At 45.4% G+C, this 83,646-nt stretch carries 62 protein-coding genes, 2 CRISPR repeat arrays and 1 riboswitch; of the genes, 40 read left to right on the top strand and 22 right to left on the bottom strand.

Annotated elements, in window-relative coordinates:
- Nucleotides 1–197: 197 nt before the first annotated feature.
- On the top strand, nt 198–1,223 hold the full coding sequence (locus tag NIES208_RS08055) for a hypothetical protein (protein ID WP_139325015.1): 1,026 nt from the start codon (nt 198–200) through the stop codon (nt 1,221–1,223).
- 9 nt (nt 1,224–1,232) lie between these two features.
- Nucleotides 1,233–2,636 (top strand): formylglycine-generating enzyme family protein, encoded by a 1,404-nt coding sequence (locus NIES208_RS08050; protein WP_075891533.1) that lies wholly within the window; start codon nt 1,233–1,235, stop codon nt 2,634–2,636.
- 252 nt (nt 2,637–2,888) lie between these two features.
- Here NIES208_RS08050 and NIES208_RS08045 read toward each other — a convergent pair whose 3' ends face one another.
- Nucleotides 2,889–4,661, bottom strand: a complete 1,773-nt coding sequence (locus NIES208_RS08045) for a S8 family peptidase (protein WP_075891553.1) — start codon at nt 4,659–4,661, stop codon at nt 2,889–2,891.
- 178 nt (nt 4,662–4,839) lie between these two features.
- On the opposite strand from NIES208_RS08045, the gene egtD reads away from it, so the two are divergent.
- Nucleotides 4,840–5,832 carry an L-histidine N(alpha)-methyltransferase gene (egtD, locus tag NIES208_RS08040; protein WP_075891531.1) on the top strand — a complete coding sequence of 331 codons (993 nt, stop codon included), beginning with the start codon at nt 4,840–4,842 and terminating at the stop codon, nt 5,830–5,832.
- A gap of 10 nt (nt 5,833–5,842) precedes the next feature.
- Here egtD and NIES208_RS08035 read toward each other — a convergent pair whose 3' ends face one another.
- Both NIES208_RS08035 and uvrA read right to left on the bottom strand, forming a co-directional pair.
- Nucleotides 5,843–6,673 carry a YaaW family protein gene (locus NIES208_RS08035; protein ID WP_075891551.1) on the bottom strand — a complete coding sequence of 277 codons (831 nt, stop codon included), beginning with the start codon at nt 6,671–6,673 and terminating at the stop codon, nt 5,843–5,845.
- Between the two features lie 527 nt (nt 6,674–7,200).
- A complete protein-coding gene (gene uvrA / locus NIES208_RS08030; RefSeq protein WP_075891549.1) occupies nt 7,201–10,029 on the bottom strand; it encodes an excinuclease ABC subunit UvrA in 2,829 nt (942 codons plus the stop codon).
- A 135-nt stretch (nt 10,030–10,164) separates the two neighbouring features.
- Between uvrA and NIES208_RS08025 the strand changes: the two genes are divergently transcribed.
- Complete coding sequence (locus NIES208_RS08025) at nt 10,165–10,767, top strand: Uma2 family endonuclease (protein ID WP_075891547.1); 603 nt, start codon at nt 10,165–10,167, stop codon at nt 10,765–10,767.
- 40 nt (nt 10,768–10,807) lie between these two features.
- Here the strand turns inward: NIES208_RS08025 and ispG are convergent, their stop codons facing one another.
- The 3 genes from ispG to ebsA form a co-directional block, all read right to left on the bottom strand.
- Complete coding sequence (ispG, locus tag NIES208_RS08020; protein ID WP_075891529.1) at nt 10,808–12,034, bottom strand: (E)-4-hydroxy-3-methylbut-2-enyl-diphosphate synthase; 1,227 nt, start codon at nt 12,032–12,034, stop codon at nt 10,808–10,810.
- Between the two features lie 89 nt (nt 12,035–12,123).
- Nucleotides 12,124–13,206: a phosphotransacetylase family protein gene (locus NIES208_RS08015; protein WP_171971739.1), complete on the bottom strand. Its 1,083-nt coding sequence runs from the start codon at nt 13,204–13,206 to the stop codon at nt 12,124–12,126.
- A 70-nt stretch (nt 13,207–13,276) separates the two neighbouring features.
- The gene (ebsA, locus tag NIES208_RS08010; protein ID WP_075891527.1) at nt 13,277–13,657 is read right to left on the bottom strand and encodes a type IV pilus biogenesis protein EbsA; all 381 of its coding nucleotides are present in this window, start codon (nt 13,655–13,657) and stop codon (nt 13,277–13,279) included.
- Between the two features lie 249 nt (nt 13,658–13,906).
- On the opposite strand from ebsA, the gene dusA reads away from it, so the two are divergent.
- The 6 genes from dusA (at nt 13,907) to atpC (ending at nt 20,597) form a co-directional block, all read left to right on the top strand.
- Complete coding sequence (dusA, locus tag NIES208_RS08005; RefSeq protein ID WP_075891525.1) at nt 13,907–14,875, top strand: tRNA dihydrouridine(20/20a) synthase DusA; 969 nt, start codon at nt 13,907–13,909, stop codon at nt 14,873–14,875.
- A gap of 131 nt (nt 14,876–15,006) precedes the next feature.
- The gene (locus NIES208_RS08000) at nt 15,007–16,317 is read left to right on the top strand and encodes a four-carbon acid sugar kinase family protein (RefSeq protein ID WP_075891523.1); all 1,311 of its coding nucleotides are present in this window, start codon (nt 15,007–15,009) and stop codon (nt 16,315–16,317) included.
- 233 nt (nt 16,318–16,550) lie between these two features.
- The gene (locus NIES208_RS07995; protein ID WP_075891521.1) at nt 16,551–17,633 is read left to right on the top strand and encodes a GGDEF domain-containing response regulator; all 1,083 of its coding nucleotides are present in this window, start codon (nt 16,551–16,553) and stop codon (nt 17,631–17,633) included.
- Nucleotides 17,634–17,731: 98 nt separating this feature from the next.
- The gene (gene rsmG, locus NIES208_RS07990; RefSeq protein WP_075891519.1) at nt 17,732–18,475 is read left to right on the top strand and encodes a 16S rRNA (guanine(527)-N(7))-methyltransferase RsmG; all 744 of its coding nucleotides are present in this window, start codon (nt 17,732–17,734) and stop codon (nt 18,473–18,475) included.
- 154 nt (nt 18,476–18,629) lie between these two features.
- The gene (gene atpD / locus NIES208_RS07985; protein WP_075891517.1) at nt 18,630–20,081 is read left to right on the top strand and encodes a F0F1 ATP synthase subunit beta; all 1,452 of its coding nucleotides are present in this window, start codon (nt 18,630–18,632) and stop codon (nt 20,079–20,081) included.
- Nucleotides 20,082–20,192: 111 nt separating this feature from the next.
- Nucleotides 20,193–20,597: an ATP synthase F1 subunit epsilon gene (gene atpC / locus NIES208_RS07980; protein WP_075891515.1), complete on the top strand. Its 405-nt coding sequence runs from the start codon at nt 20,193–20,195 to the stop codon at nt 20,595–20,597.
- A gap of 297 nt (nt 20,598–20,894) precedes the next feature.
- On the opposite strand, the gene NIES208_RS07975 is transcribed toward atpC, so the two are convergent.
- Nucleotides 20,895–21,197: a 30S ribosomal protein PSRP-3 gene (locus NIES208_RS07975; protein WP_075891543.1), complete on the bottom strand. Its 303-nt coding sequence runs from the start codon at nt 21,195–21,197 to the stop codon at nt 20,895–20,897.
- A gap of 288 nt (nt 21,198–21,485) precedes the next feature.
- Between NIES208_RS07975 and rimP the strand changes: the two genes are divergently transcribed.
- The 8 genes from rimP (at nt 21,486) to recO (ending at nt 28,929) form a co-directional block, all read left to right on the top strand.
- Complete coding sequence (rimP, locus tag NIES208_RS07970) at nt 21,486–21,953, top strand: ribosome maturation factor RimP (RefSeq protein ID WP_075891541.1); 468 nt, start codon at nt 21,486–21,488, stop codon at nt 21,951–21,953.
- 77 nt (nt 21,954–22,030) lie between these two features.
- Nucleotides 22,031–23,305, top strand: coding sequence for a transcription termination factor NusA (nusA, locus tag NIES208_RS07965; RefSeq protein ID WP_075891513.1), 1,275 nt, complete (start codon nt 22,031–22,033; stop codon nt 23,303–23,305).
- A gap of 8 nt (nt 23,306–23,313) precedes the next feature.
- The gene (locus NIES208_RS07960; protein ID WP_225875273.1) at nt 23,314–23,601 is read left to right on the top strand and encodes a YlxR family protein; all 288 of its coding nucleotides are present in this window, start codon (nt 23,314–23,316) and stop codon (nt 23,599–23,601) included.
- A gap of 253 nt (nt 23,602–23,854) precedes the next feature.
- Nucleotides 23,855–26,788 carry a translation initiation factor IF-2 gene (gene infB / locus NIES208_RS07955; RefSeq protein WP_075891509.1) on the top strand — a complete coding sequence of 978 codons (2,934 nt, stop codon included), beginning with the start codon at nt 23,855–23,857 and terminating at the stop codon, nt 26,786–26,788.
- Nucleotides 26,789–26,967: 179 nt separating this feature from the next.
- The gene (gene petN / locus NIES208_RS07950; protein ID WP_015135872.1) at nt 26,968–27,057 is read left to right on the top strand and encodes a cytochrome b6-f complex subunit PetN; all 90 of its coding nucleotides are present in this window, start codon (nt 26,968–26,970) and stop codon (nt 27,055–27,057) included.
- 18 nt (nt 27,058–27,075) lie between these two features.
- The gene (locus NIES208_RS18925) at nt 27,076–27,213 is read left to right on the top strand and encodes a hypothetical protein (protein WP_171971738.1); all 138 of its coding nucleotides are present in this window, start codon (nt 27,076–27,078) and stop codon (nt 27,211–27,213) included.
- A 218-nt stretch (nt 27,214–27,431) separates the two neighbouring features.
- The gene (gene deoC, locus NIES208_RS07945) at nt 27,432–28,106 is read left to right on the top strand and encodes a deoxyribose-phosphate aldolase (RefSeq protein WP_075891507.1); all 675 of its coding nucleotides are present in this window, start codon (nt 27,432–27,434) and stop codon (nt 28,104–28,106) included.
- Between the two features lies 1 nt (nt 28,107).
- Nucleotides 28,108–28,929, top strand: a complete 822-nt coding sequence (recO, locus tag NIES208_RS07940) for a DNA repair protein RecO (protein WP_075891505.1) — start codon at nt 28,108–28,110, stop codon at nt 28,927–28,929.
- A 51-nt stretch (nt 28,930–28,980) separates the two neighbouring features.
- Here recO and NIES208_RS07935 read toward each other — a convergent pair whose 3' ends face one another.
- On the bottom strand, nt 28,981–30,888 hold the full coding sequence (locus tag NIES208_RS07935; protein WP_075891503.1) for a hypothetical protein: 1,908 nt from the start codon (nt 30,886–30,888) through the stop codon (nt 28,981–28,983).
- A gap of 119 nt (nt 30,889–31,007) precedes the next feature.
- Entirely contained in the window at nt 31,008–32,660 is a 1,653-nt protein-coding gene (locus NIES208_RS07930) for a PhnE/PtxC family ABC transporter permease (RefSeq protein ID WP_075891501.1), read from the bottom strand.
- Nucleotides 32,661–32,735: 75 nt separating this feature from the next.
- Between NIES208_RS07930 and psbX the strand changes: the two genes are divergently transcribed.
- The 5 genes from psbX (at nt 32,736) to NIES208_RS07905 (ending at nt 36,263) form a co-directional block, all read left to right on the top strand.
- On the top strand, nt 32,736–32,852 hold the full coding sequence (gene psbX / locus NIES208_RS07925; protein WP_075891499.1) for a photosystem II reaction center X protein: 117 nt from the start codon (nt 32,736–32,738) through the stop codon (nt 32,850–32,852).
- A gap of 140 nt (nt 32,853–32,992) precedes the next feature.
- Nucleotides 32,993–33,889: a Ycf66 family protein gene (locus NIES208_RS07920; protein WP_075891497.1), complete on the top strand. Its 897-nt coding sequence runs from the start codon at nt 32,993–32,995 to the stop codon at nt 33,887–33,889.
- 46 nt (nt 33,890–33,935) lie between these two features.
- Entirely contained in the window at nt 33,936–34,466 is a 531-nt protein-coding gene (locus NIES208_RS07915) for a TolB family protein (RefSeq protein WP_075891495.1), read from the top strand.
- A gap of 139 nt (nt 34,467–34,605) precedes the next feature.
- Nucleotides 34,606–34,677, top strand: a riboswitch (Glutamine riboswitch).
- 35 nt (nt 34,678–34,712) lie between these two features.
- Complete coding sequence (locus tag NIES208_RS07910; RefSeq protein ID WP_075891539.1) at nt 34,713–34,925, top strand: riboflavin synthase subunit alpha; 213 nt, start codon at nt 34,713–34,715, stop codon at nt 34,923–34,925.
- A 114-nt stretch (nt 34,926–35,039) separates the two neighbouring features.
- Nucleotides 35,040–36,263 (top strand): DNA double-strand break repair nuclease NurA, encoded by a 1,224-nt coding sequence (locus NIES208_RS07905; protein ID WP_075891493.1) that lies wholly within the window; start codon nt 35,040–35,042, stop codon nt 36,261–36,263.
- A gap of 297 nt (nt 36,264–36,560) precedes the next feature.
- Here the strand turns inward: NIES208_RS07905 and ndk are convergent, their stop codons facing one another.
- The gene (ndk, locus tag NIES208_RS07900; RefSeq protein ID WP_075891491.1) at nt 36,561–37,010 is read right to left on the bottom strand and encodes a nucleoside-diphosphate kinase; all 450 of its coding nucleotides are present in this window, start codon (nt 37,008–37,010) and stop codon (nt 36,561–36,563) included.
- Nucleotides 37,011–37,312: 302 nt separating this feature from the next.
- Between ndk and NIES208_RS07895 the strand changes: the two genes are divergently transcribed.
- From NIES208_RS07895 to NIES208_RS07885, 3 genes are read left to right on the top strand one after another with little or no spacing between them, the layout of a single operon-like run.
- Nucleotides 37,313–37,891 (top strand): TetR/AcrR family transcriptional regulator, encoded by a 579-nt coding sequence (locus tag NIES208_RS07895; protein ID WP_075891537.1) that lies wholly within the window; start codon nt 37,313–37,315, stop codon nt 37,889–37,891.
- A 40-nt stretch (nt 37,892–37,931) separates the two neighbouring features.
- A complete protein-coding gene (locus NIES208_RS07890) occupies nt 37,932–38,585 on the top strand; it encodes a cupin domain-containing protein (RefSeq protein ID WP_075891489.1) in 654 nt (217 codons plus the stop codon).
- Between the two features lie 38 nt (nt 38,586–38,623).
- Nucleotides 38,624–39,022, top strand: a complete 399-nt coding sequence (locus tag NIES208_RS07885; protein WP_075891487.1) for an OsmC family protein — start codon at nt 38,624–38,626, stop codon at nt 39,020–39,022.
- Nucleotides 39,023–39,034: 12 nt separating this feature from the next.
- On the opposite strand, the gene NIES208_RS07880 is transcribed toward NIES208_RS07885, so the two are convergent.
- The 5 genes from NIES208_RS07880 to NIES208_RS07860 form a co-directional block, all read right to left on the bottom strand.
- Nucleotides 39,035–39,898 (bottom strand): hypothetical protein, encoded by an 864-nt coding sequence (locus NIES208_RS07880; protein WP_075891485.1) that lies wholly within the window; start codon nt 39,896–39,898, stop codon nt 39,035–39,037.
- Nucleotides 39,899–39,963: 65 nt separating this feature from the next.
- Nucleotides 39,964–40,392 carry a dUTP diphosphatase gene (gene dut, locus NIES208_RS07875; protein WP_075891483.1) on the bottom strand — a complete coding sequence of 143 codons (429 nt, stop codon included), beginning with the start codon at nt 40,390–40,392 and terminating at the stop codon, nt 39,964–39,966.
- Between the two features lie 31 nt (nt 40,393–40,423).
- Nucleotides 40,424–41,092, bottom strand: coding sequence for an energy-coupling factor ABC transporter ATP-binding protein (locus tag NIES208_RS07870; RefSeq protein ID WP_075891481.1), 669 nt, complete (start codon nt 41,090–41,092; stop codon nt 40,424–40,426).
- Between the two features lie 70 nt (nt 41,093–41,162).
- Nucleotides 41,163–41,435 carry a UPF0367 protein family gene (locus NIES208_RS07865; protein ID WP_075891479.1) on the bottom strand — a complete coding sequence of 91 codons (273 nt, stop codon included), beginning with the start codon at nt 41,433–41,435 and terminating at the stop codon, nt 41,163–41,165.
- A 136-nt stretch (nt 41,436–41,571) separates the two neighbouring features.
- Nucleotides 41,572–42,015: an SRPBCC family protein gene (locus tag NIES208_RS07860; protein ID WP_075891477.1), complete on the bottom strand. Its 444-nt coding sequence runs from the start codon at nt 42,013–42,015 to the stop codon at nt 41,572–41,574.
- Between the two features lie 206 nt (nt 42,016–42,221).
- On the opposite strand from NIES208_RS07860, the gene NIES208_RS07855 reads away from it, so the two are divergent.
- The 4 genes from NIES208_RS07855 to NIES208_RS07840 all read left to right on the top strand — a co-directional run bounded on the left by NIES208_RS07855 (nt 42,222) and on the right by NIES208_RS07840 (nt 49,253).
- Nucleotides 42,222–43,850 carry a mechanosensitive ion channel gene (locus NIES208_RS07855; protein ID WP_075891475.1) on the top strand — a complete coding sequence of 543 codons (1,629 nt, stop codon included), beginning with the start codon at nt 42,222–42,224 and terminating at the stop codon, nt 43,848–43,850.
- 498 nt (nt 43,851–44,348) lie between these two features.
- Nucleotides 44,349–46,175, top strand: coding sequence for a bifunctional metallophosphatase/5'-nucleotidase (locus NIES208_RS07850; RefSeq protein ID WP_075891473.1), 1,827 nt, complete (start codon nt 44,349–44,351; stop codon nt 46,173–46,175).
- A 217-nt stretch (nt 46,176–46,392) separates the two neighbouring features.
- A complete protein-coding gene (locus tag NIES208_RS07845; protein ID WP_075891471.1) occupies nt 46,393–47,823 on the top strand; it encodes a glycosyltransferase in 1,431 nt (476 codons plus the stop codon).
- 248 nt (nt 47,824–48,071) lie between these two features.
- Entirely contained in the window at nt 48,072–49,253 is a 1,182-nt protein-coding gene (locus NIES208_RS07840; RefSeq protein WP_075891469.1) for an aldo/keto reductase, read from the top strand.
- Between the two features lie 33 nt (nt 49,254–49,286).
- Here NIES208_RS07840 and NIES208_RS07835 read toward each other — a convergent pair whose 3' ends face one another.
- From NIES208_RS07835 to NIES208_RS07810, 6 genes are all read right to left on the bottom strand, one after another.
- Entirely contained in the window at nt 49,287–49,910 is a 624-nt protein-coding gene (locus NIES208_RS07835) for a YdcF family protein (RefSeq protein WP_075891467.1), read from the bottom strand.
- 327 nt (nt 49,911–50,237) lie between these two features.
- Entirely contained in the window at nt 50,238–51,545 is a 1,308-nt protein-coding gene (locus NIES208_RS07830; protein WP_075891465.1) for a SpoIIE family protein phosphatase, read from the bottom strand.
- Between the two features lie 202 nt (nt 51,546–51,747).
- Nucleotides 51,748–52,335: a peroxiredoxin gene (locus NIES208_RS07825; RefSeq protein ID WP_075891463.1), complete on the bottom strand. Its 588-nt coding sequence runs from the start codon at nt 52,333–52,335 to the stop codon at nt 51,748–51,750.
- A gap of 83 nt (nt 52,336–52,418) precedes the next feature.
- Nucleotides 52,419–54,890 (bottom strand): glycosyltransferase family 39 protein, encoded by a 2,472-nt coding sequence (locus tag NIES208_RS07820; protein ID WP_075891461.1) that lies wholly within the window; start codon nt 54,888–54,890, stop codon nt 52,419–52,421.
- A 120-nt stretch (nt 54,891–55,010) separates the two neighbouring features.
- On the bottom strand, nt 55,011–55,664 hold the full coding sequence (locus NIES208_RS07815; RefSeq protein ID WP_075891459.1) for a PTPA-CTERM sorting domain-containing protein: 654 nt from the start codon (nt 55,662–55,664) through the stop codon (nt 55,011–55,013).
- Nucleotides 55,665–55,752: 88 nt separating this feature from the next.
- Nucleotides 55,753–56,610: a WYL domain-containing protein gene (locus tag NIES208_RS07810; protein ID WP_075891457.1), complete on the bottom strand. Its 858-nt coding sequence runs from the start codon at nt 56,608–56,610 to the stop codon at nt 55,753–55,755.
- A gap of 96 nt (nt 56,611–56,706) precedes the next feature.
- On the opposite strand from NIES208_RS07810, the gene cas3 reads away from it, so the two are divergent.
- The 10 genes from cas3 to cas2 all read left to right on the top strand — a co-directional run bounded on the left by cas3 (nt 56,707) and on the right by cas2 (nt 67,906).
- Nucleotides 56,707–58,890 (top strand): type I-D CRISPR-associated helicase Cas3', encoded by a 2,184-nt coding sequence (gene cas3, locus NIES208_RS07805; RefSeq protein WP_075891455.1) that lies wholly within the window; start codon nt 56,707–56,709, stop codon nt 58,888–58,890.
- A 39-nt stretch (nt 58,891–58,929) separates the two neighbouring features.
- On the top strand, nt 58,930–62,286 hold the full coding sequence (gene cas10d, locus NIES208_RS07800; protein WP_075891453.1) for a type I-D CRISPR-associated protein Cas10d/Csc3: 3,357 nt from the start codon (nt 58,930–58,932) through the stop codon (nt 62,284–62,286).
- A gap of 54 nt (nt 62,287–62,340) precedes the next feature.
- Nucleotides 62,341–63,330, top strand: coding sequence for a type I-D CRISPR-associated protein Cas7/Csc2 (gene cas7d / locus NIES208_RS07795; protein ID WP_075891451.1), 990 nt, complete (start codon nt 62,341–62,343; stop codon nt 63,328–63,330).
- Nucleotides 63,331–63,344: 14 nt separating this feature from the next.
- Entirely contained in the window at nt 63,345–64,070 is a 726-nt protein-coding gene (gene cas5d, locus NIES208_RS07790; RefSeq protein WP_075891449.1) for a type I-D CRISPR-associated protein Cas5/Csc1, read from the top strand.
- A gap of 4 nt (nt 64,071–64,074) precedes the next feature.
- Nucleotides 64,075–64,914 carry a CRISPR-associated endoribonuclease Cas6 gene (gene cas6, locus NIES208_RS07785; RefSeq protein ID WP_075891447.1) on the top strand — a complete coding sequence of 280 codons (840 nt, stop codon included), beginning with the start codon at nt 64,075–64,077 and terminating at the stop codon, nt 64,912–64,914.
- Between the two features lie 73 nt (nt 64,915–64,987).
- Nucleotides 64,988–65,359 (top strand): four helix bundle protein, encoded by a 372-nt coding sequence (locus NIES208_RS07780; protein WP_075891445.1) that lies wholly within the window; start codon nt 64,988–64,990, stop codon nt 65,357–65,359.
- A gap of 53 nt (nt 65,360–65,412) precedes the next feature.
- Nucleotides 65,413–65,991 (top strand): CRISPR-associated protein Cas4, encoded by a 579-nt coding sequence (cas4, locus tag NIES208_RS07775; protein WP_075891443.1) that lies wholly within the window; start codon nt 65,413–65,415, stop codon nt 65,989–65,991.
- Nucleotides 65,992–66,079: 88 nt separating this feature from the next.
- Entirely contained in the window at nt 66,080–66,454 is a 375-nt protein-coding gene (locus NIES208_RS07770; protein WP_075891441.1) for a four helix bundle protein, read from the top strand.
- Nucleotides 66,455–66,546: 92 nt separating this feature from the next.
- A complete protein-coding gene (gene cas1d, locus NIES208_RS07765) occupies nt 66,547–67,524 on the top strand; it encodes a type I-D CRISPR-associated endonuclease Cas1d (RefSeq protein WP_075891439.1) in 978 nt (325 codons plus the stop codon).
- A gap of 88 nt (nt 67,525–67,612) precedes the next feature.
- The gene (gene cas2 / locus NIES208_RS07760) at nt 67,613–67,906 is read left to right on the top strand and encodes a CRISPR-associated endonuclease Cas2 (protein WP_075891437.1); all 294 of its coding nucleotides are present in this window, start codon (nt 67,613–67,615) and stop codon (nt 67,904–67,906) included.
- Nucleotides 67,907–68,116: 210 nt separating this feature from the next.
- Nucleotides 68,117–76,534: direct repeats of the CRISPR family, unit length 37 nt; unit sequence CTTTCGATCTATCAAATCCCGATCACGGGACTGAAAC.
- Nucleotides 76,535–76,646: 112 nt separating this feature from the next.
- On the opposite strand, the gene NIES208_RS07755 is transcribed toward cas2, so the two are convergent.
- Nucleotides 76,647–76,850, bottom strand: coding sequence for a flagellar basal body M-ring protein FliF (locus NIES208_RS07755; RefSeq protein WP_075891435.1), 204 nt, complete (start codon nt 76,848–76,850; stop codon nt 76,647–76,649).
- A 38-nt stretch (nt 76,851–76,888) separates the two neighbouring features.
- Nucleotides 76,889–83,422: a CRISPR direct-repeat array (repeat unit 37 nt; unit sequence CTTTCGATCTATCAAATCCCGATCACGGGACTGAAAC).
- Nucleotides 83,423–83,646 lie beyond the last annotated feature (224 nt).

Here is an 83,646-nt window from a genome sequence, read left to right as displayed (position 1 = left end):
CAAAACAATTTGATTGCTCTGAAAAGACAATAGAATACATTTGCTAAGCAAAGACTCTCATCAGCAATGGTGGGGGTTTTTGTCGTTTAAGTCTATTTCCTCAATAACAAAGAAATCTTTAAGATCGCTTCACTTATTTTAGAGGTCGCCAAGCTACACTAGCTAAATATTGTTTTTTAAACACGTGAGCCTCAGTGATGTCTAATGAATCTCAAAAAAATGCTGGTGTTATGGGTGCAGCTTCAGTTAGAGGACATCATGCGACCTTCGAGGATATTGCAAGATTTACGCCAGATAAAGTAAACCATCTTAAGCGAGGTGGTCTTCGTGGAGGATCAGGGAGAAATGCAGCTGAAGCACAACAAATGTTAGAGAAGGTTCCTCCCTCTCATAGGTATGGAGCAACGGCTAAAGATGGAGCCCAAAATACGAAAAGATATCTAGTAGACAAAGATGTTAGTCATATCAATCCTCATAGTAAGGGTGGCAGTGGTAACGTAGATAATCTCCTTTTTGAAAATCGTGGAGCAAATCGTGCTCGTGGTGCAAAGAAAATGACACCGAAGGAACAAGGGCAAATTCATGCTCAAGCTCGTGTTGAGAATTTAACTGGGGCGTTAAAAGCAGGTGTACAGGCTGCATCGAAAGGGGCAGTAATTGGCGCGATTAGTACGGCTCCTTTTGCGATGTTGCACAATGGATTACGAGTTGTCCGAGGAGAAATATCGGCGGAGGATGCTTGCAAAGAGTCTTTAAAGGAAACGGCGATCGGTGCTGGTGTTGGGGCTGTTTCTGCTTTTGGGGTCACGACTGTTATGGCTGCTTGTCCACCGATCGCCGCCGCTTTAGTCACTCTTTCTCCAGCATTATTAGCAGTAGGTGGTGCAGGGATGGTCAAGCAATTTTTTGGAATTTTAGCGTCTCACAAAGAAAAGACGAAAGAATATTATGAGTCTTTAACTCAGCAGGATTTGGATTATCTTAAAAAGCTGGAGGCGGATTTAGAATACGAGCACAAAAAAAGTTTACGACGTATCGAAGAGTCTCGTGTTTTTCATCAACAATTATCAGAGCGTCCGGTGCATTCCGGTATTGCCGCAGCTCTACAACGTTATCAAGAATCGGCGGCTCTGGCTGAAGCCCATGGTGGCAAACCGATTGGGGCAAAAGCTTTATTACCAAATCAACAACGTTCTTTATCTAGCTCTAGTGAGGAGGCGTAGTTATCAATTGTGGTTTTACCTTTAATCGGTGTGGCGATCGCCGCCGTGAGTGCAACAGCCGCAGCATTTACGACTCACGCTGTTGGAGCGAAAGACCGTGAATCTACTAAGTATCATCGTGATGTTAATAACGAATTAAATAATCAATATTCTGATCTTCAACGTAAATATACCGAGCTACAAGATGAGGCAACAAAACATATAGATGAATTAACAAGACAAAGGCTAGAGAGTGAAGCAGAAAAAGATCTTTTACGACTAGGTTTGAGGTTACAACAATACGTATGTGACCTGATGTTTCAGATTGATGACAGCCCTAGTTATGATTTACTGAAAGCATTTCAAGAGTCTGTCTCAGCAACAAATCAAGTATTGTTTGAGCTACAAGAAACTTTGATTTCTGTTCCACCAAATTATTTTTCTAAATATTTAATGCACACGTCTGAAAATCTAGCTCAAGAGCAAATTGACTTACTCTTAAAAGGTGAGATTTACCCAATTCAAATATGTCCTAAATGCCATCAGAAAAATCGTATTACCCCTCATTTTTCGGGAAATAGTCCCATTTGCGGGTCGTGTCAAACGCAACTAATAAAAAAAGTACCCACTCAAAAAGCCAGTCCTAAAACTCAAGCAGAGATACCTCAAAGCTCAAACCGTCTATATGTATGCGAGGATTTAGGTAATGGCATTGAACTTGAAATGCTGCGAGTGCCTTCTGGTTCTTTCCTATTAGGCTCACCAGAAGGTATGGGATGTTCTAATGAATATCCGCAACAAAAAATTGATATTCCAGAATTTTATTTGAGTAGATTTCCCATTACCCAAATTCAATGGCAGACCGTTATTAGTTGCTCAAGAAAAAATAAGGAGATTAAAAAACTGAGTTTGTCTTTTACCAAAAAGCCATCAAAGTTTAGAGGATCACATCAGCCAGTTGAACAAGTTTCTTGGTATGAATGTCAGCGGTTTACTCAGCTTTTAAAACAGATGACTTTGCGGAACTATCGTCTGCCAAGTGAAGTAGAGTGGGAATATGCTTGCAAGGCTAATAAAATTCAGCAAAATTCAACGAAAAAAATCAATCATAAATACGAACATATCTGGTGTAAAAACAACTCTGACCAAAAGACTCAAAATGTTGGTCTAAAGGAATCTAATGTATGGGGTTTTTCTGATATGTTGGGCAATATTTGGGAGTGGTGTGCTGATGACTACGTGCGAACTTATCACACAAAAAGAACACATCATCCTTTTCGTCAAGCACGGAGTTCGACAAAAGTTTTAAGAGGCGGTTCTTGGAATAGTATGCCTGAGGTATGTCGAGCAACAAGCCGTATTGGGTATGCACCCGATAGTCAAAACTCATGTTTTGGATTTCGTCTCGCTTTATCAAGTGTTGATGCTCGCTAATTAGTCTTTGGCTTCCATCAAATATAGCGTCTTGTGTTTGGGTGAATAACAATCAACGGCTGTGTTGAAGGAGATATAGCGTGTTGCACATTTTAGTGCTTGGTTTCATAGCTATCCGATGGGCGTTTTCCGAAATGCTCTTACGATGATGTTTGGATTGAAATCAATTGATCTTCGATAAATCCGATACCTGGTTAACCCGAGATTCTTTACGGAGAACACAAGTTATTCGCACAGTTTCTGAACTGTAATTTATGATTGTGTTTTTAGTGGATCTTTAATCATTAATCTAGCTAGGGCAAAACAAAGGATTGCATTCACAACTAGAAATCCCTGCGCAACTAGGCCAGAACCTAGTCCCCAAACTAAGGGTGAAGTAAAGGCGTAAACAGTAAGACAAGAGGCTACTCCCAGACTAAGACCAACACCAAATTTTTTGCCAAATTCTGTTCCGGCGATTAGGACAAGTAATCCGAAGGGAATCAAAACACTAGCAAAGATTGGGTTTAATACAGGACTGCCATTGAGGGCGTTCCCCAGTTCTGGCAGGGAGCTGCCCAGCACGCGGAAAGGTGCTTGGGATAGGTCGAAAATGTAGAAGCCTTTGAGGAAAAATAGGCCAGAACTTCCCATGACCAAGCCGCCATTAAATGCCCAACTCCAACCGAAGGGGAAATAGTTGCGGAGGAAAAAGGCGAGGAGGTAGGAACCGAGCACCATGGCAATCTTTGGTAAGAGGGCGATCGTGCCGCCGTCAATCCAGAAACGAGGACTGAGGTAACCATTGTCACGGAGCCAACGGAAGAAATCTTTAAAGGTGATTTTGCCTTTGACTGCTTCGCTGAGGGCTTCGCCTGCATTGAGATAGCCTGCGCCGTAATGGTTAAAGGGATCGTCTTTAATCTTTTGGGCGGATTGCTTGAGGACTTGTAAAACTTCGGCTGGTTCTTCTACTCCGGCGGCTTTGATCATTGCGGCAACCCCTGCAACATGGGGAGAGGCCATACTTGTGCCTTTGTAGTCTTGGAAGACGGCTGCGCCAGAACTAGGGTCGATGGTTTCTTGGAGAATGCCGCCGGATTCACCGCCACCGGGAGCGGTAATGTCAATGCCTGCGCCGTAGTTGGAATAGGGTGCTTTAATGCCTGCTGCGTCGATCGCCGAAACACCGATTACTTTCGGGTAGCGGGCGGGATAGGAAGCTGAGTTTTGGTTTGCGTTACCAGCGGCGGCAATGACGACAACGTTTTTTCTGTAGGCGTAGTCGATCGCCTCTTGCATGAGACGACTAGCACCACCGCCGCCAAGGCTCATATTAATGACATCTGCGCCGTTGTCTGCGGCAAATTTGATGCCTTCTGCAATATCGGAGATTGTGCCGCCACCGTTTGCGCCAAGTACTTTAATTGGCATAATTTTGGCGTTGTAGGCAATGCCCGCCACGCCATAACCATTATTGGTAGACTGGGCAATGGTTCCGGCTACGTGGGTTCCGTGACCTACGTCATCATTGGCTTCGGGGCGATCGCCGACAAAATCATAGCCTTTAACAAATTCTGTTTTTTCTAAATCAGGAACACGACTAACACCTGTGTCGATGACGGCGACGGTAATGCCTTCACCCCTATTTTCTGTCCATGCCTGCTCGACATTAATGCTGCGAAGATTCCACTGTTTTGCGTAGTCGGGGTCGTTTGGGGTCGCGAAAGTCCTGTAAATGTAGTTGGGTTCGATATATTCTGTCGATTTTATGAGGTCGGATTTGCGGAGGGCTTGTAATAGTTTTTCGTTGCCTTCGGCTACATACACATTGTCTGCTGCGGAAAACTCGCTGTTTAATCGGATACTGGCATTGAAGCGTTTTGCAAAATTTTCGAGTTGCCTAGAAATTTCCCCTTCGCCGAGGTCTTCCCGGAAATCTAGTACCACTGAGTCGTAGCTTCCTTGGGTCGCGAGACTGGGCATATTCACCAGTGCCAATCCCAAGCCCACGATAAACAACAGCGTAATCAACAACTTTCGCATGGGTACATACCAAACCGACTCACCCACTGTAGCTTATTCTTTTTTTGAACTGGGGAGGTTGCCAATTTTGTAACCCACTTTGTTAAGAGATATTGAAGGTGATGGAGAGCGATCGCCGAATTGTCCTGTTTAGGCATTTAGTGGACAATAGTTACGGAAAACGTCGAGACGAGAGCATATGACTGCATCAACGACTCAAGCAGGGCAGTTGAAACTAGTGTATTTACTGGAAAAAGAGGATTTAGAAGAGACAGGCAAACAGCTCCTTCAAGGTCTGAGGGAAACGCCGAAAACCATTTCACCCCGTTATTTTTACGATGTTAAGGGGTCTGCCCTGTTTGAACAAATTTGTGAACTGCCGGAGTATTATCCAACGCGTACGGAGGCGGAAATTCTTAAAACCGTTTCGTCAGAAATTGCGGCTATTACAGGCAATGCAGAGCTCGTGGAGTTGGGCAGTGGCAGTTCGACGAAAACCAGATTTTTGTTGGATGCCTACCAACAATTTGAGCAGCTAGATTATGTGCCGGTGGATGTGAGTGCCAGTATTGTTGAGTTTGCGGCAGAGCGCTTATTTCAGGAGTATGAGACTCTTTCGATTACGGGCTTAATCGGCACCTATGAGCAGGCGATCGCCCATTTACCGGACGCGGGAGATTTACCACGGATGCTCATTTTTCTGGGTAGTACCCTCGGCAACTTTTCCGCCGCAGACAGCGATCGCTTTTTTAAACAAACCCGCCAATCTTTACGAACTGGAGATTATTTCTTATTAGGGCTTGATCGCCATAAATCTTCTGACATTCTTGAGGCGGCTTACAACGATAGCCAAGGCATTACAGCCGCATTTAACCTGAATATGCTTGAGCATCTAAACGACCGTTATGGGGCAAATTTTGAGACGCGCAACTTCCGTCACCGTGCCATTTACAATGTGCCTAAACGACAGATCGAAATGCATTTAGACTGTTTAGCGACCCACACCGTGACCTTCCCTAGCCTTGATACCACCATTGAGTTTCAAGGGGGCGAAAGTATTCTTACCGAAATTTCCCGCAAATTTGAGCTAGAACAATTGCAGGATAATCTCGCCATGCAAGGTCTAAAAACGGTGAAAGTGTGGGGCGATCGCCGGGATTGGTTTAGCCTGATTTTGACCCAAGTTGTTTAATGGAAATTCTTTAGTTTTCTTGCCAGACGATTTCTTCGCGGGTGAGGCGGATTTGCGCCAAAGTCACAATCATCGGAATAATGCGGCCGTAGTTTGTGGCGATCGCCCGCCAACCGAGATCAGCAAGGAACCAGCCCCACATCGCAGGCACCACCACACTAAACACACTGCGCATCGCACCATACTTAAGGGCAGTCGTGGCCAAACCTTTCTTGGCCGCTTGGGATGACAGCACTGTCGCTAGCTTGCCTGCACCACCGGCGGCCACCTTCGTCATGTGGGAGGACGCAAAATACAAGGCAAATTGCCGGGCAATATTTTTAAGAATGGCGGTTTTTAAAATCGTACTCACGGCGATCGTACTACCACCCCGCAACAAAATCTGAACGGGGTTATGTTGGAGCTGGACAGGCAGAGGCTCCGGCAAAAAATCCCGTTCGAGGGAACGCTGAACCCGGTGGAGTAGTGACTTCTTTTCGGCAGCAGGTAACTTGCGCCAAGCTTTGCCCGTGAGATGGAGGAAAATTTCCGCCTCAAGGTCGGTGGTGCTAATCCCCGGCTCACTAGACAGCTTCAGGAAGTGGCAGACCTGCAATAAAATTTCGCGATAACTCAACATTTCCGCCTGACCAAGCAGCACCGTAAAACCATCAGCCGCCAGATGGCGAAACCGTCGCTCGATACTTTCAATTTGGCGATCGCGATGTTGCGTTTGAACAAAAATCGGTTGAGGCGTTTGGAAATAATCCAGCGGATTAAACTTGCGGCTAAACAGAATCTGAGTCAAATGCTGCAATTCCTCATCCGTCGCTAAATTCAGGGCTGTTCTTAGCTCATCCACCGCAGATTCTCCAGCAATTCTCCCGTCCATTCTAGACCAAGCTTCCGTAAAATCACTGAATGCTCACAGTCCTAAACCTCAGACACTATCGTTTCAACATCCATGAAAGTGAGTGATCGCCTGCCAATGAAGAATAAAGATGATTCCCCTATCGTCATTTCTCAGAAATGCATCTAAATAACACTCCGACAGAATTTAATTAAGTAATAATCATGGTCGGCAAGATTAATCTGACTTTGACATAGTCATCGGCTTCAACTTAACGTAAAAACTTTTCCAGATAAGCTTTTTAACCTCAGTTTGGGTTAAGGATTTCGCCTCAATGCTTCAGGGAAAAGGAGACACGGGGACATTGGGATCGGGAGACACGGAGAGGGGGAGGCACGGGGACATTGGGATTGGGAGGCACGGGATATCAACGGACACCCGCATTAGAATTATTTGAATGAAAAATCTCCCCATCACTCGCTCTCCCTTTCACCGCGTCGTCATCCTAGACCATTCTTAAACCGAACTCAGGTTAACAACTAATGGGCAGTTGCCAGTAAAGGCTTAAGAAAGTGACCCGTATGAGATTGTTTATTTTTGATCAGTTCTTCTGGTGTCCCAACACCAATAATTTCTCCGCCGCGATCGCCCCCTTCTGGCCCTAGATCAATCAGCCAATCACTACAGCGAATCACATCCAGATTATGTTCGATCACCAAGACCGAATTACCCTTGTCTACCAGCCGTTGCAAGACATTTAGTAAATGATGCACATCATAAAAAGATAAACCAGTCGTCGGCTCATCAATGAGATAAAGAGTTTTGCCCGTGGCACGGCGCGATAACTCAGAGGCTAGTTTCACCCGCTGCGCTTCACCACCAGACAAAGTCGGAGCAGGCTGTCCCAGCTTGACGTAGTTTAACCCCACATCCATTAACGTCTGGAGACGATTTGCCGCCGCCGTAATATTTTCGAATACCCCCAAAGCTTCTTCCACCGTCATATTCAAGACATCAGCGATGGAGTAGCCTTTAAACTTTACCTGCAAGGTTTCGCGATTATATCTTGCCCCCTTGCACACATCACACTGGACATAGACATCGGGTAAAAAATTCATTTCAATGACATTCACACCCTGACCAGAACAAGCTTCGCAACGACCGCCTTTAACATTAAAAGAAAAACGACCTTTTTTGTAGCCTCTCGTTTTCGCTTCCACGGCCTCGGCAAACAGGGTACGAATGGGGTCAAAAATTCCCGTATAGGTGGCCGGGTTGGAGCGGGGCGTGCGACCAATGGGCGACTGGTCAATAACAATCACTTTATCTATGGATTTTAACCCTTTAACGGAGTCTAGCTCCTTCGGGAAAGGGATATTTCTATTGAGACTATGTTGCAAAGCTGGATAGAGTAATTCGTTCATTAGGGTGGATTTGCCAGACCCAGAAACTCCAGTGACACAGACTAATTTGCCGAGGGGAATTTCAACATCAACACCCTGAAGATTATTTTTACGACAGTTTGTTAGTACCAGTTTGCCGCCATTTCCTTCCCGTCGCTCCGGCGGTGTTTCGATTTTTCGTTTACCGGATAAATAGGCTGCTGTGAGGGATTGTTTATTCTTGAGAAATTTGTCAAATGTGCCTGCAAAAACAATGTCACCGCCATGAACACCGGCTTTTGGGCCAATATCGATAATGTGGTCAGCGGCTCGCATCGTATCTTCGTCGTGTTCGACAACAATGAGGGTATTGCCGAGATCTCGCAATTTTTGTAATGTTTTGAGCAGTCGTTCGTTATCCCGTTGGTGTAAACCAATGCTGGGTTCGTCTAGTACATACAGGACACCTGTTAAACCTGCACCAATTTGGGTCGCTAGGCGAATGCGCTGGGCTTCGCCGCCGGAAAGGGTCATGGCTGCTCGGTTTAGGGTTAAATAATCTAGGCCAACATCTAACAAAAATTTTAGACGGGCACGAATTTCTTTTAGGGCGAGCTCGCCGATTATTTTTTGGCGATCGCTCAGTTCTAGGTCGTCAATTTGTTTGAGGCAATCTCGGATCGAAACACTTGTTAGTTCATCAATGTTGTATTGTCCTAGGCGAACGGATAAGGCTTCTGGTTTTAGTCGTTTACCGTGACAAACTTCGCAGGGTTGATTGACTAAATATTTTTCGAGTTTGGACTTGATTGCCTCGGAATTTGTTTCTTTGTAGTTGCGTTCTAGGAGTTTTAGAATGCCGGAATAGTGACGGTAATAACCTTTGCCTGAGCCGTAGCGAGATTCTTCTTCAAACCAAATGGATTCTTCGGTGCCGTTTAATAAAATGTCGCGGTGTTCTTCGCTAAGTTTTTCCCAGGGGGTTTGGATCTCAAAGCCAAAGTTTTGGCCAAGGTTATAGAGTAGTGATAAATAATAGGTATTTTCTTTTTCAGACCAGGGGGCGATCGCCGCATAGAGAGGTTGCTTAGGATCGGGAATCACGAGATCCGCAGAAAAGCGTCGGTGACTCCCCAAACCGTGGCAAGCCGAACAAGCACCATAGGGAGAATTAAAGGAAAAGAGCCGGGGTGATAATTCTTCAATGACGGCTCCATGTTCAGGACAGGCAAAATTTTCAGAAAAAACAATTTGTTCATCGGTGCCGACTAAATCGACAAGGGCTGTGCCTTCGGAATGTTTGAGACAAGTCGCTAAAGAATCTGCTAAACGTTCCTCAATGCCGTCTTTTTTGACGAGGCGATCAACCACAATTTCAATATTGTGATATTGATTTTTATCGAGTTTGATATTGTCACTCAGTTCGCGGGTTTCACCATTAACTCGTACACGGGCAAAACCCTCTGAGGCAATGCTAGATAGGGTTTTTTTATGGGTTCCTTTTTGGTGGCGAATGACGGGGGCAAGGAGTTGAAATTTTGTTTTATCGGGCAATCCTAAAATGCGATCGCACATTTCATCGATGGTCTGGGGCGCAATGGGGCGATCGCAGTGGGGGCAGTGGGGTTCTCCTGCTCGCCCGAAAAGTAAGCGTAAATAATCAGCGATTTCGGTAACAGTGCCCACCGTTGAGCGGGGGTTATGGGACGTGGATTTTTGGTCGATGGAAATGGCGGGACTCAACCCCTCAATGGCATCCACATCTGGTTTATCTAGTTGCCCTAAAAATTGTCGCGCGTAGGCACTGAGGGATTCGACATATCGCCGCTGCCCCTCCGCAAAAATCGTGTCAAACGCCAATGACGACTTGCCTGACCCCGATACCCCTGTGAATACAATTAATTGGTTACGCGGTAAATCAAGATCCACATTTTTGAGGTTGTGCTGCCTTGCGCCACGGATGCGGATTTGATCGGACTTGCTCATGGGGGCGATCGCCATTACTGCTTAAAAGTTCTTAAATATTATAGGCAAGTGGGAGGGCTGTATTAGCGGTAATTAACGAAACCCCTGTGGATGCATCCGCTAAAATCAAAGCAATACGATAAACCCAATTTTGCAATGGTTGCCCTAAAAGATTCCCGATATCTTAGTCCCGAAGAATATTTGGCATGGGAAGCAGAAAATTCTGTCAAGCACGAATATATCAATGGTGAAGCCTATGCAATGGCGGGAACAACTGACGAGCATAATGTCGTTAGTGGCAATTTATACTTATTGCTGCGGAATCATTTGCGGGGTTCTGGTTGCAGTGTATATTTTGCCGATGTAAAAGTGCGCGTCGAGCGGAAAAATTGTTACTACTATCCAGATTTATTTGTCACTTGTAATCCTGAAGATAAGGAGACCGCGACTGTTAAGTATTTTCCAAAATTAATTATTGAAGTCTTATCACCTAGCACTGAGAGCTTTGACCGAGGAGATAAGTTTAACGATTACCAAACCATCGCCAGTCTCGAAGAATATGTCCTTGTTAACACCAAACATAAACGACTCGAAATTTATCGCCGCAATAAAGACAATTCATGGCGGTTTGAAATGTTTGATCTAAGTGCAACGAATGTTGCTTTTAAAAGTCTAGAGATGGATGTGGCGATCGCCGACATTTACGAAGATGTCGAAATTATCGAAACCTCTCCCATAGAAAAAGAAAATCCCGCCTAGCCATAGACAGGATATTTATTAAAGAAAAAAAATTGAAAATTTATTCATCTTCCGGTGGGTCAACCCAGCGGCCATCAGACTTAATTAAGTCAATTAGCTGCTCAACCCCTTCAGCCTCAGGCACTTTACGAATTTCTTCACGACCACGATAGAGGGAAATATAGCCGGGAGTCTTTCCGACATAACCGTAATCAGCATCCGCCATCTCACCGGGGCCATTCACAATACAGCCCATCACCGCAATATCCAGTCCGACTAGGTGATCCGTCGCATCACGAACTTTATTGAGTACTTCCTCAAGGTTAAAGAGAGTGCGACCACAGGAAGGACAAGCCACGTACTCCACCATGGTTTTGCGGAGACCCAGAGCCTGCAAAATGCTATAGCAAACAGGAATTTCTTTCTCCGGCGCTTCAGTTAAAGACACGCGAATCGTATCGCCAAGGCCTTCTGCTAAGAGTGTCCCAATACCAGCAGTAGACTTAATACGGCCGTATTCACCATCGCCGGCTTCCGTGACACCGAGGTGCAGAGGATAATCCATCCCCAGCTCATCCATGCGACGTACCATTAAACGATAAGCCGCCAACATCACAGGAACACGGGAAGCCTTTAGGGAAATGATTAAATTGTGAAAATCAAGGTCTTGGCAAATACGAATAAACTCGATCGCCGACTCCACCATGCCTTCTGGAGTGTCGCCATAGGTGAAGAGCATCCGCTCCGCAAGAGACCCATGATTCACGCCGATGCGCATAGACTTGCCCTGATCTCGCAGAGAAACGACGAGGGGTTCTAATGTTTCACGAATTTTGTCACCGATCGCCTTAAATTCTTCATCAGAATATTCTGTGCGACTATCATTGGGATTTTCAAAAACGTATAAACCCGGATTAATGCGCACGTTATCAACATGTTTTGCCACCTCTAGGGCAATTTTCATGCCATTGTGGTGAACATCTGCAACGAGGGGCACTGGCTGATAAGTCGCCGCCAAACGTTCTTTGATCTTCGCGAGGGATTTGGCGTGAGCCATACTGGGCACAGTTACCCGCACAATTTCGCAGCCAATTTCGTGGAGGCGGCGGATACCGGCAACGGAACCTTCAATGTCGAGGGTATCTTCATTGATCATCGACTGAACGACAACGGGATAATCGCTACCGATGGTGACAGACCCCACTGGTACAGCACGGGTTTTCCGGCGATGGATGGTGGTGTCCACTAAGTTCGCCGCATTGGTGTCCGGACGTTCTAGGGTTTGCATGGGTTAAAAATTCTGGTAAAACGCTAATTCAAACAGAGGATAAAAGGGGTAGTTTTCCCAAGGGAAAATACAGCAGTTAATCAAGCAATTTAGGATAAGTGTTGCATAAAGCGATCATAGTCGAAATGCTTTTGGAATAATTCTTGGGCAACTTCTACTTTGATGGGTTCTTGCAACCGTACATGGTCAAAGGCTTGGTCGATGATCTCGACGGTGGTGAGGGTATCGTAGTCTACTGACAGGATGGGGACTTCTAAGTCTTCGGCGCGGTTGAGAATGATTTCTTGGGGCGCAACATGCCCTGTCAAAATCAGGCATTGGGTGGATGTTTCAAGGGCGGCTAGTTGTAGGTCTGTGCGATCGCCGCCGGTGACGACTGCCATATTTTGTCGCTGGCGGAAATATTTTAGGGCAGAGTTGACGTTCATCGCGCCAATGGTCAAGCTTTCTACCATCAAATCAAGGCGATCGCTACGGCACAGCACTTCTGCATTGAGGCGCTTTACTAATTCACGAACATTGACGCTGCGTAAAATGCGGTTGGCAGGGATTAAGCCAAAAACATCAATGCCTTTTTTTTGTAGAAAAGGTTTAACTTGTTGCTCTGCAATATCTAGGGCATCGGGGGGAATCTTGTTGATGACGACACCCATCAGGCGATCGCCGAGAAACCGCAATACGGTTAAAAGACTATCAACGAGGAGTTTATCGTGGTAGGGAATGACCAGAAGAATTTGTGCATCTAGGGTGTTGGCAATTTCGCCAGCCGACAGGTTGAAAATACTACCTTCCCAAAGACTTTTGGGTGCTTCAACGAAGGTGATGTCAGTGGTGATATCGTCTAGATCGTCCTTGAGCTTCTGGGGATAGTCGATTTCATCCTCACCGCTCAAACGACGGGTAAGGGTTTCTTGATCGAGGAATAACACCGGCGATCGCACCTCTGCTTCACTAAGATGGAGAGCCTCAACAAGAAACCGCAAATCATCTTCAATCCGCGCAAATGAGCCACTTTGCTCATCATGCCAAACTGTGCCAATGGGCTTACTGTAGGCAACAGAAAGATTTTGTCGCTTGAGTTGTTGCACAAGACCTAAAAGAATGGCCGATTTACCGCTATATGGTTCGGTAGAAGCAACAATGACTCTCTGGGTTGGTTGGGTCACACCCATTACTCCTCTGGAAGCTTAGATTCTATTTAGTAAACAATAACGGAATTTTGACTAGGAGCAAAGCTGAAAATTATTCTTTTGACAATCCTAGAAGCTGGCGATAGAAGCCTTTTGGAAAGTCGATGCGACGGGCTCGCCGGAAATTTGCTAAGAGGTCGATAAGGTAGTCGACAAATTCATTATTGGGCATGGTAACGCTATAGCTCAGCTCTGCTTGGGAATCAAACTGCAGTCGGCAATTTGTCATCTCCGAGGGTAATTTTGAAACATACCAGCTCGCGACGAAGGGAATGCTTTCGCCACCTTCAATTGTCCGCTCCCCTTCGATAGAACCCATCTTGTATAGACCGATGGCATGGGGTAGGGATTTTTGCTTGCTTTTGGGATAGTAGGGGAAATAAATCATTACTTCGCCTTTGCCAGCTGGTTTGATGCTTTCTAGGGCAGACATAATCTACAGTGAAAATGGAGTTTCTTATCTGTCGCATTGTATCTTCTATTTTCAGACTTCTTGCTGATATTTTTATGAGAATATTTGTATAAATCGCGACTTGATATCTTTGATCGTTCCCATGGGATTGCCCTGACTTAACGGTGTCGATGAATTGAGGCGATCGCCATCGAATATTTAGTCCATAGTTTGTCTGCCGTTTGCGCTCAATTTCGCTCAATAGTTTGTAATATCCGTCTAAATTTTTTTATGGAATGTCCCCATCTCGTTAGTGTTGCCCCCATGATGGATCGCACTGACCGTCATTTTCGTTATCTAATGCGCCAAATTACACGGCGGACGCTGTTGCATACTGAAATGGTGACGACTGGTGCCATTATTCACGGCGATCGCCCCAAGCTTTTAGATTTTGACCCGGAAGAACATCCCCTTTCCCTACAGTTAGGCGGCGATAATCCGACAGATTTAGCTGAATGCGCCAAGGTGGGTGAAGACTGGGGTTATGACGAAATCAATCTGAATGTGGGTTGCCCCAGTCCAAGGGTGCAAAAGGGTAATTTTGGAGCTTGTTTAATGACCCAGCCGGAGCTGGTCGCTGAATGCATTGCGGCGATGCAAGATGCAGTAAAAATTCCGGTGACGGTCAAACATCGCATTGGTGTGGATGAGCAAGATAGTTACGAACACCTCCATCGTTTTGTTGAAGTTGTTTCCCAAACAGGCTGCGATCGCTTCTCTGTCCATGCCCGCAAGGCTTGGTTGCAGGGTCTAAGTCCGAAAGAAAATCGTACAGTTCCCCCATTGCGATACGAAGATGTTTACCGTCTGAAAGAAGATTTCCCGCAACTGTGGATCGAAATTAATGGCGGCATTACAACGCTAGATCAAACTAAAACTCACCTGAAAGAAGTTGATGCCGTGATGATTGGGCGGGCAGCCTATGATAATCCTTACATTTTTGCGACGGTAGATCGTGATATTTACGGTGAAGATGCGGAGCCAAAAACGCGCCACGAAATAGTTGAAGCAATGTTGCCCTACATCGAACGCAATCATAAAAAAGGTGTCAAGCTCCACAGTATTAGCCGCCACATGTTGTCGTTATTTCTCGGTCAACCCGGCACAAAGGCTTGGAAACGCTACATTACGGAAGAAGGTCGCGGCCATGAGGTGAGCTGTGAAGTGATTGAACAGGCTTTGGCTTTGGTGCCTCGGTAGCTAGGTGTCAGATATCAGATATCAACGAGTGTGTTGGTTCGCGTCTATTGAGGGTCTGGGCAATTTTTTTTGGCTTGTGTTGATGAATGGCTGTTTGTAAGGATCAAGGAAACAAGGTTTAAGGGATAGTAATGGCTCCAAAAATTATTGTGCTTGATGATGATCCGACGGGTTCTCAGACGGTTCACAGTTGCTCGTTGCTTTTACGCTGGGATGTTGAGACTTTACGGGAAGCGCTCCTAGAGTCTGCACCTATCTTTTTTATCTTGGCGAATACTCGCGCCATGCTAGAAGCTGAGGCGATCGCCACGACCCGCGAAATTTGTATAAATCTCAAAGCTGCTTTAGCTGCTGAAAAGATCAAAAATTTTATTTTAGTCAGTCGGTCTGATTCGACTTTGCGTGGGCATTTTCCCGCAGAACCTGAAGCGATCGCCAGTGTGTTTGGAGAATTTGATGCTTGCTTCCATGCCCCTGCTTTTTTTGAAGGTGGCAGAGTGACCATTGATGGAACCCATTACATTGCTGAAGCTAACCAGTTAACGCCCGTCCACACAACAGAATTTGCGAAAGATGCAATATTTGGTTTTAGCCATAGTTTTTTGCCTGATTACATTGAAGAAAAAACACAGGGGGCGATCGCCGCAGAAACCGTTGAGATTCTCGATGCCCAGCAAAATCAACAACAACTCGCCACTTATTTACAGGGCTTAACAAAAAATCAGCAAATTGTACTTAGCGCCGCAACACAATCAGATTTTGACCAGCTCGTACCCGCGTTATTGGAAGCCACCACTGACGGTAAAAAATTCATTTTTCGCAGTGCCGCTAGTTTACTCACTTCCCTTGCGAATCTTGGCAAACAACCCATTGCAGCGAAACAAATGGGACAGTATCGCCGTTCCAATCATCCGGGTCTAATCCTCGTTGGTTCCCATGTGGCGAAGACGACAGTGCAATTACAAGAATTACTTAAGTTGCCCACCATTCAGGGCATTGAAATCGATGTTTTACGTTGCCAAAAGCACGAAGTCCGTGACACTTTTTTATCAGAAATTCAAGGGGCGATCGCCACAGCCTTTAGTCAGCAACTCACGCCTGTGATCTACACAAGCCGTTCCTTCCAATCCCAAACAAATCAGCAAGAACAACTCTTATTTGGCGAAACCATCACCCAATTTTTATTAGAGATTGTGCAAGCTTTACCCTCGAATTTGGGATTTATAATTAGTAAAGGAGGAAACACTTCCAACCGTTTGCTCAGTCATGGTTTAGATTTAGCTAAAGTTCAATTACTGGGGCAAATTTTGGCAGGTTGTTGTCTCGTTAAAACGACGACAGCACACCCCCAATTGCCAGACTTACCGATTGTTTTATTCCCCGGTAATGTCGGCGATCGCCTCGCACTAGTAGAGGTGTATCGCAGGCTACAGACCCAATAAATTACCCAATAAATTACCCGATAAATTAGAAATATCTGTATTCTCAAAATCTATGGGAGACTTAAACATATTAAGCAAATAGGTCATACAACACCCTTCCTCATACAAAAAATACTTGACCAATAGTTAGGGGATTTTTCCGACATCTTGAACTTGTCCAAGCACGAGATAAGAAGAAATAATGCGACTTGGCGCGCTAACCTCTGTCTGCTAGGAACTCCACCTTAAGCCTGATGAACACACTAGTGTCCCGTGAGGATAACGCAACAATTCTCGTCGTAGACGACAACATCACGAATCTCAGGTTGCTGACAGCAATCCTTTCTCAACATGGCTATACCGTCAAAATTGCCAAAAGCGCTTTGGCTGGCCTCAGACATCTAAAGCAGTGCCAAACTGATTTAATCTTGCTAGATATTAAAATGCCCCACATTGATGGCTACCAATTTTGTATCTGGCTCAAGTCACACCCGACGACTAAAAATATTCCCATTATTTTTCTCAGCGGTACTCAGCAAAGCATTGCCAAAATTAAAGCATTCTCGGTGGGAGGAGCAGATTTTATTGCCAAACCCTTTCAAAGTATTGATGTTTTAGCGCGCATTGAACATCAGCTCCAACTCGCCTATCTACAGCGGCAACTACGAGACAAAAACAAAATTCTGGCCGCAGAGGTAAAACGCCGTCAAAAAATTGAAGCTTTATTACTCAGTCAGAAAGCACAACTAAAAAAAGAAATCAAACAGCGTCAGCATATGGAGGAGCTACTCCGCTTACGTAATATCCGTCTCACTCGTCAAGCAAATATTGATGACCTCACCCAAGTGGCAAATCGCCGCCATTTTGACCACTGTCTAGTACGCGAAATTTCTAGGGCTCACACCTCTGGTTGTCCTTTATCCCTTGTCCTGTGTGATATCGATTTTTTCAAAAAATACAATGACTATTATGGCCACCAAGGAGGCGATAAATGCCTCAACATAGTAGCTCAAACTTTGGCTGATGTTGTGAACTTACCGGGGGATCTCGTGGCTCGCTATGGCGGGGAAGAGTTTGCGCTGATTTTGCCGGACACCTATATGGATGCGGCCATTGAGGTTGTGCACTGTGTACAAAGGACGATCGCCGAACTAAAGTTAGAACATCAGGCTTCGGAAATCTCGAACTACATCACGATTAGCTTTGGGGGCTGTACGCTTCTCCCCGGTGACTGTAGCGACGCACAGAGTTTGATCAAAAATGCCGACCAGGCTTTATATGATGCGAAACGTCGAGGGCGCTCCCAAGTACGTTGGTGCCACGAAAACCGACATTGAACTATCTTCGAAGCCTTGACTTTGCATCCCTTATTCTGTGGATACTTAAAACAGGATTACCATCTTAATGATCTCAAGCTTCACTCACTTTTTCTGCTATGACCGATGTGTTTCGGGAATTTCAATCCCTGTTTGATACCCATAAAGCAACGCTAACTTGGCAACCCCCCACGGAAGTTATTGCCCAATTTAGCGAGCTGTACAACGGTATTTTTGTCGGAAATCAGCGTCTTAATTTAACTCGCATCACGAGCGTTGAAGATTTTTGGGAAAAACATTTGTGGGATTCTCTCGTCGCTTTAAACTTGACATCTCTAGATATTCCTACGATGGCTAAAGTGATTGATGTGGGCACTGGCGGTGGTTTTCCGGGATTACCTTTGGCGATCGCCTACCCAGAATGGCACATCACTTTGCTCGACTCCACCCAAAAAAAAATCACCTTCCTTGCCGAACTGAGCCAAGATCTTAATTTAAAAACCCAAACCATCGCTGCACGGGCGGAAACCGTCGGACAAGATCCCATCCATCGCGAACAATATGACCTCGTCACCATTCGTGCCGTAGCCAAAGCCTCTGTCTGTCTCGAATATGCCCTTCCCCTTCTCAAAATAGGTGGTGTTGCCATTTTGTATCGTGGTCAATGGACACCGAAAGAAACAAGTCAGCTACTACCGGCGATCGCCCAATGCGGCGGCGAACTCATCGATCTCCTCACCTGCGAAACCCCCATCACAAAAAGTCAACGCACCTGCCTTTACATTCAGAAAAAAAAACCTAGCGATCCCCATTTTCCGAGGGCGATCGGCACACCAAAACAATCACCCCTCGCACCCGTCTAAGTTCTCCGAAACCCATACCAAAACACCATTCCAAATCTGCTTTACAGAATCCCAAGAGATGGTAATCTGAGTATGGCAAAATTTTACATTAGGTTACGACTTCGGTCACCGAGACCCAGTTTCGGCTTAACAAATAACCAATAAATTAAAAAGAATGGTAGCTACTCAAGAAAAAACATTGGGTAAAATCACCCAAGTAATCGGTCCTGTAATTGACGCAGAATTCCCTAGCGGTAAACTGCCCCGCATTTACAACGCCCTCAAAATCCAAGGCAAAAATCCCGCAGGTCAAGACATCAACATCACCTGTGAAGTCCAACAACTTCTTGGCGATAACCAAGTACGCGCAGTGGCCATGAGTGGCACTGACGGCTTAGTACGTGGCATGGATGTCCTCGACACCGGTGCTCCCATCAGCGTTCCCGTTGGTAAGAAGACCCTCGGCCGTATCTTTAACGTCTTGGGTGAACCTGTAGACGAGCAAGGTGAAGTCGGTGCAGAAGAGACTTCTCCCATTCACCGTGCCGCTCCTAAGCTGACAGAACTTGAGACAGCACCTTCCGTTTTCGAAACTGGCATCAAAGTCGTAGACCTCCTCACTCCCTACCGTCGTGGTGGCAAGATTGGTCTATTTGGTGGTGCAGGTGTCGGCAAGACCGTCATTATGATGGAACTGATCAACAACATTGCCACCCAACACGGTGGTGTCTCCGTATTTGCGGGTGTAGGTGAGCGTACCCGTGAAGGGAATGACCTCTACAACGAGATGATGGAATCTGGCGTAATCAACGAGGAAAACCTCAACGAATCCAAGATTGCCCTCGTCTACGGTCAAATGAACGAGCCCCCCGGAGCGCGCATGCGTGTTGGTCTGTCCGGCTTGACCATGGCGGAATACTTCCGTGATGTCAACAAGCAAGACGTTCTGCTCTTCATCGACAACATCTTCCGCTTCGTACAAGCAGGTTCTGAAGTATCCGCACTGCTCGGTCGGATGCCTTCTGCAGTAGGTTATCAGCCGACCCTCGGTACTGATGTCGGTGACCTCCAAGAGCGTATTACTTCTACAAAAGAAGGTTCGATCACTTCCATCCAAGCGGTATATGTACCTGCGGATGACTTGACTGACCCCGCGCCTGCAACAACCTTTGCGCACCTCGACGGTACTACTGTACTTTCCCGTGCCTTGGCTTCTAAGGGTATTTATCCTGCGGTAGATCCCCTAGGCTCTACTAGTACAATGCTCCAGCCTGACATCGTTGGCGATGAGCACTATGACACTGCCCGTGCTGTACAGTCTACCCTCCAGCGTTATAAAGAACTTCAAGACATCATCGCGATTCTAGGTCTTGATGAATTGTCTGAAGAAGACCGTCTGACTGTAGACCGTGCTCGTAAGATTGAGCGTTTCTTGTCTCAGCCTTTCTTTGTTGCGGAAGTATTTACTGGTTCTCCGGGTAAGTATGTTTCCCTCGAAGACACAATTGATGGCTTTAAGCGCATCCTTGCTGGTGAACTGGATGATCTGCCTGAGCAAGCGTTCTACCTCGTCGGTAACATTGATGAGGCGATCGCCAAAGGTAAGAAGCTCCAAGAGCAAGGCTAATCGTTAGATTGCTAAGTTTAAGGTCAGTACTTTTGTGTAAAGCAGAGTGCTGACCTTTTACCAATGAGTCGTCCTATTTTTTGAATTATTTTTTTGGAATAATATAAACTAATGGCTTTAAAAGTAAGAGTGATCACGCCAGATCAGACGGTTTTGGATGACAGTGTAGAAGAAGTCATTCTGCCGAGTAGTTCTGGCCAAGTCGGTATTTTATCTGGGCATGCTCCCCTACTAACAGCACTGGAAACAGGTGTTTTACGAGTACGCACAAATGACTGGGAAAATATTGCCATCACCGATGGTTTTGCAGAAGTCGAAGAGAATGAAGTGAAAGTTCTCGTCAATGCAGCAACTAAAGCATCCGACATTGATTTAGAGGAAGCTCGCCAAGTATTCACCGCCGCTCAATCTAAGTTTGAGGGTATGAGCAGCGAATCTGGTAAAGATTATTTTGATGCTCGCCAAGAGTTTAAGCGTGCACGTGCGCGTTTCATGGCCGCTGGTGGCATGGTCTAGGTCTAAGTCTTTGCTTGACGAAGGATTTAGAACTTTAAGAGAAGCTAAAGAAGTATTACTAAATTAATATTAATAAAATCAAAAGGTAGCCATGGGGCTACCTCTTTTTGTTTAATCACACATAAGTTTTTAGTTAACGGAAGAAGCGAGTGAACGCCTAACTAACTACAAATAAAAATTAATCGATTTCAATACCAAGTACATTCATGCCGCACAAAGGAGTCATGACCAATTTTTTTGGGTGGGGCTACGCTTTGCAGGACAAAATAGAATAAATAGTTTGAGTCAATCTAGAATCTAGTTGCTGCCGCTAAATGCTACTTCAGGGAATTTCGCCTGAGCTTCTGCCATGCTGGTCTTCTTGCCGTTTTCTTGCCAGTAGTTAATGACCTCTGTTGCTTGGTTAAGCACATCAATGCGCTCTGCCTCAGAAATCCAATGCTTTGCTTCCATCTCATCTTTAAGCTGTTGCCAAGCATCGTTACGGGGCCAGAAAAAATATGCAGTCAAAGGACTTGTTCCTTTTCCGACTACCTGATCAACGGCGATCGCCACATCTTTATCTAACCAAAGAACCTTTAATAGAAATCTTTCTGCCAATGAAGCCTCCGAACCCAAATAGACAATTGGTTTCAAAAATTTACAGTCTACTATCTTACAATGAAGCGACTGATTTTCAACGGCAATATCGAAATTTGCTAAGGCATTTGGCGAAAGCTATGATCCCTACGGAGATCAAAATTTGTGCTATGTCCCTTTGACAAGGTCATATTATTGGGACGGTGATAGTATAATTATTAGAGTAAAGTAGCAAGCTTTACGAATCACACCTCGATTTAAAGTTCATTGAAGTGGGTCAAGCCCGCTTTTTTTGTTGTCTGTTTGTTTATGGCTCATCCCCTGATTCCCGATATTGTCGCCTGTGCTAAACCAATTGCCGAGAGCTTGGGTTTAGAGGTCGTCGATGTCGTTTTCCAGACTAATAAAAAACCGCCTGTACTCCGGATTGATATTCGTAATTTAGAGCAGGATACAGGTTTGGAAGATTGTGAACAGTTCAGTCGTGCGTTTGATCCTCACCTCGAATCGCAAAATTTGATTCCGGGTGCCTACGTACTGGAGGTGTCGAGTCCCGGCACAACACGCACTCTGAGCTTGGATCGCGAGTTTGTGGCTTTTCGCGGTTTTCCTGTCGTTGTTAAAACCTACGCGCCGTATAAAGACAAAAAAGAATGGCGGGGCAATTTGCAACAGCGGGATGATGAGATGATTCGACTCACCCAGAAAGGCAAGGCGATCGCCATCCCCCGGGAACTCGTTGCCAAGGTTCAGCTAGATGACCAAACCGAATCGTAACCAAGCTCCCCCTGATCACATCAACCACAAAGCCTTTCATTTTTTTCGTTTCTAGTTTTTATTTAGATTAAAATTCTATGTCCCTTGTTAACCTCGCTGGTCTAAGTACGCTCGTTGGTGAAATCAGCGATCGCCATAACCTCCCCCAAACAGCCGTCCAAGACGCCCTTAGTGAAGCATTATTGAAGGGCTATGAACGCTATCGTCGCTCCCAAAACCTCGATCAAGTAGCCCCCTTCCCCGAAGACTATTTTGATAACTTCGAAGTAGAGCTTGATTTAGAAGAAGAAGGCTTTCGGGTACTATCCACAAAATTAATTGTCGAAGAAGTTGAAAATACCGATCACCAAATTGCCCTCGTCGAAGTCCAAGAAGTGGCCACCGAAGCCCAACTAGGAGACTCCGTCATTCTCGATGTCACACCCGAACAAAATGATTTCGGCCGGATGGCAGCGATTCAGACAAAGCAAGTACTATTGCAAAAATTACGGGATCAGCAGCGCAAGCTCGTCCAAGAAGAATTTCAAGAATTAGAAGGAGAAGTACTCCAAGCACGAGTACTACGCTTTGAACGTCATTCGATCATCATGGCAGTCACCAGTGCCTTTGGTCAGCCAGAAACCGAATCCGAGTTGCCTCGCCGTGAGCAGCTTCCCAACGATAACTACCGCGCCAATGCCACCTTTAAGGTGTACCTCAAAAAAGTCAAAGAAGGCTCCCACCGCGGGCCTCAGCTCGTTGTTTCCCGGGCAGCAGCGGATCTTGTGGTTTATCTTTTTGCCAACGAAGTACCAGAAATTGAAGAAGAAATTGTGCGCATTGTCGCCGTGGCAAGGGAAGCCAACCCACCGACTCGTTATGTTGGTCCTCGGACAAAAATTGCTGTAGATACCGTTGAGCGCGACGTTGATCCGGTCGGTGCTTGCATTGGAGCGCGAGGCTCTCGTATTCAAGCAGTCGTTAACGAGCTACGTGGTGAAAAAATCGATGTGATTCGTTGGTCTCCCGACCCTTCCACTTACATTGCCAACGCCCTCAGCCCCGCTAGGGTTGATGGTGTAATTTTGGTGGATGCAGAAGAGCGACAAGCCATTGTGCTTGTTCCGGAAAATCAATTGAGTTTAGCGATTGGTAAAGAAGGGCAAAATGTTCGTTTGGCAGCTCGTCTGACTGGCTGGAAAATTGATATTAAGGACAGTCAAAAATATGAAGAAGAGCAAGCGGCATTGGCTGGCGCAGCGGTAGCAGAGCCCCTCGAAGCAACAGAACCTAACAATATTGACCTTGAGATAGAGAACAAATCTGATACGACTGAACCGAAGGTAATTGAATCTAACACCGAAGAGGAATAGCATTATTAATGGTTCTTCCGTTAGGCGATCGCCCCCCAAAGAAACACATGACTCAAACTAACTATCGCCGTTGTGTCGCCTGTCGCAAATTAGCACCGAAACAATCTTTTTGGCGAGTCGTGAGAGTCTATCCATCCCAAACGGTACAATTAGATCGAGGTATGGGACGTTCAGCCTATCTATGTCCCAACCGAGACTGTCTAACCCTTGCCCAACGAAAACAACGCCTTAGGCGATCACTTAAAAAAAATATACCCACTGAAATCTATCAGCAACTAGCTTTGAGGCTCAACTAAGAAACCCTTAATTGGCGATTGATTAACCATTAATTCCTCTTGAAGACTTTACTCTTACCCTGATTTTTGTACCTTTTATACCTCCTAAAAAACAATCCAACAAAACCTCTCCCTATGACTCAACAGCCCACCCCAATAAAAATTAGGAGGACAGGACATTCCTTTACTAACACCCCCTAACCCCAACCCCCTTTTACACAACTCACAACTATTCAAAAAACACACCTATAGACTCAGGAAAGGACATTATTGAATGAATAACGGCAAAGTTAGAATTTACGAACTCTCGAAGGAGCTGAATCTCGAAAATAAAGATATTTTGGAAATCTGTGAGCATCTTTCTATTGCAGCTAAAAGCCATAGCAGTACCATTACAGAAGACGAAGCTGAAAAAATTCGAGCCAATGCAACAACCGCCACATCAAAAGTTGCCAGCAAGCCGAAACCCCAGCGACCCAAGAAAAAGAAACAAGAAATCTTGTCAATACAATCTACTCCGAAAGACGATACTCAAAAAGCACCAGCCCCAGTAGCCGAGGCTCCGGCAAATGCTAGTGAAGACGATAACTCTTCATCTAGCCGTAAGCTAGAGCGACCGAGATTACAATCTCCTCCCAGTCGTGGTAGTACAACAGCTGCAGCAAAAGTTGTCAAGATGCCAGCAGAGTCTGCTCCTACGGTACAGGCCGTAGAAAATACAGTCGAAGAAGACTCTACCACTACCGCAAAACAAAATATCGTTAAACCTAAACTCGTGGCGCCCCCGTCACGACCAAGTAAAAAAACGACGACAAAACCTTCTAGCGGCTCCAACTCTCGCCCTGATAGCAAGCAAAGTTCAGACAAGACAACGAGTGATGGCGACAAACCCTCTAAAAATTTGCAATTGAAGCCAAAGCCTCAAATTGTCGGGACCGTCAGTCGTAATGCGAAAAAACCGAAGGAAGCAGAGCCAGAACTCACGCCAACAAGTGCCGATGGTGAGTCCGACGATGATGATAGCACCGTATCGGAAGCACTACTCGCACCACCCAAGCGTCCTCAACCAAAACCCAAAAAATCGTTAGGAACTAAGCCTAGTAGTAAACGCAAGAAGTGGGAAGACGAAGAAGAAGAACAGCAAAACGCGCAGAAGAACAAGAACTCAAAACTCAAGCGTCGTCCCCTTGTCATTGATGATGACGATGATGAATTTGAAACAGCTCTCGGTAGCGACAAAGAAGCAACGCCAGTGAGCTTGTCCATTGCACGTCCTCCAAGACCGAAAAAGGCAACGACTAATAAACCTCCCACATCAAAGCCCCGCAAGCCAAGTATGAAAAAAGGTGGTTCTGGTGGTAGTTCTGCGGCTCAGCAGAAAAATCAGAAGCGCGATCGCCCCGATGTGCAGGCTCCTCCAGAGGAAATCACCTTAACGGAGACGATGACTTTGCGGGAAATGGCAGAGGCGCTGCATATTTCAGAGACAGATATTATTCGCCGTCTGTTTACGAAGGGGATCGCTATTAATATCACGCAAACCCTCGATTACGACACTGCCCAAATGGTTGCAGAAGAGTTTGAGGTAACCGTGAATGCTCCAGAGGCGAAATCGGAAGCAACAAAATCTACTGAAATGCTAGATGTTGCCGACTTTGATAACCTTAAGCATCGTCCCCCTGTTGTTACCATCATGGGACACGTTGACCATGGTAAAACAACGCTCCTTGACTCGATTCGTGAGACTAAAGTTGTCCAGGGCGAAGCCGGCGGCATTACCCAGCATATCGGGGCCTACCATGTTGATGTGGAACATAATGGCAAGCCGTCCCAGATCGTTTTCCTCGATACGCCCGGTCACGAAGCCTTTACGGCAATGCGAGCCCGTGGTGCGAGAGTCACCGATATCGCAGTGCTCGTCGTAGCAGCTGATGATGGTGTTCGTCCCCAGACCTTGGAGGCCATTAAGCATGCCCAGGCTGCGCAGGTTCCCATTGTTGTTGCCATTAACAAGATGGATAAGGCAACGGCAGAGCCAGACCGTGTGAAGCAGGAGTTGTCTGAACAGGGTTTATTGCCGGAAGAGTGGGGCGGAGAGACCATTATGGTTCCTGTTAGTGCCTTAACGGGTGACAATCTTGATACTTTGCTCGAAATGCTGCTGCTTGTGTCAGAGATTGAAGAGCTCTCTGCGAATCCAGATCGTTTGGCGAAGGGTACTGTTATTGAGGCTCATCTTGACCGAGCACGGGGCCCTGTGGCATCACTCTTGATTCAGAACGGTACATTACGCGTGGGTGATGTGATTGTTGCGGGTTCTGTCATGGGTAAAATCCGTGCCATGATCGACGACCGTGGTGAGCATGTGGCTGAGGCAACTCCTTCTTTTGCAGTGGAGATTCTTGGTCTTAATGAAGTGCCTGCTGCTGGTGATGAGTTTGATGTCTACAACAATGAGAAAGAGGCGCGGGCGATCGCCGACGAACGAGCGGAAGGCAACCGCCAGTCTCGACTCCAACAGGCCATGTCTTCCCGCCGTGTGAGCTTGAGTAGTCTCTCCGCACAGGCAGAAGAAGGCGAACTCAAGGAACTGAACCTTATTCTCAAAGCAGATGTACAAGGTTCTGTCGAAGCTATCTTGGGATCACTCCAACAGCTTCCCCAAGACGAAGTACAAATTCGTGTCTTGCTCTCTGCTCCCGGCGAGATTAGTGAAACCGATGTAGATCTCGCTGCTGCTAGTGGCGCTGTCATCATTGGCTTTAATACAACCCTCGCACCGGGGGCTAGACAAGCAGCAGAACAAGAAGGTGTTGATATTCGTGAGTACAACGTTATTTATCGTTTCCTCGAAGAAATTCAAGGGGCGATGGAAGGTCTTCTTGATCCTGAAGAGGTTGAGGAGCACCTCGGTCAAGCTGAAGTACGGGCTGTATTCCCCGTTGGTCGTGGCTCCGTTGCTGGTTGCTATGTCCAGTCTGGTAAGGTTGTCCGTAACCGCATGGTACGCGTCAAACGCGGCAATACCGTTGTTTATGAAGGTCCCCTTGATTCTCTGAAGCGGGTTAAAGAAGACGTTCGCGAAGTGAATTCTGGCTATGAATGTGGTATCGGCGTTGATAAATTTAGCACCTGGAAAGAGGGCGATATTATTGAAGCCTTTGAGATGGTGTTTAAGCGTCGTCTGTTAGCCGGTCGTAAAAGCTAGATGGCGATCGCCGCAACATAAACTAGCGAAAAACTAGAAACTCAATGAAAGTCTCTCACTGAATGTGGGGGATTTTTTTCTAACCAGATGAGAAACTTCAATAATGACGTTCACTTCAGGTCTGGTTTCACGATATTATGTGTGGGATAACTTGATAAAAATTAAGCATATTTAAACATATGGATGTTCTTTCTTTAGGCTGGGGCGCAATGCTCGCTCTCTTTGCTTGGTCGATCGCCATGGTTGTTTGGGCTAGAAACGGTTTCTAAAAAATTTCAAAAAAAATTGTGGAAACATACTTTTTAAACTCTCTTTTTCTAGGGGCACTAGTATTATTGCTACTCGTCAGTGGCGGCATTTCCTATCTTACTTTTGTTGAATGGCGCGATCGCCGTCGCCAAGAGCGGGATCGTCGAGGTCAATAGTGACCTAAGTGTGCCCTTTAACAGCAAAATATCATTCCTATTAATCTTGTAATGACATTCCTCCACAACCATTGCGGGGGATTTTTTATGCTTAGTTTTTTTGATGCTGAGCAAGAAATTGGGGCATTATTACATTATCTGTTCGTAATTCTTAGTAAGGAAATGTCCAGTACCTCATCAATCTGTCAAAATTAAAGGAGTTTGTTGACGACACACCTATGGCTATTTCTGAATACGAAATTGATCTCTCTCGCTACATTGAGCATTCGATGCTGCATCCGGCGGCAACGGTGGAACAGGTCAAACATTATTGTCAGCAGGCAGACCAGTGGCGCTTTCCCTGTGTCTGTGTGTATCCAAATATGGTGCGCATTGCTGAGGAAGAATTGCATAATAGTCGTACCCAAGTTTGTACTGTTATCGGGTTTCCCTCCGGTGCCCATACGCGAGCGACAAAACTCTATGAAGCCCAAGAAGCGGTGGACAATGGCGCAACGGAACTCGATGTTGTTCTCAGTCTCGGTTTACTAAAAATGGGTCGGTCTGATGATGTTTACCAAGAAATTGCAGAAATTCGGGAGCTAACCGGGGTCATTGTGAAGGCAGTTTTGGAGACGAGCCTACTGACCGATGACGAAAAATGTTTAGCCGCAGAAATATGCCTAGATGCAGGGGCGGATTACCTCAAAACATCGACTGGTTGGTTTGGGGGGGCGACTACAGATGATGTCAAATTACTGAGTGGCATTACCAAGGGTCGCATTGGGATTAAGGCGGCGGGGGGAATCAAAACCCCAGAACAGGCTCTGAATTTGATTCGGGCTGGGGCAACTCGATTGGGCACGTCGCGGGGTGTCAAAATTATGGAAGAGCGAGACGCGATGGCGGACTAGAATGGCGACTCCCTTTAAGGTGACAGGCATTGTAATTAAGGGTTATCCGCTGGGGGAATCGGATCGCTTGGTGACGATTTTGTCGCCGGAGCTAGGGTTATTAAAGGCGGTGGTGCCGGGAGCGCGGAAGCATCGTTCTCAGTTGCGGGGGCGTACTGAGCTTCTGGTGGTGAATGATTTTCTACTGATTAAAGGGCGATCGCTGAATCGAGTGAGCCAGGCGGAAACATTAACGTCCCACGCAGGGCTGAGCAAGGATTTTGGTAAGTTGGCGGCAGGGCAATATTTAGCAGAATTAGTGGGTTATCTCGGCGTTAGTGACCTGTACCAGACTGAACTTTATAGTCTCCTACTAGAGCATTTGCAGCGCCTAGAGCAATTAGACATTACGCCGGAAAATCGCGTTGTTGAAATTGTGGCGCATCTTACCCAAGCTGTTTTTCATTTGTTGGCGATCGCCGGACTGGCTCCCCAAACCCAACGTTGCAATGTCACCCAAGAGATTATCGACGCAAATTTTGTTGATCCCCGCTGGCGGACAGGTTTTAGCCATAGTCTCGGCGGCGTTTTCCGATTAGATCAACGTCCTGCTAGTCTCAAACTTGACCAACGTTTAACGGCGCTAGAGTTAGAACTTTTACAGGGTTTGGCTGCGGCACAGTTGCCTAATTTTGCGGAGTGGTCGTCAAAAAATACTGTATTTCCTCTCGAAACTGCATGGTTGCGACTAGAGAGGTTGATGCGAGATTACAGTGAATACCACATCGGTAAATCACTCAAAACAGCAACGCTGATCGATACAATCGCGCCGCTATCTTTTTAGACTTCCTTTTAGATTTTTAGGGTGGTTTTGATGCTAAAGAGGGGCGAGAGCTTAAGGCTTGTAATCAACTAAAAGCACGCCATTTACGTCATAGACCTGCACAGGCACATTCGTATTTTTGCTAATCACCTCAAGGGCTTGCTCAAGGGTGGCAATGTGGTCGAGAATGCGGATTTTGGCGTCGCTATTATTAGTCGCGCTGGCTTGAACAGCGGTCTCTTGCACTTCGTTAACGTAGGCGGCCGTCAGTCTGACATTGATATTGCGGGCATCAAGGGTAAAGGTACAAATATTTGGTTCGCCAGCGCAGGTACGGCGTAAATCGTTTTCTGCTTGTCTGAGGCGTGTGTAGAGCTGCAACTGCACTTGGGATGATTCGATGGCTTGGTTAAAGCGGGCGATCGCCGGTTTTGCGAGGGTTGCTTGGTAGGTATCCTCTGGCACTTCTTCCATGTAGCGAATCGCATTACGCCAGTGAAAAGTTGCCTCTTCCCAATTTTCTGCCAGTTCTGCATCCCTCGCCAATTGGGAGATACGGATACCTTGGTTGTAGATATCTCTCGCAAAGGTTTCTTTATCTTGCTGTTCTTTGCTATCGCTCATCTGGGGTACATAACTGCTGATGAGCTCTTGGGCTTCGTCGTAGGCTGTTGTACCTTCCGCCACAGTCTCTAGTTTCTGGACAGCGTTAGCCCATGAGAGATAGGCCTGCTCCCAACTGTCGAGGGATTGAGCGACACCCTGTTGCACCTGGGCAACTTTGGCAGCTTCTTTGGCTTGGGCAAGGATTTCGACAGCTTGCTCCTCCTGGGTAAGGCGTTGGTTAATGGCATTTAAGTTGCGCTCGTAAGCGTCGATTTTGCTTTGGGCGAAGGGATAGAAAAAGTCTTGGGGCGGCACTTGACTCAAGCCGGCGATCGCCGCCTGCCACTGTGTTGCAATTTCCGCCCACTTTTCGGCGGGGAAGGGGGGATTTTGACTCATTTGAGCAGCTTCAGAGGCTTTAAACAAAGAGCTAACCACCTGATCAAGGCTGCCGGAGAGGGCGCGGTATTCCTCTAATCTTCTTTGGGCTTCGGTGTAGCGGGGCGACCAAAAAGGAATGGCTTCAAGTTTTTTGATGGCATCGTCTAGTTGTCCTTGTGCTGTCAGGATCTGTTGGCCTGTGGGATTGCTCTGGAATGTTTTAATGGATTGCTCACTCAGTTTTTCGGCACGACTCATGGTTTCGCAGCGGTCGATTACACAGGGGCGAGTCAACACGTAAAATGCTGTGCCGGAAAAGGCGAGGGCAAGGCAAGCAGCAAAGGCGAGGGTTGCTTTTCCTAAACGGCGATCGCCAACTTCATCTACCTCATCATCATCGTCCTCAAAGCCCTCATCCATTGAGGTAAAACCTTCAAAGCCAAGATCTTCATCTTCCCCATCATATTCATCCATTGCTGCCGCCGGCATTGCAAAATCAGCATCGTCATCTAATGCATTTACTCCGACTTCAGAGTCTTGCTCAAAGGGCGACGCAAATTCCTCAAAGTCTTCATCCGTTTCGTCAAATGATGATTCTGTTGTTGCCTCCAATTCTGCAACACTGGCAGCCTCGGCCGGGGCTTCCGCCTCTATCGGTGTGGGCGCTGCTGTCGCTTCTGCTGTGGGAGGTTTACTTTGTTCTGTCAGGGTATGGAAAGCGTAGGGTTGATTACTGCCCTCAACGCGCAAATACATTAGAACTTGATGTTGGTGGAGAATATCGCCTTCGTAGAGAAATTGGCGAATCGCTCGAAAAACTTTCCGGGGGTAAGGCAAAGCGGGTGCACCATGCTGCACTAGGACAATTAAAATGCCTTCTTTAAAAACGCAGCGCACTTGCATTGGTTGCGTTTGGGATGGTTCCGCATGGAGTCGATTTTGCAGATCCTGCTCAAGGGTATGGAGATTTAGCGAAGATGCGGCATCGGACATGGGACGGAAAGCCTATGGACTCGGAAGTTCACCTGTAAGTAAAGCTTAAAAAAATCGGATTGTCAAAATGGCTTGAAGTTCTTCAAGGTTGGCGATCGCCTCATCGCTATCCTGATGTTTTAAGGGTCTGATTTCCGGCGTAGCAAAGCACTAAATTGATCAACAAACTGGGTTAACACCAAAAAGCAAATCAGTGTGAGCATTACCCCAGCATAATTAAAGCTACTGAGCTGTTCTGTGAGGAGTCGCCCCAAACCACCCGCCCCCACTAAACCGACAATGACTGTTTCCCTTAAGCAAACTTCCCAGCGATAGAAAGTGTAGGCAATGAAGTTCGGTAAGGTTAGCGGCACAACGCCGTAAAGAAAAACAGAGCTAGGAGAACTTCCCAGTTGATCTAAAGCCTCAATGGGTTTGCGGTCTAGGTTTTCGATCACTTCGGTCATTAAGCGCCCTAAAACGCCGAGGTTGTGAATCCCTAGGGCGATCGCCCCCGGCAAGATCCCCGGAAACAGAATAAACAAAATCACCAACGCCCAGATGGGGGCAGGAATACCCCGGCAAATTAATAAAACGAAACGACTAAAATAACGCGCCCCCGGCGCTAAAACTTGGGGTCGAGTCGAATTTGTTTTAAAAATCTCTGCCGCACAAAAAGCAAGGATAAATCCGCCAACACCAGCTAAGGCGATCGCCAAAATTGACATTTCGAGAGTTTGAACACTGAGCCAAAACAAATCAATGAGCATCTCTCGGTTAAATTCAAAACGTTGCAGTTGCGATGTCACTTCTTCCAGAAAAAGACCCGCTTGCCTTGACCATAGCCGTTGCCAGTCCGGGCGAATAAACCAAAAACCCCAACTCACTAATCCCCCCGCGCCGAACATTGTGCCCAGGAGCCAATGCCGTTTTTGGACATTGACTTGGTATCGCTTCGTATTGAGGTCTAGTCGGCTCGTGCAACCAAGCTTTTTTCGCAGGAAGCCACTACTCCAATCCACCACCGCATTGAGCGCAATGAGGGCATAGAAAAGCGTCCAAAGCTGCTCATATCGCAGCGACTGTAAACTTAGGAAAATTTCGTAGCCCAGCCCGCCTGCGCCAATGATACCGAGGACAGCAGCCGAACGCAGCGAACATTCAAAACGATAAAAACCGTAGGACAACAGATTAAACAAAGCTTGGGGCAAGAGGCCATAGAGCATTGCCTGTGCTGGGTGGATGCCAGCGACGACGAGTGTATTAAATCCTTCCTTGGGTGTTTCATCTAAAATTTCTGCAAAAACTTTAGACACAATCGCGCCAAAGGGTAAGGCGATCGCCCCCAACGCCACTAGCGAATCTAACCCCCAAATATTAATCAAGATTAACCCCCACACCAACTCATGAATCGCGCGAGGTACAGCCAACACAGCACGAATACCCTGCCAAATAATTAACGACTGCCGAGGCAAGAGAGATTGCCAAACAACCTTGGCACTGAGCAATCCTCCGACAAACCCAAAACTTAAACTAAAAAATGTGCCACACACCGCATAGGCAAAAGTGGTGAGGGTTGCGGTCGTCACTATCTGGAGAAACTCAGCGCTTAAATCCGGCTGTAAACTTGCCCGTAAAAACCCACCGAGTAAGGCAAAACCACCACCATTGAGCAGCCCATTATTATTTTGAAAAACGTCCCATAGACTAAAGGCGATCGCCGCACCAAAACAGTAATAGCCCCACATCCGCCAAGGCATCTTTTTCGGAGCCGAAAGGGAGATTCTAAACATCAATGGCTAGATAGGGCGAAGAATATGGCAAAATTATCAACAACAAATTATTAAATACCATTAGGAAACGTTCCCATGACTCCTTCTTTAGCAAACTTCTTCTATAGTCTTTTAGCCGGCACTTTAATCGTTGTTATCCCTGCAACCGCATTTCTCATTTTTATTAGCCAGCAGGACAAAATCCAACGTTAATATTCTTCATTTTGCAAATTTCAAAATCTCTGTCGGGTGGATGACGTTGTATCGCTGTCCACCTGTTTTGCTATTGAAGTATCTTAGTATCTTAGAACCGAACTCGTTAGTATAGAAGGTAGAGTCAAGGGAGATCAAACATGGTTAATTTCGGGCTAAATTCCGCCAGTATTTTGGGAATTGCTCTAGCAGCAGCAGGGGCTGCTCTCTATTTTTTGCGTTCGGTACGCCCTGAGCTCTCCCGTGACCACGACATTTTTTTCGCTGCAGTGGGGCTACTCTGTGGCTTTATTTTGTTATTTCAGGGTTGGCGACTCGACCCGATTCTCCAGTTCGGACAATTTTTACTGTCCGGTTCAGCGGTATTTTTTGCGATTGAGTCGATTCGTTTGAGAGGCTTGGCCACAGAACAGGCACGTCGCAGTACGCCCATTGTGGATGACGATCGCCCTGTTAGCCGGGTATATCGCGCGGAGCTAGATCAAATCGAACCCTACCAAACGGAAGATCGCTACGAACGCCGTCTGCGTGGCTATGAAGAACCCCGCCCCAGTCGTAGCCGAGGCTATGAAGAAGAAGCTCAAGCACCAACACCCCGTGCTAGCCGCAGCTCTGTCCCTTCCCGGAATCGTCCACCGCGTTCTCCTAACCGCCGCCCTGCCCGTACCCCAAATCGTCGTCCTTCCCGCCCAGATGACTATGGCTATGATGCCGCTGGTGGTTATGAAGCTGGTGGTGTGACGGATGTTTGGTCTGAAGATGCTTGGGATGAAGGCGATCGCCCGGTGGAAACGCCCCCCACAAACCGCCCCCGTCGTCCTCGCCCTAATGGAGAAGCGCCCCGCCGTCCCCGCCGTCCTCGTCCTGAGCGTTATGATAGTGCTAATGAAGATGTGGCAACCGTTGATTATCAACCGATTAATGGTGTGAGTTTTGAAGGTGATGAAACCCAAGATTGGGATGATCAAGCCCCTGAAACGCCTGAAATAAATGAAGGCGATCGCCGCCCTGAAAATCCTGTCAACTTCGACTACTAAAGCATTACTAAAAGTATCGAATCTATTCTTCTGATCATTGCGTGCTGTGTATAGGCAAATTCCGTTTCAGCTTTGGCTGACTATTTTGATTCTCAGCCTCGGAGGTTGTACCTTCGGGAACGATACCTCAGCACCCACAACCCTCAATAGCCGCTTCCACGATGAACAGCCTGCCCTCAGTGGCGATGGTCGCTGGCTGGCATTTATCTCAAATCGCAACGGTACTAGCGAAGTTTTATTTTATGACCTGACCCAGAAACGCTTCATTTCTCTGCCAAATCTGAACCAAAAAGGCGCGATTCACGAAAGCCCTAGTCTGAGCCGTAGCGCCCGCTATATCGTTTATCTGTCGAGTCCCCAGGGGAAGCCTGATATTATTTTGTATGACCGTGCCACCAAGCGTTCAGATATTTTGACCCAAGGGTATCGCCACTGGGTACGCAATCCGCAAATTAGCCCCGATGGCCGTTATGTCGTATTCGAATCAGCCCGACGGGGACAGTGGGATGTGGAAGTGATGGATCGCGGTGCGGCGATCGAACTGGATATTCCCGACGGCGAAGTGATTACTCCGTAACATTCGTAAATATCACGGGGGATGTCATCCTGCCTATATCGTTCTAGTGGACATTGCGGCTATGTTGATTACGAAATATTTAGTCCCTTGCTGATTGACAGGGAAAAATAACGGAGTACAATGACATATATCTTAATGAATCGTTCATCTTCTGACCGCCGCCGCAAGACAGCCAGAGGACGGAAGTAGGGGACTCCTGAAGGAACGCACATATTGCTTCTGAAAGTCATTGAGCTTTTAAAAAATATGAATCTTTCCCTGTTTGCTCTCGGTATTGCAGTCTGTGCCATTTGTTTGAGCTTCAATACAAAGGAAGAAGTTGTGAAAGTAGCCACGGCCTCTGTTGCTGTATTTACTGGATTTTTGGCTGTGTGTTACGCGCCTTGGATGATTAAGCTTGTGGTTATTGTAGTGCCGCTATTGTTAGACCGGATTAATCATTGGTCGGCGGACACATAGGTTTTTTACGGCGAAGTTTTTTTGTAAAATGTGAGGCGATCGCCCTAGGTGATCTACTTTTGTTTGCAACAATTAAAATAGTCAGCGACAGGGCTTAGAGAGCAACGCAAATGTATGTTGGATCTGACAAAAATTGCTGGGCAACTTCCCGATATGGGGAGGCATCTCCGGCAGCAAGCGAATGATGGTAGGGAACGGGTGGAGCGAGGTATTGCGTTACTCGGTGCGGCTCAGCAGAATTTTCAGCAATTACAAGATCTGTATGCAAGGTGGGGCGATCGCCTAATTTTTAATTGCGCAGTGCCCTTGGAGCCGCTGGATACGCGCGTTATGATTTCTGCGCCGCCAAAAGCCCACACAGTATTTGCGACGGACGGCTCTCAGATCGCCCCTTCCCACCACGAAATTGCCTACTGCTACCTGATTAATGTCGGGCGGATTATGCTGCATTACGGTCAGAGTTTGCATCCATTGCTAGACAATATTCCCGAAGTTTTTTATCGCCCTGAAGATCTCTATGTGTCTCGGAAATGGGGTATTCGCACCGATGAATGGATGGGCTATTGTCGTACAGCATCGGAGGGACAGATGCTTGCAGAGATGGCTTGTAAGTGGGTGTTACCACCGGGTTCCCACGAGCATATTCCGAATGTGGCGATGGTGGATGGTTCACTGGTGTATTGGTTTTTAGAGAATATTCCGCTGGAGGCACGGGAAAGGATTTTAATTCCGGTGTTGGAGGCATGGCAACGGCTGCGGGAAACGAAAATTCCGCTGTTGGGTTACATCAGTTCAACACGCAGTATTGATGCAGTACATTACTTGCGTTTAGCGGCTTGTCCCCATAAAAATCCAGATTGTGCGACCCATTGCCTCGACCAAACTACGGGCGATCGCCGACCAGAATTTCGTGAAACGCTTCCCTGTCAAACCATTGAACCGATTCGCGACAGTACCCTCTGGAACAACCAATTAAAACCGGGAGAACGCAGCGGTATTTGGCAAAGTCAGTCCCGTATTTTGCAGATGTATCCGCCCGAAGATCAAGTTTGTTTTTGTTATATCCATGTCGGTGCAGAAGTTGCTCGTGTTGAGTTTCCCCTGTGGCTAGCGGAAGACGAAAAATTATTGGATCAGACTCTCGGCATTTTGTTAGGTCAGGTGAATAAAGGATTTGGCTATCCAGTGGCGATCGCCGAAGCCCACAATCAAGCCGTTATTCGAGGCGGCGATCGGGCAAGATTTTTCTCATTGCTCGAACAACAAATGGTGAAAGCTGGCCTAAAAAATGTCGGTGTATCCTACAAAGAAACCCGTAAACGCGGTTCTGTTGCTTAGAGATTTCACAAGTATAGTCAAAGCCATCAAAGTTAAGACATCAGATAAACTTTAAAGCCTTATCCTGTAGGGGTTTAACATGTTAAACCCCTACCAGTCTTGCCGACCACGACCATAACAAAAAAATCCCCTCGGAGAATATCTCAAAGGGGAAATATAGTTTTTTCGATTAAGCCTAAAACTTAGGATCTCCTAAATCCCCCTTGTTAAGGGGGGCTTGAGCTTCTTGATCGGTTTAAAGCTTTACTGAAACGACTATCAGTGATTATTTTTCTTTTCGGTCGAAATCACAAAAATTTATTCATACAACCAAGACGTTGTTGCAGGTTCCCAGCTCGCAAGCTCATCTTCGTTAAACCAAAGTGCAATTTCGCTAGCCGCAGTATCAGCGCCGTCGGAACCATGAATCAAATTGCGGCCGATATCCATACCGAAATCGCCACGGATTGTGCCGGGTGCTGCCTCAATGGGATTCGTTGCACCGATGAGCGTACGCGCGGCAGAAATAACATTCTTGCCTTCCCAAACCATTGCCACAACAGGAGAGGAAGTGATAAAGGAAACAAGGCTACCAAAGAAAGGTCTTTCCTTGTGAACACCATAATGCTCTTCTGCAAGCTCCTTAGATACGGACACAAGCTTGAGACCGACAAGCTTAAAACCCTTTGCCTCAAAGCGAGCAATGACATTCCCAGCCAAGCCGCGCTGTACGCCGTCGGGCTTCACCATTACAAAAGTACGTTCCACAATATTCTCCTTATGACAGTTACGAAAGCCACAAGCCAGATTATCACAAGTCTTTACATTCGCTACGCTCCCGACAAAATCAATTTGATATGGCGATCTAGAAAAAAAGGATCCATTTCTGAAAGCCTAATTTTTTTCGGTAATCATTAACGTTATTTTTAATATTAAAAATCTGTGTCAAGCCGCAGTTAGGGTCTATTCTTATAGATTTAAGATGACTTTTTAATCAAAACTTGGGCGATCGCCTACTCTTCAAAAAAACAAACTTGAAACCAACCTATCAAATGGTAGGTGCTTTATGTATGGAAAGTAAAACAGCCACTAAAATACTTGACGTTGCCCAAGATATTGTCCGTAATCGAGGCTATAGCGCCTTTAGTTATGCCGATATTGCCGAGGAAGTCGGTATTCGCAAGGCCAGTATCCACTATCACTTTGCCTCTAAAGACAATCTAGTGCGATCGCTAGTTAAACGATATCGCAAAAATATGGGTCGAGATTGCGCTTGGATTGCAGCCTCATCGACACGTTTTGACGTTCAGCTGATGCAATTTACTGGTTTATACCGCCATGGCCTCGACAAAAATCAAATTTGTCTATGTGCCATGCTGTCAGCCGATTTTGCTGTTTTACCAGAAGCGACCCAAGCGGAAATCCAGTTATTTTTTCAAGAAGCAGAGGCTTGGCTTGTTGAGCTTTTACAGAAAGGTTGTAACGCTGGTTTGTGGGAATGTTCCTCTTCGGTGCAGGTCGAAGCAAAGGGGTTAATTGCACTATTGCAAGGCGCACAACTGATTGCCCGCTCTTCAAACAATCCCTTTGAAACCTTTGATCAAATTATTGAGCCACTCTTGGGTGCTAAATTTTCCATGGAATTTTAAATATTGATGGTGCTCAACTGTACGCTAATTTCGTTAATGTATGAAAATTAATGCCGACTTAAACCAGCGAGCTGTTATTGAAACCGAACAGTTAGATTGGCAAGCGTCCCCAATGGGAGGTGTGCAAAGGCGCATGTTAGATCGAGATGGCGCAGAAGTCGCGCGGGCAACTTCTTTAGTGAAATATGCACCGGGTAGTCATTTTTCTGCCCATACCCACGGTGGCGGTGAGGAGTTTTTTGTTCTAGAAGGTATCTTTTCCGATGAGCATGGCGATTATCCTCCGGGAACCTATGGGCGCAATCCCGTTGGCTCTAGCCATACTCCCTTTAGCGAAGCGGGCTGTACTATTTTCGTTAAGCTTTGGCAAATGTCGCCTGAAGATGATCAACAAAAAGTCATTGATACTAATGCAGAACATTGGTTGCCGGGAATGGTGAGGGGGTTGAGCGTACTGCCACTCCATGCCCATGGCACTGAAAGTGTGGCTCTTGTGAAATGGGAGTCGGGCACAAAATTTCAAACCCATCGCCATTGGGGAGGTGAAGAAATTTTCGTCCTAGAAGGAACTTTTGCTGACGAACAAGGCGTTTATCCTCAAGGTACTTGGCTACGGAATCCGCCCAATAGTATTCACACACCTTTTAGTGACGAAGGTTGCCTTATCTATGTCAAAACAGGGCATTTATCCTAATCGGTTGATGACATCAAATAATTTGTAGGTATTTTGTTATGGCAACGATCAATGTTTCATCCAACGGCACACGCTATGGTCAAAACGTTTCTGTTCGTGATTTTCAATTTGTTGCTGATGAACCCTCAAGCATTGGTGGTGATGATCGCGGGGCGACTCCCATGGAATATGTTTTGGCGGGTTTGGGGGCTTGCAAAGCCATTACGATCAGGATGTATGCGGAGCGTAGGGGGTGGTCTCTGGATACTGTCGATGTCCAGATAAATTATGAACGGTCTTCTGCTAAGGAAAAACCTTTTGTGCAAGCACAACTCATATTTTCGGGGGATTTAGATGAAGCTCAGAGGGCACGGCTCAAGGAGATCGGCGATCGTTGTCCAGTCCATCGTTTTTTATCTGAGCAACTCACCATAGAAACAACTATTGATCATCCTTGACATTTTCAAGTGCTAACAAGCTTGGTGACTTTTGAGCCATTCGTAATCTTGATCTTGGCTTTTTTGATTTTTTTTAGGTGAAATCAGAATTTGATAGCCAGATGCTTTTTTGCACTTCTGAAAATAGATGCGCATTAAATTAATGTGAGGGACACGACATTCTGTCCATTTTTTATCTGTCGCTCTAACTTTTGTCGGTGAATAGGGATGACCGTCATAAATATCTTTAATGGCTTTAATGAGTTTGACGAGATTTTCTGGCTGTGAAGCTAGTACGGCTACAGAATCTCGTAGTAAGGTTATATCTGGAAATAAGGTTTGTAAAAGCTCAGTAATTTGATCGATTGTCCAACTGGAAGAGTCGCCAGTCTCATCGTTTTGCGCAGTTTTTGCAATGCGATTTTGCTTGAGAGTAAATAGCTCCACCTTAAGCTGCTCAAGATTGATGGCAAGGATTTTATTTTGTGCTTGTAGGGCTTGGATTTCTACGTCTTTGCTGTCAATGAGACTTTGCTGGTGTTTTTCTAAGGATTCGAGGATTTCGTCAATGTCTTGATTGTTTTCGCGGAGTTTTTTCTGGTGAGCGTGGTTTAGTTCTTTTTCTTTTTCAAGCTGTGTCAGAACATTTTCTTTTTCGGCTGTTTGCTGATGGATTTGTTGTTGGAGCTTTTCGATTTCAGCGATGTAGCGGGCTTGCTGTTCGCTAATAAGTTCGCCGTGGGATTTGACTTTTTGTTGAAATTCTTCGGCGTAGGTTTCTTGTTGGTTGGAGAAATATCTTTTGAGTTTGGCGACTTCTTTTTTGTGGAGTGTTTTGAGGATGGCAAATGAGCCAATGCCACCAAAGAATACGCCTACAAATAAAGATAAGTCCATTGGGATTCTTGCAACCTATTGCCAACTGCGCTGTTATTTCTAATTTAGCTTAGTGTTATGGAAAATTACCGCCCTGTAGAACCGAACCCGTCCGAACCTCTGGTGGTATTTGAAAGTTCGGTGACTTCAATGATGTTGGCCTGAACAATATTGGCCATGACCATTTGGGCAACTCTCATGCCGGGTGTGACTTGGAATGTTTCAGAGCCGTGGTTGATGAGAATAATCCCGATTTCGCCGCGATAGTTGGCATCTATTGTGCCGGGGGTATTGAGTACTGTGATGCTGTGTTTGAGGGCTAGTCCGCTACGGGGACGGATTTGTAGTTCTGTTGTGAGGGGGATTTCGGCGGCTAGTCCTGTTTTGATGAGGGCGGTGGTCTGGGGGGCGATCGCCATGGCTTCAATGGCGTGTAAGTCTATGCCTGCGTCGCCTTGGTGTTGGTACTGGGGAATGATGGCATCGGGGTGGAGTTTACGGAGACGGAGATCCATGGAAAAAAGGAAGAATGGTTAAGGGTGGGATTTAAGGGTGGGTTGTTTGGAGACGATGTTTTAGTTTTTGGGGGTTGCCTTGTTCAACGACGCGACCATCTTCTAGTAGGAAAGCGCCATCGCTGTAGTCTAGTTCGTCGAGGCGGTGGGTCACCCAGAGGGCGGTCATGCCTCGTTCTTTGACGAGGTTGCGGACTTGCCGTACAAGGTCGAGTTGGGTATCGCCGTCTAGTAAGGCGGTCGGTTCGTCGAGGAGTAGTACTTCGCAATGGCGGGCGATCGCCCCGGCAATCGCTACTCGTTGTTTCTGTCCACCGCTGAGGGCATAGATTGGACGGCGGGCAAAGGCTTCTAAGCCGACTGCTGTCAGGGCTTCGGAAACCCGTTCTTTGGTGGCTTGCATTGATAATTTTTCGGCGACTAATCCAAACGCAACATCAGCGCCTACTGTGGGCATCACCAGCTGATGGTCGGGATTTTGGAAGACAAAGCCGAGGGGTTGGGTAAGTTTTACTGCCCCAGAGGTTGGTTGGAGGAGCCCGGCGAGGATGCGAAGTAAGGTGGATTTACCGCTGCCATTAGCGCCGAGGAGCATCCAAAATTCACCTTTGGGAACGTCGAGATTGCAATGGTCAAGGATTTTGCGGTCGGATTGCCAACTAAAGTTGAGATTCTGAACGGCGATCGCCGGCATAGTCATGGGCTAGAAAGAAAAATAAATAAAAAAAGAGACCTACCATCCGTAAGCCTCCCAAAGCAAAGCTAGAAACCTATTCGGCATTTTGGGTTGCAAAGAAGCCCGGTGTCCGACCAGAAGCGGCTGCACCACTACGTTTGTTGAGAATGACTGCACTGATCTGATCACTTACAAACGCTACTTTTTTGTCTTCATCCTTTTCGCAAGTGAGTTCGACAATCGTTGCGGGGTCTGCTTTCATGGCCTCTAGTACAGATTGGTACAGTGCTTTGGCTGCCTCTTCCTCTTTACGTTGGACGGAAACTGGCATGGGGCTATATTTCAGTGTGAGATCGAGACTATACATTCACATTCAGGGAATTATGTTGCTTGTTTTATCTTAAACGTTTTCTGAGACCTAAAACTTTCTCGATCCATTTGCCTATCGTTTATCTGACCGTTATCTGACCGTCGATGGTTGTCCCTAGAGACTTGTGAGCCCATTAGGGTTGGATAGATTCGGCGATCGCCTTAATGCGCCGTAATTGCGCCTGCATATCTTTTTTAGTCAGGCGAGCCGCAAACAGATGGAACCCCCAGCGGATCATAGGATTAGGAATGTCAAACTGAAAACGATTGATCAATTGTGTACCCGTTTCATTAGGGACACATTCCCAGCGATCCCGCCCCCGGAAAAAACCAGAAAACTGCCAGACGATTAAGCCCGGTTCCCGCTCCACCACTTGATTATTGAGCACCAGATTAACAAGGGGAATCCTGAGCCAAAAACGACTGCGACTCTCTAAAGCCGTACTCCACTCTTGGCCGACAGGCTCACAGCGCAACATCGGATTGAGCCAACGGTGCATGGTCGGTAAATCCGTAAAACATTGTTCAATGCAAGTCGCACTTGCCCGAACTTGGATTGATTGCTCAAAAACTTCCATGAATGTTCTGTACTTACCTTTTGAGGTTGATTTTCCTTAAGTTACGACAAAAAATATAGCGAATTCTGGATATTTTAGACTTTTGACGGGTGAATAATGTTCTGCTTCTTTGTAAGGTTATGGTTGTGACAAAACTACGTAGGTATATCTATGGACTCTTGTCATAATTTTTTAAATTGAACACTCGAATTTTGAGTTTAGAAACGATGTCACAGTTGATTGAATCCCTTTCTCTTGTGCCAACATCGATCCCCTATCACCCGTTGATTGCGTTGCAAGCCCTGCCAGATGAGTTGAAAAATCTCCTTGGCATGGACGCTATTAACATCGTGAAGGCGATCGCCATTTTGGTGGTTGGTTGGATCGTGGCACTTATTGTCAAATCTATTATTCAAGGATTACTCAGTCGAACAGAAATCGACAATAAAATCGCTGCCTGGGTGACTGGTGCAGACGAAAAAACAGATCTTCCCATTGAAAAATGGGTTGCCGGTACGACCTTTTGGTTGGTGATTTTATTCACCATTGTTGCTGCCCTTGAGACGTTGCAACTCGATGCTGTATATACGCCTCTCAATGAGCTATTAAGCGAAGTTACTAATTTTGTGCCCCAGCTTTTTGGTGCAGCATTGTGGCTTGGTGTGGCTTGGCTGATTGCAACCATTGTCAGGTTAATCGTGATTAAAGGTCTTGGCTCCTTCGATCTCGATAAGCGTCTCAACCAAGAAATGGTTGACCTCGATGGTGATGGTCAGGAAGACCTTGGTGTTACTGAAACTATCGGTAATGCGCTTTATTGGTTTGTTTTCTTTTTCTTCCTCACGCCAATTCTGGAAACCCTTGGCCTAGAGAGCACCCTTGCGCCACTTCAGGGTTTGGTGGATGAAGTTCTCCTGATCTTGCCTGACCTGTTTGCGGCCGTTCTGATCGGCGTTGTGGGCTGGTTTATTGCTCAGATTGTCCGTCGTTTGGTGACTAATGTCCTGAAAGCGACTGGTGTGGATAGCTTCGGTGCAAAGATGGGTCTCACGGGTACTGACGGTCGTCAGTCTCTTTCTTGGATCCTCGGTACGATTGCTTATATTTTAGTGTTGATCCCTGTGGCGATTTCTGCGTTAGAGGTTGCTCAGATTGAGGCCATTGCAACGCCGGCGATCGCCATGTTGGATCAAGTATTGATGCTGTTACCGAAAATTCTCGGTGCATCGATTATCCTGACCTTTGCCTATGTTGTTGGTGATTATGTGTCTGAGTTGGTGACCAATGTCCTAACGGGTTTTGGTTTTGACAATGTCCTCACTTGGCTTGGTCTTGACGGTATGATTGGCGCAACGCCTGCCGATGGTGAAGCAGGTAAACCCGCTAAAACACCTTCCCAGGTGATGGGTACGGTGTCCCTCGTTGTTATTCTTTTGATCGCGACCCTTACGGCGGTTGATGTCCTTGAAATTGAGGCATTAACTTCTGTGGTCGGTATTATTTTGGCGATCGCCGGTCAAGTTTTAGTGGCGTTGTTGATCTTTGCCTTAGGTCTATACTTCTCCAATATTTCCTACCGTGCTCTCTCCTCCTCCGGCTCCCGTCAGTCCAAGATTCTTGGTCAGGCCGCTCGTATCATTATCCTCACCCTTGTTGGTGCAATGGCGCTGGAGCAAATGGGCATCGCAACGAATATTGTCAATCTTGCCTTCGGTCTCCTCGCTGGTGGTATCGCTGTGGCGATCGCCATTGCCTTTGGCCTTGGCGGTAAAGAAATTGCTGGTGAGCAGGTTCGTAACTGGTTGGATTCCATGAAAGATGACAACACCACTCCTCCCTCTCCACCCACGTACTAGTCACGTATTTAATCCAGAAATTTGTTCTAAAACCTATCGTGATTTCTCAAAAAGACAATTCAAGCTAGAACAGTACTTTTTCTAAATAAAATTATTTGAGACTAAAAGGGACATGGCCATCGCTGTGTCTCTTTTTATTGACCCTTGATCGATTCATCTCCCATGGATGGGCTTCGACCAATATTTGACCATAACTAAATGAGCTAAAAAAATAACATTCCCTTAACTTCACGATTAATGAACTATGTAAATCTCAGAGAAATTCCCTGAAACACAGAGGTAAAGCATTCCAGAAAACTGTCACTAAGTATTCCTCCTTGTCATAGGATAGCTACACCGAAAGGAATCAACTTGGTCAATCATTTAGGCTCATAATTCCTTTTGTCCACCTGCCAAAAAATAAAAAATAGCTTGTTAAATTGTTGTATTTAACATTCGCAAGAGCTGATCATTTGAGGCTTTAACCTAGCCCGATTTCAACCTTAAAATCATGGGATAATGCAACGAGATAAACAACCTAGTCAAAAAAAGCGACTCCCTTCACACCGCGAAGAAGTGGCATTTCCCGCCCATAATCCCCTAACGCTCAGGGCTTGTCCGTTTCAAACTCCCCACAATCGACGACAGCGATTTTTGCTATGGGGCAATGCTACCCAACCGATTACCAATATCGAAGTTGAGCCCGAACTGTCGAGTCGTTATCAAATTCCCGCCGCTGCAAGCTTACCGATTCAAACTCCATTTCGTTTAAAGATTCTTCACTTTAATGATCTCCACGGACGGATGAGCCATCTAACGGAGATGGGCTGTTCGCCAATTTTTTCCCGTATTGTTTCCCGTTATAAACACCAGTGGCAAAAATACTATGACAATCCCCAGGGGGGCGTAATGCTCCTTTCGGCAGGGGACGATATGGTGGGGACACCCTTCGATATTTTGATGGCAAACCAAAATCATCCCTATGAGCTGTATCAAGAGCTTGGGGTGGATGTGGCGACATTGGGCAACCATGATCTTGATTTAGGGACACACACTCTCAGTCAAATTATTGGCCGTGCCCAGAATTTTCCTGTTTTGTCTGCCAATCTCTACGTCCCGGCTCCCCTAAAGTCGCAAGTTCATCCTGCGGCTTTGATCGATATCAAAGGGGTGCGTGTCGGCATTATTGGGTTAACGACGACGGCACAAATGAAAAGTGCGGAAGCGAAATTACTCCAGTTTGCGGATCCGGTGGATGTGGTTAATAATTTGCTGCCTGTGTTGCGTCCCTACTGCCATGTGCTGATTATTTTGAGTCACCTCGGCTATGATCTGCACGCGACGAGCGCTACGGTGGAAGGGTATGGCGATCGCCAACTCGCAGAAGCTTTACCCTATGGGGCAGTTGATGCGATTATCGGTGGTCACACCCACCATGTTTTAAATGAAACGGGGCTAAATCATAAAAATATCGTCAATGGCATTCCGATCATGCAGGCCGGAGCCATGGGGCGTTTCATCGGAGAAGTGACCCTAACCTTACAGAGTCAGCACACCGTCACCGTGACCAATGCCAAACTGACGACGACGGCTGATCTACCCATTGATCAACCCTTTGAAACCAATTACGTTGAGCCTGTGGTGCAGTCCCTGAAGCACAAATTAAATCAGTCCCTTGGTATCGTCGAGCCCCATCCGGATTTAGGCATTGATGCGGTCTTAAATGATTTTGCAAGTCGGGAGTTGGCGATCGCCAACTTTGTCACAGCAGGCCTGCTAACCCAAGTAAAAGCCCAAGGCTATGGCGTTGATCTGGCAATGACCGATGCCGCAATTCTTAAAACAGGTTTACCAAAAGGCACATTAACCTACGCCGACTGGTTTGCCCTGATGCCCTATGCCGACACCCTTACACTATTTCAGCTGACAGGAGAACAACTATGGCAATTTCTATTAGACAATGCCCGCCGCGCCAACCGTCCCGGTGAACCCCATCTTGAGCGAGGGTTTATTCAATTCAGTACGCAAATTCGCTACACCATCCACCTCGGTGCAGACCGCCATAGCACTAGCATTTCAGATGTTTGGGTCGGCAACCATCCCCTCCAAGATCAGTTAGGAAAAACCTTGACGATCGTCAGCCATAGCTTCTTAAGGCAAACGGCGCTTCCGTGGGAACATCTCAGTGCATTAGAAGGTTTCGCACCTGTGAAATTAGATAACTTACCGACCAAAGACACAAATTTGTTATTGCGAGAGACACTCGCGACTTATGTGAAAAAGCAAGGAGGCATTGCAGCCGCTGGTGGTCTCCTCACCGATAATCGTCTCCAGATCCGAGACTGAGCCTCCAGAACCAAGGCCGATTTCTGGCAAGTTTTCCGCGCCATTGGTCAATCTATCCCTTAATGGCATCACTATTGTGGTCGCGATACCTGCTTTTAAATTTATTAAGTATCATGACTACCGATCAAAAAAAGAGAAATATGTTGAGTGGAGCCGGCGAGGCTCGGATATTACGTTACGATGACATGATTCAAGAAAAATTTAGTATCGAGTCGCTGTGGAAATCGTTTTTTTCTCTGGAATTCCCTTCTTCCCAAAGCACACCACTGGTGGAGCGCAACAGAGCTTGGGAAAGGTGGTGCGATATTTAGGGCAATTAGGCCATCGCGTCCGCATTCTCAGTTCTGCCCGTGCTAATTGCCATGAGCCTTTTACCTTGGCGGAAGGTGTCGAAGTTCTCCCCATTTTGCCCGTACAGCACTTCCCCGAAATTTGTAATACTACTCCCTACAATCTGACCCATCTCATTCTCGATACCCAAGAGATTTTGGCTACTGCTGATGTGCTCTACATACTTGATGCGGTGTTGCCGTTTCACTTTTTGTACGAAAAGATCCCCACAGTGATTTCGTTTCGCAACTTTATTTACTCTGATACGTTGGGGAATGGCTTAAATTTCCGTCGTGATCATCTGTTGCTAAATTCTAACTACATGCGTGACTGTGCGGTGGATACGATGTCTATTTTCTGCCCCCAGATCACGGAACGTATGACGGTCATTCCCAATGGCTTTGATTTGGATCTGTTGCAGCCTGTTGATCCGCAGCCCCTTGCTCGTCGATTTGGCATTCCGGATGATGTGATTCCTTTGCTCTATCCCCATCGGCCTGACCCCCGTAAGGGCATTTACAATGTTTTGGATGTTTTGGCTTTATATCGACAACGTCATGGTAAGCAGGGCGATCGCCTGCGGTTGTTGATTCCTAAGTGGCATGATGGTGCGTCGGAAAATGATTCGGACACCTATGATCTGATTTTGCCCTATGCCCAAGAGCGCGGCATTGATGACTTGTTAATTTTTCATCCTTGGTTAGAAAGTAAGGATTTACCGGCCTACTTTAGTTTGGGACGGGTGACTTTCTGTTTGGGCACATTCCCTGAGACGTTTGGTAATGTCCATATGGAATCTTTAGCCTGTGGAACGCCGCCAATTTTGACGAGGGTGGCGGCCTACCGCTCTAGCTTGCCGGAGTCGATTGTTGCCAAGGTTGATCCGGGAGATGCCGATGCGGCGGTGGATGCCCTAGAGAGATTGTTACAAGATCCTCCTGATCCTGACATTGGTCGTCAGTATATCCGCGAGCATTACAATCAGCAGCAAATGGTGGAAGACCATGACACAGTGCTCACTCAAACGCGCTGCCTCAAGCCTTTGCCGGAAAGGGCTGCTCCTCCTTGGCATGCTGCGGATCGGTTGGCTGTTCCGGCTTGGTGTTATCGGGGGACTCAGGGTTATTACAATGATTATCTTGATGGCTATGTGCAAAATGAGGTGTTGCAGCAGTTGTTGCAATGTTCGAATCTTGATAGCCAACATTCTCTGACTGTGGAGCAGGCGGAATCGGCCAGTGGTTTAAGTCGTCAGCAGTTAGATAGTTTGGTGAGGGCGGGTTTATTGGTTCGGCGATCGCGGGCAGATTTTGTCTAGCGAAATTCTGTGTTTGGCGTAATTTCAATCACATAGCCTGTCATGGTGACATGGTGACGGGAAGATTACCCTAGTCCACCAGTTTTGGTGAGAGCAATGCAAATATTGCCAAAATCCCCTTGTCTCTAAAATCTCAGATGAAAAATAAATTTTTAGTCAAAGCCTTAGGGGCAAACAGGCTGATGCCTTATCTATTAGATTTTGTTTAAAATCACTTTACAGGAGTTGATTAAATTATTTAGAGCTTTATGCGATACCGTCGTTTTGGTCGAACTGAACTGCCAATGCCCGTCTTTTCTTGTGGCGGTATGCGATATCAATTTAAGTGGCAGGATCAGCCTCCCGCCAATATTCCTGACGAAAATCAAAAAAATCTTGTGGCGGTGATTCGGCGATCGCTGGAACTTGGCATTAACCACATCGAAACGGCGAGGGGCTATGGCACCTCAGAAATGCAGTTGGGGTGGGTCTTGTCCCAATTTCCCCGCGAGGAGATGATTATCCAAACAAAAGGTGCTCCAAAGGCTAATCCTGAGGAGTTTCGGGCGCAAATAGAAAAATCTCTAAATTATTTACAGCTCGATTACATTGATCTTTTTGGTATTCACGGCATTAATACCCAAGAGCAATATGACTATACGTTTCGTAAGGGTGGTTGTTTAGAAGTTGTGCGGGACTTTCAACGGGAAGGACGCATTCGTCATGTGGGTTTCTCGACCCATGGCGCGACGGACATGATTGTCAAAACCATTGAAACGGGGGAGCTTGATTATGTCAATCTCCATTGGTATTGGATTAATCAGGATAATTGGGAGGCTGTTCAGGCGGCGACGCGTCACGATATGGGCGTGTTTATTATTAGTCCGTCGGATAAGGGGGGGCATCTCTATGATCCGCCACAGATATTAAGGGATCTCTGTGAGCCTCTACATCCCATGGTGTTTAATGATTTATTTTGTTTATCCCACCCGCAGGTACATACTTTGAGTTTGGGGGCGGCACGTCCGAGCGATTTTGATGAGCACCTCAAGGTTTTGCCCTTGCTCGATAAAGCGGATGAAATTTTGCCGGATATTTTGGCGCGTTTAGAAAATCGGGCGATCGCCACCCTTGGGGAAGACTGGGTAAAGACGTGGAAAGTCGGCTTACCGCGTTATGAACACACGCCGGGTCATATCAATATTCCGACTATTCTTTGGCTAAGAAATCTGGCGATCGCCTACGACATGATTGAGTATGGGCAAGCACGTTATAACCTCATGGGCAATGGTAGTCACTGGTTTCCGGGATATAAAGCCGATAGATTGGCGGAGCATGATATTACCAACGCCATTCGTCTCAGTCCCCACCGCGACAAAATTCCCCAAGCGCTCAAAGAAGCAGATGAATTGTTAGGGGCATCAGAAGTAAAGCGTCTCTCTCAAAGTTAGGATTTGGGGGAATTGCATGGCTCCTAAAAAAGTTTATCCATGAAGAAATTTGAATTTAATTGAGAAATAAACCTCGCGTAAAAGGAAGGGGAATTTTGTTTTCCACGAACGATATCTCGAATAGTGTGTTGCTGAAGTGCCTGCCTCCATTCCTAACGAATAGGCAACCATAAAACTGCGCTGTAAATGAAAATGATCGGAGACAATAATTGCCGAATTTAGATTATTTTCGACCATCATCTTTTGCGCTTCAATCAAATTTTGTGGGGTCGTTTTTGACTGTTCTTCAAAGAAGATATGATGACGAGGAATTTGTTGTTGCTCTGCATAGACTGCTCCTACTTCACCTTCGGAAAGGCGATCGCCATCCCCTAGTCCTCCGGTAAAAATGAGATTACGGACAATTTTCCGGTGATACAGATCCACACCATGCTGAATGCGAGCTTCAAAAACGGGCGTGGGTACTGACACATCAACCGCAGCACCGAGCACGATGGCGCAATCATAGGTTCCCTGGTAATTATCTTGTGGGTAGGTGGCAATCCTCACACCAGAAGAAACTGCAATAACGATGACCCCACTGATCAGAAAGAGCAATGCCCGCGAAACAAGTGCAAGTTGTTTACTAGTTTGTAATCTTAAAAATGCGTTTTTCACTGTTTAACGCCACCCATACTCTAATATTTTTCCTGCAAAATCTTCACAAGCTAGAGCTGATTTTCCCTAAATGAAAGTAACGCTTATTTCTGTGACCTAAAATAAGTTATTCATCGCCGCATTTATTATGGGTCTTGTTGCTAGAAATGATATTGATAATCTGTTAAATAATAGTCTGTTACATTGGCGATCGCCTTTCTCAGGCTAGGGACTTCCTCACCATAGAAATCGATCTATATATCAATTAAAAGCTTTTTCCATTTAAAAAAAAACTAATAATATGAAATGTGCCACAAATCGACATGCCACAAATCGATGTGCCACAAATTAGAAAGTTTCTGGTGTAACGTTAGTTGCCGCTGTCGATGGTGAGCCGTGATAACGCAGAGTCATAATTGTGATGTCATCAGATTGGGGCATTTGCTGCGTAAAATGCTTAACGCGATTGCCTAAAATCCCAACAATATCCGTCGAGGCAATGGCTGTGGGTAGTTCATCTAAAATATTAATGACGCGCTCTTCCATAAAAAACTGACCATCGCGATCCCGCGCCTCCGTCACACCGTCGGTATACATCACCAGCAAATCACCGCTGTTTAGAGTCAATTCTGCTAGCTCATATTCCGCCTCCTCAAAAATACCTAAAAGCATACCGTCAGGGATTGGAATCATCTGGGGAGTTTCATTCACCCGTTTGAGGAAAGGACGATTGTGACCACCATGAACGTAGGTTAATTTACCAGTTTTGACATCGAGAATACCGAAAAAGATCGTCACAAATAGACAATTGATATTACTCTCACAAAGTTGACGATTAATAGATGAAAAAATTGAAGCGAGGTTTTCATCTTGAATATTTAACCGCGCAATACTGGCACGCAAAATGGTGACGGCGCGAATCATAAATAGGGCGGCCGGAATCCCTTTACCAGACACATCCCCGATCGCCAAACCCACTGTATTTTCATCGATGGGAAATGTATCAAAAAAATCACCGCCCACTTCCCGGGCTGGTTCGATACTGGCGGCAACATCAATCTGGGGATATTGGGCTAAGAGGGGTTTTTCTTGGGGCAAAATATTGGATTGAATTTGCGCTGCGGCTTTTAAATCCCGCTCAATCTGCTCAAATCTCAGGCGTTCTTCGAGGGTTTTAATGGCCACTTTATCGAGGCGACGCATCCGGCTAGACAGGCCTGTGAGTAAACTTTTGACCACCTCTGGCCAAGACATGAGCTCGTCCCAAAAGATGCTTTCTGGAATGCTTAGCAGACGGCATTCTGTGGCGGCGACCACATAGGCAGAAACGGGCATATTCTCAATGATGGACATTTCGCCAATGCATTCACCAACCGGAATCCGAAAACCCATATCGGGATTTAACACCGCATCTTCCCGTTCGGCGAGGTACACCATGAGATGACCTGACAGCAAAATGTAGAGGGTGTGGTTTTCTTGGCCGGGTTCGGTAATGCTAGAACCGGCGGGAAAGACTTGGATAGAACATTTTTGAATTAGGTCTTTTAGTAAGGTTGGCTGGACTCCCTGAAATAATTCGCAGCTGGCGATCGCCTCCCAGTCATGATGGGATTCACTCAGCTTTAATACGGCATCATTAGGGGAAGAGTCAGACATTAAGCAAAGAAATTGTTATAGGAAAAGACCTTTGCGCATTAGTTTAGATGATCTTGTGGACTTTTCCCGTTTATGGTCTTTAAAGTCTTAGGATTTTTTCTTGTCTGGATGGATGTTTGATACTCTCTGGGCTGAGTTGAGTCAGATAAATCCTTCTTGCCCTACTGAATAAACCGCCTGTGCTGTCTTGATCTTGCCGAAATTAGAGGGTTGAGAAATATGCCTTTGAGGCTTTGGGTTCAGGCACCATGGTGGCGGCACCTTCTTGCCAATCGACGGGGCAAACTTCGTCACGATGGGTTTGCACATGTTGCACTGCTTTGAGGATACGCAGGGTTTCGTCAAGACTGCGCCCAAAGGAAAAGTTGTTGATGGTGATGTGCTGCACGATGCCTTCACCGTCAATAATAAATAAACCTCTGAGGGCAATGCCTGCTTCGGTTTCGAGGACACCATATTGTTCGCTAATGGTCTTGCTGAGGTCGGAGATTAGGGGGAAAGTGAGCTCGCCAACGCCTCCTTCTTTGCGGTCGGTTTGAATCCAGGCGAGGTGGGCAAATTCGCTATCAACGGATACGCCTAAAATCTCGGTGTTAAGTTCGGCAAATTCTTGGTGGCGATCGCTGAAGGCTGCAACTTCAGTGGGACAGACAAAGGTGAAGTCGAGGGGGTAGAAAAATAAAACGACGTATTGACCGCGATAATCGGAGAGTTTGATTGTTTTAAATTCTTCTTCAAATACCGCCGTAGCTGTAAAGTCCGGCGCGAGTTGTCCCACTTGTACCACCATTCATCTTTCCTTGAGAGCAGCGTTTTATTCACGGTATCACAATGGTGGAAAACCCATGTCTTTCTGGGGTAAGAGGAAAGATTTTACAAGTTTGTTAGGAGTGACCATGCTTGGAAGGGTTTCCCTTGGAGGAGGGCAGAGACTCCGGCGATCGCCTGAAATTCTGGGACATCGGGCGCAAGTTGTAAGGCTTGTTGGATAGCTGTTTCGGCGGCTTTTGGTTGAAATTTATAGAGATTTACAAAGGCAATATAGGCAGGGACAAAGGGATTTTCGGGTTCTAGTTCCCGCAATGCTTCAAGGGTGGCGAGGGTTTCGGTGGGTTCCTCTTGGAGGGCATGGGCAAGGACTTTGGCGTAATACCAATCGCGAATTTGCGGAGAATTCGTTTGGGCTTTGCTCAGACGGAAACCTAAGGTCTGCTCCAGTTGTTTAAGGTAATTTTGTTCGGGGTCGTATTGATTGAGGCGGGCAATATGGGCAAAGAGTGGGTCTAAACCGTCAATGCCAACGCCTAGCTGGGGGGCGATCGCCCGTTCTTGGCTAAGCCAGTCTAACTCGACAAGTTGCAGGGGTGTGAGGGTTGTTTCAGGGGGAGCGGCTTGGATGGTGATGGAGGTCGTCGGCTGAATGATCGGAGTTGTTTGTCCGGTGTTGGGGTCGAGGTAAATCGCCTGTAGATTATAGGTTCCCGCCGGAAAGTCTGCCGGGGCAAGCATCGCGGTTTTTTCGATCACCTTAAAACGATCATCCCGTTCTGCCGTTGCTAAACGCCCGTCGTAGAGTGTCCCAAACCCGATGGCATGGTCGTGGATCCAAAAACGCTGGCCATTACTCCAGGTCAGTAGAACTAAACCATTTTTTAGATCATCCCAATTGCCAGACCAGTTGTAGGTGATGGGAATCGGCTGGCCGGCGATCGCCCCATCGGGGACATCGACTAAATCTAATTGCAGCGGTTGTTTGACCCCATCAAAATGAGCAACAGTGACGAGGGAGCGTTGCCGCTGGTAAAGGGTTAGTTCTGTCTTATCGGGCAGTGGCCAAGTATTTTGGACATAAAAATCAGGATTGTTTTTTAGTTGTTCAGCTAGTTCTAGTTGCGGTTGTTTTGCGTTAGCGTTATTACCGGTTTTTGTGAGCAGTAAATCAAAACCGATGGCATCTTGGGCGACCATTTCTGGGCGATCGCCCAGTTCCCGACCATAAACTTGAAATTTCCGCAGCGCCCCAAAATAGTTGATATTGTTATGATTTAGCCAAAATAAACTGGGAATAACGCCAATATTGCTACGGGTATAGGGGTGGGTGCGAACCACATTGTCGATCACTTCAGGCTGGGGATAATTATTGGTGTCGGCCGCATATTTGGGCGGCAAGATAGTACTTAAAATCGGTAACGGAAACAGTCGCCCGACCGCTAAAACCACCACACAGACAAATGTTAGCCAGCGTACAAAGAGCCAGCGTCCCCGCCATTGCGTTAAACCATAGCCAAGAAAAATTCCCACAATGGGCAGATAGGGCATGATGTAGCGTGGATCTTTGTTGTACAGCGCTGAAAACATTAGATAAGACCCGACAAAATAGACCCCAAGCCATGTGAGACTTTCTTTTTCCGGTAAAACGTAGGTTTCTGTGCGGCGGGGGAAGCGTTTCCCAAAATGGAGACATAACCCGACAATCGGCACAATGAGCCATAGCCACGACACCGCCCTCGGTAAATCTTGCCAATAGTAAATCCACGCTTGAATCGTGTTTAATGCCGGATCACCTTCATTGGCCGCAGCGGTGACATTCGCCCGCTCATAGGTACTAAACAGATAAATAAAATTCGTGCTGTACCAACCGCCCCAAAATAAAGCTGAAACGAAGGCACTACAAAAAAGTTGTAAAATTCGTTCCCATTGCCGTCGCCAAATACTGGTTCCCGCTGACCACAGTAAGGGCACAAATAGGAAGAACATACAGGTTTGTTTGGTCATGAGGGCAATGCCTAGACAACAGCCAAAGGCTAAAATCCAGAGCCATTGGGAGCTACGCTTTTCTGAAAAATACCAATGGGTGAGGCAGGCAAAGCTTAAAACGGTGACGCTCGTCAGGGCAATGTCGGTAATGAAATGGAGGCGATAGTAAACAAAGCGGGGCATTAATAGGGCGATCGCCGCTGCCCACCGCCCGACAATGGGATTAAATAAACGTTTGCCGATACTATAGGTCGCCCAGAGGGTGATGGCACTAAAAATCCAGTTCACCATCAGGGCATTATCACTGCCTTTGCCGAAAATCAATTGAAACGGTACGGCTAAAAGATAGGTGAGGGGCGGAAATTTATTGGAGACTTGCCAAAAATCTCGCCATCCTGAAAATTGAAAAATTGCCGCCATATAGTTCAGGCTGCCTGTTAAATGATTCGCTTCGTCCCACCCCGGCATACTTTGATCAAGATTGAGCCACAGGCGATCGCCGAGATTGATGCCGAGCCACAGCAAAACGAGAAATAAAATTTCAAACCAAGTGGATTGATTCTGATGGGCGGAATGGGAATTGGACAACTATCGTGGCTCCGATTATTTAACAAGGCAATAGTTGCAATGTATCGGAAAAGATTGTCCATGGGAAGACTACTTTAGCCGGTGACCTACGGGCAAAATTCTTAAAATAGTGCCTATTTTTTATGGGTTAGTTGGGCGATCGCCACGACGGCTTAACACATTCAAACCCAGCAAAAATAGATTTGGTAAAATCGCCGCAGGGGTTGGGACAGCTTGGGGAGCAACATTACCGTAGCGGACATTATCGATACTGCCATATTGCAAAAATGTGGATCCTGCATCATCAGAGAATTGCACACTATCAAAATCCCCGTCGGTGGCAATCACACCAAAAAAGCCACTCCCCCCAGCTAAACCAAATGTAAAAATCTGACCGCCAACCATGAGTTCTAATGTATCGCCGTTGCTATCGGTATTAGCCCAGTCAAAACCAAAGGCATTAATGCTATCTGCAAAGTTAAAAGCGGCGGCTGTATCTGAGTTGCGGGACTGCAGGCGTAAAAAATTTGAGCCGTCAATATTACCTGCTGTACTACCGTCCACAATGCGGCTCCAAGTCATATTGGACGCGATCGCAAAGTCATCTAAAACATGATTTTTCTTATCGCTCAAAGTTGCATCATTAAAAGTTTCTGTCGCTAGGCTGGTGGCGATCGCCGTAAATTCAGATTCGTTTGTAAATGTCTTAAGGGTCAATGCCTGAGCAGGTGTCGCGCTAAAGCCCAAGACAACAACACCGCAGGCAGACAAAACAAACTGGTTAGAAACTTTCATAAATTCAACAGTAGAGCATACTTAAGTGTCTGATTTTACCTTAGAAAAAATCCCCAAAAACCCCATATGCGCAATCTTTACTGACATTTCATAAATCATAGAGTCGGTGTAATGCTCGAATTTCTGCCTTGAGGCGATCGCCGACAGCATCGGGGCTAATAATTTTGCAATCTTTGCCATAACGAAGCACTTCACGAATAAACCAAAAGGTACTACTAATATTGCGGACAACTCTGCGTGTTTTAGGCAATTCTGGATGCCAATCGTTTTCGATGTCGGTAACTTTTCCTTCATAGCCAAAGGCTAATCCACTATATAAATGGAGTTCTACGGGAATAAAATCGAGCTGCGATCGCCATTTGTGGTTTAGAGAGATAGTGGCAGAATCTTGAATTCGGTCTAGCCTTAGGCTCCAGTTGTGTTGTAGTTCAGGTAAGTCAAAATTGTCCTCGGTTTCCGTCGCCCAGCAATCGAGATATTCGCGTTTCTCGTGGGTGACAATCTGGGCATGATGAATAGAAAAGGTAAATTCTCTCTCCCTTGCATCGCGATAAAAAAGTTGGAAGGGTTGCTGACGGTGAATATAGCTATCGATGCGTTGTCGCCAAGGGGATGTGGGTTGCTGAAGAAATTTTTCGATCTTTTGCTTTAGGGCAACGTTTTTTAATTCCCCGCGCTCCACCATTAACTCCGCAAGGGCGATCGCCTCCTCTGTTTGCCCTCGATCAATGAGAAATGTACGTATTTTCTCCAAAGTGTTAATACGTTCTGCCTGCCAGTTATTATTAGGCGCAATTTTCAGTTCCCGCTTGGCAATTTGCTTAATCAGCTTAGAAATATTTGGGCGATCGCCCCACTCACAGCCAAACTCTAGAGCCAGCTTTTCTAGCTCTGCCTTTTCCCGTTCCAGAAGCGACAACGTAACAGATTGACCTTTACGACCCATATTTGTACGTACACTCTCGCATTTTTTGTACTTTCACCTTTAATTTTTGCAGCTAGAATAGATATCAACAAGGATTTACGTACACTTTCTCTAACGATGACTGACTATTCTATTAAGCTCAAACCTGTGTTCTCAGCTCCGGCTGACAGTCTGCCGCGAGGAGTGAAATTACCAGATGGTTGGTCGTCATTGTCTTGGCATCAAAAAGAAACATTAGATGCTCTAAATAATCCTGAAGTCGACGTGGTTTTGAACGTGGCGATGACGGGAGATGGTAAAAGTTTAGCGGCATATTTAAAGCCATTGACCCAGAAATTGTATTCTGTGATTTCTCTTTATCCAACAAATGAGTTAGCGCGAGATCAAGAATTACAAATTCAGAAGTATATAGAGCTATTTCAACCTAAATTCAAACCGAGATATACACGTTTAAGTGGTGAATTACTAGAGGTTTATGCAGAGAATGAAGGTTTAAAAAAAGGGGCGGCGATCGCCACCCGTACAGGGCAGTCCGAAATATTAATGAGTAACCCTGATATTTTCCATTATCTGCACCGTGGTGCTTACTTAACGCCTCTAGATAATCGAGATAAACTTTGGGGCAGAATTAATCAAGATTTTGGGTTGTTCATATTTGATGAATTTCACATCTTCTCTGCACCTCAAGTATCCAGTGTGTTGAATACAATGCTCTTAATTCGTACAACCCAGAGCATTAATAAAAAATTTCTTTTCTTATCCGCTACACCTGACGAAGAATTTATTGAGCGATTAAAAAAAGCTGGATTTAACTGTCATGTTATCAACCCGGAAAAGGAGCATAAATACCAGTTTCCCGTGACGAAAAATGAGCAAAAAGAATTACTCAAACAGAATTGGCGTAAAGTAGTTAGCGATATTGATCTCAAGTTTATTCCTTTAGAATCTACTAGCCGCTCATCAGAAATATGGCTGAAGGACAATGCCGAAATAATTTTAGAACAATTTACTAAAACACCGAGTAAGGGAGCAATCATTCTCAACTCTGTCGCTGCGGTTAAGAGATTAGTTCGTTTTTTTCAAGATTTTTTAGAACCCCATGGATTTACGGTGGGGGAAAATACAGGTCTTACAAGTAGTGAAACAAAGAAAAAGTCATTATCTACAGATTTAGTGATTGGTACTAGCACTATTGATGTGGGGGTGGATTTTAAAATTAATTTTCTGTTCTTCGAGTCCGCAGATTCTGGTAACTTCATTCAGCGTCTTGGGCGTTTGGGAAGGCATGAGAGTTATCAGAAAAATGGAGAAACCATTGAGTTTTATTCCTTTACAGCTTTTGCTTTAGTGCCAAATTTCTTTGTGGAGCGATTATTTGAAAAAGATGATGCCTCTTTGATACTAAATAAGTCGTATGAACGTCCATTTTTTTACGAAGTAATTAAGGCAGAATATCGCAATATTAATGATTTTTTGGGTTATTACAAGCAATGGGGAGGGTTTCAATCTTTCAAGCTTTTCTTAGATCTCAATCAGAAAACAATTGCTCAAACTTATGCTGAAAGTAAAAAAGTATTTGTTGCATTAGCTGAAGATGTTTTTGATATGTCTCTATCGCGAGTGGCTGGAAAATGGAAATATTTTGAATATCAATGGCGTGATTTATCGGGGAAGAAAGGCAATCCCATCGCTGAAGAAGCTTGTAGTTTTCGAGGTTCTAGTGATTTGCAATGTGGCTTATATGATCTGACAGAACAAAATGAGCAGTTTCGGTTTAAGACCTATGGTTTGCCCGGTATTCTCAGTAATCTTGAAATTGAACCAATGACTGAGGCGGAATTTCGGCGATCGCTGGATCAGACTATTCAGCAAACGGGTCAGCCTATTGCCAAGGGTCGTTTTAATTATTGTCTGGCGTTTATGAAGTTGATGCGTTATCGGGATGAGCGACTAGATTGGAAGTTTACCTATAACGGTGATTTGCAGGATTTGATCAATCGTTGGGAAGTTCAGGTGCTGGCGGGATTTGAGATTTGGCAGCCGGATAATCGTTGGATTTCTGCCATCAATAAGCGTCTATCGAAGCAGGGAATGGTCGCCTATCTTTTGCCGCGTCCGGTTTCTGAGGTTAGGGCACGTTTGAGGTTACCGATGCATTTCCAGATTTATCCGATCTGCGATCGCCATAGTTTTCATGACCCAAAAGCACCTTACTCGATAGCTTTCGGGCAAAGTGCTCTGTTAATCGATACGCTCGCATACTGCTTCAAGCAAGATGGAGGTAAAGCCTTGATTTTTTAAGTTGGCTCAATTTCACTTTAATATTTTCAACCTTAAACCATGTCTCAAAAAAATAACTGTACAGAAATTGATCTCGATAATCTTGACTCTAATGATTTTGGGTTAGATGAGGGCGGCGATCGCCAGCTTGAACCACAGCAACGAGAGCTATTAACCCTCAAGCTTTTGCGCAAGGCGATCCAAGATTCCAACCAAGATGATCCAGTGATGGCAGATTTTGCTGAGATTGTTTTACCAAAATTGTTGCAAGTTGCTATCGGTGTCACAGCCAAAGGCGGTAAGTTTTTTGATGAAATTGATGCAAAAAATATAGCCGAGGGAAAAGCAAAAGTTCGTCGCGATAATGCCGCCGATCAATCCTTAAATACTCATTTATTGAATGGTTTATTCCCAGCCAATCAAATCGAAAAACGCTTAGAAAAGCTCGATACGACAATTGGTCGCTATATCGAAGACTTTGAAAGACGATTAACCATTTCGGGGTTTATCCTCCATGATTTTGAGAAATTCCCTGACGTTCCCCAAGATTGCCGAAAGCTTGATATTCAGCAGCAGAAGGAAATCATCACCCAGAAAATTCTGGAATTAGATCTAAATAAATTTATCGATCTAAACAATCCAGAAGGCTACAGAGAATACCTTGATGATCTGACTGTTTTAATCTGTAATGCCCAAAGACGTTGGGACACTAATTGGAATTTTTCGGAGTACGGTCTACATCCACAAATTCCCACTAAACTATTAAGGCAACTAGCAGATTTAACTTGTCTAGCTGATTCCTTTGCTTCGATTATTAAGCATCCCCAAGATGCTACAAAAACGAAATTTAAAGAGTTAATGCATGGTTTGAGTGACGGGCAACTGAGCCTGACTTATCATCACCTTGCTGAAAACCGTGGTGTTTTAACCAATGTTGTTAACAATGCGGTGATGGATCTGCATACTAGCCTAAATACAGAAGATGAAATTTTCTATGAACCATTACTGTATTTACCGACTGGGGTAATCTATCTCAAAAGTAGAAATGCTCCAGATATTCCGACAGATGGGTTAGGCGATCGCGTTGTAAAAAAAATCAAAAATCTTTGCTTTAAACAACTAAAAGCTAGACAAACGGGATTTAGTCGTGATGGCAAGGGCATGAAATATGCCGATTATTACAATCTCTTTTGTGATGAGCGGGGCTTGATGGATATTGCTCTCGATGCAACCTTAAAAATCTTGCATAGTGGGAAAAAATCTGTTGCTCCTGCCCGCACTGAAAAACTACAAAATTTCCAAGGATTAGGGGTTTTATCAGCTCACGATGATCTTCAACTTAAAGAAGATATCCGGATGGATCAACTCGCTGAATTTGGAGATACAATTTGCCGAAAAATTTGGGGAGAAAAATACAAGGAATTAGAAAAGCTCTATAAACAAAGAATACGTGATCGCAAGAAAAAGAAAACCCTTGCAGAATTACCAGAACCACAATTACCACCGGAAGAAGTCATTCTAAAAGTTGCCGAATTTTGGAATTTAGCAGAATATATTCCTCAGCTTCGACAGATTCAAGATATTAATAAATCTCTTAAAGAGAATAAGCTCAAGGGTAATACAGGTGGTGTTCCCTACGAATGGTATTACCTTGCTACTAAGTATCTAGAAGCGAATCCCGGTTTAGAAAATATTCGAGAAGTGGCAGAACAACTCATTACATTTGTCGCTGATTTAATCGAACCGATTATTGAACAATATTCCGTTGATGATGGTTGGCAAGATATCCGCGAATGGGTTAGACGAGTGGTGATGTTGCCGCAACAGGAAATGGCATCGAATGCAGAACAGATTGAAATTTTCTTACAAGAACTCAATGCTTATCAAGCTGCGAAAAAGTCTGGGCGAGGGAAAGAAATTATTTGCTCTATTTCTAATTCCCCCTACTCTGTGACTGAGCAAATGGAATCTGCTGTTTTATTTACGCCGCAGGTTTATACCAATAAACAGCATTTAGGGGGGTCTAACGCCAAACGTAATATTTCCAGTATTTCGGGGATTGAGATGATGCTCCGGCAGATCTTGATGAATCAGACCCAAGCTGTTGGTAAACGCTTTGAAGATGGAAAATATCGCTATCTATATTTCTATCCGACCTATTACTTCACTCCAGAAACTAACAATTTTTTGCGGCAAGCTTATCAGGCGATCGCCCAGACCCGTTTTGATACTGGACTCAGAAATCATTTTATTAGCAAAGAAGGTGAAATTGACCTAAGCAAAGCAAATTATCAGTCCGTTGATTTTCTTCTGATGGATGAAAACATTCAGGCTAAACAAAAACTACCAGAAAAAGATCCAAATTATCGAAAAGATCGCACCTTTAAGCTTTCGTATCCAGATGATCAGCCCCTCACTTTTTACTTTATTGCTTTACCGCCGGGGCGAGATCCGACAGATACCGAATCTTGGGTGATGCCCACATGGTTAGCCTTTGTGATGCCGATGATTTTGGATGTTAAAACCGTTGTTTCAGAGTCGCCTATTCCACCCTTTACTGATGGCACGGAATTTGAAGAGACTGTTTTTCTTGATAGTGCTCCCCAAGCCTTCCGAGTCCTGACTGGAGTAGATCGATTCCGTCTTGATTACATCCTAGAAGGGTGGCGCGATGGAAGTGGTCGGGCATATCCATCACCGCTAAAAGCGTTAACCGCAGCCTATGCCATTCATCTCGATGTAAATCCAAAACGCGGTAAGGGAGGCTATGACGCGAATTGGGGAAAATTAACAGAGCTTGCCAAAGACTTTCAGTCTAGTCCCCTCAATGTGTTTAGTTATCTCAGTAAATGGAGGAGAGGAAAAGAAGCGGAATCACCGCCGATCAGCAAAATCAAACTTTATGCAGAGCATTTTTATCCCTGTTTTGATCCCTATTACAACTCTATCGACCAGAAGGAGAAATCACCTTTGAACCATCCTCAAAAGCTCACTGAACTATACCGAGAGTTCTATCGCGCAAATAAATCCTACAACCCGAAAGCAAATGCTGTTTTAAAACCCATTGATGTGGCAGCTCAGGCAATTCTCAACGCAGATAATTGCTTAATGGATAGTGAAACATTGGTCGCTGTCGCGGCGGCAGAAGTCTCTAAACTCATGGATCGCGTTCATTCTTCTACGGCTGAAGGTCGTTGGGTATTGAGCGACCGAGAGGCTGAACGACAAAAAGTACTTGAATTTGCCAAGTATTTTGTCATGGATGTTTTTGAAGGAGGATTTAAAGGCGATCGCGCCCGTCTTGCAGGCAAACAACTGAACCTAATTCGTGATACCTGTGAGTTTCTTTATCGTCTTGAGCAGGATAAAGAAAATCAAGAACGAAAAGCAGCAAAAGAAGCTCAAGAAAACGAGTAACAATTTTTTCTCATCTCGCCTTTTATTTTTCTTACACATTTCAGGAACTTAATTATGTCTTTACTCAAATCCATTAATTCCAAGTTTTTTCATGCAGAAATCCCTAGTAAGCCTATGGGAAAATATGCTCACTTTCTAACGGTTCGCGTGACAGAATCATATCCACTCTTTCAAACTGACGGGGAGCTTAATAAAGCCAGAGTAACCGCAGGTGTTGCAGATAAAAGTTTGATTAGTCGCTTGGCAATGTTTAAACGCAAACAATCTACTCCAGAACGTTTAGTGGGTCGAGAACTGTTGCGAAACTACGAATTCATGACTGCTGAAGAGTGTGAATACAATGAAAGTTTTGCGATGAATAATCCTGATTGTGTTGTGTATGGTTTTGCCATTGGTGATTCTGGTTCAGAGAAATCAAAAGTGGTCGTAGATACGGCTTTTTCCATAACTCCTTTCGATGAATCTCACGAAACATTTACTCTAAATGCCCCCTATGAAAGCGGCACAATGAGTAAACAAGGTGCTGTTACAAGCCGGATTAATCAGCAGGATCACATTCGTCCTCAGGTCTTCTTTCCCAGCATTGTTACCCTCAAAGACCCGACAGAAGCGACATTTCTGTATGTGATGAATAACATTTTGCGGACTCGTCACTATGGTGCACAAACTACTCGCACGGGACGTTTACGGAATGAATTAATTGGTGTCGTTTTTGCTGATGGTGAGATTGTTAGTAATTTGCGTTGGACTCAGGCTATTTATGATCTGATGATCGCTGGAGGCAAACTTAATCCTCCTGATCCACTCCAAGAAGAAGATGTGATCACCGCAGCAAAAGAGGCGATCGCCCAACTGATGTCAGAAGAATTCATTGTGCACACCGATCTAATTGGTGAAGATTTTCAAGCACTCTTAAGCGAGATGAAAACATTAACAGCGAGTGAGGAAGGGATACGTTCTATTCTCACAGCAGCAGATCAACAAGCAAAAAGTTACTACCAGACCTATATCGAAAAACCAAAATCATCTAGTAAGAAAAAATAAAGAGGTGAAATCAGATGACTATCATTTACCATTGCACTTTGGAACTTCATGATAGTCTCTATTTCGCTACTCGTGAAATTGGGAGACTTTATGAAACCGAACCTGTCGTACACAACTATGCCCTCGCCTATATTTTAGGATTTGTCGATAGTCCTAAGTACAATACAGTTGTCGCAAAAGAAGAAGACTCTTACCGCTATTTTTGTGCTGAACAAATCCCCAAATATGAGCAACAGCTAACGCCCCTTAATCAGCAAGGTATTTACATTACGCCAGCAAAATCAATCAGGCATACCTCAGTTTTAAATACATGGAAATATGCCGATAATCATTACCATGTAAAGATGAAGCCTACTTCTAAAAATATCCCAAGCTTTGGTCGTACAAAAGAGATTGCTCCCGAAAGTGAATTTAATTTTTTTGTGATTGCTCAGTCTAAATTAGATTTTCCGAAATGGGTACGAATGGGGAAATGGGCATCTAAAGCAGAGCTGAAAACCAAGATTCTAGAAATTGATAAACATTATTCAGAGCAAGAATTTACATTTTCTTATTTACTGAATCCTTTGGATGTCATGACCCAAAATCAAGTATTAAGTTTTGACACAATTAACATGCCGCCTGTTAGTTTATTGCAAAATATTCGGATGATTGGTGACTATTTTTCGTTTAAGAATTTGCCTAAACAGATGCAAGGTTTAAAGCTACCTAGCAAGATGTCTTATCAATTCACCTCTTGAGTTTATGCCCTACAGTTTAATCATTAATTTTGTGCCGCGATCGCCCCTTTTAAAAACCCATTTAAACGGTCGTAATCTTCATGCTTTATTTCTCGATTTAGTCAGTTCCGTTGATAAAGAATTAGGAACCTCTTTACACCAGCAGCAAAGCGAAAAAGCTTTTACCCTTAGCCCTGTGCAGATCAAGCTTAATCGTAAACTTTTGCAGTGGAGCTATAGAAAGGCGATCGCCGCCGGAACCCCTTGTTGGTGGCGGGTTACATTACTGGATGACAGTCTATTCGGAAAACTTGCCCATCTCTGGCTAAACGTTAATCGTCAGGAACCATGGCAACTCGGCTCGGCTCGGCTCGATATTGTCAGTATTCTTTCTAATCCCCAGCCCCAACAGCCATGGGCAAATTTTATTTCCTATGAAAAGCTCTATGAACAAGCCCTTGATGGAACAGATAGTCAAACATCTCAAGCGGCGAAAAAAATAAACTTTAGATTTTGCACACCCACAGCATTTAGAAAATCAAAATATGATGTTTCATTGCCTGACCGAGACTTGATTTTTCGTAGTTTACTTAAACGATGGAATCAATATAGTCAAAATCCCTTTGAATTTACAGAGACTATTTTTGAATCTATCTATCCTAGTTTCTTCAATATTAAAACTGAAATAGTTGGTGATAAGCGCAGTAAATTTATCGGCTGTATGGGTGATATCAGCTTCAGTATTTTAGGTGATGTTGATCCTCAAATTATTAAACAAATTAATACCTTAGCCAACTTTTCTTTCTACGCAGGAGTAGGGCGTAAAACACCGATGGGCATGGGACAAGTGAACAGGTATCAGTGAACAGGTACCAGGTATCAGGTATCAGTGAACAGGTATCAGTTTTTAGTGAAAAGGAAACAGTAAATGAAGCATTATGGATGAAGGTCTACAGAAGAAAAGTTTGTCTTATCAGAAGGCTTATCAGTTTGCGATTCGGGTAGTGAATGCTTACCGGTATTTAACAGAAGAGAAAAAAGAATATGTTTTATCGAAGCAATTTTTAAGAAGTGGAACATCTATTGGAGCGAATTGTGCAGAAGCTCAAGGTGCAATTTCAGACAATGACTTCTCCGCAAAGATTTCAATTGCATATAAAGAATCCCTTGAAACTAAATATTGGATATCTCTTTTAAAAGACACAAGTTACTTCGAAGAGAAAGCAGCTGATAGCCTTTTTCAAGACGTAGATGAGATTAGTGAAATCCTATTCTCAATCCTCAAAAAAACATGCATAAATCGCACTTGAACTTACACTCCGTCTGATACCTGTTCACTGATACCTGTTCACTGATACCTGATATGGATAATTACTTACCGCTTGCATATTTAAACGCTTGGGAATATTGCCAAAGACGTTTTTATTTTGAATATGTCCTTGGAGAAATGGAAATTAATGACCATATTATTCGTGGCACTCATCTCCATCGCAATATTAATGAAGCTGGCACATCAACTGAAGGAGATACTCGGATTCATCGACAACAATGGGTTTGGAGCGATCGCCTAAAAGTTAAAGGCATTATCGATGCAGTCGAAGAAACCGATGGTTTATTAATTCCCCTCGAATACAAAAAAGGAAAAATGGGGAAACATTTAAACGACCATTTTCAGCTTTGTGCGGCGGCATTATGCCTCGAAGAAAAAACAGGTCAAGAAATTCCCTACGGCGAAATCTTTTATTACGGTAATCGTCGTCGCCAACAAGTTGAATTTACCCAAACACTCCGTAACCTGACCGAACAAGCAATCATGGCAGCACATCTCGCAGGCGATCGCCCTATGCCTTTGCCATTAAAAAATCAAAAAAAATGTAAAGACTGTAGCCTGAAGCGGCTTTGTTTACCGAAAGAAATTAAACAGTTAACAGTTAACAGTTAACAGTTAACAGTTATCAGGGAGCAGCTAACAGTGAATACTTAATGACTCTTAAATCTCGAAGATGATTTATAAAATGGAGAACCCTTAAATGGAAAGCAACTTAGAAAAAGAAAGTATTGCCTATAGTAAGGCTTATCAATTTGCAATTCGCATTGTGAATGCATATAGATATTTGATAGATGAAAAAAAAGAGTACATTTTATCGAAGCAGTTTTTAAGAAGTGGTACATCCATTGGGGCCAATCTCGCTGAAGCTCAAGGTGCAATTTCTACCAATGATTTTTCAGCAAAAGTCTCTATTGCTTATAAAGAGTGCCTAGAAACAAAATACTGGATATCTCTTCTCAAGGACACAGGATACTTTCAAATCAAAGCAGCAGAAAGCCTTTTTAAAGACGCTGATGAAATTGCAAAAATTCTTTTTTCTATTCTTAAGAAAACCCGCATAAATTCCAAATCCTGACAGCAGACAAATAAAAACTACTAACTGCTCACTGATAACTGTTCACTGATAACTGTTCACTGACAACTGTTCACTGATAACTGTTCACTGACATGACTACTTTATATTTGACTCAGCCCGATGCCGTATTGAGCAAAAAACATGAAGCTTTTAACATTGCCTTAAAACAAGAAGATGGCAACTGGAAAAAGCAATCTATTCCCGCCCAAATCTTAGAAGATATTGTCTTACTAGGATATCCCAGTGTCACAGGGGAAGCCCTAGGATATGCCCTCGAACTCGGTTTACCCGTGCATTATTTATCTCGATTTGGGAAATACGTCGGCTCGGCTTTACCTAATGAATCCCGCAATGGTCAGTTACGATTAGCTCAATTTCGTGCCCATGAAGATCCTAATCAACGCTTAGAAATTGTGAAATCTATTGTTAGAGGAAAAATTCACAATCAATACAATTTACTTTATCGCCGTGGGCAAAAAGAAAATCCCCTTAAAGGCCGTGAAAAACTCGTTTTACAAAAACATTCTATCGATGAAGTACGTGGTGTCGAAGGATTAGCCGCGAGGGAATATTTCGCTTGCTGGCAAGATATGCTTGGCAAAGATTGGGAATTTACTGGGCGTTTCCGTCGCCCTCCCACCGATCCTGTCAATGCCCTACTCAGCTTTGGTTATGGCTTATTACGCACTCAATTAACCGCCGCCGCTCACATTGCCGGACTCGATCCCTACATCGGTTTTCTCCACGAAACTACCAGAGGACAGCCCGCCATGGTACTAGATCTAATGGAAGAGTTTCGCTCATTGGTTGCCGACAGCGTCGTGCTTACTGTTCTAAAACAAAAAGAAATCAAGCCTAAAGATTTTACTGAAAGCCTAGGGGCTTATCGCCTCAAAGATGATGCTTGCAAAGTCTTTTTGTCGGCCTTTGATCGCAAACTTTCTTCAGAATTTAAGCACCCAACCTTTAAATACAAATGCACCTATCGCCGTGCCATTGAACTACAAGCGAGACTATTAGCCCGCCACCTTCAAGAAGGCATCATTTATGAACCACTAATCATTAGATAAAAGGGAAATAGTAATACTTTTCAGATATCTCAGCATTATTTTTTTCTACTGATACCTGATAACTGATAACTGATACCTGATACCTAAAATGACTAAATTATTGTATCTTGTAATCTACGATTTGCCTTCTACAAAAGCGGGTGATAAGCGTCGTAAAAGATTGTTTGATTTGTTATCAGGTTATGGTAGGTGGAAACAATTTAGTGTCTTTGAATGTTTTCTCACAGCAAAGCAATTTGCCCAGCTACAAACCACTATCGAAAAGTTAATTAAACCCGATGAAGATGCTGTCTGTATTTATGTTCTCGATGCTACTGCTGTCAAAAAGGCGATCGCCTATGGCACAACAAAACCTGAAGAGCCTGGTAGTATTATTCTCTAAAGTTCCTCTAAAATTAAATTGGCAAACCTATAGCGAGGTCAAAAACCCTAGAGGCTTTGCCAAAATCTCCAGAACCTTGATAAATCAATACTTTTCGCGGATATGGAACAGGCTATCTTTGTGGCGATCGCTGCAAATTCAAGCTAGAATCTTCTGGTTCGCCAAAAATATCGATCAAGCCCAACCATATCAACAGATCTAGACAACAGTCTTTCGATCTATCAAATCCCGATCACGGGACTGAAACCAGGCACGTTGCAATTCCCCCTCGAAGATTACCGAGACTTTCGATCTATCAAATCCCGATCACGGGACTGAAACAATTTATTTAGACGATACTCAAGTTGTCGACGAAACTTTCGATCTATCAAATCCCGATCACGGGACTGAAACACAAGGGAGCCGATGGTCGCATTAAACGCCGCAGACTTTCGATCTATCAAATCCCGATCACGGGACTGAAACCCATCATCAGTAAGGGTGATCGCCGTCCCTGCCAACTTTCGATCTATCAAATCCCGATCACGGGACTGAAACGCTGCTATAGAGGCTGTAGAAAAAGCTTTGTTGGCAGCTTTCGATCTATCAAATCCCGATCACGGGACTGAAACGTAGAGGCGACGACCAGCACCACCATCAAGCTCGACTTTCGATCTATCAAATCCCGATCACGGGACTGAAACCTTGACGATAAGCAGGTCAACAAATTTAATTCCCTCTTTCGATCTATCAAATCCCGATCACGGGACTGAAACTGTAGTGCCTCCCCTAAACGTTCCACAGCGTCAGCTTTCGATCTATCAAATCCCGATCACGGGACTGAAACAAAAAAGTTTTCCACAGCTTTTGGCAGTTCTTGACCTCTTTCGATCTATCAAATCCCGATCACGGGACTGAAACAAATTCTGAGCTGATTGACGCGGGATTTATTCTGCTTTCGATCTATCAAATCCCGATCACGGGACTGAAACGTGGGAGGCTCAGAAGATAACCAAACATCTTGCCAGCTTTCGATCTATCAAATCCCGATCACGGGACTGAAACTCATCGTCAAAATCCCCCTCGGCATCATCCCAGACTTTCGATCTATCAAATCCCGATCACGGGACTGAAACCATTGTTAGCAAGAAGATGTTTTTAATCAAGTTCATCTTTCGATCTATCAAATCCCGATCACGGGACTGAAACGAGGGGATAGAGCGAGAAATTGATGCGATGGAAGACTTTCGATCTATCAAATCCCGATCACGGGACTGAAACAAGTTTGTGCCATTCTTTCCCTTCTTCACTGCCATCTTTCGATCTATCAAATCCCGATCACGGGACTGAAACTTTTAAGCCATTGCTTATGAGTGAGCTTGCACCACTCTTTCGATCTATCAAATCCCGATCACGGGACTGAAACACTTTCCCCTCCTCTCCGAATACCGATTTAGATAAAGCCATACTTTCGATCTATCAAATCCCGATCACGGGACTGAAACTGACCGTTCCTGATTGGGTGGCGATCGCCGTGGGGCTTTCGATCTATCAAATCCCGATCACGGGACTGAAACCATTGCCACTTTTCCCGAATGTCTGCAAATCAACTTTCGATCTATCAAATCCCGATCACGGGACTGAAACTGTGGCTTGCCCCTCAGTTCGACGAATGGGGGAACTTTCGATCTATCAAATCCCGATCACGGGACTGAAACATATCGCTTGAAATTATTCGTTTTGGAATGTTGCTGCTTTCGATCTATCAAATCCCGATCACGGGACTGAAACTTGTCAGCAATAGCCCCCCGGCGCAAACCAGCAACTTTCGATCTATCAAATCCCGATCACGGGACTGAAACCCGTACAACTTCTGTTCAATATTCTACCCACCCATCTTTCGATCTATCAAATCCCGATCACGGGACTGAAACATAAGTTCGGCAGCTTCACTCTTTTCTTGGAGCAAGACTTTCGATCTATCAAATCCCGATCACGGGACTGAAACTGATGGTTGGGAAGCATAAATGAAGATTAACCTGACTTTCGATCTATCAAATCCCGATCACGGGACTGAAACGATGATGATCAGGCACTAGCGGAACAATCTTGTTGACTTTCGATCTATCAAATCCCGATCACGGGACTGAAACTTCTCCGCCCCTGTCTACACGCCTGAAGAGTTGGCTTTCGATCTATCAAATCCCGATCACGGGACTGAAACTAAAAGGCGATGTTGTTGAACGTAAAAATCTTCCTTTCGATCTATCAAATCCCGATCACGGGACTGAAACCACCAAAATCATCGAACTAGATCGCGAGATTTCAGCCTTTCGATCTATCAAATCCCGATCACGGGACTGAAACGCGACATTTTTAGAGGCGTTCAAAGACCACCGCAATCTTTCGATCTATCAAATCCCGATCACGGGACTGAAACGCGACATCACGCACCACTAAGCTCCCAAACCATCCGAGCTTTCGATCTATCAAATCCCGATCACGGGACTGAAACAAACAGACTGCCACAGGCAAACGTCCCGAAGTCTCCTTTCGATCTATCAAATCCCGATCACGGGACTGAAACAATGGCTTGTCGGTTGATCGCAATCGTCGGAAGCGGCTTTCGATCTATCAAATCCCGATCACGGGACTGAAACACGGGCTTTGACCTCGACAAATGGAGCCGTCAGGACTTTCGATCTATCAAATCCCGATCACGGGACTGAAACCATCTCAGCAATATCATTCCAGATACGCTCAACTTCGGCTTTCGATCTATCAAATCCCGATCACGGGACTGAAACATCGAAAGTTGTATTAAATCAGCAATCACCTCCCCAAAAACTTCTTTCGATCTATCAAATCCCGATCACGGGACTGAAACTGCGATGAATGCTTACCTCGTCATTTGGGTCAGCTTTCGATCTATCAAATCCCGATCACGGGACTGAAACCAATGAAGTGATGGCGATTGTCAATTTGCGCCTACTTTCGATCTATCAAATCCCGATCACGGGACTGAAACAGTTGCTGTTCTAGCCTTTCGATTCGATCCTGTTGGCTTTCGATCTATCAAATCCCGATCACGGGACTGAAACGTGCATGTTGAATTTCCCCCCGCAAATCTGCAACCTTTCGATCTATCAAATCCCGATCACGGGACTGAAACAAATTGGCTGGGGGCTAACCCGCGCAAAGCTCTTCTTTCGATCTATCAAATCCCGATCACGGGACTGAAACTAAAAGCATTTGAGACGGCGATCGCCAGCGTAGATGACTTTCGATCTATCAAATCCCGATCACGGGACTGAAACCAGAAGGGGAGACCGTCTGTGTACCTGAAAGAAAACTTTCGATCTATCAAATCCCGATCACGGGACTGAAACTAAAAATATGACCACAACAACTGCAACAATCACTAACTTTCGATCTATCAAATCCCGATCACGGGACTGAAACAAAGAAATTTTCAACGCGGCAGTGTGGGCAGATGACTGTGGCGGACTTTCGATCTATCAAATCCCGATCACGGGACTGAAACATGCCCTTAATTGCAGTCTGTAGGCTGTTCTCTCTCCTTTCGATCTATCAAATCCCGATCACGGGACTGAAACTGATCGCTTCCCTGAAAAGTGGCACAAAGCTTATGCTTTCGATCTATCAAATCCCGATCACGGGACTGAAACAGTTATTAGCGATCGCCAACAACTTAACAATAGTCGCTTTCGATCTATCAAATCCCGATCACGGGACTGAAACTAGCCTCCGAGCGCTCATCCTTTAGAGATTCGATTCTTTCGATCTATCAAATCCCGATCACGGGACTGAAACACAGACCCGCGTAGCGCTGCGCTAGATTTTCAGCCTTTCGATCTATCAAATCCCGATCACGGGACTGAAACGAATTCCAGTTGGCAACTACGGCCTCGGTGAAAACTTTCGATCTATCAAATCCCGATCACGGGACTGAAACCACGTTAGCTGGAGCACTTGAAACAATGCTCGAATCTTTCGATCTATCAAATCCCGATCACGGGACTGAAACTATTGGCGCTGTGCCGATCGCCGGGATTCCCACAGCTTTCGATCTATCAAATCCCGATCACGGGACTGAAACCAATATGCCGCCAACATAGCCAAGTCGCCTAGGCTTTCGATCTATCAAATCCCGATCACGGGACTGAAACTGGTCTGACAATTTAACCGTCCAAATTGTTTAACACTTTCGATCTATCAAATCCCGATCACGGGACTGAAACTAGGCGATCGCCATCTGGCAAATCTATCTCCGGAACCTGCTTTCGATCTATCAAATCCCGATCACGGGACTGAAACTTTTGTCAGATTCATTCAAGGACTCAACCTCTTTCAGGCTTTCGATCTATCAAATCCCGATCACGGGACTGAAACATCGCCCATCAACAACCACCTGTGTTTCCTGAACAACTTTCGATCTATCAAATCCCGATCACGGGACTGAAACATGATTACGGCTGGTGACTTGGGGGTTGAAACAAAACTTTCGATCTATCAAATCCCGATCACGGGACTGAAACCAATCCCTGTGCAATCAATTGGCGACCGGGGCTTGCTTTCGATCTATCAAATCCCGATCACGGGACTGAAACTAAATGGCCCCGAATTATTCAAAGTTCCCGTTAGTCTTTCGATCTATCAAATCCCGATCACGGGACTGAAACATCTCTAATGACGCGGTGCGCGACCCAAAACTTTCCTTTCGATCTATCAAATCCCGATCACGGGACTGAAACACGCAAGAACAACGAGTAATAGACGCTCTGAACACTTTCGATCTATCAAATCCCGATCACGGGACTGAAACATACCTAATGCCGCCCCTTCCGTAGCCTGCGCAGCCTCCATCTTTCGATCTATCAAATCCCGATCACGGGACTGAAACACAGAAGAGCAATCACTAACTTTAGAGGCAATGTCTTTCGATCTATCAAATCCCGATCACGGGACTGAAACAAAGCCTTTCTTGAGATACGGAGAAGCCGTCCCGCTTTCGATCTATCAAATCCCGATCACGGGACTGAAACCACCCACTGCCCCTCTTAGGCTTATTTTTGTGGCTCCAGTTGCTTTCGATCTATCAAATCCCGATCACGGGACTGAAACCACCCACTTCTGGGAGCGAGCACGTTTACCTCAACGCTTTCGATCTATCAAATCCCGATCACGGGACTGAAACCTGCATGGTTGCATCCTTTCCCGCCATTATAATCACTTTCGATCTATCAAATCCCGATCACGGGACTGAAACAATGAAACGGCTAGATTTACGAACAACCGAGAGAAACTTTCGATCTATCAAATCCCGATCACGGGACTGAAACTAAAAGTCTCTATAAGCCAAGGCACATCCACAATTCTTTCGATCTATCAAATCCCGATCACGGGACTGAAACGTTCAAACCCCTCTGTCACTTCGTACCATTGACAACGCTTTCGATCTATCAAATCCCGATCACGGGACTGAAACTGTACCTGAAAGAGAACGTTTCAGTGCTGGCATCTTTCGATCTATCAAATCCCGATCACGGGACTGAAACCCAAATTCCCGCGCCGAATTGTATGCCGCTGCCAACTTTCGATCTATCAAATCCCGATCACGGGACTGAAACGATTAATTAACGACTGGTGCTCTTTGAGTCGTGACTTTCGATCTATCAAATCCCGATCACGGGACTGAAACAATGCTGCGTCGCCATAGCCGAGGCTATAAACAATCTTTCGATCTATCAAATCCCGATCACGGGACTGAAACATAAATTCTGCGCCGTCCGCTAATTTTGTGGTGACAATGCCAGCACCAGCCGCTACCTTGTCGTTGTTAATTGCGCCACTTTCGATCTATCAAATCCCGATCACGGGACTGAAACATAAAAAGCTTCCACCGCCAAGCTGTCAAAGCTCTCTTTCGATCTATCAAATCCCGATCACGGGACTGAAACACGATGTAATTGCCGCCACCGCCTGCTACAGAGACTTTCGATCTATCAAATCCCGATCACGGGACTGAAACACGAGGTTTTATGGCACATCCACCAATTCCGGATCCTTTCGATCTATCAAATCCCGATCACGGGACTGAAACTAGTCCCTTGCGTTCGTGGTGATTGGCTAAAATTGCCTTTCGATCTATCAAATCCCGATCACGGGACTGAAACATCTGCTTTCTACAGCAAACCTATCTGACATAACACTTTCGATCTATCAAATCCCGATCACGGGACTGAAACACTTAAAAGGGATTTTAACCAATGATTTAACGCGAGACTTTCGATCTATCAAATCCCGATCACGGGACTGAAACACGGTCTCTAAATCAATGATTAAAAACATTTCTAACTTTCGATCTATCAAATCCCGATCACGGGACTGAAACGGGACTTCGGAGAGGATGGGGGCTGAGGCAATAGTCCTTTCGATCTATCAAATCCCGATCACGGGACTGAAACTTTTCTTCGGACTTCGGCGACCCTGCGTGCTATCTTTCGATCTATCAAATCCCGATCACGGGACTGAAACTTTTGCTTCTAACCGTCGCTCTGCTGCCCATGCGTCTTTCGATCTATCAAATCCCGATCACGGGACTGAAACGAGTTAGCGAAACAGAACTCAGTCGCCGTTGGTCACTTTCGATCTATCAAATCCCGATCACGGGACTGAAACTCTACCTTCCAGTAAACCTCACCGTTGCTATCTGGCCTTTCGATCTATCAAATCCCGATCACGGGACTGAAACTGGGGAATCTTACACAGCTACTTGGAAATTTAAGACTTTCGATCTATCAAATCCCGATCACGGGACTGAAACAACAAAAATGAAGGCTATAGTAGATGAGATATTGAGCTTTCGATCTATCAAATCCCGATCACGGGACTGAAACTGTTCCCACGACTGATAGAGAAGGAAAACATAGACTTTCGATCTATCAAATCCCGATCACGGGACTGAAACTTTTGGGGCAGGCTCACAATTTTAGATACAAAGACTTTCGATCTATCAAATCCCGATCACGGGACTGAAACAACAACGACCCATCAACAGAAGTCGGTGCTGGGAGACTTTCGATCTATCAAATCCCGATCACGGGACTGAAACATATTCAATAATCTGTTCGTTATTCGCATGAACAAACTTTCGATCTATCAAATCCCGATCACGGGACTGAAACTCAGCTTACTTGGCAAAATATATGAGCAAAACTGTTAACTTTCGATCTATCAAATCCCGATCACGGGACTGAAACTCTAGCCGACACAGGGGGTAGCTGTAGGCGGTCTCCTTTCGATCTATCAAATCCCGATCACGGGACTGAAACGCACCCAAAAAGCTGATTCCATTGTAATAGCGCGCTCTTTCGATCTATCAAATCCCGATCACGGGACTGAAACGGGCGTACGCTTGGGCTTCTGCTGCTGTAGTGCTGCTTTCGATCTATCAAATCCCGATCACGGGACTGAAACAGCTAAATAAAACTTTAGGTAACCTTCGATTGTTCTTTCGATCTATCAAATCCCGATCACGGGACTGAAACAGTTTTTAGTGCTACCAGTGCCGCTGCAAATTAGCCTTTCGATCTATCAAATCCCGATCACGGGACTGAAACGGGGTACGATGCCGATTCAATGTCCTTAATAAGTTCCTTTCGATCTATCAAATCCCGATCACGGGACTGAAACCAGCCCCCAGCCGTTGGGGTCATTCCCACATTCAACTTTCGATCTATCAAATCCCGATCACGGGACTGAAACTCTCCCAAGTAAAACCAACCCATCATTGTGCCAGCTTTCGATCTATCAAATCCCGATCACGGGACTGAAACTTGCTAAAACGATGGAGGCTGCGCAGGCTACGGAAGCTTTCGATCTATCAAATCCCGATCACGGGACTGAAACCGACATGAACGAGAGGGCACCCGGCGCTATCCTCTCTTTCGATCTATCAAATCCCGATCACGGGACTGAAACACGATTCCGAGGTTTGATTGGTGGGTCGGTAGCTTCTTTCGATCTATCAAATCCCGATCACGGGACTGAAACGGATCAGCCGTGCCCCATGTTTTAACAAGTTTGTCTTTCGATCTATCAAATCCCGATCACGGGACTGAAACTTTTCTTCGGACTTCGGCGACCCTGCGTGCTATCCTTTCGATCTATCAAATCCCGATCACGGGACTGAAACAGGATTCAAACCCCAGCAACAAATGACTTTGAGAAGCTTTCGATCTATCAAATCCCGATCACGGGACTGAAACTTACTTTTGCGAAACTGCACTTGTACCGAGAAGACTTTCGATCTATCAAATCCCGATCACGGGACTGAAACGAGAATTTGCATCGACTAAGTGAAACTTATATTGAGGCTTTCGATCTATCAAATCCCGATCACGGGACTGAAACACCAACAAACAAGGTGGCATCAATACTTAATCTGCCTTTCGATCTATCAAATCCCGATCACGGGACTGAAACCCTGTAGAGTTGGGCAACCCGGACGCTCTGATTTCTCTTTCGATCTATCAAATCCCGATCACGGGACTGAAACACGGCAGTCATCCCAACCATGCATGCGGCGACTTTCGATCTATCAAATCCCGATCACGGGACTGAAACTCCTTATGGAATGCCTAGGGAAAGGAGAACGGCAAATAGACAAAACGGAGCTGGATCTAGCCCTCGTTTCTATATCTAATTATCTCGCATTGCTGGAGGCATCCAGTGAGTCTTAATCTTGCCGTTGAGCTTCGCGCCGCCTTTGCTCTTCCTTTAGAGCCTCAAGGTCATCACTCAATTCCTCCGTGGTGTTTTCAACCTCAACAGAGGTTCCGGATGGTCGCGTTGTTGACCACAGAAACACCCCAGTAAGCACGATGGCGATCGCTGTCATTCCAGCAACAATTTTCCCTTTCTTCGTTTTTAAAAACTGCATTGTTTTCTCCGCAGACTGACACTGCCAATTATGAATCAACTTTCGATCTATCAAATCCCGATCACGGGACTGAAACTATTTGACTGGGCGATCACAAACTCCCCCCTTCAAACTAGCAATCCCCATCATCGAAAATGCTTGGGCGTTCTCACGGGTGGGGGTGGCGACTTTCGATCTATCAAATCCCGATCACGGGACTGAAACGAGAGACGATCAAACTGCAATCAGAATTATCAATTTTCCGGCTTTCGATCTATCAAATCCCGATCACGGGACTGAAACCTGTAAAAGTTCTGCCTTCGTCTAGATCTTTTGACCTTTCGATCTATCAAATCCCGATCACGGGACTGAAACTCAGCAGTATTGGTAGTCCTTCACTCAGCCCCTAGCTTTCGATCTATCAAATCCCGATCACGGGACTGAAACTCTACTACCCTCGCAAGGGACTAAAACAAGTGAAACTTTCGATCTATCAAATCCCGATCACGGGACTGAAACGCTACCCAATCTGAAGACAAAGATTGAAACAACAGCTTTCGATCTATCAAATCCCGATCACGGGACTGAAACGTAATCTGAAAAAGCAACAAATAAAAAGCCCCACCCTTTCGATCTATCAAATCCCGATCACGGGACTGAAACTCAACGGCAGTTAATAGCGGCGCAGCCCCCTGCGACAACTTTCGATCTATCAAATCCCGATCACGGGACTGAAACTTCCCGTTGGGTCATGGGCTCAACGTCTGCTTTGACCTTTCGATCTATCAAATCCCGATCACGGGACTGAAACAATTATGAATAAAAGTTGTTTTCAATCAACTGAAAACTTTCGATCTATCAAATCCCGATCACGGGACTGAAACTCTTAGGGTATTTGCGTCGTTATCTTCCTAAACTTCTTTCGATCTATCAAATCCCGATCACGGGACTGAAACAAGTAACACCCCCCTTCAGTGCCAACAAACAGCTTTCGATCTATCAAATCCCGATCACGGGACTGAAACTCAAGTGCACCCCCAGTCTCAAATCGCTTGGAATACTTTCGATCTATCAAATCCCGATCACGGGACTGAAACAAGCCAACAGTAAACATCCCCCTTCGTAAGGGTGACTTTCGATCTATCAAATCCCGATCACGGGACTGAAACGAATCACCTGCTATTAAATATGTCTGTGACTTCTCCTTTCGATCTATCAAATCCCGATCACGGGACTGAAACATTCACGCTAAGCAGGTAGGTATCGTTGAACTTCAGCTTTCGATCTATCAAATCCCGATCACGGGACTGAAACCCAGCCATCGGCTTTGTCTCTGGCAAAAAGCTCGACTTTCGATCTATCAAATCCCGATCACGGGACTGAAACAATCCAGACAAAATCAATCCACCGGGGCTAAACCCTTTCGATCTATCAAATCCCGATCACGGGACTGAAACACAGCTAATGCCTTGAAGATACGAGGCCTAGCCACTCTTTCGATCTATCAAATCCCGATCACGGGACTGAAACTTGAGTTTTTCCCAAACCTAAAATGCGTAATACTTCCTTTCGATCTATCAAATCCCGATCACGGGACTGAAACCCCTACCCTAATCTTCCGAGAATTGCCACGGTCACTTTCGATCTATCAAATCCCGATCACGGGACTGAAACATTTGTTCGAATGTCATTTGATTTTCTCCAATCTTCTTTCGATCTATCAAATCCCGATCACGGGACTGAAACTCGCTGGGCGCTACCCGCATAATGCAGAGTGCAAGTCTTTCGATCTATCAAATCCCGATCACGGGACTGAAACACGAATGTGCGAATTAGGCCATCACCCAAGTCCACTTTCGATCTATCAAATCCCGATCACGGGACTGAAACCAAAACCTTAAGGATGGCACTATACTCAGCTTCTTCTTTCGATCTATCAAATCCCGATCACGGGACTGAAACAAATTCTCATCGGGAACAATAATCAACGAATGACTCTTTCGATCTATCAAATCCCGATCACGGGACTGAAACCAGCCTTCGGTCTTTGATCATATTACTCGATTAAGCTTTCGATCTATCAAATCCCGATCACGGGACTGAAACGGATCTACATGTGTCCCAACAAGAAAAATAGCAACCTTTCGATCTATCAAATCCCGATCACGGGACTGAAACAGACAAGGAACCCTTCCATTTAGATGTTGATGAGTCTTTCGATCTATCAAATCCCGATCACGGGACTGAAACTGTTGTGCTGGTGTTGATGGCAAAGATTGAGCGATTCTTTCGATCTATCAAATCCCGATCACGGGACTGAAACACTACCTCAAAGACCACCACCAACCCATAAGTTAACTTTCGATCTATCAAATCCCGATCACGGGACTGAAACCAGAGCAAACCGCCGTCGTGCAGGTGATAGGCATCGTGCCAACTTTCGATCTATCAAATCCCGATCACGGGACTGAAACATTGCAGAGTACGAATTGCACACGGTTGGCGGAGACTTTCGATCTATCAAATCCCGATCACGGGACTGAAACAAGCCACGCTACAGCAGAAAAAACAGCGCCGCTACTTTCGATCTATCAAATCCCGATCACGGGACTGAAACTACTCATTGGCAAGGCGGCGATGCCTCAGGAATATTCTTTCGATCTATCAAATCCCGATCACGGGACTGAAACGGTAGTCGTCGGGTCTTGTAGCCCACCGCCTGTTGCTTTCGATCTATCAAATCCCGATCACGGGACTGAAACCTTTTATTGTGTCCTTAAACTCTAGAACTCGCTGCTTTCGATCTATCAAATCCCGATCACGGGACTGAAACTCGCTGGGCGCTACCCGCATAATGCAGAGTGCAAGTCTTTCGATCTATCAAATCCCGATCACGGGACTGAAACACGAATGTGCGAATTAGGCCATCACCCAAGTCCACTTTCGATCTATCAAATCCCGATCACGGGACTGAAACCAAAACCTTAAGGATGGCACTATACTCAGCTTCTTCTTTCGATCTATCAAATCCCGATCACGGGACTGAAACAAATTCTCATCGGGAACAATAATCAACGAATGACTCTTTCGATCTATCAAATCCCGATCACGGGACTGAAACCAGCCTTCGGTCTTTGATCATATTACTCGATTAAGCTTTCGATCTATCAAATCCCGATCACGGGACTGAAACGGATCTACATGTGTCCCAACAAGAAAAATAGCAACCTTTCGATCTATCAAATCCCGATCACGGGACTGAAACAGACAAGGAACCCTTCCATTTAGATGTTGATGAGTCTTTCGATCTATCAAATCCCGATCACGGGACTGAAACTGTTGTGCTGGTGTTGATGGCAAAGATTGAGCGATTCTTTCGATCTATCAAATCCCGATCACGGGACTGAAACACTACCTCAAAGACCACCACCAACCCATAAGTTAACTTTCGATCTATCAAATCCCGATCACGGGACTGAAACCAGAGCAAACCGCCGTCGTGCAGGTGATAGGCATCGTGCCAACTTTCGATCTATCAAATCCCGATCACGGGACTGAAACATTGCAGAGTACGAATTGCACACGGTTGGCGGAGACTTTCGATCTATCAAATCCCGATCACGGGACTGAAACAAGCCACGCTACAGCAGAAAAAACAGCGCCGCTACTTTCGATCTATCAAATCCCGATCACGGGACTGAAACTACTCATTGGCAAGGCGGCGATGCCTCAGGAATATTCTTTCGATCTATCAAATCCCGATCACGGGACTGAAACGGTAGTCGTCGGGTCTTGTAGCCCACCGCCTGTTGCTTTCGATCTATCAAATCCCGATCACGGGACTGAAACCTTTTATTGTGTCCTTAAACTCTAGAACTCGCTGCTTTCGATCTATCAAATCCCGATCACGGGACTGAAACCTGTGATGTTGGCGATCGCCCCTCCGCCCCTATCTGCTTTCGATCTATCAAATCCCGATCACGGGACTGAAACTATTCGCGGGGGCATTGGTGGGCTTATGCAAAGAACTTTCGATCTATCAAATCCCGATCACGGGACTGAAACCAGAATACGAACTCTACCACCTTTTTCTTCCCATCTTTCGATCTATCAAATCCCGATCACGGGACTGAAACAAATTCACTAAAATCGGCCTCAAAAGCTTCAATAGCTTTCGATCTATCAAATCCCGATCACGGGACTGAAACAAGATTTTGACCCTAAAATTCATGTTGAAGGTGACGCTTTCGATCTATCAAATCCCGATCACGGGACTGAAACCTCACACCCATAGTTATTCGACCCTCTGTGGAAACTTTCGATCTATCAAATCCCGATCACGGGACTGAAACGCTACTTTAAAAGCCCTTAAAAAAGAAAACGGGTACTTTCGATCTATCAAATCCCGATCACGGGACTGAAACGACAGAAACGCCGCCATGCATTGTAATAAATATCCCCTTTCGATCTATCAAATCCCGATCACGGGACTGAAACAGCGCCATTGATATTAAATTCTCTAGGTTCGAGCGCTTTCGATCTATCAAATCCCGATCACGGGACTGAAACTCGGCTTCGGACGTGGCATCGGTGATCGCCGCTTCAACTTTCGATCTATCAAATCCCGATCACGGGACTGAAACATGCGATTTAGAGCTGATACGAATTTACTCTTAGCTTTCGATCTATCAAATCCCGATCACGGGACTGAAACGGATTTTTCTTGTGTCAACTATCTTCACTCTTCTCCTTTCGATCTATCAAATCCCGATCACGGGACTGAAACAGCGCCATTGATATTAAATTCTCTAGGTTCGAGCGCTTTCGATCTATCAAATCCCGATCACGGGACTGAAACTGAGTATTTATCGCTGTTTCCAGTTCAGCTTTCAATCTTTCGATCTATCAAATCCCGATCACGGGACTGAAACCAGATCGGCAAAGGGTTGGCTGGATCTTGGGTATCTTTCGAGCTATCAAATCCCGATCACGGGACTGAAACATTTTACAGAAGCAGATGATGGAACGAAGGTACTACCTTTCGATCTATCAAATCCCGATCACGGGACTGAAACTTGGATAGGGGCGGGCAACTCATTAAAACCGACCAACTTTCGATCTATCAAATCCCGATCACGGGACTGAAACGTATCGTCAAAATTCCGGACGGAAAGACCGCCAGCTTTCGATCTATCAAATCCCGATCACGGGACTGAAACCATCTTGGCGATCGCCATCGAGGTCACGCTTTAAAGCTTTCGATCTATCAAATCCCGATCACGGGACTGAAACGGGCTAAATTGGGTAGGGGGTCTACCCAAAATGAGACTTTCGATCTATCAAATCCCGATCACGGGACTGAAACTGCTCAAATTCAGAAAGCTTCCCACACGTTTCGGTCTTTCGATCTATCAAATCCCGATCACGGGACTGAAACGAGGAGCTAGAAAAATTTATTGATGACCTTGCTAACTTTCGATCTATCAAATCCCGATCACGGGACTGAAACCAGAGAGGATGTGCCCCGCCTCGGTAAACGCTTCCTTTCGATCTATCAAATCCCGATCACGGGACTGAAACATATCACCAACAACGGCTAACGATTCTCCAGTAGCCTCTTTCGATCTATCAAATCCCGATCACGGGACTGAAACTTACCCCAATCCCAGTCCCCTCAACGGCTACGACCTTTCGATCTATCAAATCCCGATCACGGGACTGAAACAATGAAGAAACCAAGGAAAGTTATGGAAGACGTAAAACTTTCGATCTATCAAATCCCGATCACGGGACTGAAACTAGATCAGTATTGTTTACGATTGTGGGCATTGTTCTTTCGATCTATCAAATCCCGATCACGGGACTGAAACGCTTCTTTCTCTTTCTCTTGGGCGATCGCCACTTCCTTTCGATCTATCAAATCCCGATCACGGGACTGAAACCTAAGAGTTGAGATTTATGATTTTGGCTCAAAAGCTTTCGATCTATCAAATCCCGATCACGGGACTGAAACCAGTCGTTAAACATTTGGCGATCGCCTTCAGAAATTCTTTCGATCTATCAAATCCCGATCACGGGACTGAAACTCTTATTAGCCCACCAATGCCTTTTAGCCCCCACCTTTCGATCTATCAAATCCCGATCACGGGACTGAAACCCAGAAGGTCTAGTAATCAAAGGGAAGAACGTAGGGCTTTCGATCTATCAAATCCCGATCACGGGACTGAAACTGGGGAAAGTGCCACGCCTAACGACATTTACGCATGCCTTTCGATCTATCAAATCCCGATCACGGGACTGAAACCTCAGCGCGCTGAGAACAACCATGGCCTTAGAAGCTTTCGATCTATCAAATCCCGATCACGGGACTGAAACTTGACGTTTGGGACGATGGCCTGTTGCTGTTCCCATCCTTTCGATCTATCAAATCCCGATCACGGGACTGAAACAACTATTGGGTCAAATTAGGCAAAGCAGGGCATACTTTCGATCTATCAAATCCCGATCACGGGACTGAAACATAGCGGGTATCAGGGTGCTTTGCACTGCTTGTATTCTTTCGATCTATCAAATCCCGATCACGGGACTGAAACTTCTATTTGCTAAGGTGGGCGATCGCATGGTTATTTTTCCCATCGTTCAGCATCTCGCCTTAATTTACTGATCTCCTGATGCATTTTTTTCTTCTCTGCTAATAGCTTCTTCTGTTTGTTCGCCAAACTAATTATCTGAGCGTGTTTTTTGTCGTCATCCTTTCGCAATCAGGGTAATCGCATCAAAATAAAAGACAGGAAAGGGGTAAAGTAAAGGAGCTTAT

Origin of the sequence: [Limnothrix rosea] IAM M-220 (assembly GCF_001904615.1) — a bacterium.
Lineage (GTDB): Bacteria > Cyanobacteriota > Cyanobacteriia > Cyanobacteriales > MRBY01 > MRBY01.
The sequence above is the reverse complement of the archived record's forward strand: the minus strand, read 5'-3'. Positions and strand labels throughout refer to the sequence as shown.

Coding starts and splice junctions, on each gene's coding strand:
- NIES208_RS07890 (WP_075891489.1), top strand. CDS start 37,932: ATGAAAATTAATGCCGACTTAAACCAGCGAGCTGTTATTGAAACCGAA.
- NIES208_RS08045 (WP_075891553.1), bottom strand. CDS start 4,661: ATGCGAAAGTTGTTGATTACGCTGTTGTTTATCGTGGGCTTGGGATTG.
- recO (WP_075891505.1), top strand. CDS start 28,108: ATGGCGACTCCCTTTAAGGTGACAGGCATTGTAATTAAGGGTTATCCG.
- psbX (WP_075891499.1), top strand. CDS start 32,736: ATGACTCCTTCTTTAGCAAACTTCTTCTATAGTCTTTTAGCCGGCACT.
- NIES208_RS07885 (WP_075891487.1), top strand. CDS start 38,624: ATGGCAACGATCAATGTTTCATCCAACGGCACACGCTATGGTCAAAAC.
- infB (WP_075891509.1), top strand. CDS start 23,855: ATGAATAACGGCAAAGTTAGAATTTACGAACTCTCGAAGGAGCTGAAT.
- cas10d (WP_075891453.1), top strand. CDS start 58,930: ATGTCTCAAAAAAATAACTGTACAGAAATTGATCTCGATAATCTTGAC.
- NIES208_RS08025 (WP_075891547.1), top strand. CDS start 10,165: ATGGTTGCCCTAAAAGATTCCCGATATCTTAGTCCCGAAGAATATTTG.
- deoC (WP_075891507.1), top strand. CDS start 27,432: ATGGCTATTTCTGAATACGAAATTGATCTCTCTCGCTACATTGAGCAT.
- NIES208_RS08055 (WP_139325015.1), top strand. CDS start 198: ATGTCTAATGAATCTCAAAAAAATGCTGGTGTTATGGGTGCAGCTTCA.
- NIES208_RS08000 (WP_075891523.1), top strand. CDS start 15,007: ATGGCTCCAAAAATTATTGTGCTTGATGATGATCCGACGGGTTCTCAG.
- NIES208_RS07920 (WP_075891497.1), top strand. CDS start 32,993: ATGGTTAATTTCGGGCTAAATTCCGCCAGTATTTTGGGAATTGCTCTA.
- rimP (WP_075891541.1), top strand. CDS start 21,486: ATGGCTCATCCCCTGATTCCCGATATTGTCGCCTGTGCTAAACCAATT.
- atpD (WP_075891517.1), top strand. CDS start 18,630: ATGGTAGCTACTCAAGAAAAAACATTGGGTAAAATCACCCAAGTAATC.
- NIES208_RS07995 (WP_075891521.1), top strand. CDS start 16,551: ATGAACACACTAGTGTCCCGTGAGGATAACGCAACAATTCTCGTCGTA.
- NIES208_RS07850 (WP_075891473.1), top strand. CDS start 44,349: ATGCAACGAGATAAACAACCTAGTCAAAAAAAGCGACTCCCTTCACAC.
- NIES208_RS07905 (WP_075891493.1), top strand. CDS start 35,040: ATGTTGGATCTGACAAAAATTGCTGGGCAACTTCCCGATATGGGGAGG.
- egtD (WP_075891531.1), top strand. CDS start 4,840: ATGACTGCATCAACGACTCAAGCAGGGCAGTTGAAACTAGTGTATTTA.
- NIES208_RS07815 (WP_075891459.1), bottom strand. CDS start 55,664: ATGAAAGTTTCTAACCAGTTTGTTTTGTCTGCCTGCGGTGTTGTTGTC.
- atpC (WP_075891515.1), top strand. CDS start 20,193: ATGGCTTTAAAAGTAAGAGTGATCACGCCAGATCAGACGGTTTTGGAT.
- dut (WP_075891483.1), bottom strand. CDS start 40,392: ATGGATCTCCGTCTCCGTAAACTCCACCCCGATGCCATCATTCCCCAG.
- NIES208_RS07830 (WP_075891465.1), bottom strand. CDS start 51,545: ATGTCTGACTCTTCCCCTAATGATGCCGTATTAAAGCTGAGTGAATCC.
- NIES208_RS07865 (WP_075891479.1), bottom strand. CDS start 41,435: ATGTATAGTCTCGATCTCACACTGAAATATAGCCCCATGCCAGTTTCC.
- cas1d (WP_075891439.1), top strand. CDS start 66,547: ATGACTACTTTATATTTGACTCAGCCCGATGCCGTATTGAGCAAAAAA.
- NIES208_RS07810 (WP_075891457.1), bottom strand. CDS start 56,610: ATGGGTCGTAAAGGTCAATCTGTTACGTTGTCGCTTCTGGAACGGGAA.
- dusA (WP_075891525.1), top strand. CDS start 13,907: ATGGAATGTCCCCATCTCGTTAGTGTTGCCCCCATGATGGATCGCACT.
- cas7d (WP_075891451.1), top strand. CDS start 62,341: ATGTCTTTACTCAAATCCATTAATTCCAAGTTTTTTCATGCAGAAATC.
- nusA (WP_075891513.1), top strand. CDS start 22,031: ATGTCCCTTGTTAACCTCGCTGGTCTAAGTACGCTCGTTGGTGAAATC.
- NIES208_RS07870 (WP_075891481.1), bottom strand. CDS start 41,092: ATGACTATGCCGGCGATCGCCGTTCAGAATCTCAACTTTAGTTGGCAA.
- NIES208_RS07960 (WP_225875273.1), top strand. CDS start 23,314: ATGGTTCTTCCGTTAGGCGATCGCCCCCCAAAGAAACACATGACTCAA.
- NIES208_RS07880 (WP_075891485.1), bottom strand. CDS start 39,898: ATGGACTTATCTTTATTTGTAGGCGTATTCTTTGGTGGCATTGGCTCA.
- NIES208_RS07825 (WP_075891463.1), bottom strand. CDS start 52,335: ATGGTGGTACAAGTGGGACAACTCGCGCCGGACTTTACAGCTACGGCG.
- uvrA (WP_075891549.1), bottom strand. CDS start 10,029: ATGAGCAAGTCCGATCAAATCCGCATCCGTGGCGCAAGGCAGCACAAC.
- cas6 (WP_075891447.1), top strand. CDS start 64,075: ATGCCCTACAGTTTAATCATTAATTTTGTGCCGCGATCGCCCCTTTTA.
- cas4 (WP_075891443.1), top strand. CDS start 65,413: ATGGATAATTACTTACCGCTTGCATATTTAAACGCTTGGGAATATTGC.
- NIES208_RS07755 (WP_075891435.1), bottom strand. CDS start 76,850: ATGCAGTTTTTAAAAACGAAGAAAGGGAAAATTGTTGCTGGAATGACA.
- NIES208_RS07935 (WP_075891503.1), bottom strand. CDS start 30,888: ATGTCCGATGCCGCATCTTCGCTAAATCTCCATACCCTTGAGCAGGAT.
- NIES208_RS07930 (WP_075891501.1), bottom strand. CDS start 32,660: ATGTTTAGAATCTCCCTTTCGGCTCCGAAAAAGATGCCTTGGCGGATG.
- NIES208_RS07910 (WP_075891539.1), top strand. CDS start 34,713: ATGAATCTTTCCCTGTTTGCTCTCGGTATTGCAGTCTGTGCCATTTGT.
- cas2 (WP_075891437.1), top strand. CDS start 67,613: ATGACTAAATTATTGTATCTTGTAATCTACGATTTGCCTTCTACAAAA.
- ebsA (WP_075891527.1), bottom strand. CDS start 13,657: ATGTCTGCCCTAGAAAGCATCAAACCAGCTGGCAAAGGCGAAGTAATG.
- NIES208_RS07780 (WP_075891445.1), top strand. CDS start 64,988: ATGGATGAAGGTCTACAGAAGAAAAGTTTGTCTTATCAGAAGGCTTAT.
- ispG (WP_075891529.1), bottom strand. CDS start 12,034: ATGCAAACCCTAGAACGTCCGGACACCAATGCGGCGAACTTAGTGGAC.
- NIES208_RS08015 (WP_171971739.1), bottom strand. CDS start 13,206: ATGGGTGTGACCCAACCAACCCAGAGAGTCATTGTTGCTTCTACCGAA.
- NIES208_RS07860 (WP_075891477.1), bottom strand. CDS start 42,015: ATGGAAGTTTTTGAGCAATCAATCCAAGTTCGGGCAAGTGCGACTTGC.
- petN (WP_015135872.1), top strand. CDS start 26,968: ATGGATGTTCTTTCTTTAGGCTGGGGCGCAATGCTCGCTCTCTTTGCT.
- rsmG (WP_075891519.1), top strand. CDS start 17,732: ATGACCGATGTGTTTCGGGAATTTCAATCCCTGTTTGATACCCATAAA.
- cas3 (WP_075891455.1), top strand. CDS start 56,707: ATGACTGACTATTCTATTAAGCTCAAACCTGTGTTCTCAGCTCCGGCT.
- cas5d (WP_075891449.1), top strand. CDS start 63,345: ATGACTATCATTTACCATTGCACTTTGGAACTTCATGATAGTCTCTAT.
- NIES208_RS07840 (WP_075891469.1), top strand. CDS start 48,072: ATGCGATACCGTCGTTTTGGTCGAACTGAACTGCCAATGCCCGTCTTT.
- NIES208_RS07770 (WP_075891441.1), top strand. CDS start 66,080: ATGGAAAGCAACTTAGAAAAAGAAAGTATTGCCTATAGTAAGGCTTAT.
- NIES208_RS07855 (WP_075891475.1), top strand. CDS start 42,222: ATGTCACAGTTGATTGAATCCCTTTCTCTTGTGCCAACATCGATCCCC.
- NIES208_RS07895 (WP_075891537.1), top strand. CDS start 37,313: ATGGAAAGTAAAACAGCCACTAAAATACTTGACGTTGCCCAAGATATT.